Here is a 115343-nt window from a genome sequence, read left to right as displayed (position 1 = left end):
GCGGGCGGCCGGAGTGCGGCCGCTACCATCGGTGCGTGCTGTATCGCGCATTCTTGCGACTCGTCGATCTGCTCCCGCTCCCCTCGCTGCGGGTGCAGCGATTGACCGCACTCGCGGTCATCGTGTCCCAGGCCGGGATCTGCGTCACCGGCGCGGTGGTCCGCGTCACCGCCTCCGGGCTCGGCTGCCCCACCTGGCCGCAGTGCTTCCCCGGCAGCTTCACCCCGACCGGTGTCGCCGAGGTGCCGGTGCTGCATCAGACCGTCGAGTTCAGCAACCGCCTGCTGACCTTCGCCGTCACCCTCTGCGCGGCACTCGTCGTACTCGCGGTCACCCGCGCCCGCCGCCGCCGCGAGGTGCTCGCCTACGCCTGGCTGATGCCGGGCGGCACCGTGCTGCAAGCGATCATCGGCGGCATCACCGTGCGCACCGGCCTGCTGTGGTGGACCGTGTCGATGCACCTGCTCGCCTCGATGATCATGGTCTGGCTCGCGACGGTCCTCTTCGCCAAGATCAGCGAACCCGACGACGGCATCGAAACCGTCCAGGCCCCCGCGCCTTTGCGCTGGCTGACCGCCCTCAGCGGCGTCGCACTTGCCGGCGTGCTGATCGCGGGCACCCTGGTCACCGCCGCGGGCCCGCACGCGGGCGACAAGAGCATCGAACGCCCCGTCGCGCGCCTGCAGATCGAAATCGTCACCCTCGTCCACCTGCATTCCCAGCTGCTGGTCGGCTACCTGGCACTGCTGATCGGCCTCGCCTTCGGCCTCTTCGCCGTCGGCACCACCCGCCCGATCCGTACCCGCCTGTTCGTCCTGCTCGCCCTCGTCTGCTCCCAGGCCCTGGTCGGCGTCGTCCAGTACTTCACCGACGTCCCCGCGGTCCTGGTCGTCTTCCACGTCGGCGGCGCCACCGCCTGCATCGCGGGCACCGCCGCCCTCTGGTCGGCCCTGCGCACCCGCGAAAAAGTCGAGATCCCCACCGCGGTAGCCCAACCGGCCTGATCCGCGCCGGGCGCCACACCACGCGTGGCCTACTCGCACAACCGAGTCCGACGGCCGCCTGCGTGGTCGGCGGTCCGTCGCGTCAGCGGGCGGCGGGGTGGGTGAGGCGGGCGATGAGGCGGATGATCCGGTCGGTGGCGAGGTCGGAGCGTTTGATGCGCAGGCCCGCGTAGCAGGGGTTGCCGTCGGCGATCAGGGTGGTGACGGCCGGTTCGTCCAATTGCTGTGCGGCGAAGGCGTATACGGGCGTCAGCTTGGGGACGATGAGGCCGTAGTCCATGGCGCGGGGTATCCGGCCCTCGGCGGCGAGCAGGGCGGCGATCGGGACGTCCTGGAGCGGATAGCGCTGCGGGAAGACATCTCTGAGGTCGAGGAACAGCCGCACTGCGCTGCCGCGCGGGTCGGCGGGCCAGCGGCCGATCAGGCCGAAGCGACCGAGGGCGAGGGCCGGATGGGCCACCAGCGCGTGGGTGAACAACACCCGCATCAGGGTGACATTGATCATCATGCGCTCGGCCGGGATCTCGGCCTCGGCCAGTGCCTGATGATCCAGATAGCCGGAAACGATGCTGCGATTGTGCGCGCGATACCACGCGGCAGGCGAAGGGGCGCTGAGGAATTCGGACCACAACCGGGCCCGCGGCGGCGCCGCGGCGCCCTCGCCCGCGGCGTGCAGCAGCGCGGCCTCCAGCTTGTCGTGCAGCAGGCGATCGTTGATCGCCCGCCACCACGGGCTGCCCGTGTCGTGATCAAGGACACCGCGCTCGATTTCCCAACGCAGAAAAGCGATCTCGGCGCGACCGTACCCGCGCAACGGCTCGGGATAGAAACTCTGCGCGAGCGCAATCCGCTGCTCCGCGTCGCGGTGCGCGGCCTCGACCCGCCGCGCCGCCACTTCCCTCGCCTCATCCGCGTTCATCAGGACTCACTGTAGAACGAGCGACGCCAGGTCGCGCGCCACGCGCACTACCGCACGGCCTGCACGAAGACCAGGTCGAGCAGCACCGATTACTCGGCTGACGAGGTCAGTTCTCGTTGCGCGCCTTGGGGAATCGGGTCTGGCGGGCGACCCAGCCCGCCATCTTGGCCCAGTGGCCCTTGACCGGGGTGACCACCGAGGTGAGCTCCCGGTCCCATTCGTCGGACTCGGTGAGGCCGTCGACGACGATGACCAGTTCCTTGGCGGTGCCGAGGTCGGCGACCACCCGGTCACCGAGGACGCCGTCGGCGCCGACCAGGGTGACGCGGACGCCGATGCGCCCGATCGGCTGCATGACGGCGGTGGCCGAGCCGCCGTGATCGGCGACGAATCCCTTGACGGACTCCACGAGGGAACCCGACAGCTTCACTGGGGCCGGGGCGGCGTGAGCACTCATGCGATGAAGTTTACCGGTGAGTAGGAAACGGTCCAGTCCGGTGCCTGCCCGCGTTTCGCGCGCCGCCACCACCCGGCCTGACGGATACCTGGCGGGGGTGTAGAACTGAATCTCATGCGCGCTATTCAGGTTTCCGAAAACGGTGGTCCCGAAGTCCTGAAGTCCGTGGAGCTGCCCGATCCGCAGATCGGTCCGGATCAGCTGCTCGTCGATATCGACGCGATCGGCATCAATTTCATCGACACCTACATCCGTACCGGCCGCTACCCGCAGGCCGTGCCGTACGTGCCGGGTTCGGAGGGTTCGGGCGTGGTGGCCGAGGTCGGCGCGAACGTCACCGAGTTCGCCGTCGGCGACCGGGTGGCCTGGTCGGCCGGGCCTGGCAGCTACGCACAGCGCGTCGCGATCAACGCGGCGGTCGCGATTCCGGTACCCGCCGGTGTCGACGCACAGGTGGCGGCCTCGGCGCTGCTCCAGGGCATGACCGCGCACTATCTGACCGAGTCGATCTACAAGCCGGCGCCGGGCGAGTCGGTGCTGGTACACGCGGGCGCGGGCGGTGTCGGCCTGATCCTGACCCAGCTGCTCGCCGCGCGTGGCGTACGCGTCATCACCACGGTGTCCTCCGATGAGAAGGAGGCGTTGTCGCGCGAGGCAGGCGCCGCCGAGGTGCTTCGCTACAGCGACGACCTCGCCGATCACGTGCGCAAGCTGACCGACGGTATCGGCGTCGCCGCGGTCTACGACGGTGTCGGCGCGTCGACGTTCGAGGCCAGCCTCGCCTCGTTGCGCGTGCGCGGCACGCTCGCCCTGTTCGGCGGCGCCAGTGGTCCGGTGCCGCCGTTCGATCTGCAGCGGCTCGGCGGCGCGGGCTCGCTGATCGTCACCCGCCCCACGCTTGCCCATTACACCCGCGATCGCGCCGAATTGCTGTGGCGCGCGGGCGATATCTTCGACGCCATCGCCGGCGGCTCACTGCACATCCGCATCGGCGCCACCTATCCGCTCGCGGAAGCCGCTCAGGCACACCGCGATCTGGAGGGCCGCAAGACCACCGGTTCGATCGTCCTGCTGCCCTGATTCCGAAAGACCCGCGCTCGGAACGACATTCGAGCGCGGGTCAGTAATCCCGCCCGGTGAGGCCGCGGTAGATGAAACGGGTCAGCCCGTCGATCGCCTGTTTGTCGGTCAGTTCGACCGCACCGTCCTCGACCGCGGCCAGGATCGCCTGTGTGACCGTGAACATCATGGCCAGGCTCGCATCCCTGGTGGTCGGCAGCTGTAATCCCTTGTCCGCGAGACCGTCCAGATGGTCCGCGATATCCGCGCGCTGCTCCGCGCCGAATTGCTGGAGCACACCGGCGAATTCGTCGCTGACCAGCGCCGCCTGATTCATCGCGCGCAGTACCGGCGCGTGCTCGCGCGCGAACATCCAATATCCGGCGATGTGGTAGCGCACCGCGTCCGGATCGCTGAAATCCGGGTTGTGGTCCGGCTGTTCGGCCCGCTCGTCCCCCGCCGTGGCCAGATCGCTCAGCAGTGCCTGCAGCAGTTCTTCCTTGCCGGCGAAGTGGTTGTAGAACGAGCCCGCCGCGCGCCCCGCGGCCGTGGTGATGTCGGTGATCTTCGTATTCAGATAGCCACGCTCGGCGAATACGCGCCGCGCGGCATCCTTCAGCGCCTGCTCGGTTTCGGCGGACTTCTCCTTGCGGCTCATCGTCATCGGCACCCACCTCCTTGACAGCGAACGTACCAACTTCCATACTGAACTTGCATTCAGTGAATCATAGTTCAGTATGGAGTACGACATGAACACGCACGTTCTCATCGCAGGCGCCGGACCGACCGGCCTCACCGCCGCCATCGATCTGGCCCGCAGGAACATCCCGGTCCGCATCATCGATCAGGCGACGGAGTTCTTCGCCGGGTCACGCGGCGACGGCATCCAGCCGCGCACCCTCGAGGTGTTCGACGACCTCGGCGTCATCGACGCCGTCAACCGGGCGGGCGCACCGGCGCCGGTGCTGCGCGCCTACGTCGGCGGCGAATTCGCCGGCGAGCACCGGATGGCCGAACCGGTCCCGCCGACACCGGCCATCCCCTACCCCAACCTGTGGACGCTCGGCCAGTCGCGCACCGAGGCGATCCTGCGGGATCGGCTGGCGGAGTTCGGCATTCGGGTGGAGCTCGGCACCGCGCTGGAATCCTTCGAACAGGACGAGACGGGCGTCACCGCGACACTGCGCCGCGACGGCGGCACCGAAACCGTGCGCGCCGCCTACCTGATCGGCGCCGACGGCGGACGCAGCACCGTGCGCAAGGCACTCGGCATTCCGTTCGAGGGCAACACCGACGAGTCGATCCGCATGCTGCTCGGCGACGTCCGTGCCGACGCGCTCGACCACGATCGCGGCTACTGGTTCGCCGCCGCGGGCAACCCGATGGAGGGTATCGCCCTGGCCCCCTTGCCCGGTGGCCGTCAGTTCCAGCTCGCCGCACCGCTCGACGGCGACGCCGAACCCACGCTGGCGACCCTGCAGGACTACATCGATCGCTACTCCGGCCGCACCGGCATCACGCTGACCGACCTCACCTGGGTCACCGTGTGGCGGCCGAATATCCGGCTGGCCCAGCGGTTCCGCGAGGGCCGGGTCTTCCTCGCCGGCGACGCCGCGCACGTGCATCCGCCCACCGGCGGACAGGGCCTCAACACCGGCATCCAGGATGCCTACAACCTGAGCTGGCGCCTGGCCGCCGCACTCGATGGTGACGAATCAGTCTTGGACGGTTACGAATCCGAGCGCAGGACCGTCGCCGCGCGGGTACTCGGGCTGAGCACCGAACTGCTCGAGAAGCTGGTCGACGGCGCCGAGGACGCGATGCACCGCGGCCCGGAAACCCGCCAGCTCGATCTCACCTACCGCGATCCCGCCGACCGCGGACCGCTGGTCGCGGGCGACCGTGCCCCCGACGCACCGCTGAAAGACGCGGCGGGTCAACCGGTCCGGCTGTTCGACCTGTTCCGCGGACCGCACTGGACGACGCTGACCTTCAGCGAAACCGGTACCACCACCGGCGAATCCGACGCGCACGCCTACACCGTCGTCCGCCCCGGCGCGACGGCGACCGGCCGCTACCTCGTCGATGTGGACGGCCACGCGTTCGCGGCGTACCACGCGACCGAGGGCACCAGGGTCCTCATCCGGCCCGACGGATACCTCGGCCGCCGCTACTGAAAACCACCGCGATGTCAGCCGAAGAAGCTGCCGATGGTGTCCCAGCCGAGCACCGAATCGACCGCGAGCCCGCAGAACACCACGGCCAGATAGTTGTTCGACTGCAGGAACAGCCGCAGCGGCTTGACCGATTCACCGCGCCGCACGCCCGCGTAGAGCTGGTGCGCCATGAGCAGGAACCAGGCTCCCGCCACCAGTGCGACGGCCGCGTAGATCACGCCGGTCGCCGGCGCGAGCGCCAGCGTGGTGAGCACGGTCAGCCAGGTGTAGATGACGATCTGCTTGGTGACCTTCTGCTCGGTCGCCACCACCGGCAGCATCGGCACACCGGCCGCGCGGTAGTCCTCCTTGTAGCGCATGGCCAGCGCCCAGGTGTGCGGCGGCGTCCAGAAGAAGATGACACCGAACAGGGCGAGCGCGGGCCAGCCGACGGTTCCGGTCACCGCGGACCAGCCGACCAGCGCGGGCATACAGCCCGCGGCGCCGCCCCACACCACGTTCTGCGAGGTGCGGCGCTTGAGGCCGAGGGTGTAGACGAAGACGTAGAACAGGATCGTCACCACGACGAGTACGCCGCTGAGCAGGTTCGCCTGCCACCACAGCCAGGCGAAGGAGGCGATACCGAGCACGACGCCGAAGACGAAGGCGTGGGAGGTCGGCACCGCCTCGCGCGCCAGCGGGCGCTTGGCGGTGCGCTTCATCACCTTGTCGATATCGGCGTCGGCCACGCAGTTGAGGGTGTTCGCACTGGCCGCACCCATCCAGCCGCCGAAAAGCGTTGCCAGGATGAGGCGAATGTCGACATTGCCGCGGTCGGCGAGCAGCATCGTCGGGATGGTTGCGACGAGCAGCAGTTCGATGACCCGCGGCTTGGTGAGCGCGATGTAGGCAAGTGGCCGCCGCAGTAGTCGGGCCATGAAGCCGTCACCCTCGAGCCGATCGGCCAGCGCCGTCGCGGAGGAGCCGTGCGCACCATTGCCACCCGGCTGTTGACCGATCCGCACTGTTTCTCCTCGCACGCTGTGCATCGCATCCGGCATGGAACGAGCAGCGCGCTCGGTCCTGCTGGTTGTGACACTCAGCCCTCTGCGGCGCGGCTACTACTACAGAGGATGGTAGACCCACGCCGGTACTGCTTTCGCCATAGCCCCCCTCGCGCGCCCGTCGGCGGTTCGCCGCAAATCGGCCTTACCGCCCGACACGGTCACCGTGTAAGGCGGGTTCCCGACATGCCGGTGAGCGGGCACATCTAGGGTGGAATGGGTACGCCCGCGCTCGTACGAAGCCGTAGCGATTGCTTGCAGGTCGCTCGAAACAACCTGCCGTCGACGAAACCAATGTCAGGAGAACCACGGTCGTGTCAGTCACAGACGACATCCGCGCCCTCACTCAGCCGAACCACCCGGACGACTGGACGGATCTGGACACCAAGGCCGTCGACACAGCACGGGTGCTTGCCGCCGACGCGGTGCAGAACGCCGGAAACGGCCACCCCGGTACCGCGATGAGCCTCGCGCCGCTGGCCTACACGCTGTATCAGCGCACCATGCGCCACGATCCGAGCGATCCGAGCTGGGTCGGTCGCGACCGGTTCGTACTGTCCTGCGGCCACTCCAGCGTCACCCAGTACATCGAGCTCTACCTGGCCGGTTTCGGCCTGGAGCTGGATGACCTGAAGCACCTGCGCAAGTGGGGCTCGCTCACCCCGGGCCACCCCGAGTTCCGCCACACCGACGGCGTCGAGATCACCACCGGCCCGCTCGGCCAGGGCTTGGCCTCCGCGGTCGGCATGGCGATGGCGGCGCGACGCGAGCGCGGCCTGTTCGATCCGGACGCCGCGCCGGGCGCGAGCCCGTTCGACCACTTCATCTACGTCATCGCCTCCGACGGCGATATGGAGGAAGGCGTCACCTCCGAGGCGTCCTCCATCGCGGGCACCCAGCAGCTGGGCAACCTCGTCGTGATCTACGACGACAACAAGATCTCCATCGAGGACGACACCACCATCGCCTTCACCGAGGATGTCGCCAAGCGCTACGAGGCGTACGGCTGGCACGTGCAGGTGGTCGAGGGCGGCGAGGACGTCGTCGCCATCGAGGCGGCGCTCGCGACGGCCAAGGCCGAGACCGGCAAGCCGTCGATCATCGTGCTGCGCACCATCATCGGCTACCCGGCGCCGACCAAGATGAACACCGGCGCCGCGCACGGCGCCGCGCTCGGTGCCGACGAGGTGGCCGCGACCAAGAAGATCCTCGGCTTCGATCCGGAGCAGAGCTTCGAGGTCGCCGACGCCGTCATCGCGCACACGCGCAAGGCGATCGACCGCGGCAAGCAGGCGCATCAGGCCTGGCAGCAGCAGTTCGACGCGTGGGCCGCGGCCAACCCGGCGAACAAGGCGCTGTTCGACCGCCTCGCCAAGCGTGACCTGCCGCAGGGCTGGGCCGAGGCACTGCCGACGCACGCCGTCGACGCTGGTGCTGCCAACCCGCCCGCCCTTTCGACCCGCAAGGCCTCCGGCAAGGTGCTCGCCTCGCTGGCGCCGATCCTGCCCGAGCTGTGGGGCGGTTCGGCCGACCTCGCCGAATCCAACAACACCACCATGCCCGACACGCCGAGCTTCGGCCCCGAGTCGATCTCGACCGGCATGTGGAAGGCCAACCCGTACGGCCGCACCCTGCACTTCGGTGTGCGCGAGCACGCGATGGGCTCGATCCTCAACGGCATCGCGCTGCACGGCCCGACCCGTCCGTACGGCGGTACCTTCCTGGTATTCAGCGACTACATGCGCCCTGCGGTCCGGCTGGCCGCGCTGATGCGCGTGCCCGCGATCTACGTGTGGACCCACGACTCCATCGGCCTCGGCGAGGACGGCCCGACGCATCAGCCGATCGAGCACCTGGCCGCGCTGCGCGCCATCCCCGGCCTGAACGTGGTCCGCCCCGGCGACGCCAACGAGACCACCTACGCCTGGCGCACCATCCTGGAGCGCGACAGCAGCGAGCACACCTCGCACTTCTCGGTCTCCGAGCCCGCGCACCAGGACGGGCCGTCCGCGCTCGCGCTGACCCGCCAGGACATCCCGGTGCTGGAAGGCACCAGCTTCGAAGGCGTTTCGAAGGGCGGCTACATCCTGGCCGAGGCGTCGACCGGTACACCGCAGGTGATCCTGATCGCCACCGGTTCCGAACTGCACCTCGCCGTCGAGGCCCGCACCGCACTGGAGGCGCAGGGCATCGGGACGCGCGTAGTGTCGATGCCGTGTGTGGAGTGGTTCGACGCGCAGGACAAGTCCTACCGCGACGAGGTGTTGCCGCCCGCGGTCGCCGCGCGCGTTGTCGTCGAAGCCGGTATCGCGATGCCGTGGCACCGGTTCGTCGGTGACGCGGGCGAGATCGTCTCGATCGAGCACTTCGGCGCCTCCGCCGATTACAAGACCTTGTTCCGCGAGTTCGGCATCACCGCGGACAATGTCGTTGCCGCAGCGCAGCGCAGCCTCACGAACGTGAAGGGATAAGAGCTCATGACACAGAACGCGAACACCGCCGCCCTCTCGGCGGCCGGCGTGTCGGTGTGGCTCGACGACCTGTCCCGGGACCGGATCCAGTCCGGCAACCTGGCCGAGTTGATCGAAACCCGCAACGTCGTCGGTGTCACCACCAACCCGACCATCTTCCAGGGCGCGCTCAGCCAGGGGCACGCCTACGACGCGCAGGTGAAAGACCTTGCCGCGCAAGGGGCGGACGCGGACGCCGCGATCCGCACCATCACCACCGACGACGTCCGGGCGGCCTGCGACGTGTTCGCGGGCGTGTACGAGACGTCCGGCGGCGTCGACGGCCGCGTCTCCATCGAAGTGGATCCGCGCTTCGCCTTCGACGCGGAAAAGACCGTCGCCCAGGCCATCGACCTGTGGAAGACCGTCGACCGGCCCAACCTGTTCATCAAGATCCCGGCCACCGAGGCGGGCCTGCCCGCCATCACCTCGGTGATCGCGGAGGGCATCAGCGTGAACGTGACGCTGATCTTCTCGGTCGCGCGCTACCGCTCGGTGATGGGCGCGTACCTGGACGGCCTGCGCAAGGCCAAGATCAACGGCCACGATCTGGCCCGTATCCATTCCGTCGCTTCGTTCTTCGTCTCCCGGGTGGACACCGAGATCGACAAGCGCCTGGAGGCGCTCGGCACGCCGGAGGCGCTCGCGCTGCGCGGCAAGGCCGGCGTCGCCAACGCCCACCTCGCCTACGCCGAGTACCAGGACGTCTTCGACGGTGGCGCGCACACCTCCACCTACGCCCACCTCGCCTCCTCCGGCGGCGCGAATCGGCAACGGCCGCTGTGGGCTTCGACCGGCGTCAAGAACCCGGACTACTCCGACACGCTCTACATCACCGAGCTGGTCGCGAAGAACACGGTGAACACGCTGCCGGAGAAGACGCTGGAGGCGCTGGCCGATCACGGCGAGATCCGCGGCGACACCATGAGCGGCACCGCCGCGGCCGCGCAGGAGGTGTTCGACAAGCTCACCGCCGTCGGCATCGACCTGGACGACGTATTCGACGTGCTCGAGCGCGAGGGCGTGGACAAGTTCGAGAAGTCGTGGGAAGAACTGCTTTCCGCGACCACCGAGGAACTGACCACGGCTCGGTCCAACTCGGCCGACGCGGGAACGCAAGCTACCTCCTCCGGGCCTGACGCGACGGCCGGGAGCAACTGACCTAGATGGCCGGCACAACTGAACTCAGGAAGAACCCGCTCCGCGACGAGCGGGACAAGCGGATACCGCGCATCGCGGGCCCGTGCAGCATGGTGATCTTCGGTGTCACCGGCGACCTGTCCCGGAAAAAGCTGATGCCGGCCATCTACGACCTGGCGAACCGGGGGCTGCTGCCCCCGGGTTTCGCGCTGGTCGGATTCGCCAGGCGCGACTACGCCGATGAGGATTTCGCGCAGGTCGTCCTCGACGCGGTGAAGCAGCACGCGCGCACCCCCTTCCGCCAGGAGGTCTGGGACCACCTCGCCGAAGGCATCCGGTTCGTGCAGGGCAGCTTCGACGACGACGCGGCCTTCACCAAACTCGCCGATACCCTGGCGCGGCTGGACAAGGAACGCGGCACCGGCGGCAATCACGCCTTCTACCTGTCGATTCCGCCGAATATGTTCCCGGTGGTGCTCGACCAGCTCTCCGAGCACGGCCTGGCCAAGCCGGAGACCGTCGACGCCGCGGGCCGTAAACCGTGGCGCCGGGTGGTGATCGAGAAGCCGTTCGGGCACGACCTTGACAGCGCGGTCGAGCTCAACGCGCTGGTCAACCGGGTGTTCCCGGAGGAGACGGTGTTCCGCATCGACCACTATCTCGGCAAGGAGACGGTGCAGAACGTCCTGGCGCTGCGCTTCGCCAATCAGCTGTTCGATCCGATCTGGAACGCCAACTACGTCGACCACGTCCAGATCACCATGGCCGAGGACATCGGATTGGGCGGGCGCGCGGGCTATTACGACGGCATCGGCGCGGCACGCGACGTCATCCAGAACCACCTGCTGCAACTGCTCGCGCTCACCGCGATGGAGGAGCCGATCAGCTTCCAGCCCAAACAGCTGCAGGCCGAGAAGATCAAGGTGCTCTCGGCGACGAAACTCGTCGAGCCACTGGACGAGACCACCGCGCGCGGACAGTACGCGGGCGGCTGGCAGGGCGGCGAGCAGGTCGTCGGACTGCTGGACGAGGAGGGTTTCGACCCGAACTCGCGCACCGAGACCTACGCGGCGATCACGCTGGAGGTCGACACCAGGCGCTGGGCCGGTGTGCCGTTCTATCTGCGCACCGGAAAACGGCTGGGGCGCAGGGTGACCGAGATCGCGGTGGTCTTCAAGCGGGCGCCGCACCTGCCGTTCGACCAGACCATGACCGAGGATCTCGGGCAGAACGCGCTGGTCATCCGGGTGCAGCCGGACGAGGGCATCACCATGCGGTTCGGCTCGAAGGTGCCGGGGTCCGGTATGGAAGTGCGCGACGTCAATATGGATTTCAGCTACGGCGAGGCGTTCACCGAGGACTCCCCCGAGGCGTACGAGCGGCTGATCCTGGATGTGCTGCTCGGCGTGCCGTCGCTGTTCCCGGTCAACGCGGAGGTCGAATTGTCCTGGAGCATCCTGGATCCCGTGCTCGCGCACTGGGCCGCGGACGGCAAACCCGAACAGTACGAGGCGGGTACCTGGGGCCCGCACTCCGCCGACGAGATGCTGGCCCGCACCGGGCGCGAATGGCGGCGGCCGTGATCATCGACATGCCGACCACCACCACCGGTGAGGTCACCAAACGCCTTGTGCAGCTGCGGGAGAGCAACGGCGTGATCACCATGGGCCGGGTGCTCACCCTGGTCGTGTGCACGCTCGACAGCTCCGAGGCGGAGGACGCGATCGACGCCGCCACCGACGCCAGCCGTGAACATCCCTGTCGCGTGGTCGTTCTGGCGCGCGGCGATCGGGAAGCCGTGACTCAGCTCGACGCGCAGATCCGCGTCGGCGGCGACGCGGGCGCGGCCGAGGTGATCGTGCTCCGGCTGCAGGGCGAGCTGATCAACCACGAAAGCAGTGTCGTCACACCGTTTCTGCTGCCGGACACACCGGTGGTGGCATGGTGGCCGCGTGGCGCCCCGGAGTTCCCGTCGAAGGATTCGGTGGGGCGCTTGGCCACTCGCCGCATCACCGACGCCACCTTCGCGCAGGATCCGCAGGCCACCATCAAGAAGCGGCTCGCGTCCTACGCCTCCGGCGATACCGATCTCGCGTGGAGCCGGATCACCTACTGGCGGGCGCTGCTCGCCGCCGCGATGGACGAACCGCCCTATGAGGACGTGGAATCCGTGACGGTCTCCGGGCTGCGCAACGAACCGGCGCTGGATATGCTCGCCGGTTGGCTGGCGCAGAAGCTCGGCTGCCCCGTGGTCCGCCGCTCCGGCGCACTGCGGGTGGAGCTGCGGCGGCCCTCGGTGTCGATCGCGATCGAGCGGCCGCAGACCGGCCGGACCGCCACCCTGACCCGCACCGGCGACCCGGATCAGCGAATCGCCTTGGCGCGCCGCGAAACCCGGGACTGCCTCACCGAGGAACTGCGCCGCCTCGACGCCGACGAGATCTACGCGGAGGCGCTCGCCGGAATCGAGAAGGTGACCTATGAGTGAGCGCGGCGAACGAAGCATGCCCCAGCGTGCGGTGCAGATCTTTTCCGGTACCGATGCATTGATCGCCGCCGCGGCCGCGACATTCGTCGAGGTCGTCGTGGCGGCGCAGGCCGCGCGCGGTTCGGCCTCGGTGGTGCTGACCGGTGGCGGCACCGGCATCGGCCTGCTCGAGCTGGTGCGCAAATCCCCCGGTGCGATCGACTGGTCGCGGCTGGATGTGTTCTGGGGCGACGAGCGTTTCGTGCCCGCGGGCGATCCCGAGCGCAACGAGCTCCAGGCACGCCAGGCACTGCTGGATCATGTGCCGGTCGACCACGCCCGGGTCCACCCGGTCGCCACGTCCGACGGCGAATACCCGGACCCGATCGAGGCAGCCGCCGAATACTCGGCGGCCGCGCACGCCTACCTCGCCGAGCACGGCTCCTTCGATCTGCACCTGCTCGGCATGGGCGGTGAGGGGCACGTGAATTCGCTGTTCCCCGATACCGACGCGGTCCGCGAACAGCACGAACTCGTTGTCGCCGTGACGAATTCGCCGAAGCCGCCGCCGGTCCGGGTGACCCTCACCCTGCCCGCCGTCCGCCGCACCCGCCACGTCGTACTCGTCGTCGGCGGCGCGGCCAAGGCCGAAGCGGTCGCCGCGGCGATCGCGGGCGCGAACCCGGTCGACATCCCGGCCGCGGGCGCGATCGGGACCGAGTCGACCACCTGGCTGCTGGATCAGGACGCCGCGGCGAACCTGAGCTAGCGGTCGATGCGTGCACGGAAGACCGGACGCATCCATATCGGCCCGTCGGGGCCGCCGGTGAAGGAAATCGGCGGCCTGACGGGTCCGGCGCCCACCGGGTTCAGCTCGACGCGCTGCGCCATCGTGGCCAGCGCGAGCACGGCTTCCGTCTTCGCGAACACCGAGGCGATGCACATGCGTTTGCCCGCACCGAAGGCGAGTGACGACTGTCGCTGCGCGGGTCGCAGGTTCTCCGGCAGATAGCGCGCCGGGTCGAATACCTCCGGCCGATCCCAGATCCGGCCGTTGTGGTGCAGGCCGTGCACGATGACGATCACCGTGGTGCCCGGTTTTATCGGATAGCCGCCGAGTACGTCGGCGCCCTTCGCCGCCCGCGTCAGCCCCATGACCGGCGGATAGACCCGCATGGTCTCGTCGACGAACGCTTTGGTCCACGGCAGGTTCTCGACATCGGCGGCGGTAGGCGCGCGGCCGCCGAGCACCTCGTCCAGTTCCCGGTACATCCGGGCACGGACCTCGGGGTGCTCGGCGAGCAGCTTCCAGGCCCAGGCGAGCGCGCTCGCGGTGGTTTCCATACCGGCGCCGATGAATGTCATGAGCTCGTCGTGGATTTCGCGATCGGTGTACCGGTAGCCGGTTTCGGGGTCTTCGGCGTCCATCAGCAGGGCGAGCAGGTTGTCCTTGCGGGTGATCGTGCCGGCGCGGTGGTCCGCGATGAGCTGATCGACCACTCGCTCGACATGCCGAAGATCCCGCATCGTCCGGGGAGCGATGAGCCAGCCGCCGGTGCGCATCACCCGCATCGCGAGGCGCGAGTTCTCGCCGGCCAGGGTCGACAGGGCGCGCAGCGGCCGGCTGACATTGGTGATGAAACCGAATCCGAAGAACCGCAACAGTTCCGACAATCGCACCTGCGACATCGGTCCGGCCAGGTCGGTGCCGAACATGGTGCGGGCGATGATGTCCAGTGTCAGCCGGTTCATCTCGTAGTTGATGTCCACCGGCGCACCGTCGCCGGCGAGTCGCGCGATCCGGTCGACCGCGTCGCCCGCGGCCTCGGTCATCGGCCCGGCGAACTTATCGATATTGCGCCTGCCGAACACCGGCTGCACGAGGCGCCGGTTGCGTTGCCAGCGGTCGTCGTCGAGCGCGGTGACCAGCCCACGCCCGAACGCGACGGCCAGCATGTCGTATTCGGCACTCTTCCGGTAGTTGTCCTGGTTGGTGACCAGCACCTGCCGGGCCAATTCGGGACTGCGCACGACAACGTACTTCAGGAACGGTATCCGCGCGACCAGCACGCCGTCCTGGCCCGGCAGGTCGGTGGCGTACTGAACGAAGGTGTGATCGCGCATCCGCGGCACCACCCGCAGCGCATGTTTCCAGGACTGCCACCACGAGATGTCGGTGCCGTGCCAGTGCAGAAACGACGGCTGCCAGCGCGCGGGCCGCAGTCTCGGATCGATCGTCGTCACGGTGTGCCGTGGCGTGCTGTCAGCGGATTCCATATCAACCCCCAGCGCCCGCCGCCGCGACGACGGGCGTGCTACTCGGTGCGCCGAGCGGTGTGCGAGCTACTGCGCGCGCACCCGTGAATGAGTCATGCAGCTCGAGTCCCGTTATCCGGCAACGCCATTCGCGTGGTCGATGGCGGGAATCCCGCTCAGATGAGACGATCGTAGCAGACGAGCGTCTCAAAACAAGAGGAGTCCATTCCCGATGCCACGCCCCGTCCGGAACCGGCAAGCGCTGCTCGACGCCGCGATCAGCTGCATCCAAACGCAGGGGTACGCCCGCACCACCGCGCGCGATCTCGTCGCCATGTCGAAGACGAACCTCGGCGCGATCGGATACCACTTCGGATCCAAGGAAGCGCTGATGAACGAGGCGCTGGCCGAATGCTTTCGCCAGTTGTCCCGTGAGGTCGGCTCGGCGGTGAGCACCTCCGGCGACAACTGGCGCGACATGCTCGCGGCCACCTACCGCACGGTCCAGGACAACCGCGCCGTATCGGTCGCCTATCTGGAAGCGTGGGCTCAGGCCGAGCGCGCACCCGAACTGCGCGACCAGCTCGCCACCCACTACCGCGAATTCCGCACCACGATCGCCGCGCTGGTCGAGGCGGCGACATCCGGTCGCGGCACCGGCGGAGCAGGGACCGACAGCGCCGCGCTCGCCGCGGTACTGACGGCCGTGGCCGATGGCCTCACCATTCAGTGGCTCCTCGATCCCGATGCGCTGCCTGGCCCCGACCGCCTGGCGCGGACGCTGGCACCGCTCGTCGGTCTCGACGCGGACACGACCGATACCGAGCACTGAACACGGCGCGCGACACGGCGGGAGTTGCTGCGGCGCACGATCACACAGACCGAATGAGCCGGGTGGCCATCGCCGCGACATCCGACAAATAAGCGATTCAGGGCGCACTTGCACGGAGAAGTTCCTGGTCGTCGGTTCGGTGGTCAAAATTGTTCCGGGAATGTCGTGCTTCGGACAGGGTTCGTCGGCGATGATCGCAGGGTGACCGAACAGCAGAGAGTCGACCTTGATGAGCGGTTCCGTGTCGAGATATCGGCGCTGACACCGCAGCCGAGCCGTCCCGCCGAGCAGCCGATCGAAGCGGGGGCGCTCACCGGGGCCCACTGTCTGGAACTGTTCGAATCACAGGCGACGAGTAGGCATCTCGATCTCGCGGCGCGGCGATTGGGCAGCGCGAAGCGCGGTTACTACAGCATCGGATCCTCCGGACACGAGGGCAATGCGGCGGTGGCGGCGGCCTTGCGGCCGACCGATCCGGCGCTGCTGCACTACCGCTCCGGCGCGTTCTTCGTGCAGCGGGCCAGGCAGGTGCCCGGTCTCGATCCGATCCGCGATGTGCTGCTCGGCGTGGTCGCCGCGGCCGCCGATCCGATATCCGGTGGCAGGCACAAGGTTTTCGGCAGCAAACCGGCCTCGATCATCCCGCAGACCTCCACCATCGCCTCCCATCTGCCCCGCGCGGTCGGTCTCGCGTTCGGCATCGAACGGGCGGCCCGGCTCGGCGTCGCCAGCGAATGGCCGTCGGATTCGGTGGTGGTGTGCAGTTTCGGTGACGCCTCGGCCAACCACTCCACCGCGGCGGGCGCCATCAACGCGGCGATTCACACCGCACACCTCGGGGTTCCGCTGCCGCTGCTGTTCGTGTGCGAGGACAACGGCATCGGTATCAGCGTCCCGACCCCGGCCGACTGGATCGAACAGGCCTACGGCATCCGCGTCGGCCTGCAATACTTCGACGCCGACGGCTGCGATCTGCTCGACGCCGCGCTGACCGCCACCGAGGCGGCCACCTGGGTGCGCGAACAGCGCAAGCCCGCGTTCCTGCACCTGCGCACCGTGCGACTCATGGGCCACGCCGGATCCGACGTCGAAGCCGCCTACCGCCGCCCCGGCGATATCGCGGCGAGCGTCCTGCGCGATCCGGTCACCGCGACGGCCCGCCTGCTGGTCAACTCGGGAATCGCGCGGCCCGATGAGGTCATCGACCGCTACGACGACATCGGCCACCGCGTCGCGGGCATGGCCGAATTGGTCTGGCGCGAACCGAAATTGACCTCCGCCGCGGCGGTGATGGCGCCGCTCGCACCGAATCGTCCCGCGGCGGTACGCGACGATGTACTGCGCACCACCGCATCCACCGGTGACGCGACATCACCCAACGGCGCGACATCACCCAACGGCGCGGCGCCGAACAATACGGCGCCATCCAACGACGCGACGTCAACCGCGAGCGCAGTGTCACCCAACAACGCGAGGTCGACCAACGACACGGTGCCACCCGTCGGCACAGTGTCCCTCAACGATGCGGTGCCACCCCGCCAGGCGGTAGCACCCGCTGGCGCCGTCCAGGACACAACGCAAGTCGCCGTCGTATCGGCGGACAGTTCGCGCACTACACCCGAATCTGCTGTGCCTTCGCCGAACAACCGGCCCGCCGACTCGGACGATCCGAGTCCGGTAACCGAGCTGACTCTGGCGCAGGCGATCAACACCACGCTGGCGAGCCTGCTGGCGCGGGATCGCGACGTCTTGGTGTTCGGTGAGGATGTGGGGCGCAAGGGTGGGGTGTACGGCGTCACCAAGGGGTTGCAGAAGGTCTTCGGCGCACGCAGGGTATTCGACACTCTGCTGGACGAACAGAGTGTGCTGGGAACGGCTTTGGGCACCGCGCTCGCCGGATTCGTGCCGATTCCGGAGATCCAGTATCTCGCCTATGTGCACAACGCCGAGGATCAGCTGCGCGGCGAAGCGTCCACGCTGCAGTTCTTCTCGCATGGCCACTACCGCAATCCGATGGTCGTCCGCATCGCCGGTCTCGCCTATCAGAAGGGCTTCGGCGGTCACTTCCACAACGACAATTCCGTTGCGGCACTGCGCGATATCCCCGGTATCGTGCTCGCCGCCCCGGCCCGCGCCGACGACGCCGCGGCCATGCTGCGCACCTGTGTCTCCGCCGCCCGCGTTGACGGCCGGGTCTGCGTCTACCTGGAGCCGATCGCCCTCTACCACACCCGCGATCTGTACGAACCCGGCGACAATGCCTGGCTCGCAACACCTTCCGCCGACCACGTCGATATAGGCCGCGCCCGCGTCTACGGCGACGGCGCCGATCTCACCATCGTCACCTTCGCCAACGGCGTCCCCATGAGCCTGCGCGTCGCCGCACGCCTCGCCGCACGCGGCATCCACGCCCGCGTCCTCGACCTCCGCTGGCTCACCCCGCTGCCCGTCGACGACCTCCTGCACCACGCCCGGGCCACCGGCCGCGTCCTCGTCGCCGACGAAACCCGCCACAGCGGCGGCGTTTCCGAATCCGTCTACGCCGCCCTCCTCGACGCGGGCTACGAGGGCCGCCTCGCCCGCATCACCTCCGAAGACACCTTCATCCCCCTCGGCCCCGCCGCCGACACCGTCCTGCTCGACGAAACGAAAATCGAAACCGCCGCCGACAAACTCCTCGCCGGATGAGCAAGCCGTCGAAGCGACGTAGCGCACCTGAGTCGACGACCGACGTACTCTTCGCCGGATAAAACCGGTGGCGATGCACAGCGGAGCGGGTGTTGAGTATCGCTATGGCATTGGCGCGCAAAGGAACCAGGATCATCGTCGTGGATGGTCAGCGGTATCGGTGGGTCGTCTCGCCGGGCGACTTGCTCGCGATTGTGGTCGAACGCGCCGAGGGCGTCGGCCAGCGCATGGTCACCGGCGGATTCGAGCACCCCACAGTGATCAGCCCGGGGCTGGTGGCACAAGCGGTGCGAAATGCGTTGCGGCACGGGTGGACACCGTTCGAACGCGGTCGCGCACTCATCCTCGCGCGCGGTGACCTGACGCCCGTGCGGTAGTCCGCGCCTCGCTCATGATGGGCGGGGCGCGGGGGCCAGCGCTTCGAGGTGAGCGGTCAGGAGGGTGTTCAGTTCGGTGGAGCGTTCCAGTTGAAGCAGATGGCCCGCGTCGGGGATTTCGGTGACTTCGCGGAGGCCGGGAACGTGGGCGCGGAGGGTGGCTAGGGGGTCACGGCCACTGAAGCCTTCCATGTCGGGGTCGCGGTCACCGTAGATGAAGTAGGTGGGGGTAGCGATGGCGGCGTCGGCGTAGTCGGCGGTGAGTTCCCAGTTGCGGTCGAGGGCGCGGTACCAGTTGAGGCCGCCGGTGAAGCCGGTGCGTGCGAATTCGGTGGCCAAGGTGTCGAATTCGGCTTCGGTGAGCCAGGGCCACGGGAGCGGCGGTGCGTCGGGGAGCACGTCGAGGTAGCCGGTGTTCTCCGGCGGGAAGCGCCAGGTGTCGAGGTAGTGGTAGTCGGCGCTGAGCGCGTAGTAGACGCGGGCGAGGAATTCCCGTGGGCGGGCGGCGAGTTCGGCGTCGGCGATACCAGGCCGCTGGAAGTAGTCGAGGTGCAGGAAGTGCCGTTTCGCGGCCTTGGCCCACAGCTCGGAGGGGCGGCGGGGCGGGCGCGGGGCGAACGGGTTGTTCAGGACGACGATGCCGCGCACACGCTCCGGCGCGCGCAGGGCGAGTTCCCAGACGAGCGCGGCACCGAAATCGAGGCCGGCGAAAACCGCTCGGTCCGAGCCGATCTCGTCGAGCAACCCGAGCAGGTCACCGATCACCGCCTCGTTGGTGTACGACTCGAGGTCGGCCGGAGCGTCGGTGAGCCCGTACCCGCGCAAGTCGGGTGCGATGGCGCGATAGCCCGCCGCGGCCACCGCGTCGAGTTGGCGATGCCAGACGTACCAGGTGTGCGGGAAGCCGTGGCAGAAGATCACCGGATCGCCCTGGCCCTTTTCGGCGACGTGCATTCGGATACCGTTGGTCGATACGAACCGATGCGTCAGCTCCACTGCCGCCTCCATCAACTAGAACGCGTTCCTGTTTCACGGTAGTGTACGGGGTTTATGAGCGAGCGCACCGAGCGAATCATCCACGCAGAGCATGGCGCATTGCGGAACAGGGTCGCGGTCGTCACCGGCGCGAGCCGCGGGATCGGCAAGGGCATCGCGCTGGAGCTCGGCGCGGCGGGCGCGACCGTCTTCGTGACCGGCCGGTCGGCGACGCCGGGGCGGCTGCCGGGAACGGTGCACGACACCGCCGCCGAGATCGACAAGCTCGGCGGCACGGGCATCCCGGTGGTGTGCGATCACCGCGACGACGACGCGGTGCGGCGCCTGTTCGAGCGGGTGCGCGCGGAACACGGCAGGCTCGACGTCCTGGTGAACAACGTCTACAACTCCCCCGCCGCGGCCCGCTGGCTCGGCAAACCGTTCTGGGAGGTGCCGCCGAGCGCCTGGGACGAGACCTTCGACATCGGCGTCCGATCCCATTACGTCGCAGCCGTTTTCGCCGCGCCACTGCTCATCGAGAGTGCCGGGTTGATCGTGAACGTCTCCTCGCCGGGCGCGGAACGCTACATGCACAACGCCGTCTACGGCGTCGCGAAGACCGCACTGGACCGCCTGACCGCCGACCTCGCCCACGATCTCGCCGCCACGCAGGCCACGGTCATCTCCCTGTGGCCCGGCATCGTGAATACCGAACTCCTCCAACTGATCCCGGCCGACGCACAGGGCCGCCGCCTGGTCACCCTCCCCGGCGAAGGCACCTTCGACCTCGACACCGCCGAAACCCCACGCTTCCCCGGCCGCGCGGTAGTCGCCCTCGCCACCGACCCCAACCGCCGCACCCGCACCGGCTCCGCCCACCGCGTAGCCGACCTCGCCGCCCACTACGGCTTCACCGACGTCGACGGCCGCATCCCCCGCACCGACTAGCACTGCTCCGCCCCCTTTGTAGCAGCCTCACACCCCCGTAATGGGTGTGCACTACGAAAAAGGGTGTGCACTTCACGTCGATCGTGGTGTCGGTCAGGCGTTTTCGAGGAACTGCTTGACGGCGCGCAGCGGTGTGGGTTTGGTGCGCCAGGCGAGGTAGACGTGGGAGGGTGGCGCGTCGGGGATGTCGATGTAGACCACGCCGGGGTGTGGGGCGCGGGTGCGGGCCAGGGCGGGGACGCCGCCGATGCCGCGGTCGGCGGCGACCAGTTCGATCCACGTGTCGAAGTTCGTGCAGGTGATGATTTCGCGTTCCGGGTCGGGGGCGGGCCACGATCCGGCGTGGATGGTGCCGGAGACGGTGTTCACCACCAGCGGGTAGTGCGCCAGGTCGGCCCAGGCCAGGTTGTTCGCGGTGGCCAGTGGCGAATTCGTCGAGACGGCGAGCACGCGCTGCTCGGTGGCGATCATCCGGGACGCGAGGTGGCGCGGGAGGCGAGCCTCGTTGCGGTACAGGGCGATATCGATGGAACCCGCTTCGAGCGCGGCAAGCGGATCGTCGATGCGGCGCAGGGTGATCCGACCGCCGAGCGCCTCGTAGTGGCTGCGCGGGACAGCGAACCAGTCCGGCAGCAGCCAGGCGAAACCCACCTCGATGGTGGCGCGCAGCCGCAACTCGGCGGCGACGGTGTCGATATCGGCGATGATCCGCCTGCTGTGCTTCACCAGATCGACGCCGGCCTCGGTCAGCTCGAAGCGGCGGGAGGTGCGCTCGATCAGCCTGCATTCGACGATCCGCTCCAGCTGCTGGATGGTCCTGGTCAGCGCGGGTTGGCTCAGGTGCAGGCGTGCCGCGGCCCTGGTGTAGTTCGCCTCCTCGCACAGCGCGAGAAACGCGCGCAGATGCCGGAGCTCGATATCCATGCGTAGAGCGTATACATCGTGCACAGAAAGCATTTCACAGGCGGCCCCGTGGTTGCATACTGTGTGATGCTGTGTCTACTGTCGCCCTCGCTCCCCCGTCACGCAGCACACTCATAGACGCCTTCACGGCGGGCGCGGGCATGGGGGCGGCCATCGGCGTCGGCCGCTTCGCCTATACGCCGCTGCTGCCGGTCATGATCGACGCGCACCGGTTCACCGCGAGCGACGGCGCGGTGATCGCCACCGCCAACTACGCCGGCTACCTCATCGGCGCCGTCCTGCTGGCGCGCAGGCCGGATCTGAACAACCGCAACACTTTCCGGATCGCCGCCGCGGCACTGATCGTCAGCCAGCTGCTGATGGCGGTGCCGGGCCCCACACCGCTGGCGATGGCGCTGCGACTGATCGCGGGCATCGCCAGCGCGCTGATCTTCCTCGGCTGCGCGAGCGCGGCGGCCAAGCTGGCGGGCCGGGTTGCCGGAATCGCGTTCGGCGGAGTGGGATTCGGTATCGCGATGACCGGTCTGCTGGTGCTGCTCCTGCGGCCGCTGCTGTCCTGGCAGTGGCTGTGGCTGGTCGCGGCCGCGGTGACCGCGGCGCTGCTGCTGCCGACCCTACGGCTCGACATCACGCCGGGTAAGCGAGCCGAAAACGCCGGTCCCGCAACGTCGGTGCGCGCATGGCGCGCGCTGCTCGCGTCGTACTTCCTGGAGGGTCTCGGCTACATCGTCATCGGCACGTTCCTGGCGGCCGCGGTGGCCGAGCAGCGCGGCGCCGCGGTCGGTTCCGCGGTGTGGATCGTGGTCGGCATCGCGGCGGCGCCCGCCACCGTGCTTGCCGGTCCGGTGATGCAGCGCTGGTCACCGTCGGCCGCGCTGATCGCCGCGCTCATCGCGCAATGCGTGGGTGCGGCGCTGCCCGCGGTGTCGACCGAGGTGTGGGCGACCACGCTGGCCGCCGCGCTGTTCGGTGCGACGTTCCTGCCGATCGTCATGCTCACCATGCGGGTCGGCGCCGAACTCTCCGACGGCAGCACCGCCGCGCGCCTCACCGCCGTCTACGGCGTCGGCCAGATGCTCGGGCCGCTGGTGGTCGCGCCGGTGGTCGGCGACGGATATCCGATCGCGTTCACGATCGCGACGGTGGTGCTCGCGGCGGCGGCGCTGGCGGCCGTCATCGTCGACCGTGGCGTGCGCTCGCTGCGCGGACCGTCGCTACAGCGCTGAGTCGCGCACAGCATCGAGCAGGGCTGCGCGATACGCGCAGCCCTGCTCGATGCGACGAATCAGGCGAACTTGATCTCGAGGCCGATGCCGAGGATCGAGATGAGCCAGACGAGGCCGGTGAAGATGGTGATCCGGTCGAGGTTCTTCTCCACGACCGTCGATCCCGACAGGCTGGACTGCACGCCGCCGCCGAACAGGCTGGACAAACCTCCACCCTTGGCGCGGTGCAGCAGCACCAGCAGCACCAGCAGCACGCTGGTGATGATCAGGAGGATTTGCAGGAACATCCGCATGTCGCCCATCCTATGGGGTGTTGTGCGCAGTCACCTAAATGGGGCATCCGGACACGAACGGATCCGGGGAGGCGAGGTACCGCCCTTCACATCCGCGACGACGCTCCGCGCCCACTTGTAGCCCCTCGTTTCGATGCGGAGAGTTCGCCGATTCCCCCTCAGCGCGGAGCGACCGCGACCAGGTGCGTTGTCGTTTCCTCACTGGTCATGAACTCGACGACCGCCTGCTCCCTGAGCTGGTCCTGAGCGGTGAGCCGCACCTGGTGCTGGTGCATGTGCTCGGCCCACGATCGCACGACGAACGCCTCCACGAACCGGTCGACGACGCCCACGTCGCGATACAGTCGCCACTCCATCGCACCGGTGCGCTGCATGGAGCGCCCGACGAAGACCATCGCGGCGAGGAATTCCTCGACACTTTCCGGTCGCACGTCATAGTTGCGCAAAACCAGCACCGGACCGTCTTCCGGGTCCGGTTCGACCACGAGTTGCGGCTCGTCCCAGAATGCCGAGGGCGTCAGGTCGAGTTCCTCGGCGTTGTGCCGGATCGGCAACCACAGGGTGCTCAGCGCGCACAGGGTGAGTAGTACCGCTGCCGCGAGCAGCGCGCGCACCGGGCCGAACGCGCCCGCGACCAGACCCCACACCAGCGACCCGATCGCCTGCCCGGCCATGAAGACCAGGAGATAGACCGACAACCCGCGCGCTCGCACCCACGCGGGCAGCAGCAGCTGCATGGTCGAGTTCATCGTCGACATCGCGAGCAGCCACGCGAGCCCGGCGAAGATCAGCAGAATCAGCACGACCGGCAGGCTGTGCACGACCGCGGCGGCCGCCGTCGCGAGGCCGAACAGCACGGCGGCGAGCCCGAGCCGCTGTGTCGGCGTGAGCAGCACGCGGATCCGGGACAGGGTGAGCGCGCCGACCACCGCGCCGAGCCCGAGCGCACCGAGCATCACGCCATAGCCGGAGGAGGACAAACCGAGTTCGTCGCGCGCGATCACCGGCAGCAGCGCCCACAGCGCGCTGGCGGGTGCGATGAAGAGGATCGATCGGAACAGCACCCTGCGGATCGCGGGCGCGGCACGGATGAACCGGGTGCCCGCCTGCAATGCCGCCAACGGCCGCTCGCTCGGCAGTTTCCGCTCGGTGGCGGGCCTGCGCCACACGGCGAGCACCGCGACGATCCCGCCGAAAGACAGGGCGTTGAGCGCGAACACCAGCTGCGGCCCGGACAGCGAGACCAGCACACCCGCCAGCGCGGGGCCGACCGCGCGGCCGAGGTTGATATTCATGCTGCCCAGTGCCGCGGCCGCCGTGATCTGTTCGCGCGGAACGAGTTCCGGCTGGATGGCCTGCCAGGCCGGGCCGGTCAGCGCCTGCCCGCACCCGAGCAGGAACAGCAGGGTCAGCAGCACCGACGGGGTGGTGTGCCCGGCCGCCGTCGACACCGCGAGCACGGTGGCGAGCACCGCCATCGTCGACTGCGCGCCGAGCAGCAGCCTGCGCCGGTCGACCAGATCGGCGATCACCCCCGACGGGATGGCGAGCAGCATCACCGGCAGCGTGATCGCCGTCTGTACGAACGACACCAGCGCCGCCGCATTCGGCTGGTCCACCAGCACCCACTGCGCGCCGACCGTCTGCATCCAGGTGCCCATATTCGACACCAGCTGCGCGATCCACAGCGCCCGATAGATCCGCGACCGCAACGGCGCCCAGGTCGAGATCGCGGGAGTCGCAACAGAGGTCACCCGCCGAGCATAATCGCGCCCCCACCAGCCCCACCGACACCGCACCCCGGCTCCCCCAAGATCATCAGGAACTGATGGCGGCGTTGTGCGAGTGACGAAGTACCTCACCAAAGCGCGCCACACGCGAGCACGCCACCAGCGTGCGCGACCAACGCACCCACGAGCGCATCCCACGCAGCGGCCAGTTGGAATTCCCCACTCGCGGCCATATAGCGGGGAACTATCCGGCCGCCGGGGCCGGCCGGTAGCAAACGATCACGCGGAGCGCGTCATGAAAGGCTGGACGGATGGACTGGCAGGCCGAGAACCCCGAACTCTGGGCGTTCCTGGGATCATTGCGGCGCGGCGAGATCCTTTCCGGCATCGTCACAGCGATCGAATCGTTCGGCGTGTTCGTGTCGTTGGACGATGGACCCCCGCATCCGCTCTACCCGGGCGTTGGGTTCATCACGATCCCAGAATTGTCCTGGGGTCGTTTCGGCGCGGCTTCCGATGTCGTTCAGGTCGGGCAACGCGTTTCGGGTGAATTTCTACAGTTCGACACCTGGAATGCCGAGGCCAGGCTGTCTCTGCGCGCAATGCGGCCCGACCCCTTCTATGCCTTTGCCGAGCACGCTACCGTCGGCAAAGAACTACACGGGCACGTCACCGAACTGGTGCCGTTCGGCGTCTTCGTCCAGGTGGCGAATGGGATCGAGGGGCTGATTCATCGCCGAGATCTCACCCTGATGCCCGACGATGACGTCCAGATCGGGGACGACATAACGGTCGTTGTCACCCATGTCGACCGGGAAAGACGTCAGCTGCTCCTCTCCCGACAAACCACCAGTCAGCTCTGACCCGCGAGCCCCTGGACCAGGAGGGCCGCCGTCGGTTTCACCAGCACAGCCGAAGCCGCCACCGGCCGCACACGGGGAACCGGAACTGGCCGTCCGTAGGGAATTCTCGCTGGCCGCTGTGACACGAGCGCACGCCACCTCCGATCACGGCGATGCCTGATCGCAGGTGGCGTGCTCGCAATTCTGTTGCGGCCGTCAGGAAACCGGCACGGCCTGGACGCGCGGGGTGTGCAGGGCCGCGAGGATCATGGCGATGCTCAGTAGACCCGCGCCGATCACGCCGGTGAGGCCGAGGCGGTCGCCGAGGAGCCAGACGGCGAGTGCGGTACCGGTGAGTGGTTCGAGCAGGGCGAGCATGGCGGCCGTCCCTGGGCCTACGTCGCGCAGGCTGCGGAAGTAGAGGGAGTAGGCGATCGCGGTGGGGAGCAGGCCGAGGGTGAGGATCAGGGGGATGCTCTCGGCGTCAGGCGTGAAGGTGATGCCGCTCAGTGCGGCCAGTGGGGTGAGGAAGAGGGCGCCGAGGGCGAACCCGTAACCGGTGGTGGTCATTTCGTCGAGCTCGGGCACCGGGGTCGCGCCGATGACGGTCATCGTGGCGAATCCGGCGGCCGCCACCAGGGACAGCGCCGCGCCCGCGAGGAGTGCGGTGGGGCGGATATCGGCGCTCGGCATGCCGATGAGCAGCGCGAGCCCGGCCAGGGCGAGGCCGATCGTCATCACCCGGCGCTGATCCAATCGCCTTCTGCCGGTGAGGTGTTCGAGCAGCGAGATGAGCACCGGCGAGGCGCCGATGGTGATCAGGGTCGGCAGGCTGACCGAGGCCGCGGCGACGGCACCGAAGTAGCTGGCCTGAAAAATCGCGGCAAGCACCGCGACCGCGCCGATCCGCCGCCACGCCGCGCGGGTGCGCGGCCATGGGCGCCGCATCAGCGTCAGCACGGCGACGAGCAGCAGACCACCGACGGCGAGCCGGTAGGTGGCGACCGAAACCGGCGACAGGCCGGTGACTCGATGCAACAGGCTGCCGAGCAAACCGCCGGTGCCCCAGAGCATTCCGGCAACGGTGAGTGAGACCAGCCCCGAACGGCCGGCCATGGACGTAGTTGTACGCATGATGTGTTCGCGCTCCTGCGACGAGGACGCGGTGTGGGCAACGGGCCAGAACGCACCGTCCGGGATCGTCGATGCGGCATCGGATAGGTGATACGCACATACGAAGGAACCCGTGAACACCGCAGTCGAATGATGGGGGTCGCGGAAGCGAGGTGCACGAATGCCGAAGAAGCGCACCCACCTAACTCGGCGGCACGCTGATACCTACACCTCGCTCAGGAGGCGGGCGGCGGTGTGATCGGGAAGCATCGGTGCACGCGCTCGATAGTAGCGCCCGCCGCGCCCTCGGTCGCCTGGGCCGTTCTTTCGCGCGGCCCGACGGCTTCGCACACGTGATCAAGGCCGTCGAGCGACCATGTCGCGCGCGAAGAGTCACTGCTGGAGGTCGAACCAATTGACGCCGAAGGTGATTCGCCGGTTCCGCGCGCCCGGCAGCGGCGAGCGCCTATCCTCGATCGATATAGGGCGGTCGAGGCGGGGTGGCCGGTCGCGTCTTCGAAAGGATCTGTGGCGCAATGACTATCGATGCCTGGGCACAGCATCCGACGGCACGGTTCATCGGCCAGGAGATGTTCGCGACGCTGCGGCGCTGGACCGGCGGGGTGATACCGACCGAGGAGATACCGCTCGACCTGACCGTCGCGGCGATGGACGCGGGCGGCGTCGATCAGGCGATGCTCTCGGCGTGGCACGGGCCGGACGGTTCGCTGATCGGCAACGACGAAGTGGCGGCATGGATAGCCAAGGCGCCGGGGCGTTTTCACGGGATCGCGTCGGTGGATCTGCGCAAGCCGATGGCCGGTGTGCGCGAATTGCGCCGCCGTGTACAGGACGACGGGTTCAAGGGCCTGCGGGTGCTGCCGTGGCTGTGGGAGACGCCGCCGACCGATCGCCGGTTCTATCCGCTGTACGCCGCATGCGTGGAACTCGGCGTGCCCTTCTGCACGCAGGTCGGGCACACCGGACCGCTGCGCCCGTCGGAGCCGGGACGGCCGATTCCGTACATCGACCAGGTCGCACTGGACTTTCCCGAACTCACCATCGTCTGCGGGCACGTCGGGTACCCGTGGACCGAGGAGATGATCGCGGTGGCGCGCAAGCACGAGAACGTCGTGATCGACACCTCCGCCTACACCACCGAGCGGCTGCCCGCCGAACTGATCACCTACCTGAAATCGGGCAGCGGCAGGCACAGGGTGCTGTTCGGCTCGAACTACCCGATGATCTTCCCCAAGCACGCACTCGAGGGCCTCGATGACCTCGGCCTGGACGAGGAGACCCGAGAGCTCTACCTCGACGGCAACGCTCGCCGCGTATTCGGGCTGTAGGCGAGACAACCGTACCCACTCTCGGCTGAGCGCCACGCCTTCGTGCGGCACCCGAGATGCGCTGCGCCTATTCGCGGTTGACCCGGGCATAGGTCAGCAGCAGGTCCTCGATCAGGGCGAGCACGGCATCGTCCATCGCCGGGTCACGAACCACACCGCGCACCACCGCCTGACCCGAGAACAGGTGCAGGACAAGGAAGAAGATGGGTTCGCGAACGCGCTGCGGGAATTGGCTCAGCACGGCGGTGCGCTCGACCTCGGCGACGATCTCCGCATAGTAGCTCTCGACGGTCGGCGCGATCCTGGTGCGCAGCTCGGCATCCGAGCGCGCGGCCAGATAGATCTCGCGCAACGCGTGCGTGAGGTTGGCGGCCTGCGCGTCGCGCAGGAAGCGCAGGGCGGTGTCGAGTGAATCCTCCTGGTCGGCAAGGTGTTCCATGACGACACGGAATGCGGCCGTCTGCCGCGTGACGATCTGCTCCGCGGTGCGCACGACGAGATCGAGCCTGCCGTCGAACTGACGGAACATCGCGCCGACGGAAAGCCCTGCGCGCCCGCAGATTTCCTGCACGGTGGCGCGCTGATAGCCCACCTCGCCGATCGCCTCGATGGTGGCGTCGACGAATTTGGCGACGGTCGCGTCGCGGCGCTCCTGCTGGGTGCGGCGCGGACGCGCGGTTTCGGTCATGACTGCCCATCCTGCCGGTCGATGCGGTGGCGGCGCCGCCGGGGTCGACGTGACCGTTGACACATGCTCCACCGGCAACTTACAGTCGTCCGCACAAGTTAGGAAATATCCGCTCTCTTTCTTGGGGGCGTCTCCACCTGCGGGTTCGATGAGGAGCTCCGATGAAAAAGATCGCGCACGCCTGCCTGGCCATGACCGCGGGACTGGCCGTCGCGCTGTGCCCTGCGCTCACGAGCGAGTCGGCCGCCGACCCGGTCGCGGTGGCGCCGCCGCTCCCCTTCCCTGTCCCGCCCGCGCCGCCCTATCTCGATCCCGCGTTCTACCAACCGGATCCGGCGCGAGTCGCCGCCGCGGTGCCGGGTGAGATCCTGTCGGCCCGCCAGGTGCACCTCGCCAACTTCTGGCTGCTCCCGCTCGACGTGCGCGCCTGGCAGCTGTCCTACCGCAGCACCAACACGCGCGGCGAGCCGATTCCCGCCGTGGCAACGGTGATCGTGCCGCACCGACCGGCACCGAGCGGCCGACGCGGGCTCGTCTCGTTCCAGATGGCCGAGGACTCGCTGTCGGTGAACTGCGCCCCCTCCTACACGCTGCAGATGGGGTCGCTGCCGAATCCGCTCAATCCCGTGATCAGCCTGGAATTCGTCGAGGTGCAGGCCATGCTGCAACTCGGCCACGCGGTCGTCATCCCCGACCACCAAGGCCCGAACGCCGCCTATGCCACCGGCCCGCTCGGCGGCCGCATCACACTGGACGCGATTCGCGCCGCGGAGCGCTTCGAACCCGCGGGCCTGCCGGGGACCGCCACCCGTACCGCGCTGTGGGGGTACTCCGGTGGCGCCATTCCGACCGCGCACGCGGCCGAACTCCAGCGCGAATACGCACCGGAACTGGAGATCACCGGGTCCGCGGCGGGCGGGCTGATGGCCGATATCCGGATGGCGATCGATTACAACAACGCCACCTCCACCTTCGGCGGCGCGGTGCTCGGCGGACTCTTCGGCGTCGCCCGCGAATACCCGCAGCTGGCCTCCTTCATCGACCGGAATATGAACCCACTCGGCAAGGCACTGCGCATCGCGCACGAAGGACAGTGCGTCGCACTGCAATTCGCCGCGTTTCCGTTCGTGAACATCAAGGGCCTGTTCGACTATCCCGGCGACCCGATGCGCGCCCCGGAACTGCAACCGATGCTGGACGAGCTCGCGCTCGGCCACCGCGGCACCCCCGTGGCGCCGGTGCTGATCTACGAGGCGCCGCTGGACGAGGTGATGCCGATCAACGCGGTCAACAAGACCTACGACACCTACTGCAAGGATCCGGCCGCGAAGGTCTACTACACCCGAGAACTGTTCAGCGAGCACGGAATTGCCGCCGCGGCGGGCGCCGGTTCGGTCGCGATGTGGCTCAACGATCGCCTCAACGGCATCCCGGCCCCCGACGGCTGCGGCAACCGCGACGTGTACAGCCAGCTGCTCGACCCCGGAGCGCTCGCCCTCTTCGCCAACGCCATCGGCCAGACCCTCGCGTCCGCCTTTGGCATGCCGGTCTGACGTCGCGAAATCCCGGCGGGGACCGACCGCGTCGGTACCATCTGCGCCATGTCGGCAAATTTGGTCCGTCTGGGTTCGCTCGTACTGCTCCTGCTGGCCGCCACCTCGGCCTGCTCGCGCGATCGCGGCGCACCCGGCGGCGTAACGGCCACGCCCGCGGGCCACACCTATATCTCCACCCAGGTCGACGGTCCGCCCATACCCGGGGGCGGACCGCTGACACTGACCTTCACCACCGACCGGGTGACCGCGAACGCGGGCTGCAACACCCATTCCGGCTCGGCCACCTTCGACGGCGACGTGCTGCGCGTCTCGGGCGTCGCGAGCACACTGATCGGCTGCCCCGGCGAACTTCAGGGTTCCGACGAGTGGATCACCGGCCTGCTGCAATCCGCGCCGACCTGGAAGCTCGACGGTTCGACGCTGACCCTGCGCGGCAACAACGTCACGGTCACCCTGCTCGACAAGAAGGTCGCCCAGCCGGACAAGCCGCTGACCGGCACCAACTGGATGGTCACCGAGCTGATCAGCAGCGAGGCCCGCATCCGCTCGCAGACCATCGACGAGGTCAAGCCGACGCTCACCATCACCCCCGACGGCGCCGTCTCCGGCAGCGCGGGCTGCAACCGGTTGATCGGCACCGCCAAGATCGACGGCGCCGAGATCGCCTTCCAGGTCGGCACCACCAAGATGCTGTGCCCACCGGAGGTGATGGAGGTCGAGCAGTCGGTGCTGAAGGCATTGGACGGGAAGGTCACCGCCACCGTCGACGCGGACGTCCTCACCCTGCGCAACCCCAACGGCAACGGCCTGGTACTGCACGCCATCTGACAGGTCCTGAAATGCGAAGAGCCGGATACCGTTCGACGGTATCCGGCTCTCGCTGTGCCGAAAGCGGTTACGGCAGTGGGCCGCCCGCCGCGATCGCGGACAGGGTGGCGAATTCGTCGCCCTTGAGCGACGCGCCGCCGACGAGTGCGCCGTCGATATCGGTCTGCGCGACCAACTCTCCGACGTTCTTGGCGTTCACCGAACCGCCGTAGAGCACCCGCACGCCCGCGGCGACCTCCGAGGACGACAGAGCGGCAAGTTCCGTCCGGATGGCGCCGCACACTTCCTGCGCGTCGGCAGGCGTGGCGACCCGGCCGGTGCCGATGGCCCACACCGGTTCGTAGGCGATGACGATCTTCGAGATCTCCTCCGCCGTCAGGCCTTTCAGCGAGCCACGCAGCTGCTCGAGGTTGTACTCGACATGCGTCTTCGCCTCGCGCACGTTCAGGCCCTCACCGATGCAGACGATCGGGGTGAGCCCGTACTTCAGCGCCTGCTTGGCCTTCGCCAGCACGGTGGCGTCGTCCTCGCTGTGATACTGCCGCCGCTCCGAGTGGCCGACCACGGCGAAGGTGCAGCCGAGCTTGGCCAGCATCACACCGCTGATCTCGCCGGTGTAGGCGCCCTCGTCGTGCGTCGAAACATCCTGCGCGCCATAGGTGATCAGCAGCTTGTCACCCTCGACGAGCGTCTGCACGCTGCGCAGATCGGTGAACGGCGGAATGACCGCCACATCGACCTTGGCGAAGTACTTCTCCGGCAGCGCGAAGGCGATCTTCTGCACCAGGGCGATGGCCTCGAGGTGATTGAGGTTCATCTTCCAGTTGCCCGCGATGAGCGGTTTACGCGCCATGGCTCAGTCCTCCAGCACCGAAATACCGGGCAGCTCTTTGCCTTCCAGGTATTCCAGGGAGGCGCCGCCGCCGGTCGAGATGTGCGAGAAGCCGTCCTCCGGCAGGCCGAGCGCACGCACGGCCGCCGCCGAATCGCCGCCGCCGACAACGGTGAAGCCACCCTTGCCCGTCGCGGTCACGATCGCCTCGGCGACTCCGCGGGTGCCCGCGGCGAACTTCTCGAACTCGAACACGCCCATCGGGCCGTTCCAGAAGACGGTCTTCGCCTCGGTGAGCAGTGCGGCGAAGCGATCCACCGACTGCGGGCCGATATCGAGACCGAGCCAGCCGTCCGGGATTTCGGTGGCGTCGACCACCTTCGTCTCCGCGTCGGCGGCGAACTTGTCCGCCACCACGATGTCGCGCGGCAGGTGGATGACGTCCGCGTACTCGTCGAGCAGCTTCTTGCAGGTCTCGATCATCTCCTCCTGCAGCAGCGAGGCGCCCACCGAAAGCCCTTGCGCGGCAAGGAAGGTGAAGCACATGCCGCCGCCGATGACGAGCGTGTCGACCTTGGGGGCCAGCGCCTCGATGACGGCGAGCTTGTCCGAGACCTTCGAACCGCCGAGCACGACCGCGTAGGGCCGCTCGGTGTTCTCGGTCAGCTTGGCAAGCACGTCGACCTCGGCCGCGACCAGCGTGCCCGCGTAATGCGGCAGCAGCTTGGCGACGTCGTAGACCGACGCCTGCTTGCGGTGCACGACACCGAAGCCGTCGGAGACGAACGCGCCGTCGTCACCGACCAGTTCGACCAGCGCCGCGGCCAGCTTGGCCCGCTGCGCCTCGTCCTTGCTGGTCTCGCGCGGATCGAAGCGGATGTTCTCCAGCAGCAGCACATCGCCGTCGGTCAGGCCCTCGGAGCGCGCGAGCGCGTCCTGGCCGACCACGTCACCGGCGAGCTGGACGTTGCGGCCCAGTTCCTCGGCGAGCTTGGCGGCGACCGGAGCCAGCGAGAACTTCGGGTCCGGCGCACCGTCGGGACGGCCGAGGTGCGCGGTGACGACCACCTTCGCGCCGGCCTCGACCAGCGCCTTGATCGTCGGCACCGAGGCGATGATGCGGCCCGGGTCGGTGATGACCCCGTTGTCGAGGGGGACGTTCAGGTCGGAGCGCACCAGGACGCCCCGACCTTCGACACCCTCGTTCAGGAGATCCTGAAGGGTTTTGACACTCATCGGGGTCAGAGGGACTTGCCGACGAGGCCGATGAGGTCGGCGAGGCGGTTGGAGTAGCCCCACTCGTTGTCGTACCAGCCGACGACCTTCACCTGATCGTCGATGATCTTGGTCAGCGGCGCGTCGTAGATGCAGGAGTGCGGGTCGGTGACGATATCGCTGGACACGATCGGGTCGACGTTGTACTTCAGGAAGCCCTTCAGCGCACCCTCGGCGGCGGCCTGGTAGGCGGCGTTGACCGCATCGATCGAGGCCGACTTCGACAGCGTCACGGTCAGGTCGGTGACCGAGCCCGTCGGGACCGGCACGCGCAGCGCGTAGCCGTCCAGCTTGCCGTTCAGCTCCGGGAGCACCAGGCCGATGGCCTTCGCGGCGCCGGTGCCGGTGGGCACGATGTTCAGCGCGGCGGCGCGGGCGCGGCGCAGGTCGCTGTGCGGGCCGTCCTGCAGGTTCTGGTCCTGGGTGTAGGCGTGGATGGTGGTCATCAGGCCACGCTCGATGCCGAACTCGTCGTTGAGCACCTTGGCCAGCGGGCCGAGGCAGTTCGTGGTGCACGAGGCGTTGGAGATGATGTTCTGGCTGCCGTCGTACTTGTCGTGGTTGACGCCCATGACGACGGTCAGGTCCTCGCCCTTGGCGGGCGCGGAGATGATGACCTTCTTGGCACCCGCGGCGATGTGGCCCTTGGCCTTGGTCGCGTCGGTGAAGATGCCGGTGGATTCGACGACCACGTCGACACCCAGGTCGCCCCAGGGCAGCGCCGCCGGGCCTTCCTTGATGGCCAGCGCCTTGATCCGCTGCTCGCCGACCACGATGGTGTCATCGCCGTCCAGCGAGACGTCCTGCGGCAGGCGGCCCAGGATCGAGTCGTACTTCAGCAGCGTGGCGAGGGTGTTGTTGTCGGTGAGGTCGTTGACGGCGACGATCTCGATATCGGTCGTGCCGAGTGCCTTCTGGGCCTCTACCGCCCGGAAGAAGTTACGTCCGATGCGGCCGAAGCCGTTGATACCAACCCGGACAGTCACGTTATCGCTCCTCAGCTTTCAAGCGGATTCATTCCGATGCCGTACTCACACTAGTGGTTGTCCGCAACCTCACCGACACGCGCCCGGCATCGGTGCGGCTTCGATGCCTGGTCAGACGCCCAGCCGCGGCCGGATCGCTTCCGGACGGCAGCGACCGCGCACCGCGGCGACCTCGGTCACTACCCCGAAACTCCCTGCACGACAGGATCTTTCAAGCAGCCGACCGAGCCGGGACGACTATCGCCGCAGGCGCGCCCGACCCCCTGAATTCTCCCGTCAAGGGGAGGAAATGCAGTGGCACACAAGCGCCATCGACGAACGAGACCGGACGATTCCGGACAGCGCGCCCCACACGCCGTCCGAAGTGACACGCACCACATGCCCGCCGGACGGCCGCGCACCCTGCGACTTCCGCACCCGGCATCGCAGGCGAATCGGCGTGCGGGGAAATCACAGGGTGCGCGGCCGATGGTCCCGGCGCCCACGGAGCGCCGGGACCAAGGTCAGGCCTCGTCGAGCAGTTCGGCGGTGACCGCCGATTCGGTGTCCGGAATGCCCAGTTCCTTGGCGCGCCGATCCGCCATCGAGAGCAGCCGCCGGATCCGGCCCGCCACAGCGTCTTTCGTCATCGGCGGATCGGCCAGCTGGCCGAGCTCCTCCAGCGACGCCTGGCGGTGCTGGACGCGCAGTTTGCCCGCCGCGGCGAGATGGTCGGGCACGTCGTCGCCGAGGATCTCCAGCGCGCGTTCCACCCTGGCGGCCGCGGCGACGGCGGCCCGCGCCGAGCGGCGCAGGTTGGCGTCGTCGAAATTCGCCAGGCGGTTCGCGGTGGCGCGCACCTCGCGGCGCATCCTGCGGTCCTCCCAGGTGAGCCGGGTGTCGTGGGCACCCATCCTGGTCAGCAGCGCGCCGATGGCCTCGCCGTCACGCACCACGACCCGATCGGTGCCGCGCACCTCTCGTGCCTTGGCGGTGATACCGAGCCGCCGAGCCGCACCGACCAGCGCCAGCGCCGCCTCCGGGCCGGGGCAACTCACCTCCAGCGCCGAGGAGCGACCCGGTTCGGTGAGCGAGCCGTGCGCGAGAAACGCGCCACGCCAGGCGGCTTCGGCATCGGCGATACTGCCGCCGACGACCTGGGCCGGTAGCCCGCGCACCGGGCGACCGCGCACGTCGAGCAGCCCGGTCTGCCGGGCCAGCGCCTCGCCCTCCTTCGATACACGCACCACGTAGCGCGAGGTCTTGCGCAGACCACCCGCCCCGAGCACGTGCACATCGGAGCCGTAGCCGTATAGCTCGAAGATCTCCCGTCGCAACCGGCGCGCGATGGAGCCCATGTCGACCTCGGCCTCGACGATCACCCGGCCGCCGACGATGTGCAGGCCGCCCGCGAACCGCAGCAGTGCCGACAGTTCCGCCTTCCTGGAACTGACCTGCGACACGGTGAGCCTGCTCAACTCGTCTTTCACATCGGCTGTCATCGCCACGAGACGCGCTCCTTTCCACCCAACCCGGAACGCACATCCTGTCCCATGTGCCGTCCCTCGACTCGAAGCCCTGCCATGTGTGGCCGAGGTTGCCGGATCAGTTGATCCAGTGCGGCGGCAAGTTTTCCGGGATGATGCCGGTCCGTCCCCGCTTCGGCGACATCGGAGAAGGTTACTCGCGCCCGCAACTGTTCGGCAGCTCTCGCCACATGTTCTCTTTCGCGACCCTCCGGTACGGATCCGGAATCGACCAGTACCTCGTCCACCGCGAATTCCGGTGCGTGCTGGGACAATACATGCAGGTGACGCTCTGCGGAGAAGCCCGCCGTTTCGCCCGGTTCCGCGGCGAGATTGAGGACCAGAATTTTTCGCGCCCTGGTATACACCAGCGCGTCGCGCAGCTCGGGGACGAGCACGTGCGGAATCACGCTGGTGAACCACGAACCAGGGCCGAGCACAACGACATCCGCGTGCTCGATGGCCGAGGTGGCCTCCGGTCCGGCGGGCGGATCGGACGGAATCAAGCGGACTCGACGCACCTTTCCGGGGGTTGTCGCGACGGCAACCTGCCCGCGAATGCAGCGGCTCACCCGCGGATCCGCTTCCAGCCCAGAGACATCCGCCTCGATATCGAGCGCGATGGGCGACATCGGGAGCACGCGTCCGGTAATCCGCAACATCTTGGCGACCTCGTCGAGCGCGGCGACCGGATCGCCGAGCACCTCCGCGAGCCCGGCCAGGATCAGGTTGCCGACCGAATGTCCCGCCAGCGCACCGGTGCCGCCGAAGCGGTGCTGCACGGTCTTGGTCCACACACCATCGGCGTCGGCGGCCAGCGCGGCCAGCGCCATCCGCAGATCACCCGGGGGTAGCACACCGAGTTCACTGCGCAATCTGCCCGACGAGCCGCCGTCGTCGGCGACCGTGACGACCGCGACGATCTTCCTGGTCAGCCGCCGGATCGCGGTCAGGGTCGCGTACAGGCCGTGCCCGCCACCCAGCGCGACGATGGCGGGATTGGCCTCCCAGCCCGTCATTCGCGCCCCAGATCCCGATGGACCACGCGCACCACATCGGCCACACCCGCACCGATGTCCGCGCCGATCAGTTCACCCAGCGCCTCGGCGATCGCCACGCTGCGGTGCTTGCCTCCGGTGCAGCCCACTGCCACCGTCATGTATCGCTTCCCCTCTTGGCGGTACCCGTTCATGGTCAGGTCGACCAGGTGGTGGCAGGTACGCAGATAATCGTCCGCGCCGGGGCGGGACAACACGTACTCGCTGACCACGGTCTCCTGCCCCGTGTGTTCCCGCAGTTCCGGAATCCAATGTGGATTAGGTAGAAAACGCACATCCAACACCATGTCGGCGTCCAGCGGTACCCCGTACTTGAACCCGAACGATTGCACGGTCAGCTGCAGGGTAGTCGCGGCGCCGCCGCCGTATGCCTCCTCGAGCTTGCGATGGAGCTGGTGGATGGATAGTTCGGTGGTATCGATGACCAGGTCGGCGGCCGCCTTCACGGCGGAAAGGCGCACCCGTTCGGCGGCGATACCGGCAGACAGTGTGCCGTCCGCGCTCTCGCTCTGCAACGGGTGACGGCGGCGGGCGAACCCGAAGCGCCGGATCAGCACATCGTCGGAGGCCTCGAGGAACAGCACCCTGGTCGGCACGCCGAGGGCGCGCAGCTGCTCGGTGACGACGGACAGATCACCGGTGAAGAACCGGCTGCGCACGTCCATCACCAGGGCGAGGCGGTGGATCGGCGGCTCGGCCGACGCGCCGAGCTCCACCATTCGGCCGATCAGCTCGGGTGGCAGGTTGTCGGTGACGTACCAGCCCAGATCCTCCAGCACCCGCGCGGCGGTCCCGCGGCCCGCCCCGGACAGGCCGGTCACGATGACCGCCTCCACCGAGGCACCCTTCGCCAGGCCGCCCCGACCCGTCCCGGGTCGCGGACTGCCCGCTGTGTTGTTCGATTCGACGCGTGTCATGTCCTACCGGATCCGAGTGTCTAGGTGCCTCTCGATCATCCCGCACCGGTTCCGGTATCGGGCGCAGACACACAACGTACGCGAAACCGAAACATGAGGTGCGTGGATGCGCGGCCCTATTCCTGCTGTAGCGCCGCCAGTACTGCCTTTGCCGTTGCCACTCCGATGCCAGGGACCTCGGTGATCTGCTCCACCGTCGCCTCCTTGAGCTTGGCCACCGATCCGAAATGGGTAACCAGCGCGGTCCGGCGCGCCGCGCCGAGGCCGGGCACCGCGTCCAGCGCCGAGGCGGTCATCCGGCGGGAGCGTTTGCTGCGGTGGAAGGTGATGGCGAAACGGTGCGCCTCGTCCCGGACCCGCTGCAGCAGATACAGCGCCTCGCTGTTGCGCGGCATGATCACCGGATCGGCCTCGCCAGGCACCCACACCTCCTCGAGCCGCTTGGCCAGGCCGATCACCGCGACATCGGTGATGCCGAGCTCGTCGAGCACCTCCGCGGCCGCCGCCACCTGCGGCGCGCCACCGTCGACGACGTACAGGTTCGGCGGATAGGCGAACTTGCGCGGACGGCCGGTGCGCGGGTCGATACCGGGCCGCGAGGTGAGTTCGGCTGTGCCATCGGCATTCTCGGACGCTTCGGCCTCGATCTCCGCCAGATCGGCGGCCTCCATCGCGTCGCGATCCTTGCGCAGCTTCAGGAACCGCCGCCTGGTCACCTCGGCGATGCTGCCCACGTCGTCGGAGCGACCGTCGCCCGCGGCCTCCTTGATCCCGTAGTGCCGGTACTCGGATTTGCGGGCCAGGCCGTCCTCGAACACCACCAGCGAGGCCACGACGTCGGTGCCCTGTACGTGACTGATATCGACGCATTCGATCCGCAGCGGTGCGGTGTCCAGCTCCAGCGCGTCCTGAATCTCTTGCAGCGCCGCCGATCTGGAGGTCAGGTCGCCCGCGCGCTTGAGCTTGTGCTGGGCAAGCGCCTCCTGCGCGTTGCGCTGCACGGTCTCCGCGAGTGCCTTCTTGTCGCCGCGCTGCGGCACCCGCAGCTGCACCGCCGAACCGCGCAGCGCCGACAGCCACTGCTGAACCTGCTCCTGGTCGGCGGGCAGCTCGGGCACGAGCACCTCGCGCGGCACCACCGCCGCGGGCTGCTCCTGCTCGCCCTGTTCGGCCATGGCCACCTGCTCGCCGTAGAACTGGGTGAGGAACTGCTCGACCAACGCGGCCATCTCGCTGCCCGACTCCGGTGTATCGATCGCATCGCCCGACTTGTCCACCACCCAGCCGCGCTGGCCGCGCACCCGGCCGTCGCGGACGTGGAAGATCTGCACCGCCACCTCCAATTCGTCGGTGGCGAAGGCGATCACGTCCGCGTCGGTGCCGGTGCCGAGCACCACCGCCTGCTTCTCCAGCGCCCGGCGCAGCGCCTGGATGTCGTCGCGCAGCCGGGCCGCGTTCTCGAAATCGAGGTCCTCGGCGGCGTCGTGCATGCGCCGCTCCAGCTCGCGCACCATGCGGTCGGTGCGCCCGGCCAGGAAGTCGCAGAAGTCCTCGACGATGCGACGGTGCTCGGCGGCGTCCACCCTGCCGATGCACGGCGCGGAGCACTTGTCGATGTAGCCGAGCAGGCACGGGCGCCCGATCTGGCTGTGCCGCTTGAAAACTCCGTTGGAGCAGGTGCGCGCCGGGAACACCCGCAGCAGCAGATCGAGCGTCTCCCTGATCGCCCACGCGTGCGCGTACGGGCCGAAGTACCGCACGCCCTTCTTGCGCGCGCCGCGGTAGACGAACAGCCGCGGGTACTCCTCGTTCAAGGTCACCGCGAGCACCGGGTACGACTTGTCGTCGCGGTAGCGGACATTGAACCGTGGATCGAATTCCTTGATCCAGTTGTATTCCAGCTGCAGCGCCTCCACCTCGGTGGAGACGACCGTCCATTCGACGCTCGCCGCGGTGGTGACCATCTGCCTCGTCCGCGGGTGCAGCCCGGCCACGTCGGCGAAGTACGAGTTCAGCCTGCTGCGCAGGCTCTTGGCCTTCCCGACGTAGATGACCTGCCGATGCGCGTCCCGGAATTTGTACACACCGGGTTCGACGGGGATCGTGCCCGGCTTCGGCCGGTACGTCGCTGGATCTGCCACCGGATAAGCCTATAGACGCTGTCCGACACAGTCGGTCCGCAGCCTGCGCCGGGCCGGAGCGAAGCCGGACAGGCGGGCGCGGCGGACGGAGTCCGCCTCGCGCCGGGCCGGAGCGAAGCCGGAGGCAGCCGCCTATCCACGCGGTCCGACAACGTTGTTCCGCAGGCATGCGCGCGCGGGCCGGTCGCGCCGAGCGGCGAACAGGCGGGCATGATCATCGGAGATCCCGAGGGGGGAACGCTCGTCTTTTGGTGACCGAGTCGACCGTGTTCCACCGACCCCGAACCGAGGAAAGGACGATCATGCCGGACGCCGAACTACCGCAAGCCGACCGCGTTCCGCCGACCGCCGAAGCCACCGCGCCGCAGCCCACCGAGTACATCCCGCAGCCACCCGCCGGCGCGCAGCCCTCCACCGATTACATCCCCCAGCCACCTGCCGCGCAGCAGCCCACCGACTACGTCCCACAGCCACCCCCGACCGGTACGTTCGCGCCGCAGCCCGGCCGGCAGCCGTTCGCCGCGCCGCCCAACGGCTACCCGTCGTATCCCCCACCCAACGGCCACTATCCCCCGCAGTACGGCCACGCGCCCGCGCCGTACCCGCCGCACGGCTATCAGACGGCCCCGTATCCCCCTGTGCCCCTTCGGATGCCGGGCACGGTGCGCGCCGCCCAGATCATCTCGTTCCTGATGGCCGGGCTCGGCATCCTGCTCGGCACGGTCGCGGGCGCGCTCGGCAAATTCGAGCTGCTCGGCGCGCTCGTCTTCGGCTTCAGCCCGGCACTGGTGCTCGGCATTCTCGCGTTCTCGTTCGGCTACGCCCACCGGGGCACCCGGATCTCCTCGATCGTCCTCGGCAGCTTCCTCGCGCTGTTCGGCCTGAATCCGACCAGCCCGCCCGGCCTGCTCGGACTCATCATGGGCATCACGATCGTCGTCCTGCTCGCGCAGGGTTCAGCGGGCGCGTGGTTCAACCGGCCGCGCCCGGAAACCGAGGCGTACTGACCTATTCGGCGAGCCCGTACTGCCGGAGCACGTCGAGCAGCGCGTCGGCGCGCTCGGCCGTCGGTAGCGCCTCGACCAGTGCGAAACGGCAGCCGAGCGCGGCGGCGCCGCCGTCGGCCTCGGCGCTGTCGCCGACCATCAGCGCGGCGCCGGGCTCGACGCCGAGCTTGTCCAGCGCGGCGCGGAAGATGCGCGGATCCGGTTTGATCGCACCGACTTCGAAGGAGAGCGCGAACGCGCCGAGCGCGGCGTCCAGGCCGAGCGCGGTGAACGCGGGCCGGATGTCGAACGGGATATTGCTCACCACGGCCGTCGGGATACCCTGTGCGGCAAGCGAGTTCAGCACCGCGACGGTGTCGGGGTATGGTGTCCAGGCCAGCGGATCGATGAGCCGCTGGTACAGCCGCTCCGCCTGATCCTCGGTCGGCACACCGGACTGGCGCAGCACCTCGAGCAGGATGTAGCGATGCAGCTCCGGGTCCAGATCCCGGTTGTCCCAGGCGTGTTGGCCGCGCTCGTCGAAGCGCATCGCCTGCTCGACCGGCGCCGTCATCCGGCGCATGATCTCGGCCTGCTCGTGCATGTCGAGCACGCGCCCGTCGGCCGTATGCAGCTCCTCACCCCAGAATTGGGCATCCTCCAAGCGGAACAGCGTGCCGGAGTAGTCGAACAACACCGCTTCGATCGTCACCCGGGCCAGCCTACCGACGGCGCCGCCTGATGAACGCCGTCGGCGTAGCCGTCCTCAGACCTGTGCATGGCCGGAGCGAAGGCGGAGTTACGCCCGACCCGGTGTGCCGGTTCAGAGGCTGTTCGCGAACAGCGCGTACTGCGCGGCCACCTTGTAGCGGATATCGGTGTCGTCGTCGCTGTTCACCAGTCCCACATAGCGTTTGTAGACCACGTAGCAGCGGTTGAGGTAATCGCGTTCTTGATTGCCGCGCTTGTCCAGGTGCAGGCATTTCACGTCCGGCACGTTCGGCGGCCCGTTGACCGGGAAGTAGTACGGGCTGTTGGTGGTGATGAGCCCGCTGACCAGCGCCTCGCCCGCCTTCGAATCCCGCACCCTGATGACGGAGTTGCCGTCGAGCACCGCGACGGCGTCGACGCCGGTATCGGTGACCAGCTTGTCGCGCACGGTCTCGTCCTTGGCCAGGTGGATCAGCGACGTCGGGCCGTAGACGGCGAACTTGTCCAGATCCGGCGCCCTGCCGTCGTCGCGCTTGTCGGTGACGACGCGGGCGAGCAGGTTGTCCGGATCGATGCGCAGCTGATCGATCTTGTCCGCCGGCGTCGGCTGGAAGCGGTCGAGCATCGGGATCTGCGCGTCGAGCACCTTGCGCGCCCAATCGGTCAGATCCTTCTCCTCGGCGCGCGGGCGCGCGACGAACGCGATGAGCACGAATTCCCGGTACGCCATGAACATGCCGACGTTGGCCACACCGGGCCGCCAGTGCACGAAGGCGTCCGGGTACTGGGCGAGGCTGAGCCTGCGGTTCTGTCCCGAGGCGACGTCGAAATCCGCGTCGTTGATCTCGCGGGCGGCCAGTTTCGCAACGGAGTCGGACGGGAACCGCAGCACCCGCAGGGTGAGCGCGGTGGCGTCCGGACCAGGCGTGTCCTTACCGGGCGGATCGGGCTTGTCGGCGCCGCTGATCGCGTAGCCGACCAGCATGCCGCGGTTGCGCAGGATCGGCTCGGCGGTATTGGACAGCGCGCCGGTCGCCACCGCGTCCTTCGGATCGACGAGCACGCGGCTGCCGCGCCCGACGACCAGCGACGGGTCGATGCGGACCGTCGGCACCACCGCCTCGGACATCCGCATGCCCTCGAGCAGCGCGCTCTTGTCCCCCGCGCTCTGTTTGTAGTGATAGCGGTCGACGGGATAGCTGCCGACATCGAATTTGCGGACATCGAGCTCGCTCGCCGTCGGCGTGCCGCGAACCCCGCCGCAACCGGCCAGCAGCCCGGTGAGAACGACGGCCATCAACAGTGTTCGTGACGTCCGCTTCATGACCCCCGCCCCCGTCTGTCGCAGGTGTATTCACGGTACCGGACCGGGGCCGTTCGCGCGGCCCATCGCAGAAGGCATGCGGCAGTGCGGTTTTGCCCCGGCGTGGCGGGAAAAATGCGCGGGTGCCGGTGATGCGGGCTACAGTCCCAGCATGAGTCGCACGTTGGGAACCTGGATCGGCGCCGCGGCGGTGGTGTTGCTCGCCACGGGCACGCTGACCAGCTGCTCGTCCGAGAACAAGCAGGCAGAGGCCTGCACGAGCACACCGAACGGCACGCCGGTTGTCGCGACGCCGTCCGGCACGCCGGGCGGTCCGACCAAGGACATCAGCACCAATCCGGAGATCGCGACCGGCTACCGCTCGGGCATGACGGCCGTGCGGACGAAGACCTACGCGGTGTCGACGGCCAATCCGGTCTCCACCTCGGCGGCCTGCGAGGTGCTGCGCAACGGCGGCACCGCGGCCGACGCGCTGATCGCCGCGCAGGCGGTGCTCGGCCTGGTCGAGCCACAGTCCTCGGGTATCGGCGGCGGCGCCTTCCTGCTGTACTACGACGCGAACACCAAGAGCGTCGAGGCCTACGACGGGCGCGAGGTCGCGCCGGCGGCCGCCACCGAGAACTATCTGCGCTGGGTCAGCGACACCGACCGCACCGCACCGCTGCCGAACGCGCGGGCCAGCGGCCGATCCATCGGCGTCCCAGGGGTTTTGCGGATGCTGGAGATGGCGCACCGTGATCACGGCAAGACCGGCTGGCGCGAATTGTTCGATCCCGCCATCGGATTGGCCGATCGCGGCTTCCCGATCAGCGCCAGGCTGGCGAGCCAGATCGCCGAATCCGCCAAGGATCTCGGGATGGACGAATCGGCGAAGGCCTACTTCCTCAACCCGGACGGCACCGCCAAGACGCCGGGCACCGTGCTGGCCAACCCGGCGATGTCGAAGACGTTGAGCGCCATCGCGACCGAAGGCGCGAACGCCTTCTACACCGGCGCCATCGCCCGCGATCTGGTCGACGCCGCCACCTCCGCCTCCGGTGGCCGCACCCCGAGCCTGCTCACCACCGCCGATCTCGCGAACTATCAGGCCAAGAAGCGCACCGCGCTGTGCACCGGATACCGCACCAGCGAAATCTGCAGCATGCCTGCGCCGTCGTCCGGTGGCATCACCGTCGCGGCGACCCTCGGCATCCTGGAGAACTTCGACCTGGCCACTTACCGGCCGGAGAATATCGACCGGAACGGCGGCAGGCCGAAGGCCGATGCCGTGCACCTGATCGCCGAGGCCGAACGGCTCGCCTACGCCGACCGCAACAAGTACGTCGCCGATACCGATTTCATTCCGCTGCCTGGCAATTCGCCGCAGACCCTGCTGAACAAGGAGTACCTGAAGCAGCGGGCGAGCCTGATCAATCCCGGCCGCAGCATGGGCACCGCACAGGCCGGTGACTTCGGCCCGGTGCCGCTCGGCGTCGGCCCGCAGCCGCCGGAGCACGGCACCAGCCATATCTCGGTGATCGATAAGTACGGCAACGCGGCCGCCATGACCACCACGGTGGAATCGGCGTTCGGCTCCTTCCACCTCGTCGACGGCTTCGTGCTGAACAACCAGCTCACCGACTTCTCCGCCGATCCGGTCGGCGCGGACGGCGTCCCGGTGGCCAACCGGCTGCAGCCGGGTAAGCGCCCGCGCAGCTCGATGAGCCCGACCCTGGTCTTCGAACGCGGCGCCGACGGCTCGCGCGGGCAGCTCAAAGATGTCACCGGCTCCCCCGGCGGTTCGGTGATCATCCAGTTCGTCGTCAAAACCCTGGTGAACATGCTGGATTGGGGCCTGGACCCGCAGCAGGCGGTCTCCGCGGTGTCCTTCGGCGCGGGCAATACCCCGGCCACCGGCGTCGGCGGTGAACATCCGGCCATCAACGCCACCGACAAGGGTGATCACGATCCGCTGGTGCTGCGCCTGCGCGAACTGGGGCATCAGGTGTCGGTGGACCCGCAGTCCAGCGGCTTGAGCGCGCTGCACCGCGACGGCACCGAGGGCTGGGTCGGCGGCGCCGATCCACGTCGCGAGGGCCTCGTACTCGGCGACACCCGCTGATCCTCGGCGACACCCGCCGAATCACCCTCGCGGGAGCAGTATTCCGGCGAGGGTGAGCAGGTTCAGCACGCCGAACACCACGATCGAACCGACGTGCGTCCATTTGGCGGCCGCCTTGTCGAAGCCGAGGGCGAGCCGGCGGGTCAGCCGCACCATCACGACGACCCACACCACGAGCACCGAAGTGCCGAGCGCGATGACGGCGCTCGGCATCGGGTAGCGCCCGCAGAACAGCAGCCACGGGCCGATCGCTATGGCCTGCGCGGCGGTCGCCACGCGGCATGACCTGGCGACGCCGAAGACGACCGGGGTGGTGCGCCTGCCGCCTGCCCCGTCGTTGTCGGCATCGCGGACATCCTGTGCGATGCCCTCGCCGATACCCATGAACACCGCGACGAATACTCCGAAGGGCCAAGCCCGCGCCCACTTCTCGGTGTCGACGACGCTGCCGATCAGTCCGAACATCAGCAGCCAGATCGCGAACCACATGAGCTGCGCCCACACCGGGCGACCGGACAACCGTAGTGGCGGGGTGTTGTACGCGGTCGTCACCGCGACCACGCCGACGACGAGCACGCCGACGAGCGGTGACAGCGCGAATGCCAGCCCGACCCCGACGGCACTCAGACCCGCCCCGATCACGATGAAATCGGTGGCCCGGCCGCGACCGGTCACCAGTGCCCTTGTGGCGCGCGACTTCTCGGAACTCGCCGCATCCACATCGGTGTCCATCGCGTCGTTGACGAACGTCGCGCCGATGTGTAGCGCGAGAATCACCAGACCACCGGTCAGCACCTTCCATAGCGCCACCCAGTGGGTGAACAAGACGCAGAACATGGTCAGCGGGGCTAGGACGTCGAACCAGATCCGGGTGCTGAGCCGGATCGAGCCGAGCATGCTGTCCACCCGATCGGCCGCCGTGGCACCCACGACCCGGCGCATCGCGATGTCGACAAAGGGACGGATCGTGGTCATGTGGGGACCGCCATGGAATCGGAGGAGTTCTTCGCGCACCTCAGGAATTCGTCGGCGAGACCGCTTCCGATGGCTCATTCGTCGAAATCCGGCCCACGCCGGAGTGAAATCTAATTGCCAGCGGTGTATTTCGCGCCGAGTTCGCGGAACCGGTCGAGGGCGCGCGCCGCGCGCTCGCCGTCGTTCGAGCGGATGGCGAGCAGCGGGACGTAGTCGTCGTCCGCCAATTCCAGCCTGGCCCAAGACTTCCGGTCCGGAAAGGCGACACCTCTGATGTCCGCCCAGGCGAACTGGTTGTCACCGAGGATGTTCCGCACCGAAACGCCGCGCGCACCGACGCGGACCCGCGGCCGGGTCAGCAGCAGCACCGCGGCGGCGCCGAGCATGCCGATGCCGATCATGGCCAGCTGATCGGCGAAGCGGAAGTTCACGCCGGTCGAGCCGTGGCGCAGCCAGATACCGCCCGCGGTGAAACCCGCGAACAACAGCACCGCGACGATCCTGGCGACGAGCACCGCCCGATGCGGCCGGATCTCCAGATCCCAGTCATCCCCGGCCGGCTGCTCGGCGGGGGTCCTTCGCCACATGCGCACGACCGGCATGACGTCAGGCGGACTGTCGCAGGGCGCGCAGCGTCAGCGCGGCGTCGAGCGCGGCCGCGCAGGCCTGTTCGCCCTTGTCCTCCGCCGAACCGGGCAGCCCGGCCCGGTCGAGCGCCTGCGCCTCGGTATCGGTGGTGAGCACACCGTTGGTGACCGGCGTTTCCTCGTCGAGCGACACCCGGGTGAGACCGGCGGTCACCGCATCGCACACGTACTCGAAATGCGGTGTGCCGCCGCGGATCACCACACCGAGCGCGACGACGGCGTCATGGGTGCGGGCCAGCTGCTGCGCGACAACGGGCAGCTCCATCGCCCCGGCGCAGCGGACCACCGTCACGTGCTCGACGCCGGCCTCCTTGGCCACCCGCTCCGCATTCGCCACCAGCGTGTCACAGATCTCCGTGTGCCAGCGCGAGGCGACGATGCCGAGCTTGAGGTCCTTGGCATCCGCCAGCGCGAAACTGGGTACGCCGGTGCCGCTCATCGGTATCCTTTCTTGCCGCGCCTGCGGCGCGGCGTGTTCGCGGCCCCCTGGTGTTGTATGGGGGGTTCACGGTCACTGCGCGGTTTCGCCCAGGTCGAGGTCGTCGAGCCCGATCAGGTCGTGGCCCATGCGATCTCGCTTGGTGCGCAGGTAGCGCAGGTTTTCGGCGTTGGCGCGCAGGGGCATCGGCACCCGCTCGGTGATCCGCAGGCCGTAGCCGTCGAGGCCGACCCGCTTGGCCGGGTTGTTGGTCAGCAGCCGCATCGAGCGGATGCCGAGATCGACCAGGATCTGGGCGCCGGTGCCGTAATCGCGGGCATCCGCGGGCAGTCCGAGCTCCAGGTTCGCGTCGACGGTGTCGTGCCCGTTGTCCTGCAGCTGGTAGGCCTGCAGCTTGTGCATCAGGCCGATGCCGCGGCCCTCGTGCCCGCGCATGTACAGCACGACGCCGCGGCCCTCGGTGGCCACCATCTCCAGCGCGGCGTCCAGCTGCGGGCCGCAGTCGCAGCGCAGCGAACCGAAGACGTCACCGGTGAGGCATTCCGAGTGCACGCGCACCAGCACGTCCTCACCGTCGCCGATATCGCCGCGCACCAGCGCGACGTGCTCGACCTCGTCGTAGATGCTCTGGTAGCCGACGGCCATGAATTCACCGTGCGCGGTGGGGATTCGCGCCTCGGCGACACGCACCACCTGCTTCTCGTGCTTGCGCCGCCAGGCGATCATGTCGGCAATGGAGATCAGCGCCAGATCGTGCTCGTCGGCGAAGACCCGCAGTTCCTCGGTGCGGGCCATGTGGCCCTCGTCCTTCTGGCTGACGATCTCGCAGATGACACCGGCCGGTGCCAGCCCGGCCATCCTGGATAGGTCGACCGCGGCCTCGGTGTGACCGGGCCTGCGCAGCACGCCACCCTCCTTGGCGCGCAACGGCACCACATGTCCGGGGCGGGTCAGGTCGTCGGCCTTCGCGTTCGGATCGGCGAGCAGGCGCATGGTGGTGGCCCGGTCGGCGCCGGAGATGCCGGTGGTGATGCCCTCGCGGGCGTCGACCGAGACGGTGTAGGCGGTGCCGTGCTTGTCCTGGTTCATCGCGTACATCGGCGGCAGGCCGAGGCGGTCGCAGTCCTCACCGGTGAGCGGCACGCAGATATAGCCCGACGTGTAGCGAATCATGAAGGCCACCAGCTCGGGGGTCGCCTTCTCCGCCGCGAAGATGAGGTCTCCCTCGTTCTCGCGGTCCTCGTCGTCGACGACGACGACCGCCTTACCGGCGGCGATATCGGCGACTGCGCGCTCGATGGTGTCGAACCTGGTCACGTCCGTTGTACTCCATCTCGAAATAGTTGCGGTTCTACAGTAGACGACCCCACTGAAACTGAATCGACGCCGCCCGCACGCCCGCAACGCAGCGAGTCGCATGAGCGCCATTCGTGCCGCCGATCAGATACAGCCGAACCCAACCCCGCACGGAGCGAGTCTTTCGACCGCGGGTCACCGGCCAGCCAGCGTCCGACAGGCTCAACCACGCCAGGCACTACGCCGAAGGCGCTAGCCAACGCATGCGCCGAAGGCGCGAGTCTCGGCCGCTCGGATGCGAGACACAGGGGGCCGCCAACACGCGCCGCCGAAGGCGGTGCCATCTATACAGCCCCGCGTGCTTGGAGACGCTCGACGTACTTCGCGATGACATCGACCTCGAGGTTCACGGTGGTGCCGACGGTGGCGAAACCGAGGTTGGTCAGCGACAGCGTGGTCGGGATGAGCGAGACCTCGAACCAGTCGCGGTTGCCGTCGGCGGCCGGTGCGTCGGCGATGCCGAGTCCGGAGACGGTCAGCGAGATGCCGTCGACGGTGATCGACCCCTTCTCCACTACATAGCGCGCGATCGCGTCGGGCAGCGAGATGCGCACCACGTCCCAGTTCTCCGAGGGGGTGCGGGAGAGCACGGTGCCGGTGCCGTCGACGTGGCCCTGCACCAGGTGTCCGCCGAGGCGGCTGTTCAGCGCGGCGGCGCGCTCCAGGTTGACCTTGGCGCCCGCGTCCAGGCCGCCGATGCTCGACCGGTTCAGCGTCTCGGCGATCACGTCGACGGTGAACTTGTCGCCGTCCACCACATCGACCACGGTGAGGCACACGCCGTTGACGGCGATCGAATCACCGTGTCCGGCATCGGAAGTCACCAGCTTGCCCTTGATCGTCAAGCGGGCGGCGTCGGCCAGCTGCTCGGTGGCGACGATCTCGCCAAGCTCCTCGACGATGCCTGTGAACATGCGTGACTCCCTGTCGCGTCGTTGTCGTGCGGGTCTTCCGCTAGCGGAACAGCCGGGACGAGCACGGCTATTCCCGGTACCCCAAGCGTAACGACAGCCGGTCGTAGCCGGCACGACGGTTCCGGTCGGCGAACCCAAGCCGACCGGCAGGCCGGAAAGAGACGCTTGAACAAGCGCCCATTATTTTTACAGGGGGGAATTTCATACCGGCATGCGGAAATTTCGGCGTTCACCGGTCGACCACAATTGTTCAGTGGTATTTTCGAAACCGTTCGGCCGAATTAAACCGGCTGCTCGTAGAGTGATTGCCCAGGTCATGCCAGGTCGAAACACGCTTATACCTCGAACTTGCGCATAGACCAAAATGGAAGCAATATTGTTATGTCGCTGATTCCTACCGTTCAACTTCTACCCGAGCAGTTCAGTGCGGAGCGGTTCACCTCGGGGCCATCTGCGCCCCACGGAGTTCGACCCAGGAAGTCCACCACTCGAGGAAGCCAGACACAGCACAGTGGGTCAATTCAAGTTCGACACAGTTGGGGGTGCGGCGTGACAACTCTTCTCGATTCGACGCTGGAGGTTCGCTGCGTGCAATATCGCCGTGAATTTCATATGCCCGCGTCGATAGACCCCACCTCACGCCGGATCCTGCTCCAGATAGGCACCCACTACGGCGCCATCACCATGCCCGCCGACCTCGGTGAACGCGTGCAAGAACAACTGGCGCAGGACGGCATCGCCGGCCCCGTCGTCCATCATCCGAGAGCGCGGCGCTGGACCTTCATCACCGGCCCCGCCCGCCCCGATACTCTCAGCGCGGCCGTCTCCGCCGAATTGTTCCGGCTCTACGCGACCGTCGCCTGCACCGGAAGCCAGGTCGTACTCCCGTCACCGGACGACGAGCGCACCGGCTACCGCACCTGGATCCAAGCCCCGGAAACCGCGTCGCGGACCGCGCTGCCCGCGCTCACCGCGGTGGTCGAGACGACGCGGACCCTCGGAACCACGAAAGTCCGCGCCAGGTAACGAGATTCAGAACGAACCGGCCGCGGCGGCCTGCTGCCGCAGCCGCTGCACGGTGATCCCGGGATCGGCCGTGTTGTAGACGGCGGATCCGGCAACGAAGCAGTCGATCCCCGCCTCCGCGGCCGCCTCGATGGTGTCGGCGTTGATGCCGCCATCGATCTCCACCACCAGGCGTAGCTCGCCCGCGTCGACCAGGCGGCGCACCGTGCGCGCCTTGTCCAGCACGTGGGAAATGAAGGACTGGCCACCGAAGCCGGGTTCCACACTCATCACCAGCAGCGTGTCGAATTCGCGCAGGATCTCCAGGTACGGCTCGATCGGGGTGTTCGGCTTCACCGACAGCCCGGCCTTCGCGCCCGCCGCGCGGATATCGCGGGCCACCGCGATCGGATCGTCGGTCGCCTCGGCGTGGAAGGTCACGTTGTACGCGCCGGCCTCGGCGTACGGCGGCGCCCAGCGCGCCGGGTCTTCGATCATCAGATGGCAGTCCAGCGGGATGTCGGTCGCCTTCAGCAGGCTCTCCACGACCGGAAGTCCGAGCGTGAGATTCGGCACGAAGTGCGCGTCCATCACATCGACGTGCAACCAGTCCGCGCCTTCGACGGCCGCTGCCTCACGCGCCAGATGCGCGAAATCGGCGGACAGGATGGACGGGGCGATCATCGGCGCGGCCGGGCGCGCGAAACTCGGGGTCGACACAAGGCGGCAGTCTATCCGTACCCCTGCGGCGTGAACGCAGCAGCGTAACCACGCAGGGCACAGCACACGCCGCACGTCAAACCCGCGGCGTGTGCTCAGGGCCCGGAGGCGGCAGCGCAGCGTAACCACGCAGGGCACAGCACACGCCGCACGTCAAACACAGGGTTGCGACCGGCGAGAGTGGGTAGCCTGCATAGAGTGATCAACATATCGGCGGAAGAGGGGCTGTACAGCACCCCAGTGGAGATCAGGGTGGCCGCGGCGGTCACGCAGCTGCCCATCGTGCGCGGACTCGCCGAAACCCTCGTGCTACTCAGCGATTTCACGCTGGACGAGGTCGCCGATATCAGACTGGCCGTGGACGAGGTGTGCTCCACGCTCATCGCGGTCGCCGCACCCGACAGCTTCCTGCAGTGCCGGTTCACCGTGGGCGAGAAGGAACTGCGCGTCCGGGTCGACGGCCTCGCGGGCACCGAAGGCCTGCCCGACCAGCGCAGTTTCGGCTGGCACGTACTGCGCACACTGACCGACGCGGTGGAGGCGACGCAGGGCGCCTACGACGCCGCCGCCTCCGGCTACCCGACGACGGTGGAATTCCGGCGGGTCCGGGGGAAGGCGTAGTGGCGGACGAGGACACCGTGTTCGACGCCGCGAAGGATCTCGACGCCGCGAAAGGCAGTGACGCCGACAACAACGACGACGCCGACAACAACGACGACGCCATCGAGGAGACCTCCGACGAGGCCGTCGACGAGGTGGTCGAGGAGGCCGAAAAGCTCGAAGCGGCGGGCTCTGTCGGCTACGACGACCTCGGTGCGCTGTTCGCTCAGCTCGCCGCGGCCAAGTCCGGGACGGCACGGCATGCCGCGATCCGCGCCGAGCTGATCAACCGCTGCATCCCGCTCGCCGACCATATCGCCCGCAAATTCAGCGGGCGTGGTGAGCCGTTCGACGATCTGACGCAGGTGGCGCGGGTCGGGCTGGTGCACGCGGTGGACCGGTTCGATGTCGAACGCGGCTCGAACTTCCTGTCTTTCGCGGTGCCGACCATCATGGGCGAGGTGCGGCGGTACTTCCGCGACAACACCTGGGCGATGCGGGTGCCGCGGCGAGTGAAGGAAACCCATCTGCGCATCGGCGCGGCCATCGACTCGCTGTCACAATCGCTGGGCCGCTCGCCGACCGCGAAAGAGATTGCCGCCGAACTGGATGTGGATCCCGACGAGGTGACCCAGGCCGTCATCGCGGGCAACGCCTACCAGCCGACCTCCATCGATGCGGCGTCCGTCGGCCGCGATACCGACGCGTCGCTGCTGGATACGCTCGGCGAGGAGGAATCCCAGTTCGACCGGGTGGAGGAATACGTCGCCATCCGACCGCTGCTCGCCGGACTGCCCGAACGCGAACGGCGCATCCTCACCATGCGCTTCTTCGAATCGATGACGCAGACCCAGATCGCCACTCAGATGGGGATCTCGCAGATGCACGTCTCGCGCATCCTGTCCAAAACCCTTGCCCGCCTGCGGGAGCAGTCGAGCCGGGAGTGAGATCAGGTCTGCCGCATGCGTTCTTTGCGAATCTTGGGCGGCGCGATCAGCCACCAGGCGGCATCGAGCATCTCGCGCAGCTGCGCGGGCTCGATCCGTTCGAGGTCGATCAGGATGGAGCCGTGCCCGTCGTAGTGCGGGGTCGTATAGAACGTCGGGTCGCCCGAAGCCAGCAACGCCTCCTTCTCCGCGAGCTCGCACATCAGCACGAGCCCGCCCTCCGCCTCATCCCGTAGCCGCGCCAGCCCTTTGCCGCTCACCTTCAGCGCCGGACTCCGCCACCAGGTCGACTCCTCGACCTCGGGCAACTCCGTAGCCATCGCCACCACATCCGTCCAAGTCATCGCCATGACCCCAGTGTGGGCCACCAGCACACCCAACGCTTGGACAAATGGAACGCGAATAGTCCGACTTGCCCCCTAATTGATAGCTGATCAATTGCCATACGCCGACCCGATCCAAGTATCTGAAACATTGCGTCTCACCTAGATAACGCCCGGCTCGCCGCCAGAACAGCGCAGGCGCTGCCACTACGGGGCCACGTGCGGGTACTTCCACGGGGCTACCACCTGCAATCCCATGCGATAGCCCTAGGTTACGGCCGTCCGTGCAGGTGCTGCTGGAAGCCGTCGGCGATCGCCTTGAGATGTTCGGCGTAGTCCGCCGCGTCGAAGGCGAACTCCCGCCGGTGATTCCAGCGGTGCCCGGTGACCGGGTGATCCTGCGCCGCCCGCTGGATCGCGCGCAGGATCAACGGCCGATAGATCAGGGCGGCGCGCCAACCGCCGAGATGCCTGGCCATGATGTGCGCCATGACGACCCGGCCACGGTGACTGATACCGACGACCGTGACTGTCTCATAGCCCATTCCGGCGAAGCCACCGATCACATGCAGCTTCGCCCCTGCCGGAAATATCTTGTGGCTACGCAGATGTTCCTTCGGGCCCGGGTGATACGGGTACGGCAACAGATTCGCGATAATGCACCACTCGGGTTCCGGAACAACGTCGTTCACCAGATCCACCGTACCGACGACCTGGTCACAGGTCTCGTCGTTCCGGCCCGAATTCACGCCAGGCGTGCAGGGCGTCCGCGATGTCGAAGCTCCTGCGGCGCTATGGATTCCCGCCGTCGAGGTTTTCTGGAGGATCCACTCGGATCACGGTGCGCGGAATGCCCTGCGGGCCGCAGGGTCGCGGCCCGCCGCCATGGGCGCCGGATCCAGGCACCAGCACTGGACCTCCGCGGCGCCCAACCTGTATGGCGCGAGCCTTACGCGGCGTCAGGGTTTACGCGGCGTCAGGGTTTACGCGGCGTCAGGGTTTACGCGCCGTCAGGGTTTACGCAGCGCCGCCATGAACATCGCGTCGGTGCCGTGGCGGTGCGGCCAGAGTTGGGCCGAGGGGCCGTCGCCGACATCGGTCACGCCGGGAAGGTAGTCGCGGGTGTCGAGTTGCACGGCGCCGGTGCGGCGGACCGCGTCGGCGACCACGGCAACCGTCTCCGAGAGGTGCGGTGAGCAGGTGGAGTACAGCAGGACGCCACCCGGACGCAGCAGATCCCATGCGGCGGAGAGCAATTCGCGCTGCAAGGTGACCAGATCGCCGACATCGGCGGGCGTACGGCGCCAGCGCGCTTCGGGCCTGCGGCGTAGTGCGCCGAGCCCGGTGCACGGCGCGTCGACCAGGATGCGGTCGTAGCCGGGGGTCAGGCCGCTGGCGCGGCCGTCGGTGACGTGCACGTCGACCGGAAGGTCGTGGGTCGCCTTGCGGACCAGTTCGGCACGGTGCTGTGCCGGTTCCACGGCGTCGACGCGGAAGCCGTCGATCGCGGCGAGCGCGCCGAGCAGGGCCGCCTTGCCGCCGGGGCCCGCGCAGAGGTCGAGCCAGCGGCCGCCGTCCGGGCCGTCCAGCGGTGCGCGGGTGAGGGCGAGCGCGACCAGCTGGCTGCCCTCGTCCTGCACGGCCGCCATGCCCTCGCGGACCGGCTCGAGCTTGCCCGGATCGCCGCCGTCCAGGTACACCGCGTACGGCGACCAGCGGCCCTCTTCACCGCCGGTGACCAGCGCCAGCTCCGACGCGCTGATCTCGCCGGGGCGGGCGACCAGGTGCACGACGGGCCGCGCGTCATCGGCGGCGAGCACGTCACGCAGTTCACCGGCGCGGGCGCCGAGCGCATCGGCGAACGCCTGCGCGATCCACGTCGGATGCGCGAACTCGAAGGCAAGCCGCCCCACCGGATCCTTCGGCGCGAGCTCGGCCACCCACTGCTCGACCGTCTTCTCCCCCGCCCTGCGCAGCACCGCGTTCACGAAACCGGCCTTGCCCGCACCGAATTCGGCCCGCGCCAGCGCGACCGAGGTATCCACCGCCGCATGCGCCCCGATCCGCGTGCGCAACAGCTGATACACCCCGAGCCGCAGCACATCCAGCAGCGGCCCGTCGATCTCACCGACCGGCCGCCCCGCCCCCGCCGCGATCACCGCGTCGAGCAACCCCTGCGTCCGGCACGCCCCATAAGCGAGCTCGGTCGCCAACGCCGCATCCCGCCCCGAAATCTTCCGCTCCCGAAGCAGCCCCGGCAACACGAGATTCGCATACGCATCCCGCTCGCGCACCGCCCGCAACACATCCCGCGCGACCACCCGCACCGGATCACCCTGCTCACGCCCCGAACCCCGCTGCCGCCCAGCGTCTTTCGCCCCACCACGCGCCTTGGCTGCACCGCGCTCGGACGATGACGAGCCGCCGCCCTGCGACCGCCCACTTCCCTTCGCCGATCCGCGCGTATCCGACGCAGGCCGGTCGCCACGACGATTCGCGTCGTTGCCGTCGCCCCGTGACGAGCCACCGCCCGCCCCAGCGTTGCGCGACCGTCCTATCGACGGGCGGCCGTCGCCGTTCCGAAGCGCCCCAGCGGTCCGCTCGGCGCTTCCGCTGCGGGCAACGGCACCCCGATCGCGAGAGTCGCTCTGCTGCTCCGAGCTTCGCCGGAAGCCACCGCCGCGCGGAGCGTCCGTCGAGCCGGCTTCGGCGCGACCATCGCGAGGCCGTCCAGCACCCGTGACCGAGGAGCGATCGCGAGAGTCGCTCCGCTGCTCCGGATTTCGCCGGAAGCCACCGCCGCGCGGAGCGTCCGTCGAGCCGGCTTCGGCGCGACCATCGCGAGGCCGTCCGGCACCCGCGGCCGCGGGACGGCCGCCGGAGTCGGCCCGCTGTTCCGGATTTCGGCGGAAGCCACCGCCGCGAGGGGAGTCCACCCGGTCGCCGGACCGGCCGCCGCGCTGCGGCACGTTCGGCTGGGCGCCACTCCCGCGCGATGTGTCTGCGCCGCGGCCGGTTCCGCGCGATCCCTCGCCCCGGGCTCCGGTGGGACGGTTGCGGTCTGAATCCTTCGCCTGCGGCATGGTCCTCCGACCGTCGGTTGGTTCGTTGCGTGCCGAATACGTCACGCGACCACCGCGCCGGGTTCCAGGCGGGCGCCGCGGGCCCAGTCGAGGGCGGACATCATGCGCTTGCCCTGGGGCTGGACCTGGTCGAGGCGGATGGCGGTGGTGACGGTGCCGATGAAGACGCCGGTCTTGCGTACCTCGATGACGCGGGCAGGCAGGTGTTCCTCCACCATTTCGACCGGGCCGAGCTTGAGGCGGGTGCCGCCGACCTCGGTCCACGCGCCCGGCGCCGGGGTGACCGCGCGGATGCGGCGGTTGATGGCGAGCGCGGGCTGATCCCAGCGGATGTGCCCGTCCTCCGGCAGCACCTTGGGCGCGTAGGACACGCCGTCGGTGGGTTGCGGAACCGCTTGCAGCGTCGCGTCTTCCACGCCGTCGATGGTGGTCTCCAGCAGCCTGGCGCCGGTCTCGGCGAGCCTGCCGAGCAGCGCGCCCGCGGTATCGGTGACCGCGATCTTCTCGGTCACCACCCCGAACACCGGCCCGGTGTCGAGCCCGGCCTCGATCTGGAAGGTGGACGCGCCGGTGATCTCGTCACCCGCGTCGATGGCGGCCTGCACCGGCGCCGCGCCACGCCACGCGGGCAGCAGCGAGAAGTGCAGGTTGATCCAGCCGAACCGGGGAATGTCGAGCACCGCCTGCGGCAGCAGCGCGCCGTAGGCGACCACCGGGCAGCAGTCCGGCGCCAATTCGGTGAGCTGGGCCATGAATTCGGGTTCGGACGGCCGCTTCGGCGTCAGCACCGGGATGCCGTGTTCGTCGGCGAGCATGCCGACGGGCGAGCGGGTCACCTTGCGGCCACGGCCCGCGATGGCGTCCGGCCTGGTCAGCACGGCGACGACCTCGTGGCGCCCGGATTCGATGAACCGCCGCAGCGAGGGCACCGCGGGTTCGGGGGTTCCGGCGAAGACGATGCGCATCAGCGGCCACGCCCGAACGGTCCGGCCGTCTGCGGGCCGATCGCCCGCGAGGAGCGCACGGTGATGCCCGCGGTGAACCAGTCGGATTCGCGGATGGTCCGCATCGCCGCCTTGCGCGACGCGGGCTCGAGCCGATCGATGAACAGCACACCGTCGAGGTGGTCGGTCTCGTGCTGCACGCAGCGGGCGAGCAGCCCGTCGGCCTCGAATTCGACCGGGGCGCCGTCCATGTCGACGCCGGAGGCGCGCACGCGCAGCGCCCGGCGGGTGTCGTAGCGCACACCGGGAATGGACAGGCAGCCTTCCGGCCCCACCTGCTCCTCGTCGCCGAGCACCTCGTAGGTCGGGTTCACCACATGTCCGGCGGCGTCACCGGTGTCGTAGACGAACACCCGTAGCCCCACGCCGATCTGCGGTGCGGCCATCCCGACGCCGCCGTCGTCGTGCATGGTGTCGGTGAGGTCGGTGACCAGCTGCCGCAGTTCCCGATCGAACTCGGTGACCTCCGCGGCACGGGCACGCAGGATGGGGTCGCCGAACAGGCGAACAGGCTGAATGGTCACGGCAGCTCCCGGAAGCGGTGGAACACGGTCGACTCATTCTAGTGAGCCGCGCGGGCGCCGAATCCCCATCTGGGCGGAGCGGGCCACGCGGGCGTCCGGAAACTGGTAGAACTCGACTGCGGTCCGGGCGGGGTGTCGATCCCTCCGCCCGGCCGCCTCACGGGGTGGTCAGGAGTTCCCCGCGATGATCACCTGCGGGATTCCGGTGCCGAACGGCACCGGCTTGCAGACCGGTGCCGGCGCGCTCGGATCCAGGGTCCGCAGCACCAACTGCTGCACGAACGGGTCGTACACCATGTTGAAGTGCCCGGTCAGGTCGGCGGGGCAGAGTTCCTGCAGCACCAGGTTCTCCGCGCCCGCACCGCGCAGCGCGATATTGCTGAACGGCTGGATCATCTCGTCGACCCTGCTGCCGATGGTGACGTAACGCACGCCCGGCACGGTGTCACCGCCCGCGTTGACCTCGGTCATGAACGGCGAACCCTGCGCCTGCTGCACGGCGGCGAACGAGGTCACCCGCGCGAAGGCGTCGAGCCCGCCAGGAATGGCCTGCACCACCGGCACCAGCCCGTACATCACGCCGCCGTAGCTCGGCGAGGCGACGCCGACCCACTGCGCCACCTTCGGCGCACCGCCGAGCTTGTTGGCGTAGTACCGGGTGATCGTGGCGCCCTGGGAGAATCCGACGAGGTCGACCTTGGTCGCGCCGGTGGCGGCGAGCACCTGGTCGACGAACGCGCTGAGCTGCAATCCACTCAGCCGCATATCCTCGGTGCCGTAACTCTTTTCGCCCGGTTTGCCGCCGTAATTGGGGGCGAAGACACAGAAGCCCGCGGCGGTAAGCTGGGCCCCGATTCCCGAATAGTCGGAGTAGGCGCTGGAGTCCGTGCCATGGGCGAGCACCACCGGTCTAGGTCTGGTCGCACTCGGTTTGCAGTCGAAGTCGTTGACGCCCATCGGAACCGCGTCCGGATGAGTCTTGAGGTAGCGGGCCGCGGCCAGGTGATCCTCCTGGACCGGGCCGGGATCGACGGGGACGACCGGGGGCAGGTAGCCGGCCGGTTCGGCGTTCGCGGGCGCGATGCCGGAGCCTAGGACGACTCCGGCCAGCGCGCACGCCACCACCGCCCTGCGTATTTGTGACGAACCCCAACCCCATGCAGCACTAGCCTGTCCCATGCCACAATCTTCTACTGCGGCTATTCGAAATGCGTACTCGGGCGGGCGATTTCACACCCCCTACTTCTCGGGGGTATCGTCCTCGGCCAGGATTCGGTAGAGCGCCTTGCGCGCCTCGGTGAGCACCTCGGCCGCCTTCGCCGCCTGCTCGGGATTGCCGACCGCGGCGACCTGAGCAACGGCGCCCATCAGCTGGCCGATGAGCCCGCGCAGGTCGATCGCCTGTGCGCCGACGTCTTCCTTGACGTCCGCCCACGGGTCGCCGAGCTCGTCGCGGTGCTCGGTGATGTATTCGGTTCCGGCGTCGGTGAGCTTGGCGGTCTTGCGACCGGACACCTTCTCGATGAGGACGAGGCCCTCGTCTTCCAGCTGTGCCAGCGCGGGGTAGATCGAGCCGGGGCTCGGGCGCCACAGGTCGTCGCTGCGCTCGCGGATCTGCTGGATGAGTTCGTACCCGTGCATCGGGCGCTCGGTGAGCAGCAGCAGGACCGCGGCACGCACGTCGCCGCGCCTGCCCCGGCCACCGCGACCGCGGCCACGCCCGAATTGCGGCCCGAAGCCGTGTCCGAAACCAGGGCCGAAGCCGGGCCCGAACTCGGGTCCGAATCCGTGCCTGCCACCGTGCCGACGCCGGTGACCGTGTTCATGCCCGTCGGGCCCCGGCTTGTGCCAGCGACCGCGACGTCCGAAATCTCGTTGATTTCCGTATTCCATGGAAGCCTCCTCAGGCTCTCGTGTTCGTTTCATATTATCGACGATATATCGGCAATAGATCGTTTACAAGAGTGAGTCAGGCCACGAACCGACCGGATGGGATGTTCAGTCGGTGAGCGAGTCGATCCAGCGCTCCAGCCGCTCCCCCTCGATCACCATCAGCTCCGGATCACGAAAGGTGTTGGTGAGCACCGAGATTCCTTGATACGCGGCAACTAGGGCGACGGCCGATTCGCGCGCGTCGGCACGGCCCATCGCCGCGAACTGCCGTTCCACCCAGTCGAGCAGCACGCGCATGCTCGCGGCCGCCTGCCGATCCAGGCCGTCGGCACGCTTGCCCAGCTCCGAGACCAAGGTGCCGGTCGGGCAACCGAACTGCACCGTCCGCTCGCGACCCTCGACCCAGGCGCGCACCAGCGTCTTCAGCCGCTCACCCGGCGCATCGATCTGCTCGAGCTCGGCGATCATCCGGTCGAGCGTCTGCCCGTGCGCGCCGATCGTGGCCTCGACCAGCTGATCCTTGGTCTTGAAGTAGTAGTAGACGTTGCCGACCGGCACCTCGGCGACCCGCGCGATATCCGCGATCGTCGTCTTCTCTACGCCCTGCTCGTGGAACACCCGCACCGCGGCGTCGACGAGCCGCTCCCGCTTGCCCGCCTTGGGCTTCCCCTCGGCCACTGAGTTAGTCATGCAACTAAATGTAGACAAGCCGACGGTCGTCCGCTAACGTTCGTTTCAGTCAGCCAACTAACTAAATGGAGCGAAACAATGATCGTGGTAACCGGAGCGACCGGCAACATCGGCGGCACCCTCGTGCGGATCCTGGCCGAGGCGGGCGCACAGGTGACGGCAATCTCGCGTGGCGCCAAGGACATTCGGCTTCCCGAAGGTGTCAGGCACGTGACCGCCGATCTGGCCGAGCCGGAGACGCTCGCCCCCGCCCTCGCCGGCGCGGACGCGCTGTTCCTGCTCATCACCGGCGAGCAACTGGTCGACGGGCCGGATCCGGCGCGCATCCTGGAGGTCGCGAAGGCCGGTGGGGTGCGACGGGTCGTCTTCGTGTCCTCGCAGGGCGTGGCGACCAGGCCGGACGCCGCCGGGTACGCGCGCCTCATCGCCTACGAACGGGCGATCGAAGAGTCCGGGCTGGCGTGGACCTTCCTGCGGCCCGCGGGTTTCTACTCCAATACCTTTGCCTGGGTGGAGTCCGTGCGCGGTGCGCGCACCGTCGCGGCGCCGTTCGGGGATATCGGCCTGCCGTCGGTCGATCCGGCCGATATCGCGGCGGTCGCGGCCGCCGCACTGCGGGAAGACGGCCATGCCGGTCGCGTCTACACGCTGACCGGACCGGCGCTCAGCACGCCGCGCGCGCAGGCCGAAGCGCTCGGCGCCGCACTCGAATCCCCCGTCCAGTTCGTGGAACTGACTCGCGCACAGGCATTTTCGGGCATGCTGCAGTTCATGCCCGAGCCCGTGGTCGAGCACACGCTGACCATACTCGGCGAGCCGACGCCCGCCGAGCAACGGATCAGCGCCGATATCGAGCTGGTACTCGGCCGCCCGGCCACCGGCTACGCCGAATGGGCCGAACGCCACCGTCCGGTTTTCGCCTGATCACCTGTGGTCGGCGTCGCGTCATCGAGCGACGCCGACCAGGTCACGGCGTTCGGACGGCCACCCGCCGTCGCGATTCGACGACCGCAAGCCCGGCGGAGGCGATCGCGCACACCGCCATCACGTAGTAGATGGCCGGATAGTCCGCGTTCGCCGCGATCAGGCCCGCCAGCGGACCGCCGACCGCGAGGCCGATATCCCAGAACGACGTGAACGCACCGAGCGCCACACCGTGCTGGGACGCGTCGGTCCGATTGAGCACGACCAGGGCCAATGCCGGGAACAGCAGCGACAGGCCCGCCCCCATCACCAGACCGCCGATCACCGCGACGATCAGGTTCGGCGCGACACCCACCAGCACCAGGCCGACCGCCTCGGTCAGCGCCGACCACAGCGCGACCCGGTTCGCCCCGAGTTTGTCGGGCAGGCCGCCGATGAACAGCCTGACCCCGACATAGGTCACGCCGAACGCGTTGAACGCGAAAATGCCGTCGCTGATATCCCGCTTCGCCAGGTGCAGCGCGACGAACGCGGCGAGCGCGGCATAGCCGAAAGCCGCCAGGGACAGCGCGATTCCGGGCAGCAGCGCACTGCCGGCGAGCAATCCGGAGCGGACGTTGCCGTCGGGTTTGGTCGGCGCCCGCTTCACGGCGGCGAGCGCGAGCCCGACCAGCGCGGCAAGCCCGGAGAACCACCACACCGCCGTGACGCCGACATGCTGGAGCAACAGCACACCGATGAGCGCGCCGAGGGTGATGCCGAGCCACATGCAGATGCCGTACAGGCCGATCACCCGGCCGCGCCGTTCCAGCGGAGCCAGGAAGACCAGCCAGGTGGCGCCTGCCGTGTAGACGGTGCCCTCACCGATGCCGTGCAGGATCCGGACCGCGACCAGCGGCGCGATCCCTTGCGCCGCAGAGAAATACGCGAGCGAGGCGACCACGCAGACCGCCACCCCGATCAGCATCACCGGCTTGTAGCCGTGCCGGTCCGCGAGCCGCCCCGCGATCGGCCGCGCCACCACCGCCGACACCGCGATGGCGGTGACGACGACACCGATCGCGATATCGGTGCTCCCCAGATCGTCACGCAGGTACAGCGGCAGCGCGCCGAGGGTGGCGCCGACACCGAGCAGACAGCAGAAGATCGCGCCGAACAGCGGCGCGAACGGTTGATAGAACCTCATTGCCCGGCCGCCGGTTGTACGTGGAAGAAGTGGGTCGGCAGGTGCAGGGCGATCCCCTCATAGATCTCCGCGCACACCGCGATGCCAGGCGCCGCGAAGGTGCCCGCCGGCGGCTCGGCGACCTTGATCACCGAACGTCCGCCGTCGAGCAGCCTGGCGCCCATCGCGAAATCGCCGACCAGCGCGCAGCCGGGAGCGACCATCCTGGTCCTGCTGATCATGGTGGCGTTGCGGGCCAGGTCCTCGAGCACGCCGGTGCCGACGAGGCGGTGGTAGTAGTCGTTCGGGTTCACGATCATCGCGTGCGGCGTGGCGCCGGTCTGCTCGATCTCATCGCACGCCGAAAGCAGCCCTGCCACATAGTCGCCGCGGTAGGGCAGCCGGGCCACCTCGGGGTGATCGACCAAACCGTAAGCGAGGGCCTGGTTTTCGGCGGTCGCGAGCCGGACCAGCAGCCGGAAATCGATGAACGCGGCCAATTCCGCCGGATCGTCGGCGAGTTCGGGCGGCAGCTGCACCCACGCGGTGATCGGGTGCGCCTCCGATCGCGCCGTCTCGAACCGGAACGCGGCCTCCCTGCGCAATCCGGACTCGCGCACCGACTCGGCCTCACCGGCGGCCGGGCGGCGCTCGGCCCAGTACCGGGTGCCGCCCTCGTCGGCCGGCCGCTTCTTGAACAGGTTGCGCACGGTGACCCGCGGCCGGTCCTTGGTCGGCTGGAAGGCGTCGGTGATCGTGAAATCGAAAGTCACCTCGGCAGTTTCGCCCTCCTTGGCGTACGCGCGCGCGAACGCCTCCCCCGGGGACATCTCGGTCATCTGCACTCCTTAAATCGCGTGCCTGATCAGCTTCTTGTAGTACGGGAGGTGGTGGTCGTAGAAGGCGCGCAACCGCTCGTCGTTATCGACCGTGACCGCGTACTCCTTGGTGGACGCCTCGAAGCCGGAGCTGCGGGCCGCGTCGACATGCCAGCGCGCGGTGCGTTCCCATTCCGGCCGTGCCTCGGGCGCCCAGTGCAGCGCCTCCGGGATGTGCGGAAGGCCTACGGCCGCACAGTATTTGCGGACCATGGTGTCGGGATCCGCGAGCAGGCGGTCGGCGTCGACCACCACCGGGCGCACTCGATTGACCTGCCACGCCAATTCGAACAGGTCCCACAGGTGCCCGTAACCGATCTTGTCGACGGTCACGTCCGGCAGCAGGTGCACATGGGAGGCGATGGTCTGCTTCGGTTCGCGGACGATGAACGTGTGGACGATGTCGCGCATCGCCGATGGCTCGTCGAACAGGCCCTGATAGCGGTACTCCGTGGTGTCTTTCACGAACACCGGCCGCTGCGCCGCCAGCTCACGCAGCGCGGCCATGGCCGCGGGCGCGCTGTCCGCGACCTGCTCGCCGATCGGCACCGAACCGTAATCGACCAGGGTGACCAGTGGTTCGTGGACGACGGTGACATCGCCGCGCTCCATCATCATCCGGCCGAAGGCCGTCGAGATCGACCGGGGATGCGCCCACAGCGCGATGACCGGATTCACATCGACCACACCGTCGGCTTGCGGTCCCAGCGGTGCTCGCGCAGCAGCGCGAGCAGCGCCGGGTCGATGGGCTGCCCGTCGCTGACCCCGAAGTTGGCCCGCACGTGCTCGATTCGGCGCATGCCGGGAATCACGGTCGCCACCGCGGGGTGGTGCAGGATGAATCGCAGGCTCGCCTCGGGCATGCTCATCCCGGCGGGCAGCGCCGCGGCGAGCCGACCGGCCCGCTCGACCGTCGGGCCGAGGTTCTCGGGTCCGAAATAGATACTGCGCCAGTCCTCTTCGGGGAATGTCGTCTCGTCGGTCAGCTTCCCGGTGAGCCCGCCCTCGTCGAACGGCACCCTGGCGATGATCCCGACATCGGCCCGCTGGGCGTAGTCGAACAGCTCGTCCTCCGGCGCCTGGTCGAAGATGTTGTAGATCACCTGGATGACATCGATGAGCCCGGAGTCGATGGCGCGCAAGCAGTTCGCGGGCTCCCACCGGTTGACGCTGATCCCGATCCCCTCGACCAGGCCCTCGGCCTTGAGCTCGGACATCACGGTCTGCCACCGGTCGTCGGCGGCCCACCGGTCCTCCCAGACGTGGAACTGCAGCAGATCGATGCGGTCGACGCCCAGGTTCTCCAGGCTCTTCTCGGTGTATTCGCGAACATGGTCGGCCGGGAACACCTCGTCCAGTGTGTCGCCGGGGCGCGGTGGCCATTCGCGGTTCTTCGGCGGGATCTTGGTGGCGACCCGCAACCGCCGCCCCGGATGATCCCGGATCAACCGGCCGAGCAGCTGCTCGCTGACACCACGGCCGTACACCCACGCCGTATCGAAGAAGGTGCAGCCGAGGTCGAGTGCCTCCGCCAGACAGTCCGGTGCGGTGTCGTAGTCCCAGCCGGTGAAACCGCCTGGGCCGCCGCCGATCCCCCACATGCCGTACCCGATCTCGCTGACCTGCCAGTCGAGCCTACCGAGCCTGCGATAACGCATCAATTACTCCTCTCCGAGCCGGGCGCCCTCGTCGCGGCGGAACAGCCCGGGGTTGTCCACCACGAAATCCGTCAGTGCCCGGCGGGCGAGCAGACCGGACAGCACCCTGGACTCGGGGTCGGCCCGGAGCCGGTCCAGGAACTCCGGCACCGCGGTCCGCCGGACCGCCAGGCCCGAGCGCTCGATCAGATCGACACCGCCGGGATGGAACACATGCAGCGACCGGCCCCACGCCCACGGCGCGAACACTCCGGTCACGATCTGGCGCGCCGCGAAATCGGCAGGCGTCCAATCGGTTCGAAGCGCCACGTCGGGGGCGACGCCGAGCCGGGCACAGGCCGAGAGCAGCAGCGAGGTCAGCGCTCTGCTGTTGGGGTAGCCGGTATCGGTGGCTGCCATCACCTCACCGAGCCGGTACAGGGTGACCGCCGCGCCTTTGCTGCGCGCCTCGAGCAGGAAGCGTTCGGCGACCCACTTGGATCGGCAGTAGCCGCTGACGGGGCGGCGCGCCCAGGCCGGATCGAAATCCTCGGCCAGTGGCGTGTCCCTGGCCGACGCCTCACGGTCGAGCACGCCGAGCGTCGAAACATGGTGCAGCGCTTTTGGTCTGCCATCGAGGGCGAGGCGGAGCAGCTCGTGGGTGCCGAGCACGTTGGCGGGGCGATGGGTGGCGTAGTCGAACAGGAAGTTGACCATCGCGCCGCTGTGCACGATCGCCTCGCATTCCACCGCGAGCCTGCGCCAGGTCCGCGTCGTCAGGCCGAGACCGGGCGAACCCAGGTCACCGGCGAAACCCGCGACACGGTGGGCGAATTCGTCGCGCCACAGGCCCTGATCGCGGAGCTCGCCTGCGACCCGGGTGACGGCGTGCGCGTCATCGTCGGCGCGGCACAGGACGTACACCGTGGCGCCGGTGCGCTCGAGCAGTTCGTAGACCAGTCGGCTGCCGACGAAACCCGTTGCGCCGGTGACGAGTACGGTATCCGGCCGACCGAGACCGCGGACCGGGCTGATCTCCATGCCGACCGGGATCGCCGAATCCTGCTCCATCAGCGCGGTCTGTTCCGCGTCGGCGGCGCGCGCGCCGAGACGGGCCGCGAGCAGGGTGGCCGTGGGATGGTCGAGCAGATCGGTGACGCCGATCCGCAGCTCGGTCGCGACGGTCAGCGCCGCGAGCGAATCGCCGCCCGCGTCGAAGAAGCCGGTGTCATGGCCGAGGCCGGGGTCACCGAGAACTCTGCGGAAAACGCCTAGCACCACATCGGATTCGCTGTCCGCCGATAGGTCCGCCGCGCTGGCCAATCGTTCGGTGAGCATGGACTTCAACAGCGCGCGGTCCACCTTGCCGCCGACCGTCAGCGGTAGCTCCGGCAGGACGAACCGGTGCCGCGGCCTGCGGTCGGCGGGTAGTTCGCGGCGCAGATGCGCGACGAGCGCGGCGTCGTCCAAGCCGGGCGCCGCAACGAACAAGGCGAGCGACGGTGGCCGGGTCGGCGCCAGCAGGACCCTGGCCTGCTGAACGCCGGGACATCGCTCTGCCGCGGCGGCGATCTCGCCGAGCTCTATCCGCACACCGCCGATCTTCACCTGGAAGTCGCGCCTGCCGTGGAAGAACAGCCTGCCTTCGGCATCGAGACGGCCGAGATCCCCGGTGCGGTAGAGCCTGTCCCCCGGAACTCGCTCGAAAGGGTTGGGTACGAACACTTCCGCGGTCCGCCCTGGATTGTGCAGGTATCCGGCGCCGAGACAGGCGCCGCCGATCACGATCTCACCGATCTCGCCGGGGCCGAGCGGTCGGCCGTGCTCGTCCAGGACGGCCGCGTAGCAGTTATCGATCGGCGTGCCGAGCGGCAGCGGGTCACCGTCGCCTTCGGCCACCGGATGGAAGACCATGCCGATCGACGCCTCGGTCGGGCCGTAGGCATTGCTGACCCGCAGACCTGGCAGCAATGCGCGCAGCCGGTGCACGGCGGGGGCGACGATCTCCTCGCCGCCGACGATCAGCTCGACCAGGCTGCCGAGCCCGCGCCGCACCTCGGTATCGGTTTCGGCGAGCACGACGAGCGGGCCGAGCAGGCTCGGCACGAAATCGGTCAGGCTCACCCGGTACCTGGCAATAATCTCGGCGATCTCGGCGAGATCGAGCAGTTCACCGCGGACCGGGACGATGGTCCGCGCGCCGGTGGTCAACGGCCAGAACAGTTGCCAGACCGTGGAATCCACGGTGTGCCTGCTGTTCTGCAGCACGACCTCGGTGCCCTTCGCCGCGAAATACCGTGTCATGAAGGCGAATCGGTTGGCGACACCGCCGTGCACGTTCAACGCGCAGCGCGGTGTGCCGGTGCTGCCGGAGGTGAAGATGCCGTAGATCAGGTCGGTGGCACCGATATCGACGCCGGGCCGCTCGCGCAGCGGCCTCGGCGATTCCCCGCCGACCACCAGCCGCGCGGACAGCACCTCGACCGCGGCTTCGAGCGTCGCGGCGGGCCAGGCCGGATCGAGCGGCACGAACGCCGCGCCGAGCTTCATCACCGCCAGGCAGGCGATCGGGAAGCCGAGGCCCTGCGGCAGCAGGATCGGCAGCACATCGCCCCTGCGCACCCCGCGTGCGGCGAGATCGGCGGCCAGACCGTTGGCCAGGTCGTCGAATTCGCGATAGCTGAGGGTCCGGTCGCCGAAGGTCAGCGCCGGCCGGTCCGGCGTCCGGTCGACCTGGGCCTCGATCAAGGTGGGAACCGCGACGAAACGGCCGTGGTCGACGGCCCCTCCGGTAATCACCAGAACCTCGCTGCGGACAGCGCGTCGGCCGGGCCCTCGGTGCCCGTCACCGCGGCGGCCAGTCGACGGCCCGCCTCGGGGGCGGTCTGGATGCCGTAGCCGCCGAAGCCCGCCATCCAGAAGAAACCGGGCTGGTCAGGGGCCTCGCCGAGGACCGGGGACTCGTCCGGGGTGAAGGTGCGCAGCCCGGCCCATGCGTGCCGAATCCGCTGGATTCGCAGGGTGGTCGCGCGCTCGATTCGCTCGGCGGCCAAGGCCACATCGATATCGGCAGGGCGGGCGTCGCCCGGTTCGGTTTCGGTGGCGTCGGCCGCGGAGAGCAGCAGGCCGCCGGATTCGGGCCGGAAGTAGAACGTGTCGGCCACGTCGGTGACCAGCGGCCAGTCGCGCGGGGTGCCCGGCACGTCGGCCACGCACGCGGTGCGCCGCCGGGCGATCAACCCGACCGGTCGGACTCCGGCGGAGGTGGCCAGCTGGTCGGCCCAGGCGCCCGCCGCGTTCACCACGATCGGTGCCTCGTAGTCATGTCCGGACTCGGTCTCCGCGCGCCACCGGGCGCCGCGCCTGGTCAGGCGGCGGACACCGGCCTTGGTGAGCACCCGGCCGCCGCAGCGCCGGATCCCGCTCAGGAAGCCTTGATGCAGGGCGGCGACATCGATATCCATCGCGCCCGGCTTGAACATCGCGGCCGGGAACGGCTTCAGCACCGGGCACAGCGCGCTGACCTCGTCCGCCGCGAGCCTGCGCACCGGCACTTCGGCGGCGAGTCCGTCCGCCAGTGCCTGCGCGAAATCCGCGTCATCGGCGCCGACGGCGAGCACACCGCGCGGGTGCAGCAGCTCATTGCCGGTGAAATCCGTTGGCGGAGACTGCAAGAAACGTCGGCTCGCGGCAGTGAGCGCTCGCACGATCGGTGTGCCGAAATACTCGGAGAACAGCGCCGCCGACCGGCCGGTCGCGTGATAGCCGGGGGCGGATTCCATCTCCAAAAGCGTGACGGTACCGTAAGCCGACAGAAAATAACCTGCGGCGGCGCCTGCCATCCCGGCGCCGACGACTAAAAATTCCATTGGTGGCACGTCGCTCCCTCCAATGTCGAACGTGAACAGACCGTATTCGATACCTACGTCGCTCCGTCGCCATTGGATCTTGAAGCGGCGCATTCGCGTCAGTGGCCCGAGTGCGACCACGCACCGAAACCATTTGTGCCCCAACACATTTAACTTCTCCAACGGCCGTTCTCGGCCCATACCATCAGGTCCGTTCATCGAACCAATTCATAACCACTGCGCGCCAACGGTTTTGGCGGCGCGGGACGCTATAACACCGCCTGGCGCATAGACCGAGACCCGTTAGGCGCCACCCTCGACGCCGTCTATCGGACAGCCGAATAAGTTATCGGCCCTTGCCATCTCACGGATCAATGCCGAGCGTGCTCGCCCGGATCGACAGCGGGGCCGCCACACCATCGACTTCGACGGTAGCCGCAGGACTTCGCCGGGCTTGCGCCACACGGCTGCGGCGCGATCGACTGCCGCGACGAAGTTCTTATCAGGTGGCGCGACCACCTCATGCCGAGGCCGAGCGTGCCGTACTCGCAGCCTGGCTCAGGCGCCGCGGCGACGGGGCGTGCCACGCTCCCGTGCTCCGAATGTCGCATCGGCGTGAGCTGATCCTCGGGGGTGCCGGGCGGTTGCTACCGTGGCGGAGTGGTTGACATCAGCATCGAGACCGAAGCCCAGACAGCCCAACGCCTGCGGCAGGTCATCGCCGCCGCGGAACTCGAGGTCCACGAGGGCGTCTGGTGCTATCGGGAGACACCGCTCGCCGAGCCGCCGCGGCTGTCCGAGCACACGCTCGCGGTGGTGCGCGACGCCGAGAGCTGGAGCGCGCTCGTCCCGTTCACCGATGCCGACGGCGACCCGGACGTCGAACAGTTCGGCCTGTTCTCCTTCCATTTCCCCGCGGGCGTGGACAACAGCGGTTTCGTAGGCTGGCTCGCCGGCCACCTCAAACAGGCACTCGGCACCGGCGTCTTCGTCGTCTGCGGCAGCAACCGATCCCGCGGCGGCATCTACGACTACTGGGGCTGCCCCAGCAGTCTCCTCCCCGCCGCTATCGCCGAAATACAAACCCTCCGCACCCCCAACTAACTCCAAGATCACGTCGAACGCAGTCGAATGGCCGTACGACACGCCGAAATGCACGACCATTTGACTGCGCTCGACGCCGGGAGCGTGCTGTCCCGGCTTCCCCGGATCCAGCCGATCCACTGCGCCACGGCCGCGCGCCTTGATTCCCGCGTCCGTTCTCGCATGCGATTCGGTGCGCGAGAATTCAAAGGTGCGCGGGACGTAATTGGCGTGCGGCCGACCTCGGTGCTGTCCTAGCCTGACGCGATGGGGATCAGCACCAAGCGGCGCAGGCGGATCACGGTCGACGACCGCGAGTATCTGTGGTGGGTCCAGGAGGACCCCGAAAACTACTACGCCCCTTACCAACCCGGTGTCCGAGTGGCCACCGAAGATCGCCGGTTGCTGGTTCGTTACCATCTGGGCCAATCCGGCGAGCACCGCCACGTAACAGTGCTCGGCCCCGAATTCCGCGGACTCCCCGGCCTCGGCGGCCCATGGCGCCGATACCGCTGTCCGGCCTTCGGCAGCGCCGACTCGTTTCGCCCGGCCGATGCCGCCGCATTGATCCGATGGTGCGCCGAGGCAGGGGCACCACCGCTCGAGGTCGACTTTCGCGGCAATCTCATTGCCCGAGTCAAGGATTGACAGACCTGCCGCTGGACCGACTGGCGCCACAGCCGCACACCCTTTGATATCCCGCACACCGAATCGGACGCGAAAACGTATGCGGAAAGTCAAAGGGTGTGCGGGTGCGTCGGATTCCGGCCGCTCGCGGGTCAGCCGATGTCGACGGGGTCTATTTGGACTCGGAGGGGGGCGTCGGAGCGGTGGGTGCTGCGGACGGCCTGGGCGGCGGTGAGGGCTCGGGCGAGGGCGAGGCCCGCGGTGCGGTCTACGCGGAGGAGGATGCGTTCGACTTCGGCCGGGGAGTCGCCGGTGAAGGGTTTACGGGCGCCGTCGGGGAGCGGGACGGGGCCGAGGACGGTGACGAAGTCGGGAAGGTTTGCGGCGGAGAGCAATTCGGCGATGCCGTCGGAGGAACCGTCGATGGCGGCCATGCGGACGGCGGGCGGGAAACCGACCTCGGCGCGTGCGGCCACCTCGGCCTGGGCGTGGCCGACCGGATCCCAGCGCAGCAAGGCCTGGACGGTGGGGATCGACGGTTCGGCCATCACGATCACTTGACCGCGTGAGCGAACCAGGGCGGCGGCGGACAGCCAGCGGCGCAGCGCGTCCTCGGCCACCCGCAGATCCGCGCGGCCGAGCAGCGCCCAGCCGTCGAGCAGCAGCGCGACACCGTAGCCGCCGCGCACGATCGGCTCGGCACCGACCGTGGCGACCACCACCTGCGGGCCGGGTTCGACCGTGTCGAGCACCTCGCCGCCGCCCGAACCACGAATGGGCACACCGGGAAACGCGCGGCCGAGTTCCTCGGCGGTACGGACCGCGCCGATGACCACGGCGCGCAGCGCCCGCGCACCGCAGGCTCCGCAGCGGAACGCGCTCTCGGTGATCCCGCACCAGCGACAGCTCGGGCTGTGCGCCACCTCCAGCGGGCCGGAGCGCAGCCGTTCGCCGCCGCGCTGAGATCGTCCATCCGGCAAGGCAAGTGGCCCGTTGCAATGCCTGCACCGCGCCGGTGTGCGGCACTTCGCACAGGCGAGCGCGGGCATGTAGCCGCGGCGCGGCACCTGAACCAGCACCGCCATACCCTCTTTCAGCGCGGCGCGGGCGGCCGCGTAGGCCACACCCGGGATACGGACCGCGCGCGCGACGGGATCCCGCTCCATCGCCCAGTCGGTGTCGCCGGGCGCGCTGATCCGTGGCGACGCCTCGCGCACCACCGCGCGGTCGGCCACCAGGTCCCGTGCCCACCCCGAATCGACCACCGCCTGAACCTCCGCGGTCCGCGCGAAACCCGCCGCGACGAACGCGGCCCCGGTCTCGTGCGCGCGCAGCATGGCCACCTCGCGCGCATGCGGATACGGCGCCCTCGGCTCGGCGTAGGTGTCGTCACCGTCATCCCAGATCGCGATCAGCCCCAGGTTGTGCGCGGGCGCGAACACCGCGGCACGCGTACCGACCACCACCCGCGCCGTCCCCCGCAGCACCGCGAGCCACCGCCGATACCGCGCGGCGGGCCCCAGCCCCGCCGACAACCCCACCGCCGAATCCCCCACCAGCCGAACACATTCCGCAAGAACCCGATCCAGATCCCGCTGATCCGGCACCATCAAGATCGCACTACGCCCCGCCGCGACCGTCACCGCCGCCAACTCCGCCAACCGCCGCGCCCACTCCTCCCCCGGCAACGCCTGCCAAGCCGCCCGCACCCCCCTCCCCTGCCCCAACGCCCCCACAAACGCCGCCCCATGGATATACCGCCCCCAAGCACCCGTATCGACCGCCCCGAGCGAAGCCGATTCCCCCGCATCCTCGGCGCCGCGCGTCGCCGAGTCACGCGCCCCCGACTCGGCCTCATCACCCGCCACCGCGGGCGCGACGGAACCGGCACCCAGCCGTCCATCGTGCCCGGGTACCACCGCACCCGACTCGACACCCGAAATCACCTGCCCGGCTTCCGAATCAGCCGACTCGGCACTCACCTCGACGGTGGCCGCGCCGCGCACCGCCCGGCGATCGCCGTCGATATCCGCGGAGACACCTGGCGACACGCGGACAAGGTCTTGCCCCTCAGCACCGCGCCCCACTGCGCTCCGCACACCCTGCCCAACAGATCCGGCGCTCGATCCCCCGTCGCGATCGGGCGTCGACGCCCGCGGTTTGCTGGACGAAATCGACTGCGCCACACCCGAACCCGCCGTATCGACGCCGAACTCCCCAGGTTCGCCACCGATGACAGCAGAGCCCGAATCAGCCATCGGCACGCGTGCGTCAAGTCGCTCTGCGCCAGCGTCCCGCGGCGCCCTTCCCTTCGAGGAGTCCGAAATCTCGTGCCCTGCGGTCGAGTCAGTCGGCTCGGGGTCCGTGTCGCCGTCGACATCGAGGCCCGGAGTCGGCGAGCCCACCGGGACGCGTACGACATCCTGCCGCCGATCGGCAGCAGAGTGCCTCCGAGGCTCTCCGCCCGGGCCGCTACGATCCGGCGTCGTGCTGGTTGTTTCGGCGAGCGGAATCGACTGCGCCGCAGCCGGATCGGCTGGATCGACACTCGTCCCCTCCGGGCGGTCGTCGATGTCGGCCTCGACATGCGCAGCTGCCACCGGTGCGTCCGATCCGAGGCGTGCGGCGTCCCGCTCGGCGGGCTCGTCCGCTGGCAGCGGTGCTGCCGGATCCGTTGATTCGATGAGGTCGGGTCGAGGTACGGCGGAGTCGGTGGCGGTGTCGGCATCCGCTGCGGCGGAATTCTTGCGTGCCCCAGGTGATTTCGGTGCGCCACCGGTTTCGGTGCGGGCATGACGTGGGGGGATGGCCAGGCGGAGGACGTCGGCGCGGGTGCCTGCGTAGCGGGTGGCCACGGTGGTGGCGAGCGCGAGGATTTCGGGGGTGAGGACTCGCTCGGCGGAGACTACGCGTTCGAGTTTGACGAGTTTGCCGGTGTGGTCGGTGTGCGGCAGGCGCTGCAGAAGGTAGCCGTCGACGAGGCGGCCCGCGAAGCGGACGCGGACTCGGACACCGGGCTGGGCGATCTCGTCGAGTTCCGGGGGGACCAGGTAGTCGAAATCGCGGTCGAGGTGCGCGGGCGACAGCAGCGGGAGCACCCTCGCGATGGGGTGTCCCGCTGCTGTCGTCTCCGGTATTGCGTTGTCCCCCACGAACAGTCCGTCCGCGGGAGGGGCGGTGATAGCCGCCGGTCGTTTCACGCGCCCATGATCGGCTTACAGGCCGATGGCGGCGCGCAGCTTGTCCGCGCGCATCAGATGCAGCCTCCCAGGGCAGGTCGACATACTCATGCGAGCCGGATCCTTCACAGGCCGATGGCGGCGCGGAGCTTGTCCGCGCGCATCAGAGGGAGCCTCCCAGGGCAGGTCGACGTATGCATGCGAGCCAGCTCCTTACAGGCCGATGGCGGCACGCAGCTTGTCCGCGCGCATCAGAGGGAGCCTCCCAGGGCAGGTCGACGTATGCATGCGAGCCAGCTCCTTACAGGCCGATGGCGGCACGCAGCTTGTCCGCGCGCATCAGAGGGAGCCTCCCAGGGCAGGTCGACGTATGCATGCGAGCCAGCTCCTTACAGGCCGATGGCGGCACGGAGCTTGTCCGCGCGGTCGGTGTGCTCCCAGGGCAGGTCGACGTCGGTGCGGCCGAAGTGGCCGTAGGCGGCGGTCGGGGCGTAGATCGGGCGCAGCAGGTCCAGGTCGCGGATGATCGCGCCGGGCCGCAGGTCGAACACCTCGGTGATGGCGGTCGAGATCTTGGTCGGGTCGACCTTCTCGGTGCCGAAGGTCTCCACGAACAGGCCGACCGGTGCGGCCTTGCCGATGGCGTAGGCGACCTGCACCTCGACGCGGTCGGCCAGCCCGGCCGCGACGACGTTCTTGGCGACCCAGCGCATGGCGTAGGCGGCCGAGCGGTCGACCTTCGACGGGTCCTTGCCGGAGAAGGCGCCGCCGCCGTGGCGGGCCATGCCGCCGTAGGTGTCGACGATGATCTTGCGGCCGGTCAGGCCCGCGTCACCCATCGGGCCGCCGAGCACGAACTTGCCGGTGGGGTTGACCAGCAGCCGCACCTCGGAGATGTCCAGGGTCGGCAGCGCCAGATCGGCGAGCACCGAATCGAGCACCTTTTCCCGGATGTCCGGCGCGAGCAGGTTGTCCAGGTCGATATCGGCGGCGTGCTGGGTGGACACGACCACGGTGTCGAGGCGGACCGGACGGTCGCCGTCGTATTCGATGGTGACCTGGGTCTTGCCGTCGGGACGCAGGTAGGGCAGCACGCCGGACTTGCGCACCTCGGTCAGCCGGCGCGACAGCCGGTGCGCGAGCGCGATCGGCAGCGGCATCAGCTCGGGGGTGTCGCTGTTGGCGTAGCCGAACATCAGGCCCTGATCGCCCGCGCCCTGCTTCTCGATCTCGTCGTCGGAGCCGCCGACGCGCGCCTCGTGCGAGGTATCGACGCCCTGGGCGATATCCGGCGACTGCGCGCCGATCGCGATGTTCACGCCGCACGAGTTGCCGTCGAAACCCTTTGCCGACGAGTCGTATCCGATTTCGAGGACCTTCTCGCGCACGATCCGCGGGATGTCCGCGTATGCCGAGGTGGTGACCTCGCCCGCGACATGCACCTGGCCGGTTGTGACGAGGGTCTCCACCGCGACCCGGCTGCGCGGGTCCTCGGCGAGCAGCGCGTCGAGGATGGAATCGCTGATCGCGTCACAGATCTTGTCCGGATGACCCTCGGTCACGGACTCACTGGTGAATAGGCGGCTGCCAGACGTACGCACAGTTGTTCCCTCTCCCTCAACGGGTTTCTCGTATTCGAATTGCGGCGGTAGTGCGATGCGAAGACCGCGCAACCCTCCATCTCAGACTATTCCAAAGCTCTGACGCGACGATGAATCCACACCAGGCACTGTCTCAGACTATTCGGTTGAGCGACCGATGCAACGCAAGTTCGACACCGCACTCCGTCATGTCCCGAACAATCCTAGTCAAATCGCCGAGATATCCGACGACCTTCCTTTGTGCCCCAATGGAATTCGACCCGCGCTCCAGCGGAGCTCGAGCGCTCCGCTACCGATCGCGCAGCAGCGGCCCGAGCGCGTCGAGCACCCGGCTCGCCAGCAGCGCCTTCGATCCGTGATCGAGCGCCTGTTCGGTGCCGTCCGCACCGAGCAGCCAGCCGTCGTTGGTGTCGACCTCGAACGCCTTACCCTCGCCGACCGCGTTGACGACGAGCAGGTCGCAGCCCTTGCGGACCAGTTTGGCCCGCGCGTGGGTGAGCACATCGCCGTGCTCGTCACCGGTCTCGGCGGCGAAGCCGACGATCGCGGTGCCCGCCAGTTGACCGTCCCGCCGGGACTGCACCAACCCCGCGAGGATGTCGGTGGTCTTGGTCAGCGGGATGACGTCCGGCTCACCGGCGCCCTTCTTGATCTTGGCCGCGGCCACGTTGGTCGGCCGGAAATCGGCCACCGCCGCCGCCATGATCACCGCGTCCGCGCCGACCGCGTGCTTGTCCACGGCGGTTTTGAGCTGTTCGGCGGTGGTGACGTGCACCAGGTCGACGGCCGCGGGCGCGGCCATCTCGATCGTGTTGCCCGCGATGAGCGTGACGTGGGCGCCGCGCTGCGCGGCCACCCTGGCCAGCGCGTATCCCTGTTTGCCCGAGCTGCGGTTGCCGAGGAAGCGCACCGGATCCAGCGGTTCCCTCGTGCCGCCCGCGGTGATCACCACGCGGCGACCCGCCAGGTCACGCGGGATGGCGTCGGCGCGTTCGAGCAGCAGCGTCGCCAGGCCGAAGATCTCCTCGGGTTCGGGCAGCCGCCCCGGACCGGTATCGGTGCCGGTGAGCCTGCCCGAGGCGGGCTCCATGACGATCGCGCCGTGCGCGCGCAACGTCGCGACATTGGCGACGGTCGCCGGATGCTCCCACATCTCGGTGTGCATCGCGGGCGCGAACAACACCGGACATCGGGCCGTCAGCAGCGTCGCGGTCAGCAGATCGTCGGCGCGGCCCTGTGCGGCGCGCGCCATCAGATCGGCGGTGGCCGGGGCGATGACCACCAGGTCCGCCTCCTGGCCGAGCCGCACATGCGGTACCTCGGGCACATCGGTGAACACGTCGGTATGCACCGGATTCCCGGACAGCGCCTCGAAGGTCGCCTTGCCGACGAACTGCAGCGCCGATTCGGTGGGGATCACTCGAACCGAATGTCCGGTCTCGGTGAACCGGCGGACGAGCGCACAGGCCTTGTAGGCGGCGATACCGCCGCCGACGCCGACCACGATCCGTGTTGTCACTACGCCTCCGGCCTAGCTGTGGCTTAGATTCACTCGCCTTCGGAGTGCTCGAGCAGGTCGGCGTGGATTTCGCGCATGGCGACCGACAGCGGCTTCTCCTGCAGGCCGGGCTCGACCAGCGGGCCGACGTATTCGAGGATGCCGTCGCCGAGCTGGTTGTAGTAGTCGTTGATCTGACGCGCGCGCTTGGCCGCGTAGATGACCAGGGCGTACTTGGACGACGTGCGCTCGAGCAGCTCGTCGATCGGCGGGTTGGTGAGGCCGATTGGCGTGTCGTACGCGGGCGCGGTCTTGATGTCCGTACTGCTCACTAGGGGGGCTCCTGCAAAGGTCAAGGGGGCGGCAGCCGGCGGAGCCGGCGGGGTGGGTGGAAACTACGGCGGCAGCCGGCGGAGCCGGCGGGTCACGAACTCGAATTTGTGCTAACGAACAACGATACCAACTGCTCACAGGCGCTGGTCACCTCGTCGTTCACGATGACGATGTCGAACTCGTCACAGGCCGCCAATTCGGTCCTGGCGGTTTCCAGCCTACGGGCGATCACCTCGGGTGATTCGGTGCCACGCGAGGTCAGCCGCGCCACCAGTTCGTCCCAGCTCGGCGGGGCCAGGAAGACCAACCGCGCCTCCGGGATCGCCTTGCGGACCGACCGGGCGCCTTCGAGGTCGACCTCGATCAGCACCGGCTTGTTCGTCTTGAGTGCGTCCCGCACCGGACCGGCGGGGGTGCCGGAGCGCTGCAGGCCGCCATGGATATCTGCCCACTCGAGCAGTTCGCCGGCCTCGATCATGGCGTCGAACCGTTCTCGGGACACGAAGTGGTAGTCACGGCCGTCGACTTCCCCGGGCCGGGGGGCCCGGGTCGTTGCCGACACGCTGAAAACCAGTTCGGGCAGGCGTTCCCGCACGCACCGGACGACCGTGGACTTCCCCACGGCCGAGGGGCCGACCAGTACAACCAGTCGACCCTTCCGCGTGTGTTCGACCACCCTTGTTAGGAGGCGTCGAAGTCGAAGCGGGCCAGCAGCGCCTTGCGCTGCCGATCGCCAAGACCACGAAGCCGCCGGGTGGGGGCGATCTCCAGCTCGGTCATGATCTCCGCCGCCTTGACCTTGCCCACCTTCGGCAGTGCCTCCAGCAGCGCGGAAACCTTCATCTTGCCGAGGATCTCATCGGTCTCGGCATCGGTGAGGACCTGCTTCAGGTTGGTGCCGCCACGCTTCAAGCGCTCCTTGAGCTCCGCCCGAGCGCGGCGAGCGGCAGCCGCCTTCTCCAAAGCAGCGGCGCGCTGCTCGTCAGTCAGCTGGGGAAGGGCCACGGTTCCTCCGTCTCATCGTTCATTGCATCAACTCCTGCCGGTAACCCGGCAGTCTCAGCGACCGTACCCACGACGTCCGCCGATTGCGAACCCACCCCCCAGGTCAGCGCATGATTCCGCATGGCGTACCGGGAAAGCGGGACGGATCCGCGTACGGACCCTGTCGCTGCGGCGATCGTACCGCCGAAATCGCGAAATGCCGCCTCAGCAGGGAGTTTTCATATGCGGATGGGGTTAGCGGAGTGGTTGCGGTACGGCGAGGCGTTCGCCCAGCAAACAGGTACCCGCGCGACCAGGAACTTTCTCGGAATTTTCCGCGTGTCGCGTTCCTCACCGCGTGTCGCGTGTCACGCCCGGCCGAATCGGCGCGTGGGCGGCCGCACTTCGCGGCGGCGACCGAGCACGGCGATGCGGCATCGGGTGCCGCCGCATCGCCGTTCTGCGCCGCCGCGGCCCGCCGGGCGGCATCCGAACACGTGTGCGGCCCGAAATCGGCGCAGCGGCGCGCACAGCGGCCATTGTGGGCCTGTTCTGCGCTTGTTCACCCGCCGGAAACATAAACGGGCCCGCGCTCTCGCGCGGGCCCGTCCGGTTCGAAGCGGTGCGGTGCGGGTTCAGCCCCGCAGGAAGGCGAACTGCTCCTGCAGTTCCCCGACCTTGGCACGCAGTGCCGATACCGAGGGCCCCTCGCGTAGCACCTCACGCGAGACGTTCGGCACGGCATAGCGCAGCATCGGCTCGGGCAGCAGGTCACGGATGGTTTCCGGGCCACCGCCCTGCGCACCGACGCCGGGCATCAGGATCGGGCCGTTGAGCGCCGACAGATCGGGTGCGTCGGTGAGGGTGGCGCCGACCACCACGCCGATCGACCCGAAATCCGCGCCCGCGTTGACCGCCGCCGCCTCGTCGACCATGGTCTGCGCGATCGTGCGACCGTCCGCGACGGCCCGCTGCACCTGCGCCCCTTCGGGATTCGAGGTCGCGGCGAGCACGAACAGGCCGCGCCCGTTCGCCTCGGCCAGTGTCAACGCCGGTGCCAGCGAACCGAATCCGAGGTACGGCGAGACCGTCAGCGCATCCGACGCGAGCGGTCCGTCGCCGAGCCAGGCGCGGGCGTAGGCATCCATGGTCGAGCCGATATCGCCGCGCTTGGCGTCGGCCAGCACCAGGGTGCCCGAGGCGCGCAGCACCCCGATCGTGCGCTCCAGCACCGCGATTCCGGCGGAGCCGTAGGCCTCGAAGAACGCGACCTGCGGCTTGATCAGCGCGACCGTGCCGTCGAATGCCTCGACGCACAGCTCGGCGAACTTCTCCAGGCCGTCCACGTCGTCGGTAAGGCCCCAGGACGCCAGCAGCCCGGGATGCGGGTCGATGCCGACGCACAGTGGGCCGAATTGCGCCATGGCGTGGTGCAATCGGTCACCGAAGGTCTTCATCGGCCCTGCTCCCTTCTCCGGCCCTTTCGAGCGACCCGCAAACAGTCACGACGGCGTCCGGTTCAGCCACGCAGCACCGAATGCAGTTCCTGCAGTGACCGCACCCCGATGCCGCCGTTGATGGTCGCCTCGATGCCCTGCACGGCCGCGGCCGCGCCCTGCACCGTGGTGATGCACGGGATGTTCACTCCCACTGCGGCGGTGCGGATCTCGTAGCCGTCGACGCGCGGGCCCGAGTTGCCGTACGGGGTGTTGAACACCATGTCGACCTCGCCGTCGCGGATCTGCTCCACGATGGTCGCATCGGAGGCGTCCCCGGTGCCCATTTGACCCTCCGCGAGCTCCGGGTCCGAATGCTTGCGCACCCGCTCGCACGGAATCCCGTTGCGGCGCAGCATCTCCGCGGTGCCCTCGGTGGCCAGGATGCGGAATCCCAGGTCGTGCAGGCGCTTCACCGGGAACACCATGGCCCGCTTGTCGCGGTTGGCGATGGAGACGAAGACCGTGCCCTCGGTGGGCAGCGAACCGTAGGCCGCGGTCTGGCTCTTGGCGAAGGCGGTGCCGAAATCGGCGTCGATGCCCATGACCTCACCGGTGGACTTCATCTCCGGCGAGAGCAGCGAATCCACGCCGGTGCCGTCGGCCCGGCGGAACCGATGGAACGGCAGCACGGCTTCCTTCACCGCGACCGGCGCGTCGAGCGCGACATGCCCGCCGTCGCCCTCGCTCGGCAGCATGCCTTCCTTGCGCAGCTCGGCGATGGTGGCGCCCATGGTGATTCGCGCGGCGGCCTTGGCCAGCGGCACCGCCGTCGCCTTGGACACGAACGGAACCGTGCGGCTGGCACGCGGATTCGCCTCGAGCACGTACAGCACGTCGTCCTTGAGCGCGTACTGCACATTGAGCAGGCCCTTGACGCCGATGCCCTTGGCCAGCGCGATCGTCGAGCGGCGCACCGCCTCGATATCGCTGCGGCCCAGGGTGATCGGGGGCAGCGCGCAGGCGGAGTCGCCGGAGTGGATGCCCGCCTCTTCGATGTGCTCCATCACGCCGCCGAGGTAGACCTCCTCGCCGTCGCACAGCGCGTCGACGTCGATCTCGATGGCGTCTTCCAGGAACCGGTCGACCAGCACCGGGCGGTCCGGGCTGAGCTCGGTGGCGCGCGAGATGTAGCCCTCCAGGGACTTCTCGTCGTAGACGATCTCCATGCCGCGCCCGCCGAGCACGTACGACGGCCGCACCAGCACCGGATAGCCGATGGTGCCGGCAATCTTCTTGGCCTGCTCGACCGTGGTGGCGGTGCCGTACTTGGGCGCGGGCAGTCCGGCCGCGACCAGCACATCACCGAATTCGCCGCGGTCCTCGGCCAGGTCGATGGCGGCGGCGCTGGTGCCGACCACCGGGACGCCCGCATCGGTCAGCCGCTGCGCCAGGCCCAGCGGGGTCTGGCCGCCGAGCTGCACGATGACGCCCGCGACATTCCCCGATTCGGTCTCCGCGTGGTAGACCTCGAGCACGTCCTCGAAGGTGAGCGGCTCGAAGTAGAGCCGGTCGGCGGTGTCGTAGTCGGTGGAGACGGTCTCCGGATTGCAGTTGACCATCACCGTCTCGTAGCCGGCCTGCGACAGCGTGGTCGCCGCGTGCACGCACGAGTAGTCGAACTCGATGCCCTGGCCGATCCGGTTCGGGCCGGAGCCGAGGATGATCACCTTGTCGCGCTCGCGCTGCGGCGCCACCTCGGATTCCGCGGCGGGATCGAGCTCGTAGGCCGAGTAGTGGTACGGGGTCTTGGCCTCGAATTCGGCGGCGCAGGTGTCGACGGTCTTGAACACCGGGCGCACACCGAGCCGGTGGCGCAGTGCCCGCACGCCGGTCTCGCCAGCGAGTTCCGGTCGCAGCGCGGCGATCTGGCGATCGGACAGGCCATAGTGCTTGGCGCGGCGCAGCAGCGCCTCGTCGAGCACCGGCGCGTCGATCACCTCCTGGCGCAGCTCGACCAGCCCGGCCACCTCGGCCACGAACCACGGGTCGACACCGGAGGCCAGCGCGACCTCTTCGATGCTCGCGCCGTAGCGCAGCGCCCGCTCGACCTGGTAGATCCGGCCCTCGGTCGGCACGCGCAGGTCAGCGAGGATCTTCTCGATCGCACCGCGCACGTCACCGTCGACGGGGGCCCACGGCCCGTCCTCCTGGGTCCAGAAGCCCGTGGCCTTGGTCTCCAGCGAGCGCAGCACCTTGCCGAGCGCCTCGGAGAAGTTGCGGCCGAGCGACATCGCCTCGCCGACCGACTTCATGGTGGTGGTCAGCGTGGCGTCCGCGCCGGGGAACTTCTCGAACGCGAACCGCGGCGCCTTGACGACCACATAGTCCAGGGTCGGCTCGAAGCAGGCCGGGGTCTCCTTGGTGATGTCGTTGACGATCTCGTCGAGGGTGTAGCCGATGGCCAGCTTGGCGGCGATCTTGGCGATCGGGAAACCCGTTGCCTTGGAAGCCAATGCGGACGAGCGCGATACGCGCGGGTTCATCTCGATGACGATCAGGCGGCCGTCGGCCGGATTCACCGCGAACTGGATGTTGCAGCCGCCGGTGTCGACGCCGACCTCGCGCAGGATGGCGATGCCGAGGTCGCGCAGCTTCTGGTACTCGACGTCGGTGAGCGTCATGGCCGGTGCGACGGTGACCGAGTCACCGGTGTGCACGCCCATCGGGTCGACGTTCTCGATCGAGCAGACCACCACGACGTTGTCGCGGCTGTCGCGCATCAGCTCGAGCTCGAATTCCTTCCAGCCCAGGATGGATTCCTCGATGAGCACGTTCGCCGTCGGCGACGCGGCGAGGCCGCCGCCCGCGATGCGGTCGAGATCCTCGTGGTTGTAGGCCATGCCCGAGCCGAGGCCGCCCATGGTGAACGAGGGGCGCACCACCACGGGGAAGCCGAGTTCGGTCACCGTGTCGCGGACCTCGTCCATCGTGAAACACACACGGGAGCGGGCACTTTCGCCGCCGACCTTGGCGACGATGTCCTTGAACTTCTGCCGGTCCTCACCGCGCTGGATGGCCTCGAAGTCGGCGCCGATCAGCTCGACGTTGTACTTCTGCAGCACACCGCGCTCGTGCAGCGCGACCGCGGTGTTCAGCGCGGTCTGCCCGCCGAGGGTGGCGAGAATGGCGTCGGGGCGCTCCTTTTCGATGACCTTCTCGACGAATTCGGCCGTAATCGGTTCCACGTAGGTGGAATCGGCGAACTCGGGGTCGGTCATGATGGTGGCCGGGTTCGAGTTGACCAGCGATACCCGCAGGCCCTCGGCCCGCAGCACCCGGCACGCCTGGGTGCCGGAATAGTCGAATTCACAGGCCTGGCCGATGACGATCGGGCCCGAGCCGATCACCAGGATGTGGTGTAGATCCTCGCGGCGTGGCATCAGGCTCCTTCCATGAGACCGGCGAAACGGTCGAAGAGATAAGCGGCATCGTGGGGTCCGGCGGCGGCCTCCGGGTGGTACTGCACCGAGAACGCGCGGCCGTCCACCAGGCGCACGCCCTCGACGGTGCCGTCGTTGGCGCAGACGTGGCTGACCTCGGCCTTGCCGAACGGGGTGTCGAACTGCTCGCCCATCTCGCCCTCCAGCGCGAACCCGTGGTTCTGCGCGGTGATGGCGATGCGGCCGGTGCCGTGCTCGACGACCGGGATGTTGATGCCGCGGTGGCCGAACTTCATCTTGTAGGTCTTGCGGCCGAACGCGCGGCCGAGGATCTGGTTGCCGAAGCAGATGCCGAACAGCGGCACACCCTTCTCCAGCACGCCCTGCGTCAGCGCGACGGCGCCGTCGGCGGTGGCCGGGTCGCCGGGGCCGTTGGACAGGAACACGCCGTTGGGGCTGAGCTCCATGATCTGGTCGATCGAGGTGCTCGACGGCACCACGTGCACCCGCATGCCGCGCTGGGCGAACATGCGCGGGGTGTTGGTCTTGATGCCGAGGTCGACCGCGACCACGGTGAACCGGTGCTCACCGACCGGCTCAATCGTGTACAGCGAGTCGGTGCTCACCTCACCGGCGAGGTCGGCGCCGAGCATGGACGGCTGACCGGTCACCCTGGCCAGCAACTCGTCCGCGTCGGCGAGCGACGGACCCGAGAAGATGCCCGCCTTCATCGAACCGCGGGTGCGCAGGTGGCGCACCAGCGCGCGGGTGTCGACACCGGCGATGCCGACCACGTCCTGGCCCCGCATGGCCTCGGGCAGCGTGGTGGTGGCGCGCCAGTTGGATGCGCGGCGCGCGGGATCGCGCACCACATAGCCGGCGACCCAGATCTTCGAGGACTCGTCGTCCTCGTCGTTCCAGCCGGTGTTGCCGATCTGCGGCGCGGCGGCGACCACGATCTGGCGGTGGTAGCTGGGGTCGGTGAGGGTCTCCTGGTAGCCGGTCATCGCGGTGCAGAACACCGCCTCACCGAGTGTCTGGCCCACGGCGCCGTAGGCCGTGCCGCGGAACACCCGGCCGTCCTCCAGCACTAGGGCGGCTGCTTCCTGTGTTGTCATGTCTCGTCGTCTCCCGTCGTCGCCCTGTGCTGGTCCGCGGTCCAAGCCGGGTAGGTCGTCTTGTCGTCACCCCGGAAACCGGTATCTATCTCGGTTCCGGTCGGCAGCTTCCAGCGAATTACCAGCACACCATCTTCTGTCATTACCTTGCCCGCATGTCCGCGTTCGGTGCGCACCGCCGTGATGGATTCCTGCGGAATCCAGATCACGGTCGCCCCGTCGCGTTCGAGCAGAATCCCCCGTTCGAACCGCGTGAGTTCCGCCGTGGCCCGGAAACCCAAGTCGCCCACCGCGATCCGGTCCTGCCAGCTCGGCGCGATGGTGCTGCCGAGATACAGTCCGGTGGTCGGCTCGAGCAGCTGCGCGCCCAGATCGGCGGGCACCGTCGGTAGCTCACCGATCCGCTCCACCTGACGCGCCGCCCGGTTCTGCCAGCCTCGGTACATCAGCCACAGGCACAGCGCGAACAGCGCCAGCAGGCCGATCACCCACAGGGTTCTCTCCACTTACGGACCTCCCACCCCAGCTTTGCTGGTGAATACCGCACCCTCACGGGCTGTTACCCGGCCCCTGAGCAACGTGGCCGTCACTCGCGCCGGGAACGTCATCGCCTCGAACGGTGTGTTGTTCGAGATGCTGGCCAGCTCCTTCGCGCGCACCGTCCAGGTGGCGTCCGGATCGACCAGGGTCAGGTTCGCGGGTTCGCCGACCTCGATCGGCCTGCCGTGCTCGTCGAGTCCGACGATCTGGGCGGGCCGCTCGCTCATCACCCTGGCCACGCCGCGCCAGTCGAGCAGGCCGGGCTCGACCATCGTCTGCACGATGATCGACAGCGCGGTCTCCAGGCCGAGCATGCCGGGGCGGGCCGCGGAGAACTCGCAGCACTTGTCCTGTTCGGCATGCGGCGCGTGATCGGTCGCGACGCAGTCGAGAATGCCGTCGGCCAGTGCCTGGCGCAGCGCGGCCGCGTCGGCGGCCTCGCGCAGCGGCGGGTTCACCTTGTTGACCGCGTCGTAGGTCTCCAGCCGGGAATCGTCGAGCAGCAGGTGGTGCGGGGTGACCTCGGCGGTGATCGAAATCCCCTGGGACTTGGCCCATTTCACCAGTTCGACAGTGCCGGCGGTGGAGGCGTGGCAGATGTGCACGCGGGCGCCCGCGTCGCGGGCGAGCAGTGCGTCGCGCGCGACGATCGACTCCTCGGCGGCGCGTGGCCAGCCCGCGAGGCCGAGTCGCGCGGCGGTCGGGCCCTCGTGCGCGACAGCGCCCTTGGTGAGCCGCGGCTCCTCCGCGTGCTGCGCGATGAGCACACCGAGCGAGGTCGCGTATTCGAGGGCGCGGCGCATGATCAGCGGGTCGTAGACGCAGTGGCCGTCGTCGGAGAACATGCGCACCGCGCCGACGCCCGCGGCCATGGTGCCCATCTCGGCGAGTTGCTTACCTTCCAGGCCGACCGTGACCGCGCCGACCGGATACACGTCGACGAGGCCGACCTCCTGGCCGCGCCGCCACACATGATCGGTGACCACCACCGAGTCGGCGACCGGGCTGGTGTTGGCCATCGCGAACACCGCCGTGTAACCGCCGAGCGCGGCTGCGGCGGAACCGGTTTCGATGGTCTCGGTATCCTCGCGGCCCGGCTCGCGCAGGTGCGTGTGCAGGTCGACGAAACCGGGCAGCAGCACCTGGCCCTCGGCCTCGATGATCTCGGCGTCCGCGCCCGTGGTCAGGTTCGCGCCGATCTCGGCGATCACGCCGCCGCGGACGAGCACGTCGACCGGCTCGCCCTCGCCGTAAGGCCGCGCGCCCTTGATCAACAGCTCAGTCATGCCGCACCGCCTTCCGCGTAGAGATTCCATGTCGTGATCATGCTGTTGCCTTCTTCGCATGACCGAGGGGCACTGCGTGGTTACGCAAGCTGCCTCCTCCGTGCCCTGACTCGGTCATGCGATCGCCTCCTGCGCCCCGACCAGCAGGCGGAACAGCACGGCCATGCGCATGTGCACGCCGTTCGTCACCTGTTGCAGGATCGCGGATTTCGGCGAATCGGCGACGGCGGAGGCGATCTCCATCCCGCGCAGCATCGGGCCGGGATGCAGGACCACCGCGTGCTCGTCGAGCAGCGCCATCCTGCGCTCGGACAGGCCGAAGTTGATGGAGTACTCGCGCGCCGAAGGGAAGAAGCCGCCGTTCATCCGCTCGGCCTGCACGCGCAGCATGAGTACCGCGTCGGCGCCGGGCAATTCGGCGTCCAGCGACCGCGCGATGCGCGCGGGCCATGCCTCGACACCCACCGGCAGCAGTGTGCGCGGCGCGACAAGCACCACCTCGGCGCCGAGCGTGGCGAGCAGGAAGACATTCGAGCGGGCGACCCGGCTGTGCAGGATGTCGCCGACGATCAGGATGCGCTTGCCCGCGATATCGCCGAGGCGCTGGCGCAGGGTGAGCGCGTCGAGCAGTGCCTGCGTCGGATGCTCGTGCGTGCCGTCGCCCGCGTTGATGATGGCCGGGCCGCCGGTGCGGCCGGACTCGATCGCCCAGGCATCCATCCAGCGCGCGATCTGGTGTGCCGCACCGGAAGCCGGGTGCCGCACGATCAGCGCGTCCGCGCCCGCGGCGTGCAGGGTGAGCGCGGTGTCGCGCAGCGATTCGCCCTTGGATACCGAGGAGCTGCTCGCGCTGACGTTGATCACGTCGGCGCTCATCCACTTACCCGCGACCTCGAACGACACCCTGGTGCGGGTGGAGTTCTCGTAGAACACCGTCATCACGGTGCGGCCGCGCAGCGTCGGCAGCTTCTTCACCTCGCGGCCGAGCAGTGCCTGCTCGAAGCGTTCGGCCTCGTCGAGCAGCTCCGTGGCGGCATCGCGATTCAGGTCGGCGACCGTCAGGAGGTGCCTCACGACTCCACCTCGCTGGCGCTCGGCTCCGCCGTTCGGCACAAGGCCGCTGTGTTGATGGTTCCCTCGCTCCGCTCGCTCATTCATCGACCTCCTGATGCAGGTAGACGCCGTCGCGGCCGTCGTGTTCGGTCAGCAGGACGGAGATGTCCTCGGAGCGCGAGGTCGGCACGTTCTTGCCGACGTAGTCGGCGCGGATCGGCAGTTCGCGGTGGCCGCGGTCGATGAGCACCGCGAGCTGCACGGCGCGCGGGCGGCCCAGATCGCGCAGGCCGTCCAGCGCGGAGCGGACGGTGCGGCCGGAGAACAGGACGTCGTCGACGAGCACCACCAGCGCGTCCTCGATACCGCCCTCGGGCACCGAGGTGCGCTCGAGCGGGCGGTGCGGACGGCTGCGCAGGTCGTCGCGGTACAGGGTGATGTCGAGCGAACCGAGCGCGGGACGGACGCCGGAGAATTCCTCGATCTTGTCGGTGAGCCGCGCGGCGAGCGTGGTGCCCCGGGTCGGGATGCCGATCAGCACCACCCGCGGCACATCCGGTTCGCCCGAATCCAGCGCGGTCTTCTCGATGATCTGATGCGCCATACGCGCGATGGTCCGGCCCACATCGGAGGGCGAGAGCAACTCCCGGCCTTGCGCCACCCACTCCGGGGTGTGCCGCTGCGATGTCTCGGCGGACTTGGCGGCCCTGTCCTCGGGCACAGCCATGCCGACCTCCTTCCCCGCCTCACCGGACGGTCCGTTAAAGGATGCCTTACGAGCAGCAGCGTAACAGCGGTCCATATCGGGCCTTCACCTGGGATATCAGGCTGTGAGGCAGCCCACGAAACGCGTGTGATCGGGCGCACGTGACGCGCGTCGGTCGATACTCCCCCGAGCCGCGACCCATTCGTGCCGGAGTTCCGAGACGCCCGCAAGATGCTCGAAGCCGGCGTCGTAGTGCACGATCGTCGAGCCGTGCCGGATCGCTACCGCGGCGATCAGGACACGCCGACCGGAACCCGCTAGCACATATGTTCGAGTAGCGGTACATTCGGGCGCATGCCGACACCACTGCAGGGATCGCTGCTCGACGGGCTCGGCGAATCCGGGCTCGGGTCGCTGGACGAGATCCGGCGCACGACGCTGACGCACGGGGCGTGGGTGGACGTACTACCGGGATGGTTGTCGGGGGCCGATGAGTTGTTCGACCGGCTGGTCGATGGGGTGCCGTGGCAGGCCGAGCGGCGGCCGATGTACGACCGGGTTGTCGACGTGCCCCGGCTGCTGTGTTTTTACGAGGAGCACGAGGCGTTGCCGGATTCCACGCTCGACGAGGCCCGGACGGCACTGAGCGCGCATTACCTGCGCGAGCTCGGCGAGCCGTTCCGGACGGCCGGGCTGTGTTATTACCGGGACGGGCGCGACAGCGTGGCCTGGCACGGGGATACGAGCGGGCGGGGCGCGACGCACGACACCATGGTGGCGATCGTGTCGGTCGGCGCTCCGCGCGCGCTGCTGCTGCGGCCGCGCGGCGGCGGGGAGAGCATTCGCTACCAGGTCGGGCACGGCGATCTGCTGGTGATGGGCGGATCGTGCCAGCGCAGCTGGGAGCACGCGGTACCGAAGACCCGCAAACCGGCCGGGCCGCGCATCAGCATCCAGTTCCGCACCCGCGGCGTGCGCTGACCGACCCGCGGACTCGCCGTCGAATGGCAGTCTGTGCAATTTTCCCCGCCGGGCGGCTTCGGCGCGACTAGAATTCCGACCCGCTGGTTTGTTATCTGTGCACCTGCTGTCTCCTCGACCCCCGCCGGGAGGAAAGCGCGCGTGGACAAGCCGATTTTGCTGGCCATAGCCGGAGCCGTGGTAATCGCCGGACCGCTGACCGGTGTCGCCTTGCGAAGATTCCTGAAAAAAATCAGCAGGCGCGGCTCGGACGGGCCGCGCTCGATGCGGGCGATCAGCCTGCGGCTCCTGCACGATCTCGCCGTCCCGGTGGCCGCGCTGATCGGCCTGATGATCGCACTGTCGCTACCGGGCGCACTGCCGATCGGCGCCCAGGCCGCGCACAATGCGCTGCTGGTCGCGCTGATCATCGTCATCTCCTACGCGGTGTCCAGGATCGCGGCCGACATCATCGGCTCGGTGGTGCTCGCCGTCACCGGCGCCACCGGTTCGGTGAGCCTGTTCGCCACCATCACCCGCGTGCTGGTGTTCGGCATCGGCATCCTGATCACGCTGGGCAGCTTGGGAATTCAGATCGCGCCACTGCTCGGCGCCTTGGGCATCGGCGGTTTGGCCGTCGCGCTCGCGCTACAGGGCACGCTGGCGAACCTGTTCGCGGGCATCCACATCCTGGCCTCGAAGATGGTGCAGCCGGGCGATTTCGTGAAGCTCGACAGTGGCGAGTCCGGCTGGATCAACGACATCAGCTGGCGCAACACGACTTTGCGCGAGATCCCCGGCAACTACGTGATCGTGCCGAATGCCAAATTCGCCGACGCCATCCTGACCAACTACCACCAGCCCGAGCAGAGCATGGCGGTGGTGGTGGAGTGCGGGGTGAGCTACCGCAGCGATCTGGAACATGTCGAGCGCGTCGCACTGGATGTCGGAGCTCAGGTGATGTCCGAATTGGACGTCGGCGTGCCGAGCGCCGAGCCACGGGTCCGCTTCCACACCTTCGGCGAATCCAGTATCAACTTCCGGGTCATCCTGTGGACTCGCCACTTCTCCGATCAGTACCTGCTGGTCAGTGAGTTCATGAAGCGGCTACACGAGCGCTTCCAGCTGGAGAACATCACCATCCCCTACCCGATCCGCACGCTGGAGCTGAGCGGATTGTCCAACGGCCACATCATCACCCCGTTCGACGCGCTCGGCGCCGACCTGCCGCTGGACGAGACCGCTCCCCCTGCCGTTCCGCGATAACCGGACCGTGCCAACGCCTTTCGTGTGACCGAGCCGACTCGGCGCGATGTTGACCTCAACGTATATTGAGGTACAAGACTGCGTAGTCATGAGCACAGCAACCGGCCAGGCGCCGACCATCACCGACACCACCGTCGACCACACCGCCGATATCGCCGCGATCGAACAGATCATCGCCAACGTGCAGACCGCCGTGAACACCAACGATCCCGAGCTGATGGCCGCGGACTTCGCCGCGAACGCCCAGGTCGGCAATGCGGTCGGCGCCCTGATCCTCGGCCGCGACGCACTGCTGGAGACCAGCAGGCAGGCGCTCGCCGGTTTCATGAAGGATCAGTACGTCCGCTACGACGTCACCGACATCACGTTCCTGCGCCCCGATATCGCGCTCGCACACAAGGTGGCCCGCGCCACCACCGCCGACGGTGCGCTGATCGACATCGATCATTCGATGGTCGCCCTGTATGTGCTGATCAAGGAGAACGGCCGCTGGTGGGCGGTGGCCAGGCAGAACACCTTGGTGCCCAAGGCGGAATGAGCACTGCCCCCGGCACTGGGAATACCGCACCGCGACCCGAGGTTCGACCATGCTGGAATTCGGTTCGGTTCGGTTCGAAGGAGCAGGGTAGATGGGTAGCTCGTTCACACTCGGTGGCGATCGCACGGTGAGCCGAATCGGTTACGGCGCAATGCGTTTGGCCGCAGCGCCGGAGCCGGGACACGACCAGGGCATGGGCCACATCTGGCGCGCGCCCGTCGACCGGGCGGCCGCGACGGCCGTGCTGCGCCGCGCGGTCGAACTCGGCGCCGACCTCATCGACACCGCCGATTCCTATGCGCTCGGCGAGAACGAGGAGCTGATCGCCGAGGCGCTGCACCCGTACCGCGACGATCTGGTGATCGCCACCAAGATCGGTGTCACCAGGCCGTCGCCCACCGAGTGGGTACCGATCGGGCATCCGGCCTACCTGCGCCAGCAGGCCGAGCTGAGCCTGCGCCGCCTGAAGGTGGACCGGATCGATCTGCTGCAGCTGCATCGCCTCGACCCGACGGTGCCGCTCGCCGATCAGATCGGGGCGTTGCAGCAACTGCGCGAGGAGGGCAAGGTCCGCCACATCGGACTGTCCGAGGTGACGGTCGAGCAGTTGCGCGAGGCCGAGCGGATCGCGCCGATCGCCAGCGTGCAGAACATGTACAACCTGGCCGAGCGCGGACACGACGCGGTCGTCGACTACGCGGCCGAGCGCGGTATCGCGTTCATTCCGTTCTTCCCGGTCGCGGCGGGCGCGCACGCGGGCCAGGACGGTCCGGTGGCGGCGGTCGCCCGCGAACTCGGCGCGACCCCGGCGCAGACCGCGCTGGCCTGGCTGCTGCGCAGATCGCCTACGGTGCTGCCGATTCCGGGCACCACCTCGCTCGACCATCTGGCGGAGAATCTCGCCGCCGTGGACATCCAGCTGTCCGACCAGCAGTTCGAGCGGCTCTCCGCCATCGGCGCGGCGCAGGGCTGACCCCGCCGAAACGGGCAGCGCCGCACCGCATTCCGGCGACGCTGCCCGGCGGGGCGCGGCAGCGATGTGGCGCGGCGCACACCACACGTCGCGGCGCGGTATCGCACCGATAGATTGAGGGGCATGAGTAACCCCGGGGCGGGCGTCTTGGCCGTAATGCCGCTGCACACGATCAGCGAGGTATACGGCGAGACCGGATTGCGTGAGCGACTACTGCTGGAGATAGCGGAGCTACCCGAGTCCGACCGGCTGACCCAGGCGCTGGAACTGGCCACCGAACTCCATCGCGACGACCGGTACGGCCGCGAGCCCTACCTGAATCACCTACTGCGCGTGGCGATTCGCATCGTCAGCCACTACGAGGTCCGCGACCCGGACCTGGTCGCGGCCGGGCTCCTCCACGATTCGGTCGAGGACCACGCGCCCGAGCTGGCGGGCGATCGCCCCGGCTCGCCGACCGACGCCGCACTCACCGAGCTCGCCGAGCGGTTCGGCGGGCGAGTAGCGGAAATCGTTGCCGCCGTGACCAATCCGGAGCCCGATCCGGCGATCGATCGGCATGTCCAGTACCGCGAGCACGTCGCGGCCAGCCTGGATCGCGCACCGCTGGCCCGCGTGGTCAAGCTGTCCGACTTCACCGACAACGGCGTCGGCATCCTCTACGCCGACGGTCCGGCGATGCAGAAGCTCGCCAACAAGTACCGCCCGCTCACCGATGTGTACCGCGAGCTCGTCAACCGGCAGGACACGCCGCTGGCCGCACACGTCAAACAGCACATCCTCGACCAACTCGACAGCGCCGACCAGCGTTTCGCCGCAATCCTGTCCGCGGACTGACCGCGGCCTTCGTTCACGGAGTCCGCAGCACCGAATCCACCATCTCGCGAATCCCGGCCAGCAGACGCTCGGTCTCCCCGGCGCGCACCATCATCGGCACCAGCTCACCACCGAGCGGCGCGAGCAGCAGCTGCCCCACGGTCTCCGCGTCGAGGCCTGGCCGCGCCTCGCGCAGCATCGCGGCGATATGCGCGGCCCAGAAGGCGTGGAATTCCGAGCGGCGCGGATGCGGCGGAATCGCATGGTAGGCAACGACGAGCTCGACATTGTCGACCACGAGCATGGTCATCGCCTCGAAGTAGGCGCGTAGCCGTTCGCCCGCGGGCGCACCGGGCCCCAACGGCGGCGGCCCGTCCGTGATGGCCGCCATCAGCTCGACGGCGCGCTCACCGATCAGCTCGTGCAGTAGACCCGCGCGGCTGCCGAAGCGGTGGAAGATGGTGCCCTTCCCCACCCCGGCCGCGGCGGCGACCATGTCCATGGTGACCGTCTCGGCGCCGTGTTCGATCAGCAGCGCGCGCGTCGCGTCCAGGATGGCGCGCCGGTTGCGCGCGGCATCCGCCCGTTCCCTCGGCCGCCCGTCGACCATCGCACCCGCTTTCGTTGACAAGTTGACTGACGGTCCATATCGTTCGGATATCTGGACCGCTAGTCAACTTATGGAGTTGGTAATGCAAGCAATCGTAATGACGGCCGTCGGTGGACCCGAGGTGCTGGTCCCCCGCGATGTAGCCGCGCCGCGGCCGGGCCCCGGCGAGATCGTCGTTCGCGCCGAGGCGATTCCGGTGCTGTACCCGGAAACCAGGCTGCGGGCGGGCGAGTTCTCGATCGGCGTCGAATTGCCCGCGGTGTTCGGGTTTCAAGCGGCCGGTGTTGTGGTCGAGGCCGGGGTGGAGACCGCGGCGGCGCTCGTCGGGCAGCGAGTCGTGGTGAACACCATGGGACTCGGCGCCTACGCCGAATTGGTGTGCGCACCAGCGGCTTCCGCGACCCTGATCCCCGACGGGCTGACGACCGCGGACGCCGCGGCGGTGCTGATGAGCGGATCGGTGGCGCTGCCACTGCTGGCGCGGGCGCGGCTCACCGGCACCGAGACGGTGCTGATCGAAGCCGCCGCGACGGGTGTCGGCAGCGCGCTGACCCAGCTGGCGAAGGGCAGCGGCGCCGCCAGGGTGATCGCGACCGCGGGCGGTCCCGAAAAGGCCGCGCTGGCACGCAAACTCGGCGCGGACGAGGTCATCGATCACCGTGATCCGCACTGGCCCGACCGGCTGCGCGAACAACTCGGCGGCGCGACGGTGGACGTGGTCTTCGATTCGATCGGCGGCACGACGGCACACGGACTGCTCGACGCGATGACGCCGCTGCACGGCCGGATGCTCGGCTACGGCTTCCTTTCCGGCGCACCGGCGCAGGTCTCCGCCACCGATCTGATCCCGCGCGGGCTGACACTGATCGGCTGCGCGGGCCCGGCCTGGCTCGGCACGGTCGCCGCCGCACGCGGCGAGGCGCTGGGCCGCGCCGCCGCCGGTCACCTTGCGCCGCTGATCGATTCGGTGCTGCCGCTGGATCAGGCGTCGCGCGCGCATCGATTGGTCGACGATCGCGTTCCGGTCGGTCGGGTCATCTTGCGGCCCGAGCTCTAGCAGGCACGATCGCGGAGCGGACAGGAGGACAATCGCACCGCCGCAGTGCGGAAAGGGGCACCGGAACTATCGTTTGCTGCCACCATGCTTCGAGTGAACCAGCCGCTGATGTGGGGTGCCGCCGCCGCAGTCATCGTCATCGCTCCGGTCGCCGGATTCGCGCTGCGCAGGCTCTTCGACCGGCTCGGCGCGCGGTCCGAGGAACGGTCACGATCGTTCCGGCAGCTCACGCTACGGCTCGGGCGTGACCTCTCGGTGCCGGTGGTCTCGCTGACCGGGCTGCTCATCGCGATCTCGATACCCTCGCATCTGCCCATCGCGCCACAGGTGGCGCGCAATACGCTGACGGCGGCGCTGGTCATCGCGGTCACCTTCGCGGTGGCCAGGCTGGCCGCGGATATCATCACCTCGGTGGTGCTCGCGGTCAGCGGCATCGGCGGCTCGGCGAGCCTGTTCGCGACCATCACCAGGGTCGCGGTCTTCGCGATCGGCATCCTGATCACGTTGAGCAGCATCGGCATCGAGATCACCCCGCTGCTCGGCGCGCTCGGCATCGGCGGTCTCGCGATCGCCCTCGCGCTCCAGGGCACGCTCGCGAACATCTTCGCCGGCATGCACATCCTGGCGTCGAAGATGGCGCAGCCCGGCGATTTCATCCGGCTCGACAGCGGCCAGCAGGGCTGGCTGCACGATGTGAACTGGCGCAACACCACCATCAGGGAGGCGCCGGGCAATCTGGTCGTGGTGCCGAATGCCAAGTTCGCGGACGCCATTCTGACCAACTACAACCGGCCCGCGCAGGACACCGAGGTGCCGGTGGAGGTCTCGGTCGCGTGCTACAACGACCTCGAGGTGGTCGAGCGGGTCACGCTCGAGGTAGCGCGCACGGTCACCTGCGCCACGGAAACGGCGGTGCCCGAACATGATCCGCTGCTGCGCTTTCACACGTTCGGCGATCACATCGGCTTCCAGGTCGTGCTGCGCACCCGCACGTTCGCCGACCGCGACGCGCTCGCCAGCGAATTCATCAAACAGCTGCATCCCCGATACCGCAAGGAACATATCGCGCTGGACGGCCTGCGCCGTTCGGGCCTGGCCGCGGAGCCGGAACCCGGTCCGTCGGTGGAGATTCCGATCAGGACCAGGGACGAGGAGCCGGAGCCCGACTACGAGGACGCCTAGCTTCCCCGAATCGGCTGGCCTCCCCGAATCGGCTGGACCGCGCGGGCCCAGCCGATTCATCTCACCGGTTCGTCTCACCAGCCCTTGAGCTGGTAGGACGGCGAGTGCCCGGCGTCGTAGTCGCAGCTGAAGTTACGAATGGCGTGTTCGCGGACCAGCTGCTGGCCCGCGTCGACGCACTGGCCGTAGGTCCGGTACCAGCCATAGGTTGTCGTCGCGGCCGTGAACTCCGTGCCGTTCTGCACCGCGATCCGCGTATCGGCCTGAGCCGGCGCGGAGAGTCCGGTGAGCGCGACGATCGCGATGCCGAAACCCATGACTGCTGCACGTATGCGCATTGATCTTTCCTATCTCCCTGAGGGGTAGTCGAAACCAGATGCCGATCGGTCGGCGACTGCCTGCGATCGGCCTACCCGCACTGGTGGGAAGAGCGTACGAACCGTCCGGCATGTTCATGATCGAAAGTCACAAATCTTAGGCTCGAATTAAGGTGCGCCACAGTAGCTTTGGGATCTTGCGCACTCGAGAGGGCCCTGCGCGCGACAGCGGCGTCACTGCGCCGCGCGGTCGGTATACGGGCTGGACTCCATATCGGCGAGCAGGCCGAGCGCCCGTTCGCTCATCCGCTCGAGACAGCGCAGCAACGCGGGATCGACGACCTCGCGGCACTCGGCCAGCCGGGCGGCCACCGCACCGTCCACGAAACCCGCCGCCGCCCTGCGTAACCTGCCACGGACTCGACATTCGTCGAACAGACCGGTGCCGAGCAGACCGGCCCACAGGTGCAGCAGCCCCCACCACACGAAACAGGCATGCAGGTAGGTCGGCAGATCGAGTCCCCTGCCCGTCCACGGCGAGACGACCCGGCACCGCCCGTCGTCCGGCATCGCACGGCGCAGCCATGGTGTTCCGGCGACCAGCCCCACCGCCTCGCTCATCCCGAGGAGACCATGGGTGGCCTCGTGGATGACGGCCTCGGCCACGATCACGTCGTCGACGATGCCGAGATCCGGGTTGGTCAGCACCGCACGGCCGACGAACCCGCGCGGCGAATTGGAGAGAAAGCCGGTGCGCACCCGATCGGCCCGCAACCACAGTTCCCGCACGACCATCGGGAGGTAGTGCACCGGAGCCGCACTGCGCGTGGCGATTCCGGTGAACACGCGATCGATCCGCTCCGCGACCGGCCGCATCGGCGCGTTGTCCGGATCGCGGAATACCGGAATCCGGCCGATCACTACACCGAGGTAACCCACTCGAGTGCGCGCACCCGGCGCGGTGATTTCGGCAAGCAGATGCGCCCGCACCTCCTCCCTCGAATACCGCCGCGTGATCAATCGGCAACTCGTCGCCGGGGTGGTGAGTATCGAAATCAACCGATCATCCCCGGTGCTGTCGAGCACCGTGAGAAGTGGTTCGGCGCTGCGCGGTTCGATGGCGGTCAGCTCGTCCAGGAATCGCCCCATGGCGATACGCAAGCTTTCCGCGTATTCGGCGCGTAGCGCCGTCAGCGTGTCGTATTCCGTTGTCCGCCACGTCAATACCTGCGCAAGGTCATCGAATTCGATCTTGCGGGAGTTGTTCACGCGATTACTGTAACCACGAACAATGCGGACCGGTCGGCGAATTCACACCGAATCGTTGGGGCGACGGGCGAATCCGGGCGCGTGCTCCGGCAGTGCGCCGCGCGCCACCAGGAATGGCGGGATACTGCGGACGACGGGGATATTGCGCACGATGCGGACCGTGAGCGGCGTGCGATCGCGGTTGGCGACATTGATGCGGCCCGCCACCGCGGGCTCGATCACCCTGGCGTGCAGGAATCGCTGCATGCCCTGGGTCACCACCGTCGGGAAGATGCGCCTGCGCTGCACCCTGGCCAGATCCGCGGGGCCGGCGGTGCCCGAACGCAGCGGCGTGGCAAGGATTCTCGCGGCGGCCACCGCGTCCTGCACGGCGAGATTGATGCCGACGCCGCCGACCGGCGACATGGCGTGCGCGGCGTCGCCGATGCAGAGCAGGCCGTCGGTGTACCACTTGTCCAGGCGATCCAGTTTCACATCGAGCAGCTTGACCTCCTCCCAGCTGGTCAGCGCGTCGACGCGGTCGCCGAGCCAGGGGGCGACGGCGACCATGCTGCGCACGATATCGCCGACCGGGCCGCGCCTGGCCACCTCGTCGCTGCCCTTGGCGATCAGGGTGGCAACCTGCCAGTAGTCGCCGCGATCGAGCATGACACCGGCCCGGTTCGCGCTGACCAGCGGGACGGCGCCGTGCGGGTCGATCCCGGTGCGCGGCAAGCGGAACCACCACACATCCATCGGCGTCGGCCAGCTGCGCGACGCCAGACCGACCGCCGAGCGCAGCGCCGAATCGCGGCCGTCGCAGGCGATGGTGACGTCGGCGCGAATGGTGCCCGCCTGGCCGTCGGTGGTCCGGTAGGCGACGCCGACCACCCGTCCTTCGGACCAGACCACGTCCGTCGCTTCGGTATTCATTCGCAGCCGGAAGGTCGGCTCCTGTTCGGCACTGCGCGCGAGCAGATCGAGCAGATCCCACTGCGGCACCATGGCGATGTACTTGTGCTTGCCCGGCAGGTGTTTCAGTGTGAACAACCGCTGCACCGAGCCGTTGATCGCGAACTGGATCGAATCGAGCCTGGTTGCCGGGAGTTTCGCGAATTCGGTGCCGAGCCCGAGTTCGTCGAGCAGATCGAGGGTGGTGGGATGCACTGTGTCACCGCGGAAGTCGCGCAGGAAATCCTTGTGCTTCTCCAGCACCATGACATCGATTCCGGCGCGCGCGAGCAGCAGTCCCGCGATCATGCCGGCCGGGCCGCCGCCGACCACCAGACAAGTTGTGCTTTCCATCCGACTGTCCTCCCTCGGTGCTCACACGACTCCGGGGAAGATCCCGGAGCGCGGACTGCATACGGATCGGTGGAGATTCACCATCGATGGTAACCCTCGCCGCGATCACGAAGCGCCGCGAAATCGTCCGCGCACCAGTGGCTATCGCGTGTCGGCGGTCGACGAATTCCGCGGCGCGCGTCGCGATATTCGATATCGGATTACTACGACTTCCTCAGAACGGCGCGTCGGGTGCGAGTTGGCCGACCTCGGGGAGATAGGGGTCCAATTCGCCCGATTCGAAGCGGCACATATTGATCACCTGCCAGAACTGGCCCGCGGTATTGCCTTCGATCTTGTATCGCCCGTCCGGCGCGATCGCCGCCCAGCCCTCGGGCAGGCCGAGCAGCGCGGCACGGATCGCGGGCACGGCGGCGGGATCCGGCTCCTCCCCCGCACCACCCACCGTCCAGAGGATGGTGTTGCCGTCGTCGCCGCCGCTGGCGAGCAACCGCCCCGCCGGGTCGAAGGCGAGCGACCAGACGCGCCGCTTGTGCCCCTCCAGGGTGTGCAGATGCCGCCCGGAAGCCATGTCCCACAACCGGATCACCAGATCGTCGCCCGCGGTGGCCAGCATGCCGGTGCGCGGTTCGACCGCGGCGGACCAGAGCCGGGCGGCATGCCTGGTCAGCTCGTGCAGGCCCGCTCCGGTCGGCGCGTGCCAGATCCGCACGGTGGTATCCCAGGAGACGCTGGCCAGCCGGTCACCGTGAAAAACCACGGCGTACACCCGGTCTCGGTGTCCGCGCAGTGTGTGCAGCAGCCGCCCCGAGTCGACCTCCCACACCCGTACGACCGAATCGTCGCAGCCCGTGGCCATCAGCTTGCCGTCGGCGCTGAACGCGATCGAGCGCACCCTGCCACGATGTTCGGCGCAGACCGCCTGCAGCGCACCGGTGGCACGGCTCCAGATGATCACCGTGTCGTCGTCGTTGGCGGTGGCGAGCACATCGCCCGTCGGGTCGAAGGCCATCGCCCAGATCGGCGCCGATTCGACGGTGATGTGCCGCTCGTAGACACCGCTGTCCAGGTTGAACAGGCTCAGCCGCCCGTCGTTGCCCACCGTGCCGAGCTCGGCCGCCTGCACCGGGCTGAAAGCCGCCGCCTCGAAGGTGAACAACCGGTCCGCGCTGCCGACGACGGGACGCACCATCCGCCCGGTCACCGGATCCCACAGCCGCACCACGCCGTCGTTGCCGCAACAGGCGAGCAGCGTCCCGTCGACATTGAACGAGACGGTGCGTACCTGGCGGCCGTGACCGTTCAGCGTGTGCTTGCACACGCCGGTGCCGAGATCCCAGAGCCGCGTGGTGAATTGGTCGTCGGTGACGGCGAGCTGGCCACCGTCGGGCCGGAAGGCGAACGGCCAGATGGAGCCGGTGTGCGCGGTGAACCGGTGGCGCAGTTCGGCGGTCACGCCGTCGCGTACGCAGACCAGGCCCGCGCTGTCGCCGGAGGCGAGCAGGTCACCCGATGGGGAGAAGGCGAGCCAGTAGATCGCGGCGCTGTGCTCGGCGGGGGCGTACCGCGCCTCACCCGTCTCGATATCCCAGATGCGCAGTCCGCCATCGGTATCGCCGCTGGCGAGCAGCGGCAGTTCGGGATGGAAGGCGACGGGATACACCCGCCCGGTGTGACCGGGCAGTTCGCGCACCAACCGGCAGGTGGCCGGATCCCACAGTGCCAGTACACCGTCCATGCCCGCGACCGCGAGCGGTGTACCGGACGGATGAAAGGCGATGCGGAAGACGGCGCCACCCGCGCCGGTGAATTCGCCTGTCTGCCTGCCTGTCTCGACATTCCACAGCCGGACGCGGCCGTCGCGGTACGACGCCGCGAGCAGATCGTCGTGAAAAGCCATGCTGTAGATCAGTTCCCGGCTGCCGTCCGCGGGCATGCACTCGTGGCGCAGCTCGCCGTCCGGCAGCGACCACAGCCGCAGCACACCGTCGCCGTCGCCGGTGGCGAGCCGATCGCCCGCCGGGCCGACCACCACCGGCCACGGCCAGTGCGTATGCCCGCGCAGGATGCGGCGCAGCTCGCCGGTGGCCGCGTCCCAGATGTCCACCGTGCCGTCGCTGGATCCGGTGACGAGCACGGCCTCGGTGTAGGCCACCGCGAAGGCGCGGGCCCGGTGGCCCTGCAGGGTACGCAGCGGCAGCCCGGTCTCGGTATCGCAGATGAGCACGCCGCCGTCGTCACTGCCGATGGCCAGGGTGCCGCCGTCGGGGCTGTACGCGATCGGCTGCGGCAGCCTGCCGTGCCTGGCGTGGAAGCCGTGCCTGACTCCGATTGCGGCAGGCGCGAATTCGATACCGGCGCCATGGATACCCGGCACCCGCGCCGCGCCGCGCAGCTCGGTACCGCTCGGTGTGCCGATCACCTCGAGCAGCGCGGCCCTGGTCCATGTGCTGCCCGCGGCGCGCGCACCCGTCAGATCCGCCCTGGCCAAGCGGGACCGGCTGAAATCGGCGTCGGTCAGGTCGGCGCCGATCAGCGTCGCCTCGTCCAGCCTGGCCCCGACCAGCCGCGCGCCGCGCAGTACGGCGCCGTCGAGGTTGACCCCGACCAGCCTGGCGCCGGTGAGATCGGCGCCGCTCAGATCGACCTGTCGCAGATCCCGATACGACAGATCCTCACCGGCCAGCATCGCGCCGCGCAGATCGGCGGTGGGCGCGGTGCGCAGCCGGGTGGTGATCCGGATCGCGTTGGTGCGCGAAATGTCATCGCTGGCAGGATCGTTCAGCACGACCTCGGCCCAGCCGCGGGTGGCGCGATTGTCGGCGAGATCGCAGAGGAAGTCGATGGTCAGCTGGGACAGCGGCGCCTGGGTGAGCTGCGGCGGCGCGGCGCTGCCGCCACCGAACTGATCCGAGATGTGGTTGGCCACCAGCCATTCGGTCACCGAGGAGTGGATGAAGCCGAACAGGTTCTCCTCGGTGCGCACCAGCAGGCTGCCGGAGCCGATGGCATGCGCGGACTGCGGCACCGACATCCGGTTCGCCCCGGTGCCGTCGGCGAGATTCCTTGCCACCTCCGTCAATTCGGTGAGCCGCAGATACGGTTCACCGGTCTCCCAGATCCGCAGCGCGAACGCCGTCACCGCCCGCCACAGCTCCTCCAGCCGCAGCCCTGGCAGCGAACCCTGCGTGCCGACGGCACGATCGGCCTCATACGACAGCCAGGTGATCAGGATCTCCCGGTAGAGCCCGGCCGCGCCGACCGCCTCGTGCGCGCCCGCCGCCGCGTGCAGCCTGCGCTCGTCCAGATCGGCGATGAAGCTGAGCATCCGCGGATTCGCGGCGAGCCCGAGCAGATCCTGGATACCGGTGATCAACCGCACCCGCGCCTCGGCTCTGCGCACGTCGCCGCCGTAGCGATTGACCAGGAAGGCCTTGATCTGCGCCGGTGCGAAATCCTCGACGCTGAGGATGCGCCGATCGGTCAGCATGCCGACGCGCTCACCGAGCGCGGTGAGCACCTGCGCGCGGGATTCGAAATGCTGGGTGCGGCTGGCCACGATGATCTTGGCCTTGCTGACCGCGGCCTGCAGCAGCGTTTCCAGGTGCTCGGCGGCGAATTCGTAGCTGATCCTGGTGACGAGCTCGTCGAATCCGTCGAACAGCAGCACCACTCTGCCCTCGCGCAGCATATAGCGCAGCGCGGCCAGATCGATGCGGTCCTCGCCGTGGTTGGCCAGATGCGCGGCGACCAGTCCGTCCACCGAATGCGTCTTGTCCAGCGTGCGCAGCTCGATCAGGATCGGGATGAGCGCGGGCATGGTTTCGCCGATGCGGCGGGCGACCTCGCGCAGCGCGAAGGTCTTGCCGCGGCCGAAATCGCCGAGTACCAACACGAATCGGCCGTGATCGGCCGCGACGAGGCGCAGCAGCTCACCGGCGAGGTCGTCGTGGATCAGCTGATCGCCGTGTTCGAGGACGCGGAAGCGTTGCGACACATATAGATCCGGCGGATACCGGCGATCGCCACGCAGCCGGGCGGCCTGCTGGGCGAGGTAGTCGTCCAGATCGAGCAGGCCCTGGAATTCGATGAAGCTGCGCACCCGGAGGCCGTGGCTTGCGGCCTCCTCGCGCAGCGAACGGGCGGGCTGCGCACCGCGATAGACGAGTTCGGAACCGTATTCCGGGTCGTTGGCGAGGAAATCCTCCACCACCTGCCTGGTCATATCGCCGACGTGCACGCCGATCCGCCATACCGCGGTGACCTCGTCGCGCTGATGGGTGATCAGCAGATGCGGCGGATCGGTATCGATGCGGCGGATTTTCGCACCGGGATAACGGGTTTCGCACACCTCGGCGACGCGGTCCAATAGCCGGCCGTGCGGATCGACGATCGCGGGGGTGTCGACCACCGGTTCCGGGAAGTCGGGCCCGGTGATCTCCTGGCGGGCCGGAACCTCCAGTGCCCCAGCGGCATCGGCCCACGCGTGCGGGAATCGCGCGAACGGCTCCCCCGGCTCACCGTCGCGCACGGTGTATCGGGCGAGCCCGTCGACGGTGAGGTGGATGATCTCCTCCCGGCCCGGCGCGGCGCCTGGCAGCACCGGCAGCACACCGCCGAGCCGATCCAGGTGGCGGCCACCGGGGCCGGGACCGTGCAGCAGCAGGTGCAGCCTGCCGCCGAGCAGCCGCGACAGGGTATCGGCGTCGCGCAGCAGTGCCGGATCGGTCTTGACGGCGGCGGGGCCCGGCAGCGGGTCGTGGCGCACCACGCCGAGGCGCAGCCAGCCCGCCTCCTCGAACTGCCGCAGCCGTTGGGCGAACCACACCGCCTGGGTTTCGCCGAGCCAGCCGTAATCGTCCTCGGGCAGGTGGGTGGCGGCCATGGTCGAATCGAGCCCGGCGACCACCACCCGCAACTCCTCGATCGGGAACAGCGTCCACGGCTGGCCCACATCGAACAGCAGGTGGTCCAGACCTTGATAGAGCTCGCCGAACAGCCGCGCGAACTGGTGCAGCTTCGGAAAGTACGGCGGCTGCGGCTTGCGTTCGCGCGCTTCGCAATCCAGGAAATAGGAGTGGCAGGCGGCCCGGGACACGTCGTGATTGCCCGGCACCACGATCAGCCGATCCGGCGCCAGACCGAGCAGCACGCGCAGGCCGGTCAGGAAGGACAGCGCCTCGTCCACCTCGCGCGGGCGGCCCGATTCGGTGAGATCACCGGTGACGGCGATCAGATCGGGTTTGGGCACGCCCTTGCCGACCAGCTGGGTGACGTTGGCCCAGATGCGCGCCTGGAGTTCGCGGGCATCCGCGGGCTCGTCCCTGGCCAGCAGGCCGCGCCCGAAACGCGGACCGGGGATGTGCAGTATCGAGATGCCCGCATGGTCCTTCGGCTGCTGGATCGAACCGGGAAATACGGGCGCGGCCACCGGCGTGCGCCTGTTCACGGTGGCTTCGACAGGACCGCCGGTGTGCTCGTCGTACGGCCGCTCGGCGAGTGCCTGATCGCGCGGGAATCCTGGCTCGACACCCGGTTTGGCGCGGCCGGCGAGCAGATGTCCGACGCGCTCGAGCAGCACCCGGCGGGCCTGTTCCGCGGTCGGCACATTCACCAGGTCGAGATAGGTGATGGTGGCGAGCAGGCCCTCCAGCGCACAGTCGGCGACCCGCACCGGCAGCAGTTTGCCAGGATCGGTGCGGAAGGCGGCCTGCCATTCCATCGTGCCGTAGCGCGAGGTGAGATAGTTGTCCGAGAGCACGGCGAGCACCACGGTGGACTCGCGCACCCCGCGATCCATGAAGTCGATGAAATTGGTGCCTGGCACGAAATCCCACGCTTGGATCAGCGTCCGATAGCCGGAGATCTCCAACTGCCACGCCAGCCACGTCGCCCACCGCTCGTCGGCCGGGGAGTAACTGATGAAGAAGTCCCGCGCCCGCCCGCCCACCTGAGTCACCACCCCAGTATGTCTCAGTCACCCCGCATGTCCCGGGCCAATCGGCAAGGGGCCCAGTCGAAATGCTGACATGATGGCAGGTGTGCCCGAACAGGTCGATTGTCCGGAACATGAGGAGGCGGCGCGCGCGAAGCGGTCCCGCTTCGGCCTGTCGATCCTGGATTCGGTCCGGCTCGCCCTGCTGCTGATCGGGCTGCTGTGCGTGCTGACCGGGCTGCTGCCGCGCGACGAGGCCGTGGCCAACATGCGCAGGATCGGCCCGCTGCTGCTGTTCCTCGGCAGCGTGATCGTGCTCGCCGAACTCACCCGCCAGGCCAAGGTGTTCGACGTGATCGCGCACCGGCTCGCGATCCTCGGGCGCGGCAACTATGTCGCGCTGTTCTTCCTGTGCGTCCTGTTCGCCTCGGCCACCACCATCCTGCTGAACCTCGACACCACCGCGGTGCTGATCACCCCGGTGATGCTCGCGCTGGCCGTGCCCGCGCGGATACCGCCGCTGCCCTTGGCCATGACCACGCTGTGGCTGGCCAATACGGCGAGCCTGTTGCTGCCGGTCTCCAATCTGACCAACCTGCTCGCCGCCAACCGGGTCGCGCTGACCGCCACCGAATTCGCCGGACGGATGTGGGCGCCACAGCTGGCCTCGCTCGCCGCGACCATGCTCTGCCTGTGGATCTGGTACTGGCGGCGCGGCAGGCGCGGCAGCGATCGGTACGTGCCACCGGAACCGATCCGGCCGCACAACGCGAAGGAACGCACGCTGCTCTACACCACCGCCGGCGCCTGCCTGCTCTTCATCCTGGCGATACCGCTGGTCGGCGACCGGATCGGCATCGCGGCCGCGCTCGCCGCCGTCATCGCGGTGGTGGCGTTCGCGGTGTTCGACCGCGCGTCGCTGCGGCTGTCGCTGATCCCGTGGCAGCTGCTCGTCTTCGTGGTCGGCCTGTTCCTGGTGGTGCCGACGCTCAGCAGATTCGGCCTGTCCGACGCGATGCACCGGTTGATCGGCGGCGACTCCGGCGTGGTCGGCGCGTTCCGTGCGGCGGGTGCGGGCGCCGGTCTGTCGAACGTGGCCAACAACCTGCCCGCCTACACCGCGGGTGAGGCGGTCGTGCCGGAGGAGAACCGCAATCAGCTGCTCGCCTTGCTGATCGGCACCAATGTCGCGCCGATCGTCACGCCGTGGGCCTCGCTGGCGACGCTGCTGTGCCTGGAATTCTGCCGGACACACGGTGTTCGGGTGCCGCTGCCGCGGTTCGTGCTCACCGGCCTCGGCTTGGCGATCCTCGCGACAACCGGTGCCGTCGCGACGTTGCTGATCACCGGTTAGGCGCCGTCAGAAATAGTCGTTGTTGCTGTTACGGGACTGCTCGGCCTGCATCTCGGCGACCCATTTCCAATAGTGCTGGAAATACTGGATCACGGCCGACAGTGTCGTTCGCGCCTGCCGGTACTCCGCCTCGAAGCTACCCGGCGTCACCGCGTTCAACTCCCGATAGATGGTGACCGACTCGCGAACCGCCGGATAGACATTCGGGATATCCCGGCCGGTGAGCATGCCGACCCGGGCGAACTGATGCAGTGCCGCCGCCAGCTGGGGTAGCTGCGCCGGATCGTCGCCGACCAGCTCGCGATACGCGGCGACCGCTTGTTTGGCGGGTGCGAGCGCCTCGACCGGGCGGCCCAACCGCTCGAACCACACGCTGAGGTATTCCGCCGACCTGGCAAGCCCGAGGAGAGGAGCCGGGGAGTCGGCACGCAGGAGCAGCCGGTAGTGCCCGCCCGCGTCCCGTGCCGCGGCGACCGCCTCGGTCAGCTGGTCCGATTGGGCGTAGGCGAGCGCGAGCTGCAGCAGCGCCGCCGCGAGGCGGGACAGGTAGACATCCGGCGCGGCCGCCGCCAGTCCGTCGAACAGCTCGACGGCTTCCTCGCTCGCCACAATCGCACGCTCATCCCAGCTTTCGCGCAGGAGAACGCCCCCGAGCACCAGCAATGCCTCGGCGAGGTCCGGCAGCTGGGCGGCGCTGTCGCGCTCGAGCAGTGTCCGGTAGAGCTCGACTGCTTCGTCGGCGGCCTCGACCGCCGCGTGGGCCGCGTCCAATCGCCCGACCTCGACGAGCGCGGCGGCCAATTCGGGCAGCCGCGCGGGATCGTCGTCGGTGCGCCTGCGGCTGATCACGACGTGCAGCTTCGCCGCCTCCAGGGCCAGGTCCGCCGCACGCTCGGCGCGCCCGGCCCGCGCCAGCCTGGCGCTCGCGGTATCCAATGCCAGTGCCAGCGGCCGCAATTGGCGGTTCGGGGCGGCCTCGATCAGCTGGCGGCGCAGGCCGAGCGACTCCTCCGCCGCGGTCACCGACTCCGCGAGGCGATCCTGCTCGACCAGCAATTCGCCGAACAGATGCAATGTCGCGGCCAGTTCCTCGCGGTACGCCGCATCGCGCTCGACCAGGATCCGCAGGCCACGCACGGCCTCCTCGAGCGGATCCACCGCCTCGGCGCGGTGCCCCAGCTCCAGCAGCTGATCGACCATCTGCCGCAGTGCGGCAACGCAATCGGGAAGATGGACGACCGGATTCCGCCGCGCCAGCTCCCGCCGGATCAGCACCGCCTCGCGGCACGCCGCCAAGGCGTTCTCCCAGCGCCCCGCCCGGAACAGCCGGGTACTGAGCAACCCGAGCGAGGCGGCCAGATCGCCGAGATGATCATAGGGCTCCCAGTCCACCAGGGATCTGCGCAGCGCGACCGCCTCCTCGACCACGCCGAGCGCCGCGTCACTTCCCATGACGGACAACTGATTTCCCAGATCGTGCAGCGCCGCGGCCAGCGCGGCGAGCGCGCTGTGGTCTTCCGAATCCTCCTGCGCCAGTGTGCGCCCCACCTCGACCGCGGTGTCGATCATCGCGAGTGCCTCCTCGGCCGAACCCGACACGGTCAGCCACTTGCCGTAGTCGCTGGCGAGCCGCGCGATATCGGTGAGGTGCTCACCGCGATCACGCGACGGCAGGCTGAGGTACAGCGACATAGCGGATCTCGCGTAGTCCACCACGCCGTCGGTCCGCTCGAGCCGGAAGCCGGCGATCGCCAATTGGGCCTGGATGGCGGCGAGTTCGGCACGATCGGCGATCGGTGTGGTCGCGACGAGATGCGCGGCCGCACCGGCGGCGGCCATGGCGTCGGCGAACAGGCCCGCGTCGTTGAGCCGCTGCGCGTGGCGACGATGGACGACCGCGCGCGCCGCCGGATCCGTCGCGGCGGCCAGCCGAAGCGGATAGGCCCTGCCGGAGATCAACGCGACAGTCGACGCGCTGCCCAGATCCCGGCAGTGTTCGGGAAAGCAGGATTCGAGCGCGGTGAGCACCACGAGATCGATACCCGCCAATTTGACGAAGCGGTCGATCGTCGCGTCGCCCGCGGCGACGAGCACCTGCGGATGCTGCCTGATCAGCGGGAAGAGCAGCTCTTCTGCCACATGCGGCCACCGCCGCGCGGTCTCCACCAGGCTCGTCACGATCTGCGGTGTCCACCAGGCGATCTCGGATTCCCGTCCCTCCGCGGCGGTGAGCAGCCGCCACAGCGCGGACCCGGTCCACGCATCCGAGGCGATGGTGATCCCGTTGCCGCCCGATGCCCGGCCCGGAATCGAGAGCGCGACGAGATCCTCGCCGAGACGGTCCGGCCGCAGCGCCTCCAGTACCGTGCGCGGATCCTCGGGCGGGTACAGACGCCGATGGTCGTCGGCGAGTTCGTGCACCTTCTCCGGCGTCGACGCGAGGCCGAGGTGCTGCAGGATGCTCTCCGCGAGATGCGGCGTCACCGCGCCGACCAGCGTGGCCAGCCACACCACCCGATGCATCGTCTCCGGTCTGGCGGCAATGTGGCCGATCTCGAAAAGCTTTGCCCAGTGCACATATTCGCGGCGCAGCAGATAGCCCGACAGCGCGGCGGGATCGCCGGGCATCTCGGCGCCACGCAACTGACTGTCGATCGTGACGAGCGCGGCCAGATGCAGGGAGAGCACCGACGAGAAACCGCTGTCGGACAGTTCGATTTCCGCGGGCGGCCCGTCCCTGAGATCGTATTCCGCGCCCATGACGGCGGCGAAAGCCACCGCGGCCGCGCCGAAAAGAGTTGCCCTATCGATCTGCGTGCCCAGCGGACTCAATTCGATGGCCTCGGCATCGATGTCGAAATCGCCCTCCAGATCGTGGGCGAGGGCGGGCCACCAGTGCGCCGAGGATCGCGCGACCATGAGCACGCGCACCAGCACGCCCGGCCACTGGGTGAGCGCGTGCAGTTTGGCGATCAGGGCACGCAGGTGGGTGAGCAGCCAGCGGTCGGCGTAGTCGACCACCACGAGCACACCACGGCAATCACCCAAATGCAGTGGCGCCGAGCCGGTATCGGAATCCGGCGTGTAGACCGCACGCCACACCGCCCAGCCCGCCGCCGCGGCCTGCGCGGCGTAGTGCGCCGCCAGGCGGGTCTTGCCCTGACCGCCGCTGGCGTGGAACAGCCGGACACCGAGCGCGTCCGTGCGCGCCATCCACTCGTTCAACGCGGCGAGCTCGTCATGCCTGCCGATGAACGGCACCACCTGATACCGGGGATGCAGGAGACGCGACGGTTGCGCCCGCGCCCGATCCCTGGCCACCGATGCCGTGAGCAGCGGGAAATCCTCGACGCGGAATTGCGCGCGATCGGAGACAATCGTGACATCGCCCGCGACCCCGGCGATTTGGATCGCGTCGCCCAAGACGACGCTGTCCGCGACGGACTGCTGTCTACCGGGGCGGCGTCGCCACGGGAATTTCATCGGTCGACGTCTAGCTCGCCTACATCATGAATTTGATCCAGCGGACCCCCCAGTCGGCTGTGCGTGACGGATTGTCCCTTCGGCGGCTCCGCCTGCGCGGCGCCAGGAGCCGGGACGGCGCCCGGATTCGGCTGTGCGGCAGGGCTGTTCGCGGTGCGCCGCACGGTCACCTTGCCGCGCGCCCTGCTGACCTGGAGCACACCTCCCGCGATCGACGAATCCGCCACCGCCTGCGTCGCCGGGCCGGATCGGCGCGCGGTGACCACGCCGAATATCGTCGTCCCCAATCCGAGTGCGGCGATGACGAAGCTGCAAATACCTGCCAGTTTGCTTGCCCTGTCGAGGCCGACCGCGACGAACAACCACACACTGAATCCGAGTACGATCAGACCGGCGAAGCCGATCCCCCACCCGATGAATCGTTGTCTCACACGGCCATTATCGGCCCGGAATGCCGGCGGTGAACCAAGAAATTCCGGTCAACCTGTTTCGTGACATCTCACGGGCGACCGACCGGTTGGCCGGGTAATCCGGTGACAGTTACCTCCGCCGCGGTCTTCACCAGCAGGGCGAGATCGGCAATGGCGTCCGGTCGCGCCGCGAGGAAATTCACTTCCGCGCCGGTCACGTCGATGCGGTCGTCGAGTGGGACGCCGTCGAAATCGGTGATGTGCAAACCCGATTCACGAGCCATCAAAGTCCCGGCGGGCAGATCGACCACCCCGGCGCGGTAACCGACGAAACCGTCGATATCGCCGCGGCACAGCATGATCCAGCACAGCAGCGGGGACCACAGCTGAATCAGCCTGCGGGAGGACGTTTCCAGGACCAGCCGCAGCGCGCGGGCGGTGGCGTCGTCGCGGCCGACCGGATAGCCCTGCAACCAGGCGAGCACCGGTGACCGGCCCGCCGGCCACGGCGTCGGCCGCCACATCGGGCCGTCGGGCCCGGTGGCGCCCGCGCCGCGGACGGCCGACCAGGTGCGCTGGGTGATCGGCTCGTGCACGACGCCGAGCACCGGAACTCCCCTGCGGCACAGGGCGATACCGACCGTGCACACCGGTATGCCGATGGCGATGTTGTTGGTGCCGTCCAGCGGGTCGACGATCCAGCACCAGTCCTCGTCGAGCGCGTCGAGCAGACCGGATTCCTCGGCGAGGATGCGGTGGCTCGGGAACACGGCGCGCAACCGGTCGACGATGAGGCGCTCGGCACGCAGGTCGAGATCGGTCACCACATCGCCGCCCGCGTCCTTGACCCGGACGGTGCGTGCGGTGTCGAGGCCGGACCTGATCAGCGCGCCCGCCTCGGTGGCCGCCGCCGTCGCGACGGCGAGCGCCTTCGTCTCCGACAGCGCGCTGGCCTGCGGCAACGCGATCAGTTCGCTTGTTCGCATCGGTCCTCCAGGTGCTCGGGCAGTGCGACCGCCAACAGGTGGTCCAGCGTTGTTTTCGCGATCCGCCGCGTTTCCGTTGCGGTGCACGCGATCCGCTGGACCCAGTGGTCGGTGGTGGACAGCGGGGCAAGCGAGCGGTCCCGCGTGCCGTGCCGGTCCCGGCCGAGCACGACCGTGGCCGCCGCGCCGTGGACATCCGAGACGTGGAATACCCCGTGCCGCAACGTATAGGTCTCCCCCGCGCGGAATCGTTCGCACGATCGGATCCGGTAGCTCGCCAATCGCGAGGTCGCGCGCACCAGATCGCCATCGGCCGCGCTCTGGATCTCGAAGATCCGGTGCGTCGGCCTGGCCGGCGCCGGATCGACGTCGATGATCTCGTTGCCGACGGTGCCGTACAGCACCACGCTCACCAGGTCCCAGCTGTGCGCGTGCATCGGCGAGGTGGTCGGCGCCGCGCGCGGGCCCTCGGCCCACACGTGCAGGCAGACGCCGAGCCCGGTGCCCCGCCACACCGGAAAACAGAAGAAGCCCAACGGATGCTGGATCGCCATGAGATCGATCCGCCCGTCGAGCAGGCCGGTCAGGAAATCGATGGTCCAGCGTCGCACCGCCTGGCCGGGTGCCGGTGACCCGACCAGCAGGCGTAGCCGGTCGTAGGTGTTCACTAGTAGGGGTTCCTCGGTTGTAGCGCGCGGCGCACGATATCGGCGACCTCGCGATCGGTGTAGGCGGCGGGTAGCTCCAAGTCGAGCCGGTCGAACAGGTCACGCGCCTGTTCCACGGTCGGCTCGTCGGACAACGTCAGATCCTCGCTGCGGCTCAACGGCACCTGGCGGGTCTGTTTGAAGCTGGCCACCAGTTCGCGATTCAGATCGCGGTAGTACGGCTTGTCCTTCTCGAACATCAGCGCGGGCGTATTCGGGTTGTCCTGCGTGGTGACGATCACCACGCTCGACGACAGGTCCCAGCGGAAGGTGGTCATCACCGAGGACAGGCCGATATCGATGGTGAGGAAGGTGAACCGCTGCCGGAACCAGCATGCGGCGAGCACGGTCGCGTAGGACTCCTTGCGGGTGCGGTCGGTGGTCCACTGTTCACCGGTGCGGTCCGCCTCCGGCACCAGCGAGGTGCGGAACTGGGCGTAGGTCTTGCACAGCTGCTCATTGGTGGGATCGAGGATCTCCATCTGCATGCGCAGTGGGCGTTGTTCCCTGCGCGCGTTCTCCACGCAGGACGGCAGGGTCACCGCGCGGATATAAGTTCCGGTGCCGCCCTTGAAGATCCACTGTTCGGTGCCGCGCCGGGCGAGCGTGTGGGCATGGCCTATCTCGGGGCCGTAGAGCAGTTGTACCGACGACGCGTCCCGCAGCGCCTTCGCCGACAGATGCCGATCACGCAGCAAGGTGCCCGCGAGCAGGCCGAGCACCAGCAGGGTGGCCGCGTTCACCGTGTCGGGCTGCAGCAGGTCGAGCACCGCGAGGGCTCCGACGACGACGGCCAGCACCAGCGCGACGAGGCCGTCGACGTTGTTGCGCAACCAGATCAGCACTCGTCCCATCCGAGCCCTCCCCTGTGTTTCCCCCAAGGATAACGACCGCGAGCCGGGCCGAACGGCCGAAATCGGAAGTAACAGGCGTACCGATACCCACGGGGTTGACCTCGAGTGCGGTTCAGGTAGCAGGATCGTTCCCGTGCCCGCGACGGGACGGCGGGCACAGACCGGGTCCGCTCCCGCTGGATCCCGTACACCCACCAGCGGGAGCGCCCGAAACAGCAACAGCCGCACACCATTCGGTGTGCGGCTGTCGGGGATGTCGCTCAGTGGGCGGTGATTTCCCACTCGTAGACGGTGAGCTCGGAGGAGCCCGTGGTGTGGACCGGATCGGTGCGCACGAGTTCACGTGCGGCATCGAGGCTTTCGGCGTACAGCACATACGCGCCACCGGTGCCGTCGGTGAACCGGCCGCTCTCCACCAGGTGACCGCGCTCGATCAGCCCATCGAGGAACTCGCGATGCGGTCCGATCACGGCCGGATCGAAATTCGGCGTGCGCATCGCCATCACCAGGTACTTGTTCACTCCGGCGCCTCGGGCCGCCTTGTCGCGGCCGCGGCGGCGCGGACCTGCGGCGCGACGAGCACCACCTGGCCGAGCACGCCGTTGATGAACGCGGGGGAATCGTCGGTGGACAGCTCCTTGGCCAGCTCCACCGCCTCGTCCACCGCGACCACGGGCGGAACATCGTTGGCGTGGAACAACTCCCACACCGCGATGCGCAGGATGGCACGGTCGACGGCGGGCAGCCGGGACAGTTCCCAATCCTTCAGGTAGCCCTCGATGGTGCCGTCCACCCGGTCCAGGTCGTCGGCGACGCCCTCGACCAGGGTGTGGGTGTAGGCGTGCACCGGCGCGACCTGCTGATCGCGCACGGCCAGCTCGGCGCGCTCGCTCAGCAGATCGGCCACGTCGACATCGCGCGCCTCCGCCTCGAACAGCAGATCCACCGCGCGACGGCGGGCCTTGTGCCTGGCACCGAGCTTCTTGTACGTGGACTTCTTGTCCACCGGCTGTTCGGCCACAGTCACAGTATCCCCGCCGGTCGTCCCGCCCGGGCGATCAGGAGTTGACCCGGCCGAGGTAGCTGCCGTCGCGCGAGTCGATGCGCAGCTTGTCACCGGTGTTGATGAACAGCGGGACCTGCACCTCGGCGCCGGTCTCCAGGGTCGCGGGCTTGGTGCCGCCGGTGGAGCGGTCGCCCTGCAGGCCGATGTCGGTGTGCTGGACCACGAGCTCGATCGAGACCGGGAGCTCGACGAACAGCGGCTCGCCCTCGTGCACGGCCACCTGGACCGGCATGTTCTCCAGCAGGAAGCGCGCGCCGTCGCCGATGGTGCCCTCGGCGATGTGCAGCTGGTCGTAGGTCTCGCCGTCCATGAAGATGTACTCGGACCCGTCGTGGTACAGGTAGGTCATATCGCGACGGTCGACCGTCGCGGTCTCCACCTTGACGCCGGCGTTGAACGTCTTGTCGACGACCTTGCCGGACACCACGTTCTTCAGCTTGGTCCGCACGAAGGCGGGGCCCTTGCCCGGCTTCACGTGCTGGAACTCGACAATCTGCTGGAGCTGATTGTCGATCTTCAGCACGAGGCCGTTCTTGAAGTCGCTGGTGTCCGCCACTGTCCTCGGATCTCCTAGTTCGTAAACAACATGGTCAGCCGCCGTCATTCGACGACGGTTAGGTCTTTGCTGGTGTGGGTGAGCAGCTCAGGGCCCCCTTCGCGCACCACGAGCGTGTCCTCGATCCGGACCCCGCCGCGGCCGGGAAAGTACACACCTGGTTCGACGGTCACCGCCACGCCAGACAGAAGTGTACCGGTTCCGGTTTTGGCGAGTCCCGGCGCTTCGTGGATGCGCAATCCGACGCCGTGCCCCAGGCCGTGCACGAACAGCGCGCCGTGCCCGGCCTCCTCGATCACCGAGCGGGCCGCGGCATCCACCGCGGCCACCGACGCGCCCGGCTTCAGCGCCGCGCATCCGGCCCGCTGCGCCTCCTGGACCAGGGCGTACACCTCGCGCTGCCAGTCGCTCGGGGCGCCGAGCACCAGGGTGCGGGTCATATCGGCGTGGTAGCCGCCGACCATCGCGCCGAAGTCGAACTTCACGAAATCGCCGGACTTCAGCACCGCCTCGGTCGGGCGGTGGTGCGGGACGGCCGAATTCGCGCCCGCCGCGACGATCGTCGCGAACGCCAGTGCCTCGCCGCCGAGTTCGAACATCGCCCACTCCAGGTCCCTGGCCACCTGGCGTTCGGTGCGGCCGGGACGGATCGCGCCGCGTTCCAGCAGCGCGGCCAGTGCCGCGTCACCCGCGGCGCAGGCGGCCCTGAGCTGGGACACCTCGTAGGGATCCTTGACCATGCGCAACTGCTCGACCAAGCCCGGCGTCGGGACCAGTTCCAGGCCGGTGCTCTGATCCTCGAATCCGCGGTGCTGATCGACGGTCACGATGTGGCTCTCGAAACCGACGCGGCCGAGCTGCCATTCACCGGCCAGCTCGACGATGCGGCGGGCACTGGCCCTGGCGATCTCCGCCCGCAGATCGGGAACCTGCTCGGCCACCTGGGTGCGATAGCGGCCGTCGGTGCAGATCACCGTGCGTTCCTCGGCATTGCGCATATCCCAGCAGTGCACGAGCAGCACCGCATTGGATCCGGTGAATCCGGTCAGGTACCTGATGTTCACCAGATCGGTGACCAGCAGGGCATCGACCTCGTTCTCCACCAGCAGACTGCGCAACGCACCACGGCGCGCCGCGTAGTCGGGCTCGAGGCCCACGTGATCAGCAGACATGTGTCAAAACTACCGCCGACACGCCGTCGGTCGGCAGACAACACGGGGACCGGGTGCTCCGGATCGGCGGCGATGCGGGCAGAGAGTCGCCGTACGTGCGCTCTGCGCGCCTCGGACAAACCCGACAAAATCGCCGCTAACGCATGGTGCGCCCGGCAGATTCCGGCTCGCGGGGTGTTCACATGTGCGGACGTTGTGCACATTCGGCCTCGCGGGGGTTGATCACCGCGTGCCGACGACAAAGCTGGAACCCATGTCCCCCGTTGCGTTTTCCGCGCTGGCGGCGTGGTGCGCGGCATTGAGCGTCATCGATATCCGCGCTCGGCGGCTACCGAACGCGCTCACCGTGCCCGGCGCGCTCGTCGTCCTCGGATACGCCCTGTTCACAATGCAATTCACAGCCGCGCTACTCGGCGCAGCCCTCCTCGCCCTCCCCTATCTGGCCGTACACCTAACAGCACCAACGGCATTCGGCGCGGGCGACGTGAAACTCGCGATCGGCCTCGGCGCGGCGTCCATCCTCGGCGGCCCGCAAGCCTGGGCACTGGCCGCCATCACCGCCCCGGCGCTGACCGCGTGCGCCGGAACCACCCTCCTCCTGATCCACCGAATCCGAGGTGCCGCCACGTGCCCGAATCACCCGATCCCCCACGGCCCCGCCATGTGCGCGGCAACCACCCTCGCCCTCCTCCCCACCCTCTAACGCCCCACCCCCGCCACCATCAGGTCCAGCCCACCCGCCGAGGGGGGGGGGCAGGGCCCCGGCCCCCCCCCCCAAGGGCGGCCCAGGACCGGGGGCCCGGGGGGGCCCGGCCGTCAAAGCGGCCCCGGGGGGGCCGGGCGCCGGGGCGT

The 115343-nt window shown here is 68.6% G+C and carries 101 protein-coding genes; 34 read left to right on the top strand and 67 right to left on the bottom strand.

All coding sequences use genetic code 11. The annotated features are described in order from the left end of the window. Window positions 1-35: 35 nt before the first annotated feature. Complete coding sequence (locus ACIG5A_RS00505; RefSeq protein ID WP_397236113.1) at window positions 36-1004, top strand: heme A synthase; 969 nt, start codon at window positions 36-38, stop codon at window positions 1002-1004. A gap of 82 nt (window positions 1005-1086) precedes the next feature. Here the strand turns inward: ACIG5A_RS00505 and ACIG5A_RS00500 are convergent, their stop codons facing one another. Both ACIG5A_RS00500 and ACIG5A_RS00495 read right to left on the bottom strand, forming a co-directional pair. After that, the gene (locus tag ACIG5A_RS00500) at window positions 1087-1923 is read right to left on the bottom strand and encodes a hypothetical protein (RefSeq protein ID WP_397236111.1); all 837 of its coding nucleotides are present in this window, start codon (window positions 1921-1923) and stop codon (window positions 1087-1089) included. A gap of 106 nt (window positions 1924-2029) precedes the next feature. Then, the gene (locus ACIG5A_RS00495) at window positions 2030-2380 is read right to left on the bottom strand and encodes a hypothetical protein (RefSeq protein ID WP_397236109.1); all 351 of its coding nucleotides are present in this window, start codon (window positions 2378-2380) and stop codon (window positions 2030-2032) included. A gap of 114 nt (window positions 2381-2494) precedes the next feature. Between ACIG5A_RS00495 and ACIG5A_RS00490 the strand changes: the two genes are divergently transcribed. After that, a complete protein-coding gene (locus ACIG5A_RS00490; RefSeq protein WP_397236107.1) occupies window positions 2495-3460 on the top strand; it encodes a quinone oxidoreductase family protein in 966 nt (321 codons plus the stop codon). 40 nt (window positions 3461-3500) lie between these two features. On the opposite strand, the gene ACIG5A_RS00485 is transcribed toward ACIG5A_RS00490, so the two are convergent. After that, entirely contained in the window at window positions 3501-4103 is a 603-nt protein-coding gene (locus ACIG5A_RS00485; RefSeq protein ID WP_397236105.1) for a TetR/AcrR family transcriptional regulator, read from the bottom strand. A gap of 85 nt (window positions 4104-4188) precedes the next feature. On the opposite strand from ACIG5A_RS00485, the gene ACIG5A_RS00480 reads away from it, so the two are divergent. Then, window positions 4189-5616 carry an FAD-dependent monooxygenase gene (locus tag ACIG5A_RS00480; protein WP_397236103.1) on the top strand — a complete coding sequence of 476 codons (1428 nt, stop codon included), beginning with the start codon at window positions 4189-4191 and terminating at the stop codon, window positions 5614-5616. 14 nt (window positions 5617-5630) lie between these two features. Here the strand turns inward: ACIG5A_RS00480 and ACIG5A_RS00475 are convergent, their stop codons facing one another. Then, window positions 5631-6533, bottom strand: coding sequence for a heme o synthase (locus tag ACIG5A_RS00475; RefSeq protein WP_397238747.1), 903 nt, complete (start codon window positions 6531-6533; stop codon window positions 5631-5633). Window positions 6534-6973: 440 nt separating this feature from the next. Here ACIG5A_RS00475 and tkt point away from each other — a divergent pair, with 440 nt between their 5' ends. Genes tkt through pgl form a run of 5 tightly spaced genes read left to right on the top strand, consistent with a single transcriptional unit; the run spans window position 6974 to window position 13545 of the window. Then, complete coding sequence (gene tkt / locus ACIG5A_RS00470) at window positions 6974-9130, top strand: transketolase (protein ID WP_397236101.1); 2157 nt, start codon at window positions 6974-6976, stop codon at window positions 9128-9130. A gap of 6 nt (window positions 9131-9136) precedes the next feature. After that, window positions 9137-10330: a transaldolase gene (tal, locus tag ACIG5A_RS00465; RefSeq protein WP_397236099.1), complete on the top strand. Its 1194-nt coding sequence runs from the start codon at window positions 9137-9139 to the stop codon at window positions 10328-10330. Between the two features lie 5 nt (window positions 10331-10335). After that, complete coding sequence (zwf, locus tag ACIG5A_RS00460) at window positions 10336-11892, top strand: glucose-6-phosphate dehydrogenase (RefSeq protein ID WP_397236097.1); 1557 nt, start codon at window positions 10336-10338, stop codon at window positions 11890-11892. Then, window positions 11889-12797 carry a glucose-6-phosphate dehydrogenase assembly protein OpcA gene (gene opcA / locus ACIG5A_RS00455; protein WP_397236095.1) on the top strand — a complete coding sequence of 303 codons (909 nt, stop codon included), beginning with the start codon at window positions 11889-11891 and terminating at the stop codon, window positions 12795-12797. Before zwf ends, opcA begins: the two co-directional genes overlap by 4 nt. Next, a complete protein-coding gene (pgl, locus tag ACIG5A_RS00450) occupies window positions 12790-13545 on the top strand; it encodes a 6-phosphogluconolactonase (RefSeq protein WP_397236093.1) in 756 nt (251 codons plus the stop codon). Before opcA ends, pgl begins: the two co-directional genes overlap by 8 nt. Here the strand turns inward: pgl and ACIG5A_RS00445 are convergent. Further along, a complete protein-coding gene (locus tag ACIG5A_RS00445) occupies window positions 13542-15053 on the bottom strand; it encodes a cytochrome P450 (RefSeq protein WP_397236091.1) in 1512 nt (503 codons plus the stop codon). The genes pgl and ACIG5A_RS00445 overlap by 4 nt on opposite strands. A gap of 211 nt (window positions 15054-15264) precedes the next feature. On the opposite strand from ACIG5A_RS00445, the gene ACIG5A_RS00440 reads away from it, so the two are divergent. From ACIG5A_RS00440 to ACIG5A_RS00430, 3 genes are all read left to right on the top strand, one after another. Next, window positions 15265-15864 carry a TetR/AcrR family transcriptional regulator gene (locus ACIG5A_RS00440; protein WP_397236089.1) on the top strand — a complete coding sequence of 200 codons (600 nt, stop codon included), beginning with the start codon at window positions 15265-15267 and terminating at the stop codon, window positions 15862-15864. A 201-nt stretch (window positions 15865-16065) separates the two neighbouring features. After that, a complete protein-coding gene (locus tag ACIG5A_RS00435; protein ID WP_397236086.1) occupies window positions 16066-18552 on the top strand; it encodes a thiamine pyrophosphate-dependent enzyme in 2487 nt (828 codons plus the stop codon). A gap of 92 nt (window positions 18553-18644) precedes the next feature. Then, window positions 18645-18929 carry a hypothetical protein gene (locus tag ACIG5A_RS00430; protein ID WP_397236084.1) on the top strand — a complete coding sequence of 95 codons (285 nt, stop codon included), beginning with the start codon at window positions 18645-18647 and terminating at the stop codon, window positions 18927-18929. A gap of 12 nt (window positions 18930-18941) precedes the next feature. On the opposite strand, the gene ACIG5A_RS00425 is transcribed toward ACIG5A_RS00430, so the two are convergent. Continuing rightward, window positions 18942-19925 carry an alpha/beta fold hydrolase gene (locus tag ACIG5A_RS00425; RefSeq protein ID WP_397236082.1) on the bottom strand — a complete coding sequence of 328 codons (984 nt, stop codon included), beginning with the start codon at window positions 19923-19925 and terminating at the stop codon, window positions 18942-18944. Between the two features lie 54 nt (window positions 19926-19979). On the opposite strand from ACIG5A_RS00425, the gene ACIG5A_RS00420 reads away from it, so the two are divergent. Further along, window positions 19980-20852 (top strand): SDR family NAD(P)-dependent oxidoreductase, encoded by an 873-nt coding sequence (locus ACIG5A_RS00420; RefSeq protein WP_397236079.1) that lies wholly within the window; start codon window positions 19980-19982, stop codon window positions 20850-20852. Between the two features lie 93 nt (window positions 20853-20945). On the opposite strand, the gene ACIG5A_RS00415 is transcribed toward ACIG5A_RS00420, so the two are convergent. Beyond that, window positions 20946-21776 (bottom strand): LysR family transcriptional regulator, encoded by an 831-nt coding sequence (locus ACIG5A_RS00415; protein WP_397236076.1) that lies wholly within the window; start codon window positions 21774-21776, stop codon window positions 20946-20948. A gap of 71 nt (window positions 21777-21847) precedes the next feature. Here ACIG5A_RS00415 and ACIG5A_RS00410 point away from each other — a divergent pair, with 71 nt between their 5' ends. Beyond that, complete coding sequence (locus tag ACIG5A_RS00410; protein WP_397236074.1) at window positions 21848-23002, top strand: YbfB/YjiJ family MFS transporter; 1155 nt, start codon at window positions 21848-21850, stop codon at window positions 23000-23002. A gap of 59 nt (window positions 23003-23061) precedes the next feature. On the opposite strand, the gene secG is transcribed toward ACIG5A_RS00410, so the two are convergent. Together secG and ACIG5A_RS00400 are read right to left on the bottom strand one after the other, a co-directional pair. Beyond that, entirely contained in the window at window positions 23062-23295 is a 234-nt protein-coding gene (gene secG / locus ACIG5A_RS00405) for a preprotein translocase subunit SecG (RefSeq protein ID WP_397236072.1), read from the bottom strand. Window positions 23296-23453: 158 nt separating this feature from the next. Then, a complete protein-coding gene (locus ACIG5A_RS00400) occupies window positions 23454-25049 on the bottom strand; it encodes an MFS transporter (RefSeq protein ID WP_397236070.1) in 1596 nt (531 codons plus the stop codon). A gap of 287 nt (window positions 25050-25336) precedes the next feature. On the opposite strand from ACIG5A_RS00400, the gene ACIG5A_RS00395 reads away from it, so the two are divergent. Continuing rightward, complete coding sequence (locus ACIG5A_RS00395; protein ID WP_397236068.1) at window positions 25337-25888, top strand: S1 RNA-binding domain-containing protein; 552 nt, start codon at window positions 25337-25339, stop codon at window positions 25886-25888. Between the two features lie 195 nt (window positions 25889-26083). Here ACIG5A_RS00395 and ACIG5A_RS00390 read toward each other — a convergent pair whose 3' ends face one another. Further along, window positions 26084-26983 carry a DMT family transporter gene (locus ACIG5A_RS00390; protein ID WP_397236066.1) on the bottom strand — a complete coding sequence of 300 codons (900 nt, stop codon included), beginning with the start codon at window positions 26981-26983 and terminating at the stop codon, window positions 26084-26086. Between the two features lie 533 nt (window positions 26984-27516). On the opposite strand from ACIG5A_RS00390, the gene ACIG5A_RS00385 reads away from it, so the two are divergent. After that, a complete protein-coding gene (locus tag ACIG5A_RS00385) occupies window positions 27517-28329 on the top strand; it encodes an amidohydrolase family protein (protein ID WP_397236064.1) in 813 nt (270 codons plus the stop codon). 67 nt (window positions 28330-28396) lie between these two features. Here the strand turns inward: ACIG5A_RS00385 and ACIG5A_RS00380 are convergent, their stop codons facing one another. Further along, entirely contained in the window at window positions 28397-29017 is a 621-nt protein-coding gene (locus tag ACIG5A_RS00380) for a TetR family transcriptional regulator (protein ID WP_397236062.1), read from the bottom strand. A 161-nt stretch (window positions 29018-29178) separates the two neighbouring features. On the opposite strand from ACIG5A_RS00380, the gene ACIG5A_RS00375 reads away from it, so the two are divergent. Both ACIG5A_RS00375 and ACIG5A_RS00370 read left to right on the top strand, forming a co-directional pair. Next, window positions 29179-30570: a lipase family protein gene (locus tag ACIG5A_RS00375; protein ID WP_397236060.1), complete on the top strand. Its 1392-nt coding sequence runs from the start codon at window positions 29179-29181 to the stop codon at window positions 30568-30570. 48 nt (window positions 30571-30618) lie between these two features. Next, a complete protein-coding gene (locus tag ACIG5A_RS00370) occupies window positions 30619-31401 on the top strand; it encodes an META domain-containing protein (RefSeq protein WP_397236058.1) in 783 nt (260 codons plus the stop codon). Window positions 31402-31468: 67 nt separating this feature from the next. Here the strand turns inward: ACIG5A_RS00370 and tpiA are convergent, their stop codons facing one another. The 7 genes from tpiA to uvrC form a co-directional block, all read right to left on the bottom strand. Next, window positions 31469-32254, bottom strand: a complete 786-nt coding sequence (gene tpiA / locus ACIG5A_RS00365; protein ID WP_397236056.1) for a triose-phosphate isomerase — start codon at window positions 32252-32254, stop codon at window positions 31469-31471. Between the two features lie 3 nt (window positions 32255-32257). Continuing rightward, window positions 32258-33469: a phosphoglycerate kinase gene (locus ACIG5A_RS00360; RefSeq protein ID WP_397236054.1), complete on the bottom strand. Its 1212-nt coding sequence runs from the start codon at window positions 33467-33469 to the stop codon at window positions 32258-32260. Window positions 33470-33474: 5 nt separating this feature from the next. After that, window positions 33475-34494 carry a type I glyceraldehyde-3-phosphate dehydrogenase gene (gene gap, locus ACIG5A_RS00355; RefSeq protein WP_397236052.1) on the bottom strand — a complete coding sequence of 340 codons (1020 nt, stop codon included), beginning with the start codon at window positions 34492-34494 and terminating at the stop codon, window positions 33475-33477. 503 nt (window positions 34495-34997) lie between these two features. Further along, a complete protein-coding gene (whiA, locus tag ACIG5A_RS00350; protein WP_397238745.1) occupies window positions 34998-35975 on the bottom strand; it encodes a DNA-binding protein WhiA in 978 nt (325 codons plus the stop codon). Then, complete coding sequence (gene yvcK / locus ACIG5A_RS00345) at window positions 35972-37018, bottom strand: uridine diphosphate-N-acetylglucosamine-binding protein YvcK (RefSeq protein ID WP_397236050.1); 1047 nt, start codon at window positions 37016-37018, stop codon at window positions 35972-35974. The genes whiA and yvcK overlap by 4 nt, the downstream gene beginning before the upstream one ends. Continuing rightward, window positions 37015-37974, bottom strand: a complete 960-nt coding sequence (rapZ, locus tag ACIG5A_RS00340; protein WP_397236048.1) for an RNase adapter RapZ — start codon at window positions 37972-37974, stop codon at window positions 37015-37017. Before rapZ ends, yvcK begins: the two co-directional genes overlap by 4 nt. A 116-nt stretch (window positions 37975-38090) precedes the next feature. After that, window positions 38091-40115 (bottom strand): excinuclease ABC subunit UvrC, encoded by a 2025-nt coding sequence (gene uvrC / locus ACIG5A_RS00335; RefSeq protein ID WP_397236046.1) that lies wholly within the window; start codon window positions 40113-40115, stop codon window positions 38091-38093. A gap of 302 nt (window positions 40116-40417) precedes the next feature. Here uvrC and ACIG5A_RS00330 point away from each other — a divergent pair, with 302 nt between their 5' ends. Beyond that, complete coding sequence (locus tag ACIG5A_RS00330; RefSeq protein WP_397236044.1) at window positions 40418-41122, top strand: hypothetical protein; 705 nt, start codon at window positions 40418-40420, stop codon at window positions 41120-41122. Between the two features lies 1 nt (window position 41123). On the opposite strand, the gene ACIG5A_RS00325 is transcribed toward ACIG5A_RS00330, so the two are convergent. Then, a complete protein-coding gene (locus ACIG5A_RS00325; protein WP_397236042.1) occupies window positions 41124-41813 on the bottom strand; it encodes an HAD family hydrolase in 690 nt (229 codons plus the stop codon). 111 nt (window positions 41814-41924) lie between these two features. Continuing rightward, the gene (locus tag ACIG5A_RS00320) at window positions 41925-43136 is read right to left on the bottom strand and encodes a hypothetical protein (protein ID WP_397236040.1); all 1212 of its coding nucleotides are present in this window, start codon (window positions 43134-43136) and stop codon (window positions 41925-41927) included. A gap of 151 nt (window positions 43137-43287) precedes the next feature. Here ACIG5A_RS00320 and ACIG5A_RS00315 point away from each other — a divergent pair, with 151 nt between their 5' ends. Then, window positions 43288-45237, top strand: a complete 1950-nt coding sequence (locus ACIG5A_RS00315) for a gamma-glutamyltransferase family protein (protein ID WP_397236038.1) — start codon at window positions 43288-43290, stop codon at window positions 45235-45237. 21 nt (window positions 45238-45258) lie between these two features. Here the strand turns inward: ACIG5A_RS00315 and ACIG5A_RS00310 are convergent, their stop codons facing one another. The 5 genes from ACIG5A_RS00310 to ACIG5A_RS00290 all read right to left on the bottom strand — a co-directional run bounded on the left by ACIG5A_RS00310 (window position 45259) and on the right by ACIG5A_RS00290 (window position 49568). After that, window positions 45259-46212 (bottom strand): UbiA family prenyltransferase, encoded by a 954-nt coding sequence (locus ACIG5A_RS00310; protein ID WP_397236036.1) that lies wholly within the window; start codon window positions 46210-46212, stop codon window positions 45259-45261. Window positions 46213-46322: 110 nt separating this feature from the next. Then, on the bottom strand, window positions 46323-46814 hold the full coding sequence (locus tag ACIG5A_RS00305; protein ID WP_397236034.1) for a PH domain-containing protein: 492 nt from the start codon (window positions 46812-46814) through the stop codon (window positions 46323-46325). 4 nt (window positions 46815-46818) lie between these two features. After that, window positions 46819-47298, bottom strand: a complete 480-nt coding sequence (gene ribH / locus ACIG5A_RS00300; RefSeq protein WP_397236032.1) for a 6,7-dimethyl-8-ribityllumazine synthase — start codon at window positions 47296-47298, stop codon at window positions 46819-46821. Between the two features lie 72 nt (window positions 47299-47370). Continuing rightward, entirely contained in the window at window positions 47371-48615 is a 1245-nt protein-coding gene (locus tag ACIG5A_RS00295; RefSeq protein WP_397236030.1) for a bifunctional 3,4-dihydroxy-2-butanone-4-phosphate synthase/GTP cyclohydrolase II, read from the bottom strand. A gap of 323 nt (window positions 48616-48938) precedes the next feature. Further along, window positions 48939-49568: a riboflavin synthase gene (locus ACIG5A_RS00290; RefSeq protein ID WP_397236028.1), complete on the bottom strand. Its 630-nt coding sequence runs from the start codon at window positions 49566-49568 to the stop codon at window positions 48939-48941. A gap of 549 nt (window positions 49569-50117) precedes the next feature. Between ACIG5A_RS00290 and ACIG5A_RS00285 the strand changes: the two genes are divergently transcribed. After that, window positions 50118-50594 carry a hypothetical protein gene (locus ACIG5A_RS00285; RefSeq protein WP_397236026.1) on the top strand — a complete coding sequence of 159 codons (477 nt, stop codon included), beginning with the start codon at window positions 50118-50120 and terminating at the stop codon, window positions 50592-50594. Between the two features lie 6 nt (window positions 50595-50600). On the opposite strand, the gene rpe is transcribed toward ACIG5A_RS00285, so the two are convergent. Further along, window positions 50601-51257: a ribulose-phosphate 3-epimerase gene (gene rpe, locus ACIG5A_RS00280; protein WP_397238743.1), complete on the bottom strand. Its 657-nt coding sequence runs from the start codon at window positions 51255-51257 to the stop codon at window positions 50601-50603. Between the two features lie 234 nt (window positions 51258-51491). On the opposite strand from rpe, the gene ACIG5A_RS00275 reads away from it, so the two are divergent. Both ACIG5A_RS00275 and ACIG5A_RS00270 read left to right on the top strand, forming a co-directional pair. Then, entirely contained in the window at window positions 51492-51914 is a 423-nt protein-coding gene (locus ACIG5A_RS00275; protein ID WP_397236024.1) for an anti-sigma factor, read from the top strand. A gap of 134 nt (window positions 51915-52048) precedes the next feature. After that, window positions 52049-52840, top strand: coding sequence for an RNA polymerase sigma factor SigF (locus ACIG5A_RS00270; RefSeq protein WP_397238741.1), 792 nt, complete (start codon window positions 52049-52051; stop codon window positions 52838-52840). A gap of 2 nt (window positions 52841-52842) precedes the next feature. Here ACIG5A_RS00270 and ACIG5A_RS00265 read toward each other — a convergent pair whose 3' ends face one another. The 8 genes from ACIG5A_RS00265 to ACIG5A_RS00230 form a co-directional block, all read right to left on the bottom strand. Further along, the gene (locus ACIG5A_RS00265; RefSeq protein WP_397236022.1) at window positions 52843-53190 is read right to left on the bottom strand and encodes an MmcQ/YjbR family DNA-binding protein; all 348 of its coding nucleotides are present in this window, start codon (window positions 53188-53190) and stop codon (window positions 52843-52845) included. A gap of 245 nt (window positions 53191-53435) precedes the next feature. Beyond that, a complete protein-coding gene (locus tag ACIG5A_RS00260) occupies window positions 53436-53855 on the bottom strand; it encodes a hypothetical protein (protein ID WP_397236020.1) in 420 nt (139 codons plus the stop codon). A gap of 318 nt (window positions 53856-54173) precedes the next feature. Next, window positions 54174-55721, bottom strand: coding sequence for an RsmB/NOP family class I SAM-dependent RNA methyltransferase (locus ACIG5A_RS00255; RefSeq protein WP_397238739.1), 1548 nt, complete (start codon window positions 55719-55721; stop codon window positions 54174-54176). A 566-nt stretch (window positions 55722-56287) separates the two neighbouring features. Further along, window positions 56288-57211, bottom strand: a complete 924-nt coding sequence (gene fmt / locus ACIG5A_RS00250) for a methionyl-tRNA formyltransferase (RefSeq protein ID WP_397236018.1) — start codon at window positions 57209-57211, stop codon at window positions 56288-56290. Continuing rightward, window positions 57211-57774, bottom strand: a complete 564-nt coding sequence (def, locus tag ACIG5A_RS00245) for a peptide deformylase (RefSeq protein WP_397236016.1) — start codon at window positions 57772-57774, stop codon at window positions 57211-57213. The genes fmt and def overlap by 1 nt, the downstream gene beginning before the upstream one ends. 168 nt (window positions 57775-57942) lie before the next feature. Next, a complete protein-coding gene (locus tag ACIG5A_RS00240; protein WP_397236014.1) occupies window positions 57943-58953 on the bottom strand; it encodes a lipase family alpha/beta hydrolase in 1011 nt (336 codons plus the stop codon). 60 nt (window positions 58954-59013) lie between these two features. Next, complete coding sequence (locus ACIG5A_RS00235) at window positions 59014-59667, bottom strand: PadR family transcriptional regulator (RefSeq protein WP_397236012.1); 654 nt, start codon at window positions 59665-59667, stop codon at window positions 59014-59016. A gap of 105 nt (window positions 59668-59772) precedes the next feature. After that, window positions 59773-60357 (bottom strand): TetR/AcrR family transcriptional regulator, encoded by a 585-nt coding sequence (locus ACIG5A_RS00230; protein ID WP_397236009.1) that lies wholly within the window; start codon window positions 60355-60357, stop codon window positions 59773-59775. Between the two features lie 78 nt (window positions 60358-60435). Here ACIG5A_RS00230 and ACIG5A_RS00225 point away from each other — a divergent pair, with 78 nt between their 5' ends. Continuing rightward, window positions 60436-61281 carry an SDR family oxidoreductase gene (locus ACIG5A_RS00225; protein ID WP_397236006.1) on the top strand — a complete coding sequence of 282 codons (846 nt, stop codon included), beginning with the start codon at window positions 60436-60438 and terminating at the stop codon, window positions 61279-61281. 43 nt (window positions 61282-61324) lie between these two features. On the opposite strand, the gene ACIG5A_RS00220 is transcribed toward ACIG5A_RS00225, so the two are convergent. The 6 genes from ACIG5A_RS00220 to ACIG5A_RS00195 are packed head-to-tail and all read right to left on the bottom strand — an operon-like array spanning window position 61325 to window position 68830. Next, entirely contained in the window at window positions 61325-62467 is a 1143-nt protein-coding gene (locus ACIG5A_RS00220) for an MFS transporter (RefSeq protein WP_397236004.1), read from the bottom strand. Then, a complete protein-coding gene (locus ACIG5A_RS00215; protein WP_397236002.1) occupies window positions 62464-63285 on the bottom strand; it encodes a family 3 encapsulin nanocompartment shell protein in 822 nt (273 codons plus the stop codon). Before ACIG5A_RS00215 ends, ACIG5A_RS00220 begins: the two co-directional genes overlap by 4 nt. Before the next feature lie 9 nt (window positions 63286-63294). Next, complete coding sequence (locus ACIG5A_RS00210) at window positions 63295-64002, bottom strand: hypothetical protein (protein ID WP_397236000.1); 708 nt, start codon at window positions 64000-64002, stop codon at window positions 63295-63297. Continuing rightward, window positions 63999-64982, bottom strand: a complete 984-nt coding sequence (locus ACIG5A_RS00205) for an aldo/keto reductase (RefSeq protein ID WP_397235998.1) — start codon at window positions 64980-64982, stop codon at window positions 63999-64001. Before ACIG5A_RS00205 ends, ACIG5A_RS00210 begins: the two co-directional genes overlap by 4 nt. A 3-nt stretch (window positions 64983-64985) precedes the next feature. Then, window positions 64986-67760 (bottom strand): amino acid adenylation domain-containing protein, encoded by a 2775-nt coding sequence (locus tag ACIG5A_RS00200; protein WP_397235996.1) that lies wholly within the window; start codon window positions 67758-67760, stop codon window positions 64986-64988. Beyond that, window positions 67757-68830 carry an NAD(P)/FAD-dependent oxidoreductase gene (locus ACIG5A_RS00195; RefSeq protein WP_397235994.1) on the bottom strand — a complete coding sequence of 358 codons (1074 nt, stop codon included), beginning with the start codon at window positions 68828-68830 and terminating at the stop codon, window positions 67757-67759. The genes ACIG5A_RS00200 and ACIG5A_RS00195 overlap by 4 nt, the downstream gene beginning before the upstream one ends. A gap of 639 nt (window positions 68831-69469) precedes the next feature. On the opposite strand from ACIG5A_RS00195, the gene ACIG5A_RS00190 reads away from it, so the two are divergent. Both ACIG5A_RS00190 and ACIG5A_RS00185 read left to right on the top strand, forming a co-directional pair. Next, entirely contained in the window at window positions 69470-69913 is a 444-nt protein-coding gene (locus ACIG5A_RS00190) for a DUF6196 family protein (protein ID WP_397235992.1), read from the top strand. A gap of 246 nt (window positions 69914-70159) precedes the next feature. Beyond that, entirely contained in the window at window positions 70160-70540 is a 381-nt protein-coding gene (locus ACIG5A_RS00185) for a hypothetical protein (protein ID WP_397235990.1), read from the top strand. Between the two features lie 131 nt (window positions 70541-70671). Here ACIG5A_RS00185 and ACIG5A_RS00180 read toward each other — a convergent pair whose 3' ends face one another. The 13 genes from ACIG5A_RS00180 to pyrR all read right to left on the bottom strand — a co-directional run bounded on the left by ACIG5A_RS00180 (window position 70672) and on the right by pyrR (window position 87717). Next, a complete protein-coding gene (locus tag ACIG5A_RS00180; RefSeq protein ID WP_397235988.1) occupies window positions 70672-73671 on the bottom strand; it encodes a hypothetical protein in 3000 nt (999 codons plus the stop codon). A 416-nt stretch (window positions 73672-74087) separates the two neighbouring features. Next, window positions 74088-75299, bottom strand: coding sequence for a methionine adenosyltransferase (gene metK, locus ACIG5A_RS00175; RefSeq protein WP_397235986.1), 1212 nt, complete (start codon window positions 75297-75299; stop codon window positions 74088-74090). A 289-nt stretch (window positions 75300-75588) separates the two neighbouring features. Next, complete coding sequence (gene coaBC, locus ACIG5A_RS00170; RefSeq protein ID WP_397235984.1) at window positions 75589-76818, bottom strand: bifunctional phosphopantothenoylcysteine decarboxylase/phosphopantothenate--cysteine ligase CoaBC; 1230 nt, start codon at window positions 76816-76818, stop codon at window positions 75589-75591. 29 nt (window positions 76819-76847) lie between these two features. Continuing rightward, on the bottom strand, window positions 76848-77129 hold the full coding sequence (gene rpoZ / locus ACIG5A_RS00165; protein ID WP_397235982.1) for a DNA-directed RNA polymerase subunit omega: 282 nt from the start codon (window positions 77127-77129) through the stop codon (window positions 76848-76850). A gap of 92 nt (window positions 77130-77221) precedes the next feature. Continuing rightward, window positions 77222-77806, bottom strand: coding sequence for a guanylate kinase (gene gmk, locus ACIG5A_RS00160; protein ID WP_397235980.1), 585 nt, complete (start codon window positions 77804-77806; stop codon window positions 77222-77224). Between the two features lie 5 nt (window positions 77807-77811). Continuing rightward, window positions 77812-78135 carry an integration host factor, actinobacterial type gene (gene mihF, locus ACIG5A_RS00155; RefSeq protein WP_397235978.1) on the bottom strand — a complete coding sequence of 108 codons (324 nt, stop codon included), beginning with the start codon at window positions 78133-78135 and terminating at the stop codon, window positions 77812-77814. A 614-nt stretch (window positions 78136-78749) separates the two neighbouring features. After that, window positions 78750-79571 carry an orotidine-5'-phosphate decarboxylase gene (pyrF, locus tag ACIG5A_RS00150; RefSeq protein WP_397235976.1) on the bottom strand — a complete coding sequence of 274 codons (822 nt, stop codon included), beginning with the start codon at window positions 79569-79571 and terminating at the stop codon, window positions 78750-78752. A 62-nt stretch (window positions 79572-79633) separates the two neighbouring features. Continuing rightward, complete coding sequence (gene carB, locus ACIG5A_RS00145; protein WP_397235974.1) at window positions 79634-82993, bottom strand: carbamoyl-phosphate synthase large subunit; 3360 nt, start codon at window positions 82991-82993, stop codon at window positions 79634-79636. Next, a complete protein-coding gene (gene carA, locus ACIG5A_RS00140; RefSeq protein WP_397235972.1) occupies window positions 82993-84111 on the bottom strand; it encodes a glutamine-hydrolyzing carbamoyl-phosphate synthase small subunit in 1119 nt (372 codons plus the stop codon). The genes carB and carA overlap by 1 nt, the downstream gene beginning before the upstream one ends. Continuing rightward, on the bottom strand, window positions 84108-84617 hold the full coding sequence (locus tag ACIG5A_RS00135; RefSeq protein WP_397235970.1) for a transporter: 510 nt from the start codon (window positions 84615-84617) through the stop codon (window positions 84108-84110). Before ACIG5A_RS00135 ends, carA begins: the two co-directional genes overlap by 4 nt. Next, complete coding sequence (locus tag ACIG5A_RS00130; RefSeq protein WP_397235968.1) at window positions 84618-85937, bottom strand: dihydroorotase; 1320 nt, start codon at window positions 85935-85937, stop codon at window positions 84618-84620. Window positions 85938-86051: 114 nt separating this feature from the next. Next, window positions 86052-87011: an aspartate carbamoyltransferase catalytic subunit gene (locus tag ACIG5A_RS00125; protein ID WP_397235966.1), complete on the bottom strand. Its 960-nt coding sequence runs from the start codon at window positions 87009-87011 to the stop codon at window positions 86052-86054. 76 nt (window positions 87012-87087) lie between these two features. Then, window positions 87088-87717, bottom strand: a complete 630-nt coding sequence (gene pyrR / locus ACIG5A_RS00120; RefSeq protein ID WP_397235964.1) for a bifunctional pyr operon transcriptional regulator/uracil phosphoribosyltransferase PyrR — start codon at window positions 87715-87717, stop codon at window positions 87088-87090. A 333-nt stretch (window positions 87718-88050) separates the two neighbouring features. Between pyrR and ACIG5A_RS00115 the strand changes: the two genes are divergently transcribed. The 5 genes from ACIG5A_RS00115 (at window position 88051) to ACIG5A_RS00095 (ending at window position 92270) form a co-directional block, all read left to right on the top strand. Next, window positions 88051-88677, top strand: coding sequence for an alpha-ketoglutarate-dependent dioxygenase AlkB (locus tag ACIG5A_RS00115; protein WP_397235962.1), 627 nt, complete (start codon window positions 88051-88053; stop codon window positions 88675-88677). Between the two features lie 141 nt (window positions 88678-88818). After that, window positions 88819-89922 carry a mechanosensitive ion channel family protein gene (locus ACIG5A_RS00110; RefSeq protein ID WP_397235960.1) on the top strand — a complete coding sequence of 368 codons (1104 nt, stop codon included), beginning with the start codon at window positions 88819-88821 and terminating at the stop codon, window positions 89920-89922. Between the two features lie 88 nt (window positions 89923-90010). Next, window positions 90011-90460: an SgcJ/EcaC family oxidoreductase gene (locus ACIG5A_RS00105; protein ID WP_397235958.1), complete on the top strand. Its 450-nt coding sequence runs from the start codon at window positions 90011-90013 to the stop codon at window positions 90458-90460. Between the two features lie 91 nt (window positions 90461-90551). Beyond that, window positions 90552-91433: an aldo/keto reductase gene (locus tag ACIG5A_RS00100; protein ID WP_397235956.1), complete on the top strand. Its 882-nt coding sequence runs from the start codon at window positions 90552-90554 to the stop codon at window positions 91431-91433. A 123-nt stretch (window positions 91434-91556) separates the two neighbouring features. Beyond that, window positions 91557-92270: an HD domain-containing protein gene (locus tag ACIG5A_RS00095; RefSeq protein WP_397235954.1), complete on the top strand. Its 714-nt coding sequence runs from the start codon at window positions 91557-91559 to the stop codon at window positions 92268-92270. A 13-nt stretch (window positions 92271-92283) separates the two neighbouring features. On the opposite strand, the gene ACIG5A_RS00090 is transcribed toward ACIG5A_RS00095, so the two are convergent. Further along, a complete protein-coding gene (locus tag ACIG5A_RS00090) occupies window positions 92284-92880 on the bottom strand; it encodes a TetR/AcrR family transcriptional regulator (protein ID WP_397235952.1) in 597 nt (198 codons plus the stop codon). A gap of 61 nt (window positions 92881-92941) precedes the next feature. Here ACIG5A_RS00090 and ACIG5A_RS00085 point away from each other — a divergent pair, with 61 nt between their 5' ends. Together ACIG5A_RS00085 and ACIG5A_RS00080 are read left to right on the top strand one after the other, a co-directional pair. Further along, entirely contained in the window at window positions 92942-93916 is a 975-nt protein-coding gene (locus tag ACIG5A_RS00085; protein WP_397235950.1) for a zinc-binding alcohol dehydrogenase family protein, read from the top strand. Between the two features lie 93 nt (window positions 93917-94009). After that, window positions 94010-95098: a mechanosensitive ion channel family protein gene (locus ACIG5A_RS00080; protein WP_397235948.1), complete on the top strand. Its 1089-nt coding sequence runs from the start codon at window positions 94010-94012 to the stop codon at window positions 95096-95098. 74 nt (window positions 95099-95172) lie between these two features. On the opposite strand, the gene ACIG5A_RS00075 is transcribed toward ACIG5A_RS00080, so the two are convergent. The 4 genes from ACIG5A_RS00075 to ACIG5A_RS00060 form a co-directional block, all read right to left on the bottom strand. Then, a complete protein-coding gene (locus ACIG5A_RS00075; RefSeq protein ID WP_397235946.1) occupies window positions 95173-95436 on the bottom strand; it encodes a hypothetical protein in 264 nt (87 codons plus the stop codon). A 213-nt stretch (window positions 95437-95649) separates the two neighbouring features. Continuing rightward, window positions 95650-96684: a hypothetical protein gene (locus ACIG5A_RS00070; protein WP_397235944.1), complete on the bottom strand. Its 1035-nt coding sequence runs from the start codon at window positions 96682-96684 to the stop codon at window positions 95650-95652. A gap of 42 nt (window positions 96685-96726) precedes the next feature. Then, window positions 96727-97968, bottom strand: a complete 1242-nt coding sequence (locus ACIG5A_RS00065; RefSeq protein ID WP_397235942.1) for an FAD-dependent oxidoreductase — start codon at window positions 97966-97968, stop codon at window positions 96727-96729. A gap of 214 nt (window positions 97969-98182) precedes the next feature. Further along, a complete protein-coding gene (locus ACIG5A_RS00060) occupies window positions 98183-103927 on the bottom strand; it encodes a TIR domain-containing protein (RefSeq protein WP_397235940.1) in 5745 nt (1914 codons plus the stop codon). Window positions 103928-104000: 73 nt separating this feature from the next. Here ACIG5A_RS00060 and ACIG5A_RS00055 point away from each other — a divergent pair, with 73 nt between their 5' ends. Then, a complete protein-coding gene (locus ACIG5A_RS00055) occupies window positions 104001-105257 on the top strand; it encodes an SLC13 family permease (protein WP_397238737.1) in 1257 nt (418 codons plus the stop codon). 6 nt (window positions 105258-105263) lie between these two features. Here ACIG5A_RS00055 and ACIG5A_RS00050 read toward each other — a convergent pair whose 3' ends face one another. The 9 genes from ACIG5A_RS00050 to ACIG5A_RS00010 form a co-directional block, all read right to left on the bottom strand. Further along, entirely contained in the window at window positions 105264-108740 is a 3477-nt protein-coding gene (locus tag ACIG5A_RS00050; RefSeq protein WP_397235938.1) for a tetratricopeptide repeat protein, read from the bottom strand. After that, window positions 108737-109171, bottom strand: a complete 435-nt coding sequence (locus tag ACIG5A_RS00045; protein ID WP_397235936.1) for a hypothetical protein — start codon at window positions 109169-109171, stop codon at window positions 108737-108739. Before ACIG5A_RS00045 ends, ACIG5A_RS00050 begins: the two co-directional genes overlap by 4 nt. A 68-nt stretch (window positions 109172-109239) precedes the next feature. Beyond that, complete coding sequence (locus ACIG5A_RS00040; protein ID WP_397235934.1) at window positions 109240-110136, bottom strand: inositol monophosphatase family protein; 897 nt, start codon at window positions 110134-110136, stop codon at window positions 109240-109242. After that, a complete protein-coding gene (locus ACIG5A_RS00035) occupies window positions 110118-110804 on the bottom strand; it encodes a hypothetical protein (protein WP_397235932.1) in 687 nt (228 codons plus the stop codon). The genes ACIG5A_RS00040 and ACIG5A_RS00035 overlap by 19 nt, the downstream gene beginning before the upstream one ends. Further along, a complete protein-coding gene (locus ACIG5A_RS00030; protein WP_397235930.1) occupies window positions 110804-111697 on the bottom strand; it encodes a hypothetical protein in 894 nt (297 codons plus the stop codon). Before ACIG5A_RS00030 ends, ACIG5A_RS00035 begins: the two co-directional genes overlap by 1 nt. A 260-nt stretch (window positions 111698-111957) precedes the next feature. Further along, window positions 111958-112218 (bottom strand): YciI family protein, encoded by a 261-nt coding sequence (locus ACIG5A_RS00025; protein ID WP_397235928.1) that lies wholly within the window; start codon window positions 112216-112218, stop codon window positions 111958-111960. Next, entirely contained in the window at window positions 112215-112718 is a 504-nt protein-coding gene (gene nusB / locus ACIG5A_RS00020) for a transcription antitermination factor NusB (protein WP_397235926.1), read from the bottom strand. The genes ACIG5A_RS00025 and nusB overlap by 4 nt, the downstream gene beginning before the upstream one ends. A 37-nt stretch (window positions 112719-112755) precedes the next feature. Beyond that, window positions 112756-113319, bottom strand: coding sequence for an elongation factor P (gene efp, locus ACIG5A_RS00015; protein ID WP_397235924.1), 564 nt, complete (start codon window positions 113317-113319; stop codon window positions 112756-112758). Between the two features lie 44 nt (window positions 113320-113363). Next, a complete protein-coding gene (locus ACIG5A_RS00010; RefSeq protein ID WP_397235922.1) occupies window positions 113364-114491 on the bottom strand; it encodes a M24 family metallopeptidase in 1128 nt (375 codons plus the stop codon). A gap of 253 nt (window positions 114492-114744) precedes the next feature. Between ACIG5A_RS00010 and ACIG5A_RS00005 the strand changes: the two genes are divergently transcribed. After that, complete coding sequence (locus ACIG5A_RS00005) at window positions 114745-115194, top strand: prepilin peptidase (protein ID WP_397235920.1); 450 nt, start codon at window positions 114745-114747, stop codon at window positions 115192-115194. Window positions 115195-115343 lie beyond the last annotated feature (149 nt).

The sequence above is a fragment of the Nocardia sp. NPDC052566 genome, from assembly GCF_044547285.1.
Classification (GTDB): Bacteria; Actinomycetota; Actinomycetes; order Mycobacteriales; family Mycobacteriaceae; genus Nocardia.
Note: the sequence above shows the minus strand (reverse complement) of the source record. Positions and strands in the feature narration are given on the sequence as shown.

Bases quoted from the DNA above. Each gene is read 5' to 3' on its own strand.
- ACIG5A_RS00500 (WP_397236111.1), bottom strand. From the start codon at position 1,923: ATGAACGCGGATGAGGCGAGGGAAGTGGCGGCGCGGCGGGTCGAGGCC.
- ACIG5A_RS00495 (WP_397236109.1), bottom strand. From the start codon at position 2,380: ATGAGTGCTCACGCCGCCCCGGCCCCAGTGAAGCTGTCGGGTTCCCTC.
- ACIG5A_RS00490 (WP_397236107.1), top strand. From the start codon at position 2,495: ATGCGCGCTATTCAGGTTTCCGAAAACGGTGGTCCCGAAGTCCTGAAG.
- ACIG5A_RS00485 (WP_397236105.1), bottom strand. From the start codon at position 4,103: ATGACGATGAGCCGCAAGGAGAAGTCCGCCGAAACCGAGCAGGCGCTG.
- ACIG5A_RS00480 (WP_397236103.1), top strand. From the start codon at position 4,189: ATGAACACGCACGTTCTCATCGCAGGCGCCGGACCGACCGGCCTCACC.
- ACIG5A_RS00475 (WP_397238747.1), bottom strand. From the start codon at position 6,533: ATGGCCCGACTACTGCGGCGGCCACTTGCCTACATCGCGCTCACCAAG.
- tal (WP_397236099.1), top strand. From the start codon at position 9,137: ATGACACAGAACGCGAACACCGCCGCCCTCTCGGCGGCCGGCGTGTCG.
- zwf (WP_397236097.1), top strand. From the start codon at position 10,336: ATGGCCGGCACAACTGAACTCAGGAAGAACCCGCTCCGCGACGAGCGG.
- pgl (WP_397236093.1), top strand. From the start codon at position 12,790: ATGAGTGAGCGCGGCGAACGAAGCATGCCCCAGCGTGCGGTGCAGATC.
- ACIG5A_RS00445 (WP_397236091.1), bottom strand. From the start codon at position 15,053: ATGGAATCCGCTGACAGCACGCCACGGCACACCGTGACGACGATCGAT.
- ACIG5A_RS00440 (WP_397236089.1), top strand. From the start codon at position 15,265: ATGCCACGCCCCGTCCGGAACCGGCAAGCGCTGCTCGACGCCGCGATC.
- ACIG5A_RS00420 (WP_397236079.1), top strand. From the start codon at position 19,980: ATGAGCGAGCGCACCGAGCGAATCATCCACGCAGAGCATGGCGCATTG.
- ACIG5A_RS00415 (WP_397236076.1), bottom strand. From the start codon at position 21,776: ATGGATATCGAGCTCCGGCATCTGCGCGCGTTTCTCGCGCTGTGCGAG.
- secG (WP_397236072.1), bottom strand. From the start codon at position 23,295: ATGCGGATGTTCCTGCAAATCCTCCTGATCATCACCAGCGTGCTGCTG.
- ACIG5A_RS00395 (WP_397236068.1), top strand. From the start codon at position 25,337: ATGGACTGGCAGGCCGAGAACCCCGAACTCTGGGCGTTCCTGGGATCA.
- ACIG5A_RS00390 (WP_397236066.1), bottom strand. From the start codon at position 26,983: ATGGCCGGCCGTTCGGGGCTGGTCTCACTCACCGTTGCCGGAATGCTC.
- ACIG5A_RS00385 (WP_397236064.1), top strand. From the start codon at position 27,517: ATGACTATCGATGCCTGGGCACAGCATCCGACGGCACGGTTCATCGGC.
- ACIG5A_RS00380 (WP_397236062.1), bottom strand. From the start codon at position 29,017: ATGACCGAAACCGCGCGTCCGCGCCGCACCCAGCAGGAGCGCCGCGAC.
- ACIG5A_RS00375 (WP_397236060.1), top strand. From the start codon at position 29,179: ATGAAAAAGATCGCGCACGCCTGCCTGGCCATGACCGCGGGACTGGCC.
- ACIG5A_RS00370 (WP_397236058.1), top strand. From the start codon at position 30,619: ATGTCGGCAAATTTGGTCCGTCTGGGTTCGCTCGTACTGCTCCTGCTG.
- tpiA (WP_397236056.1), bottom strand. From the start codon at position 32,254: ATGGCGCGTAAACCGCTCATCGCGGGCAACTGGAAGATGAACCTCAAT.
- ACIG5A_RS00360 (WP_397236054.1), bottom strand. From the start codon at position 33,469: ATGAGTGTCAAAACCCTTCAGGATCTCCTGAACGAGGGTGTCGAAGGT.
- whiA (WP_397238745.1), bottom strand. From the start codon at position 35,975: ATGACAGCCGATGTGAAAGACGAGTTGAGCAGGCTCACCGTGTCGCAG.
- yvcK (WP_397236050.1), bottom strand. From the start codon at position 37,018: ATGACGGGCTGGGAGGCCAATCCCGCCATCGTCGCGCTGGGTGGCGGG.
- rapZ (WP_397236048.1), bottom strand. From the start codon at position 37,974: ATGACACGCGTCGAATCGAACAACACAGCGGGCAGTCCGCGACCCGGG.
- ACIG5A_RS00330 (WP_397236044.1), top strand. From the start codon at position 40,418: ATGCCGGACGCCGAACTACCGCAAGCCGACCGCGTTCCGCCGACCGCC.
- ACIG5A_RS00320 (WP_397236040.1), bottom strand. From the start codon at position 43,136: ATGAAGCGGACGTCACGAACACTGTTGATGGCCGTCGTTCTCACCGGG.
- ACIG5A_RS00315 (WP_397236038.1), top strand. From the start codon at position 43,288: ATGAGTCGCACGTTGGGAACCTGGATCGGCGCCGCGGCGGTGGTGTTG.
- ACIG5A_RS00310 (WP_397236036.1), bottom strand. From the start codon at position 46,212: ATGACCACGATCCGTCCCTTTGTCGACATCGCGATGCGCCGGGTCGTG.
- ACIG5A_RS00305 (WP_397236034.1), bottom strand. From the start codon at position 46,814: ATGCCGGTCGTGCGCATGTGGCGAAGGACCCCCGCCGAGCAGCCGGCC.
- ribH (WP_397236032.1), bottom strand. From the start codon at position 47,298: ATGAGCGGCACCGGCGTACCCAGTTTCGCGCTGGCGGATGCCAAGGAC.
- ACIG5A_RS00290 (WP_397236028.1), bottom strand. From the start codon at position 49,568: ATGTTCACAGGCATCGTCGAGGAGCTTGGCGAGATCGTCGCCACCGAG.
- rpe (WP_397238743.1), bottom strand. From the start codon at position 51,257: ATGATCGCCCCGTCCATCCTGTCCGCCGATTTCGCGCATCTGGCGCGT.
- ACIG5A_RS00265 (WP_397236022.1), bottom strand. From the start codon at position 53,190: ATGGCGATGACTTGGACGGATGTGGTGGCGATGGCTACGGAGTTGCCC.
- fmt (WP_397236018.1), bottom strand. From the start codon at position 57,211: ATGCGCATCGTCTTCGCCGGAACCCCCGAACCCGCGGTGCCCTCGCTG.
- ACIG5A_RS00240 (WP_397236014.1), bottom strand. From the start codon at position 58,953: ATGGGACAGGCTAGTGCTGCATGGGGTTGGGGTTCGTCACAAATACGC.
- ACIG5A_RS00235 (WP_397236012.1), bottom strand. From the start codon at position 59,667: ATGGAATACGGAAATCAACGAGATTTCGGACGTCGCGGTCGCTGGCAC.
- ACIG5A_RS00230 (WP_397236009.1), bottom strand. From the start codon at position 60,357: ATGACTAACTCAGTGGCCGAGGGGAAGCCCAAGGCGGGCAAGCGGGAG.
- ACIG5A_RS00225 (WP_397236006.1), top strand. From the start codon at position 60,436: ATGATCGTGGTAACCGGAGCGACCGGCAACATCGGCGGCACCCTCGTG.
- ACIG5A_RS00220 (WP_397236004.1), bottom strand. From the start codon at position 62,467: ATGAGGTTCTATCAACCGTTCGCGCCGCTGTTCGGCGCGATCTTCTGC.
- ACIG5A_RS00215 (WP_397236002.1), bottom strand. From the start codon at position 63,285: ATGACCGAGATGTCCCCGGGGGAGGCGTTCGCGCGCGCGTACGCCAAG.
- ACIG5A_RS00205 (WP_397235998.1), bottom strand. From the start codon at position 64,982: ATGCGTTATCGCAGGCTCGGTAGGCTCGACTGGCAGGTCAGCGAGATC.
- ACIG5A_RS00195 (WP_397235994.1), bottom strand. From the start codon at position 68,830: ATGGAATTTTTAGTCGTCGGCGCCGGGATGGCAGGCGCCGCCGCAGGT.
- ACIG5A_RS00185 (WP_397235990.1), top strand. From the start codon at position 70,160: ATGGGGATCAGCACCAAGCGGCGCAGGCGGATCACGGTCGACGACCGC.
- pyrF (WP_397235976.1), bottom strand. From the start codon at position 79,571: ATGAAGACCTTCGGTGACCGATTGCACCACGCCATGGCGCAATTCGGC.
- carB (WP_397235974.1), bottom strand. From the start codon at position 82,993: ATGCCACGCCGCGAGGATCTACACCACATCCTGGTGATCGGCTCGGGC.
- carA (WP_397235972.1), bottom strand. From the start codon at position 84,111: ATGACAACACAGGAAGCAGCCGCCCTAGTGCTGGAGGACGGCCGGGTG.
- ACIG5A_RS00130 (WP_397235968.1), bottom strand. From the start codon at position 85,937: ATGACTGAGCTGTTGATCAAGGGCGCGCGGCCTTACGGCGAGGGCGAG.
- pyrR (WP_397235964.1), bottom strand. From the start codon at position 87,717: ATGGCTGTGCCCGAGGACAGGGCCGCCAAGTCCGCCGAGACATCGCAG.
- ACIG5A_RS00115 (WP_397235962.1), top strand. From the start codon at position 88,051: ATGCCGACACCACTGCAGGGATCGCTGCTCGACGGGCTCGGCGAATCC.
- ACIG5A_RS00105 (WP_397235958.1), top strand. From the start codon at position 90,011: ATGAGCACAGCAACCGGCCAGGCGCCGACCATCACCGACACCACCGTC.
- ACIG5A_RS00100 (WP_397235956.1), top strand. From the start codon at position 90,552: ATGGGTAGCTCGTTCACACTCGGTGGCGATCGCACGGTGAGCCGAATC.
- ACIG5A_RS00095 (WP_397235954.1), top strand. From the start codon at position 91,557: ATGAGTAACCCCGGGGCGGGCGTCTTGGCCGTAATGCCGCTGCACACG.
- ACIG5A_RS00085 (WP_397235950.1), top strand. From the start codon at position 92,942: ATGCAAGCAATCGTAATGACGGCCGTCGGTGGACCCGAGGTGCTGGTC.
- ACIG5A_RS00075 (WP_397235946.1), bottom strand. From the start codon at position 95,436: ATGCGCATACGTGCAGCAGTCATGGGTTTCGGCATCGCGATCGTCGCG.
- ACIG5A_RS00065 (WP_397235942.1), bottom strand. From the start codon at position 97,968: ATGGAAAGCACAACTTGTCTGGTGGTCGGCGGCGGCCCGGCCGGCATG.
- ACIG5A_RS00055 (WP_397238737.1), top strand. From the start codon at position 104,001: ATGGCAGGTGTGCCCGAACAGGTCGATTGTCCGGAACATGAGGAGGCG.
- ACIG5A_RS00050 (WP_397235938.1), bottom strand. From the start codon at position 108,740: ATGAAATTCCCGTGGCGACGCCGCCCCGGTAGACAGCAGTCCGTCGCG.
- ACIG5A_RS00040 (WP_397235934.1), bottom strand. From the start codon at position 110,136: ATGCGAACAAGCGAACTGATCGCGTTGCCGCAGGCCAGCGCGCTGTCG.
- ACIG5A_RS00030 (WP_397235930.1), bottom strand. From the start codon at position 111,697: ATGGGACGAGTGCTGATCTGGTTGCGCAACAACGTCGACGGCCTCGTC.
- ACIG5A_RS00010 (WP_397235922.1), bottom strand. From the start codon at position 114,491: ATGTCTGCTGATCACGTGGGCCTCGAGCCCGACTACGCGGCGCGCCGT.
- ACIG5A_RS00005 (WP_397235920.1), top strand. From the start codon at position 114,745: ATGTCCCCCGTTGCGTTTTCCGCGCTGGCGGCGTGGTGCGCGGCATTG.